This window comes from Streptomyces caatingaensis, assembly GCF_001187435.1.
GTDB lineage: Bacteria > Actinomycetota > Actinomycetes > Streptomycetales > Streptomycetaceae > Streptomyces > Streptomyces caatingaensis.
The window spans coordinates 688,213-798,174 of record NZ_LFXA01000017.1; the positions used below are offsets into that span (position 1 = coordinate 688,213).

The 109,962-nt window shown below is 71.7% G+C and carries 123 protein-coding genes and 4 pseudogenes (2 of these 127 cut by a window edge); 85 read left to right on the plus strand and 42 right to left on the minus strand.

The features are described 5' to 3' along the window. Positions 1–416, plus strand: partial view of a DNA-directed RNA polymerase subunit beta' gene (locus tag AC230_RS25470; protein ID WP_049718637.1) — the end only. Its footprint begins 3,484 nt before the window's first position; the window shows 416 of its 3,900 coding nt (coding positions 3,485–3,900); the start codon falls outside the window, past its left edge; it ends in the stop codon at positions 414–416. A 161-nt stretch (positions 417–577) separates the two neighbouring features. Here AC230_RS25470 and AC230_RS25475 read toward each other — a convergent pair whose 3' ends face one another. The 14 genes and pseudogenes from AC230_RS25475 to AC230_RS32775 form a co-directional block, all read right to left on the minus strand. Continuing rightward, on the minus strand, positions 578–835 hold the full coding sequence (locus tag AC230_RS25475; protein ID WP_049718638.1) for a hypothetical protein: 258 nt from the start codon (positions 833–835) through the stop codon (positions 578–580). After that, the gene (locus AC230_RS25480) at positions 832–1,056 is read right to left on the minus strand and encodes a hypothetical protein (protein ID WP_049718639.1); all 225 of its coding nucleotides are present in this window, start codon (positions 1,054–1,056) and stop codon (positions 832–834) included. Before AC230_RS25480 ends, AC230_RS25475 begins: the two co-directional genes overlap by 4 nt. After that, positions 1,053–1,346, minus strand: coding sequence for a peptidoglycan-binding protein (locus tag AC230_RS34405; RefSeq protein ID WP_277816934.1), 294 nt, complete (start codon positions 1,344–1,346; stop codon positions 1,053–1,055). The genes AC230_RS25480 and AC230_RS34405 overlap by 4 nt, the downstream gene beginning before the upstream one ends. Then, positions 1,332–1,880, minus strand: a pseudogene (locus AC230_RS25485) (glycoside hydrolase family 25 protein); the annotation flags it as partial. The gene AC230_RS34405 and the pseudogene AC230_RS25485, both read right to left, overlap by 15 nt. Further along, entirely contained in the window at positions 1,877–2,914 is a 1,038-nt protein-coding gene (locus AC230_RS25490) for a peptidoglycan-binding protein (protein ID WP_049718641.1), read from the minus strand. The pseudogene AC230_RS25485 and the gene AC230_RS25490, both read right to left, overlap by 4 nt. A gap of 86 nt (positions 2,915–3,000) precedes the next feature. Further along, positions 3,001–3,333, minus strand: coding sequence for a hypothetical protein (locus tag AC230_RS25495; protein ID WP_049718642.1), 333 nt, complete (start codon positions 3,331–3,333; stop codon positions 3,001–3,003). A 30-nt stretch (positions 3,334–3,363) separates the two neighbouring features. Beyond that, complete coding sequence (locus tag AC230_RS25500) at positions 3,364–4,851, minus strand: hypothetical protein (protein WP_049718643.1); 1,488 nt, start codon at positions 4,849–4,851, stop codon at positions 3,364–3,366. Between the two features lie 28 nt (positions 4,852–4,879). Then, positions 4,880–5,602, minus strand: coding sequence for a hypothetical protein (locus tag AC230_RS25505; RefSeq protein ID WP_049718644.1), 723 nt, complete (start codon positions 5,600–5,602; stop codon positions 4,880–4,882). Further along, positions 5,583–6,725: a hypothetical protein gene (locus tag AC230_RS25510; RefSeq protein WP_049718645.1), complete on the minus strand. Its 1,143-nt coding sequence runs from the start codon at positions 6,723–6,725 to the stop codon at positions 5,583–5,585. Before AC230_RS25510 ends, AC230_RS25505 begins: the two co-directional genes overlap by 20 nt. Continuing rightward, a complete protein-coding gene (locus tag AC230_RS25515; RefSeq protein ID WP_053161377.1) occupies positions 6,722–7,864 on the minus strand; it encodes a hypothetical protein in 1,143 nt (380 codons plus the stop codon). Before AC230_RS25515 ends, AC230_RS25510 begins: the two co-directional genes overlap by 4 nt. 52 nt (positions 7,865–7,916) lie before the next feature. Next, the gene (locus tag AC230_RS25520; protein WP_049718646.1) at positions 7,917–8,885 is read right to left on the minus strand and encodes a phage distal tail protein; all 969 of its coding nucleotides are present in this window, start codon (positions 8,883–8,885) and stop codon (positions 7,917–7,919) included. A gap of 11 nt (positions 8,886–8,896) precedes the next feature. Next, a complete protein-coding gene (locus AC230_RS25525) occupies positions 8,897–10,078 on the minus strand; it encodes a hypothetical protein (protein WP_157868658.1) in 1,182 nt (393 codons plus the stop codon). Between the two features lie 42 nt (positions 10,079–10,120). Then, positions 10,121–11,200 (minus strand): hypothetical protein, encoded by a 1,080-nt coding sequence (locus AC230_RS25530; protein ID WP_049718648.1) that lies wholly within the window; start codon positions 11,198–11,200, stop codon positions 10,121–10,123. 42 nt (positions 11,201–11,242) lie between these two features. After that, positions 11,243–11,860 (minus strand): hypothetical protein, encoded by a 618-nt coding sequence (locus tag AC230_RS32775; protein WP_157868659.1) that lies wholly within the window; start codon positions 11,858–11,860, stop codon positions 11,243–11,245. 110 nt (positions 11,861–11,970) lie between these two features. Here AC230_RS32775 and AC230_RS31525 point away from each other — a divergent pair, with 110 nt between their 5' ends. Next, positions 11,971–12,342 carry a DUF3592 domain-containing protein gene (locus tag AC230_RS31525; RefSeq protein WP_157868660.1) on the plus strand — a complete coding sequence of 124 codons (372 nt, stop codon included), beginning with the start codon at positions 11,971–11,973 and terminating at the stop codon, positions 12,340–12,342. 74 nt (positions 12,343–12,416) lie between these two features. Here the strand turns inward: AC230_RS31525 and AC230_RS25535 are convergent, their stop codons facing one another. The 5 genes from AC230_RS25535 to AC230_RS25555 form a co-directional block, all read right to left on the minus strand. Beyond that, positions 12,417–12,605, minus strand: coding sequence for a hypothetical protein (locus AC230_RS25535; protein ID WP_049718649.1), 189 nt, complete (start codon positions 12,603–12,605; stop codon positions 12,417–12,419). Between the two features lie 59 nt (positions 12,606–12,664). After that, entirely contained in the window at positions 12,665–13,015 is a 351-nt protein-coding gene (locus AC230_RS25540; protein ID WP_049718650.1) for a hypothetical protein, read from the minus strand. Between the two features lie 65 nt (positions 13,016–13,080). Continuing rightward, entirely contained in the window at positions 13,081–13,371 is a 291-nt protein-coding gene (locus AC230_RS25545; RefSeq protein WP_049718651.1) for a hypothetical protein, read from the minus strand. Positions 13,372–13,461: 90 nt separating this feature from the next. Next, a complete protein-coding gene (locus tag AC230_RS25550) occupies positions 13,462–14,040 on the minus strand; it encodes a phage tail tube protein (protein WP_049718652.1) in 579 nt (192 codons plus the stop codon). 72 nt (positions 14,041–14,112) lie between these two features. Continuing rightward, positions 14,113–14,520, minus strand: coding sequence for a hypothetical protein (locus AC230_RS25555; RefSeq protein WP_049718653.1), 408 nt, complete (start codon positions 14,518–14,520; stop codon positions 14,113–14,115). 529 nt (positions 14,521–15,049) lie between these two features. Between AC230_RS25555 and AC230_RS25560 the strand changes: the two genes are divergently transcribed. After that, the gene (locus tag AC230_RS25560; RefSeq protein WP_157868661.1) at positions 15,050–15,865 is read left to right on the plus strand and encodes a hypothetical protein; all 816 of its coding nucleotides are present in this window, start codon (positions 15,050–15,052) and stop codon (positions 15,863–15,865) included. Here AC230_RS25560 and AC230_RS25565 read toward each other — a convergent pair. Together AC230_RS25565 and AC230_RS25570 are read right to left on the minus strand one after the other, a co-directional pair. Continuing rightward, positions 15,822–16,421, minus strand: coding sequence for a methyltransferase domain-containing protein (locus AC230_RS25565; RefSeq protein WP_049718655.1), 600 nt, complete (start codon positions 16,419–16,421; stop codon positions 15,822–15,824). The two genes, AC230_RS25560 and AC230_RS25565, sit on opposite strands and share 44 nt — an antisense overlap. Before the next feature lie 29 nt (positions 16,422–16,450). Then, the gene (locus AC230_RS25570) at positions 16,451–16,636 is read right to left on the minus strand and encodes a hypothetical protein (RefSeq protein WP_049718656.1); all 186 of its coding nucleotides are present in this window, start codon (positions 16,634–16,636) and stop codon (positions 16,451–16,453) included. A 116-nt stretch (positions 16,637–16,752) separates the two neighbouring features. On the opposite strand from AC230_RS25570, the gene AC230_RS25575 reads away from it, so the two are divergent. Together AC230_RS25575 and AC230_RS25580 are read left to right on the plus strand one after the other, a co-directional pair. Further along, entirely contained in the window at positions 16,753–17,676 is a 924-nt protein-coding gene (locus tag AC230_RS25575; RefSeq protein ID WP_078871560.1) for a helix-turn-helix domain-containing protein, read from the plus strand. Beyond that, positions 17,594–17,806, plus strand: a complete 213-nt coding sequence (locus AC230_RS25580; RefSeq protein ID WP_049718657.1) for a DUF397 domain-containing protein — start codon at positions 17,594–17,596, stop codon at positions 17,804–17,806. The genes AC230_RS25575 and AC230_RS25580 overlap by 83 nt, the downstream gene beginning before the upstream one ends. Here the strand turns inward: AC230_RS25580 and AC230_RS25585 are convergent. Both AC230_RS25585 and AC230_RS25590 read right to left on the minus strand, forming a co-directional pair. Further along, positions 17,790–18,485: a hypothetical protein gene (locus AC230_RS25585; RefSeq protein ID WP_049718658.1), complete on the minus strand. Its 696-nt coding sequence runs from the start codon at positions 18,483–18,485 to the stop codon at positions 17,790–17,792. The two genes, AC230_RS25580 and AC230_RS25585, sit on opposite strands and share 17 nt — an antisense overlap. Continuing rightward, positions 18,485–19,159, minus strand: coding sequence for a hypothetical protein (locus tag AC230_RS25590; protein WP_049718659.1), 675 nt, complete (start codon positions 19,157–19,159; stop codon positions 18,485–18,487). The genes AC230_RS25585 and AC230_RS25590 overlap by 1 nt, the downstream gene beginning before the upstream one ends. A gap of 267 nt (positions 19,160–19,426) precedes the next feature. Here AC230_RS25590 and AC230_RS25595 point away from each other — a divergent pair, with 267 nt between their 5' ends. Beyond that, positions 19,427–19,723, plus strand: a complete 297-nt coding sequence (locus tag AC230_RS25595) for a hypothetical protein (protein ID WP_049718660.1) — start codon at positions 19,427–19,429, stop codon at positions 19,721–19,723. A 116-nt stretch (positions 19,724–19,839) separates the two neighbouring features. Here AC230_RS25595 and AC230_RS25600 read toward each other — a convergent pair whose 3' ends face one another. Genes AC230_RS25600 through AC230_RS34085 form a run of 3 tightly spaced genes read right to left on the minus strand, consistent with a single transcriptional unit; the run spans position 19,840 to position 20,977 of the window. After that, positions 19,840–20,028, minus strand: a complete 189-nt coding sequence (locus tag AC230_RS25600) for a hypothetical protein (RefSeq protein WP_049718661.1) — start codon at positions 20,026–20,028, stop codon at positions 19,840–19,842. After that, a complete protein-coding gene (locus AC230_RS25605) occupies positions 20,025–20,678 on the minus strand; it encodes a hypothetical protein (RefSeq protein WP_049718662.1) in 654 nt (217 codons plus the stop codon). The genes AC230_RS25600 and AC230_RS25605 overlap by 4 nt, the downstream gene beginning before the upstream one ends. Beyond that, positions 20,675–20,977 carry a WhiB family transcriptional regulator gene (locus tag AC230_RS34085; RefSeq protein ID WP_049718663.1) on the minus strand — a complete coding sequence of 101 codons (303 nt, stop codon included), beginning with the start codon at positions 20,975–20,977 and terminating at the stop codon, positions 20,675–20,677. Before AC230_RS34085 ends, AC230_RS25605 begins: the two co-directional genes overlap by 4 nt. A gap of 261 nt (positions 20,978–21,238) precedes the next feature. Here AC230_RS34085 and AC230_RS25615 point away from each other — a divergent pair, with 261 nt between their 5' ends. From AC230_RS25615 to tuf, 5 genes are all read left to right on the plus strand, one after another. Next, complete coding sequence (locus tag AC230_RS25615) at positions 21,239–21,694, plus strand: helix-turn-helix domain-containing protein (protein WP_049718664.1); 456 nt, start codon at positions 21,239–21,241, stop codon at positions 21,692–21,694. A gap of 381 nt (positions 21,695–22,075) precedes the next feature. Further along, the gene (gene rpsL, locus AC230_RS25620) at positions 22,076–22,447 is read left to right on the plus strand and encodes a 30S ribosomal protein S12 (protein ID WP_003948652.1); all 372 of its coding nucleotides are present in this window, start codon (positions 22,076–22,078) and stop codon (positions 22,445–22,447) included. A 2-nt stretch (positions 22,448–22,449) separates the two neighbouring features. Then, positions 22,450–22,920: a 30S ribosomal protein S7 gene (gene rpsG, locus AC230_RS25625; protein ID WP_004950419.1), complete on the plus strand. Its 471-nt coding sequence runs from the start codon at positions 22,450–22,452 to the stop codon at positions 22,918–22,920. A gap of 39 nt (positions 22,921–22,959) precedes the next feature. Further along, on the plus strand, positions 22,960–25,080 hold the full coding sequence (fusA, locus tag AC230_RS25630; RefSeq protein WP_049718665.1) for an elongation factor G: 2,121 nt from the start codon (positions 22,960–22,962) through the stop codon (positions 25,078–25,080). 197 nt (positions 25,081–25,277) lie between these two features. Then, on the plus strand, positions 25,278–26,471 hold the full coding sequence (tuf, locus tag AC230_RS25635) for an elongation factor Tu (protein ID WP_049718666.1): 1,194 nt from the start codon (positions 25,278–25,280) through the stop codon (positions 26,469–26,471). Positions 26,472–26,605: 134 nt separating this feature from the next. Here tuf and AC230_RS25640 read toward each other — a convergent pair whose 3' ends face one another. Beyond that, positions 26,606–28,702, minus strand: coding sequence for a PIG-L family deacetylase (locus AC230_RS25640; protein ID WP_241833360.1), 2,097 nt, complete (start codon positions 28,700–28,702; stop codon positions 26,606–26,608). Between the two features lie 641 nt (positions 28,703–29,343). Here AC230_RS25640 and rpsJ point away from each other — a divergent pair. The 31 genes from rpsJ to truA all read left to right on the plus strand — a co-directional run bounded on the left by rpsJ (position 29,344) and on the right by truA (position 46,518). Next, a complete protein-coding gene (gene rpsJ / locus AC230_RS25645) occupies positions 29,344–29,652 on the plus strand; it encodes a 30S ribosomal protein S10 (protein WP_003948644.1) in 309 nt (102 codons plus the stop codon). 13 nt (positions 29,653–29,665) lie between these two features. After that, positions 29,666–30,310, plus strand: a complete 645-nt coding sequence (gene rplC / locus AC230_RS25650) for a 50S ribosomal protein L3 (RefSeq protein ID WP_049718909.1) — start codon at positions 29,666–29,668, stop codon at positions 30,308–30,310. Positions 30,311–30,318: 8 nt separating this feature from the next. After that, positions 30,319–30,969: a 50S ribosomal protein L4 gene (gene rplD / locus AC230_RS25655; RefSeq protein WP_049718667.1), complete on the plus strand. Its 651-nt coding sequence runs from the start codon at positions 30,319–30,321 to the stop codon at positions 30,967–30,969. Continuing rightward, on the plus strand, positions 30,969–31,286 hold the full coding sequence (gene rplW / locus AC230_RS25660; RefSeq protein WP_049718668.1) for a 50S ribosomal protein L23: 318 nt from the start codon (positions 30,969–30,971) through the stop codon (positions 31,284–31,286). Before rplD ends, rplW begins: the two co-directional genes overlap by 1 nt. A 40-nt stretch (positions 31,287–31,326) precedes the next feature. After that, positions 31,327–32,163, plus strand: a complete 837-nt coding sequence (gene rplB, locus AC230_RS25665; RefSeq protein WP_049718669.1) for a 50S ribosomal protein L2 — start codon at positions 31,327–31,329, stop codon at positions 32,161–32,163. 12 nt (positions 32,164–32,175) lie between these two features. Then, positions 32,176–32,457, plus strand: coding sequence for a 30S ribosomal protein S19 (gene rpsS, locus AC230_RS25670; RefSeq protein WP_049718670.1), 282 nt, complete (start codon positions 32,176–32,178; stop codon positions 32,455–32,457). A 43-nt stretch (positions 32,458–32,500) separates the two neighbouring features. Continuing rightward, positions 32,501–32,848, plus strand: coding sequence for a 50S ribosomal protein L22 (gene rplV / locus AC230_RS25675; protein ID WP_030685471.1), 348 nt, complete (start codon positions 32,501–32,503; stop codon positions 32,846–32,848). Then, positions 32,848–33,660 (plus strand): 30S ribosomal protein S3, encoded by an 813-nt coding sequence (gene rpsC, locus AC230_RS25680; RefSeq protein ID WP_049718671.1) that lies wholly within the window; start codon positions 32,848–32,850, stop codon positions 33,658–33,660. Before rplV ends, rpsC begins: the two co-directional genes overlap by 1 nt. A gap of 5 nt (positions 33,661–33,665) precedes the next feature. Then, on the plus strand, positions 33,666–34,085 hold the full coding sequence (rplP, locus tag AC230_RS25685) for a 50S ribosomal protein L16 (RefSeq protein WP_004950450.1): 420 nt from the start codon (positions 33,666–33,668) through the stop codon (positions 34,083–34,085). Beyond that, complete coding sequence (gene rpmC, locus AC230_RS25690; protein ID WP_004950453.1) at positions 34,085–34,309, plus strand: 50S ribosomal protein L29; 225 nt, start codon at positions 34,085–34,087, stop codon at positions 34,307–34,309. The genes rplP and rpmC overlap by 1 nt, the downstream gene beginning before the upstream one ends. Further along, complete coding sequence (rpsQ, locus tag AC230_RS25695; RefSeq protein WP_004950457.1) at positions 34,309–34,590, plus strand: 30S ribosomal protein S17; 282 nt, start codon at positions 34,309–34,311, stop codon at positions 34,588–34,590. The genes rpmC and rpsQ overlap by 1 nt, the downstream gene beginning before the upstream one ends. 97 nt (positions 34,591–34,687) lie before the next feature. Next, positions 34,688–35,056: a 50S ribosomal protein L14 gene (gene rplN / locus AC230_RS25700; protein WP_004946682.1), complete on the plus strand. Its 369-nt coding sequence runs from the start codon at positions 34,688–34,690 to the stop codon at positions 35,054–35,056. 2 nt (positions 35,057–35,058) lie between these two features. Next, complete coding sequence (rplX, locus tag AC230_RS25705) at positions 35,059–35,382, plus strand: 50S ribosomal protein L24 (RefSeq protein WP_049718672.1); 324 nt, start codon at positions 35,059–35,061, stop codon at positions 35,380–35,382. Next, entirely contained in the window at positions 35,382–35,942 is a 561-nt protein-coding gene (gene rplE, locus AC230_RS25710; RefSeq protein WP_049718673.1) for a 50S ribosomal protein L5, read from the plus strand. The genes rplX and rplE overlap by 1 nt, the downstream gene beginning before the upstream one ends. Before the next feature lie 5 nt (positions 35,943–35,947). Further along, positions 35,948–36,133, plus strand: a complete 186-nt coding sequence (locus AC230_RS25715) for a type Z 30S ribosomal protein S14 (protein WP_049718910.1) — start codon at positions 35,948–35,950, stop codon at positions 36,131–36,133. 209 nt (positions 36,134–36,342) lie between these two features. Further along, positions 36,343–36,741 (plus strand): 30S ribosomal protein S8, encoded by a 399-nt coding sequence (gene rpsH, locus AC230_RS25720; RefSeq protein WP_049718674.1) that lies wholly within the window; start codon positions 36,343–36,345, stop codon positions 36,739–36,741. Between the two features lie 21 nt (positions 36,742–36,762). Next, positions 36,763–37,302: a 50S ribosomal protein L6 gene (gene rplF, locus AC230_RS25725; protein ID WP_049718675.1), complete on the plus strand. Its 540-nt coding sequence runs from the start codon at positions 36,763–36,765 to the stop codon at positions 37,300–37,302. Positions 37,303–37,305: 3 nt separating this feature from the next. Next, positions 37,306–37,689, plus strand: a complete 384-nt coding sequence (rplR, locus tag AC230_RS25730) for a 50S ribosomal protein L18 (protein WP_049718676.1) — start codon at positions 37,306–37,308, stop codon at positions 37,687–37,689. A 46-nt stretch (positions 37,690–37,735) separates the two neighbouring features. Next, a complete protein-coding gene (gene rpsE / locus AC230_RS25735; RefSeq protein WP_049718677.1) occupies positions 37,736–38,338 on the plus strand; it encodes a 30S ribosomal protein S5 in 603 nt (200 codons plus the stop codon). Next, positions 38,338–38,520 carry a 50S ribosomal protein L30 gene (gene rpmD, locus AC230_RS25740; protein ID WP_004946653.1) on the plus strand — a complete coding sequence of 61 codons (183 nt, stop codon included), beginning with the start codon at positions 38,338–38,340 and terminating at the stop codon, positions 38,518–38,520. Before rpsE ends, rpmD begins: the two co-directional genes overlap by 1 nt. A gap of 1 nt (position 38,521) precedes the next feature. Further along, a complete protein-coding gene (rplO, locus tag AC230_RS25745) occupies positions 38,522–38,977 on the plus strand; it encodes a 50S ribosomal protein L15 (RefSeq protein WP_049718678.1) in 456 nt (151 codons plus the stop codon). A gap of 213 nt (positions 38,978–39,190) precedes the next feature. Then, the gene (gene secY, locus AC230_RS25750) at positions 39,191–40,504 is read left to right on the plus strand and encodes a preprotein translocase subunit SecY (RefSeq protein ID WP_049718679.1); all 1,314 of its coding nucleotides are present in this window, start codon (positions 39,191–39,193) and stop codon (positions 40,502–40,504) included. After that, on the plus strand, positions 40,504–41,163 hold the full coding sequence (locus AC230_RS25755) for an adenylate kinase (protein ID WP_049718680.1): 660 nt from the start codon (positions 40,504–40,506) through the stop codon (positions 41,161–41,163). The genes secY and AC230_RS25755 overlap by 1 nt, the downstream gene beginning before the upstream one ends. 105 nt (positions 41,164–41,268) lie before the next feature. After that, a complete protein-coding gene (gene map, locus AC230_RS25760) occupies positions 41,269–42,108 on the plus strand; it encodes a type I methionyl aminopeptidase (RefSeq protein WP_049718681.1) in 840 nt (279 codons plus the stop codon). 175 nt (positions 42,109–42,283) lie between these two features. Continuing rightward, a complete protein-coding gene (gene infA, locus AC230_RS25765) occupies positions 42,284–42,505 on the plus strand; it encodes a translation initiation factor IF-1 (protein WP_003956442.1) in 222 nt (73 codons plus the stop codon). Positions 42,506–42,564: 59 nt separating this feature from the next. After that, positions 42,565–42,678: a 50S ribosomal protein L36 gene (gene rpmJ / locus AC230_RS25770; RefSeq protein WP_003956441.1), complete on the plus strand. Its 114-nt coding sequence runs from the start codon at positions 42,565–42,567 to the stop codon at positions 42,676–42,678. 184 nt (positions 42,679–42,862) lie between these two features. Further along, a complete protein-coding gene (rpsM, locus tag AC230_RS25775; RefSeq protein WP_049718682.1) occupies positions 42,863–43,243 on the plus strand; it encodes a 30S ribosomal protein S13 in 381 nt (126 codons plus the stop codon). 65 nt (positions 43,244–43,308) lie between these two features. Further along, entirely contained in the window at positions 43,309–43,713 is a 405-nt protein-coding gene (gene rpsK, locus AC230_RS25780) for a 30S ribosomal protein S11 (protein WP_003948617.1), read from the plus strand. A gap of 239 nt (positions 43,714–43,952) precedes the next feature. Beyond that, a complete protein-coding gene (locus AC230_RS25785) occupies positions 43,953–44,975 on the plus strand; it encodes a DNA-directed RNA polymerase subunit alpha (RefSeq protein WP_004946635.1) in 1,023 nt (340 codons plus the stop codon). A gap of 148 nt (positions 44,976–45,123) precedes the next feature. Next, entirely contained in the window at positions 45,124–45,588 is a 465-nt protein-coding gene (rplQ, locus tag AC230_RS25790; protein WP_049718683.1) for a 50S ribosomal protein L17, read from the plus strand. Positions 45,589–45,663: 75 nt separating this feature from the next. Then, positions 45,664–46,518, plus strand: a complete 855-nt coding sequence (gene truA, locus AC230_RS25795) for a tRNA pseudouridine(38-40) synthase TruA (RefSeq protein WP_049718684.1) — start codon at positions 45,664–45,666, stop codon at positions 46,516–46,518. Positions 46,519–46,531: 13 nt separating this feature from the next. Here the strand turns inward: truA and AC230_RS25800 are convergent, their stop codons facing one another. Beyond that, a complete protein-coding gene (locus AC230_RS25800) occupies positions 46,532–48,634 on the minus strand; it encodes a glycosyltransferase family 4 protein (protein WP_049718685.1) in 2,103 nt (700 codons plus the stop codon). Positions 48,635–49,008: 374 nt separating this feature from the next. Here AC230_RS25800 and AC230_RS25805 point away from each other — a divergent pair, with 374 nt between their 5' ends. After that, positions 49,009–49,800 carry a hypothetical protein gene (locus AC230_RS25805; protein ID WP_049718686.1) on the plus strand — a complete coding sequence of 264 codons (792 nt, stop codon included), beginning with the start codon at positions 49,009–49,011 and terminating at the stop codon, positions 49,798–49,800. A 20-nt stretch (positions 49,801–49,820) separates the two neighbouring features. Here AC230_RS25805 and AC230_RS25810 read toward each other — a convergent pair whose 3' ends face one another. Then, entirely contained in the window at positions 49,821–50,714 is an 894-nt protein-coding gene (locus AC230_RS25810) for a hypothetical protein (protein ID WP_049718687.1), read from the minus strand. A 101-nt stretch (positions 50,715–50,815) separates the two neighbouring features. Here AC230_RS25810 and AC230_RS32225 point away from each other — a divergent pair, with 101 nt between their 5' ends. From AC230_RS32225 to glmM, 11 genes and pseudogenes are all read left to right on the plus strand, one after another. Continuing rightward, on the plus strand, positions 50,816–51,223 hold the full coding sequence (locus tag AC230_RS32225; RefSeq protein WP_157868662.1) for a WXG100 family type VII secretion target: 408 nt from the start codon (positions 50,816–50,818) through the stop codon (positions 51,221–51,223). 39 nt (positions 51,224–51,262) lie between these two features. After that, positions 51,263–51,493: pseudogene (locus AC230_RS34090) on the plus strand (WXG100 family type VII secretion target); the annotation flags it as partial. A 43-nt stretch (positions 51,494–51,536) separates the two neighbouring features. Continuing rightward, positions 51,537–53,246, plus strand: coding sequence for an RNase A-like domain-containing protein (locus AC230_RS25820; protein ID WP_241833361.1), 1,710 nt, complete (start codon positions 51,537–51,539; stop codon positions 53,244–53,246). A 25-nt stretch (positions 53,247–53,271) separates the two neighbouring features. Beyond that, the gene (locus tag AC230_RS25825) at positions 53,272–53,877 is read left to right on the plus strand and encodes a hypothetical protein (RefSeq protein WP_049718690.1); all 606 of its coding nucleotides are present in this window, start codon (positions 53,272–53,274) and stop codon (positions 53,875–53,877) included. After that, entirely contained in the window at positions 53,864–54,430 is a 567-nt protein-coding gene (locus AC230_RS25830; RefSeq protein WP_049718691.1) for a hypothetical protein, read from the plus strand. Before AC230_RS25825 ends, AC230_RS25830 begins: the two co-directional genes overlap by 14 nt. A gap of 23 nt (positions 54,431–54,453) precedes the next feature. Then, positions 54,454–54,753: an RNase A-like domain-containing protein gene (locus AC230_RS25835; RefSeq protein ID WP_049718692.1), complete on the plus strand. Its 300-nt coding sequence runs from the start codon at positions 54,454–54,456 to the stop codon at positions 54,751–54,753. 13 nt (positions 54,754–54,766) lie between these two features. After that, on the plus strand, positions 54,767–55,426 hold the full coding sequence (locus AC230_RS25840; protein WP_049718693.1) for a contact-dependent growth inhibition system immunity protein: 660 nt from the start codon (positions 54,767–54,769) through the stop codon (positions 55,424–55,426). Between the two features lie 40 nt (positions 55,427–55,466). After that, complete coding sequence (locus AC230_RS25845; RefSeq protein WP_049718694.1) at positions 55,467–57,086, plus strand: ABC-F family ATP-binding cassette domain-containing protein; 1,620 nt, start codon at positions 55,467–55,469, stop codon at positions 57,084–57,086. A 515-nt stretch (positions 57,087–57,601) separates the two neighbouring features. Next, positions 57,602–58,048 (plus strand): 50S ribosomal protein L13, encoded by a 447-nt coding sequence (gene rplM, locus AC230_RS25850; RefSeq protein WP_049718695.1) that lies wholly within the window; start codon positions 57,602–57,604, stop codon positions 58,046–58,048. Positions 58,049–58,088: 40 nt separating this feature from the next. After that, the gene (rpsI, locus tag AC230_RS25855; protein ID WP_049718696.1) at positions 58,089–58,592 is read left to right on the plus strand and encodes a 30S ribosomal protein S9; all 504 of its coding nucleotides are present in this window, start codon (positions 58,089–58,091) and stop codon (positions 58,590–58,592) included. Between the two features lie 316 nt (positions 58,593–58,908). Beyond that, on the plus strand, positions 58,909–60,267 hold the full coding sequence (glmM, locus tag AC230_RS25860) for a phosphoglucosamine mutase (RefSeq protein WP_049718697.1): 1,359 nt from the start codon (positions 58,909–58,911) through the stop codon (positions 60,265–60,267). Positions 60,268–60,911: 644 nt separating this feature from the next. On the opposite strand, the gene coaA is transcribed toward glmM, so the two are convergent. Continuing rightward, positions 60,912–61,898 (minus strand): type I pantothenate kinase, encoded by a 987-nt coding sequence (gene coaA / locus AC230_RS25865; protein ID WP_241833362.1) that lies wholly within the window; start codon positions 61,896–61,898, stop codon positions 60,912–60,914. Positions 61,899–62,096: 198 nt separating this feature from the next. On the opposite strand from coaA, the gene AC230_RS25870 reads away from it, so the two are divergent. The 4 genes from AC230_RS25870 to AC230_RS25885 are packed head-to-tail and all read left to right on the plus strand — an operon-like array spanning position 62,097 to position 65,052. Then, entirely contained in the window at positions 62,097–62,357 is a 261-nt protein-coding gene (locus AC230_RS25870) for a hypothetical protein (protein ID WP_053161379.1), read from the plus strand. Positions 62,358–62,395: 38 nt separating this feature from the next. Next, positions 62,396–64,243 carry a glutamine--fructose-6-phosphate transaminase (isomerizing) gene (gene glmS / locus AC230_RS25875; RefSeq protein ID WP_049718699.1) on the plus strand — a complete coding sequence of 616 codons (1,848 nt, stop codon included), beginning with the start codon at positions 62,396–62,398 and terminating at the stop codon, positions 64,241–64,243. Further along, positions 64,240–64,608 (plus strand): holo-ACP synthase, encoded by a 369-nt coding sequence (locus AC230_RS25880; RefSeq protein ID WP_049718700.1) that lies wholly within the window; start codon positions 64,240–64,242, stop codon positions 64,606–64,608. The genes glmS and AC230_RS25880 overlap by 4 nt, the downstream gene beginning before the upstream one ends. Before the next feature lie 42 nt (positions 64,609–64,650). Then, a complete protein-coding gene (locus AC230_RS25885; RefSeq protein WP_049718701.1) occupies positions 64,651–65,052 on the plus strand; it encodes a RidA family protein in 402 nt (133 codons plus the stop codon). A gap of 90 nt (positions 65,053–65,142) precedes the next feature. Here the strand turns inward: AC230_RS25885 and AC230_RS25890 are convergent, their stop codons facing one another. Next, complete coding sequence (locus AC230_RS25890) at positions 65,143–66,267, minus strand: FAD-dependent monooxygenase (RefSeq protein ID WP_241833363.1); 1,125 nt, start codon at positions 66,265–66,267, stop codon at positions 65,143–65,145. Between the two features lie 141 nt (positions 66,268–66,408). Between AC230_RS25890 and AC230_RS25895 the strand changes: the two genes are divergently transcribed. Next, entirely contained in the window at positions 66,409–67,374 is a 966-nt protein-coding gene (locus AC230_RS25895) for a TetR/AcrR family transcriptional regulator (RefSeq protein ID WP_049718702.1), read from the plus strand. Positions 67,375–67,415: 41 nt separating this feature from the next. After that, on the plus strand, positions 67,416–70,133 hold the full coding sequence (locus tag AC230_RS25900; RefSeq protein ID WP_053161381.1) for a serine protease: 2,718 nt from the start codon (positions 67,416–67,418) through the stop codon (positions 70,131–70,133). Between the two features lie 19 nt (positions 70,134–70,152). Here AC230_RS25900 and AC230_RS25905 read toward each other — a convergent pair whose 3' ends face one another. The 3 genes from AC230_RS25905 to AC230_RS25915 all read right to left on the minus strand — a co-directional run bounded on the left by AC230_RS25905 (position 70,153) and on the right by AC230_RS25915 (position 72,290). Further along, a complete protein-coding gene (locus tag AC230_RS25905) occupies positions 70,153–70,533 on the minus strand; it encodes a PIN domain-containing protein (RefSeq protein ID WP_198535606.1) in 381 nt (126 codons plus the stop codon). Then, positions 70,530–70,784 (minus strand): hypothetical protein, encoded by a 255-nt coding sequence (locus tag AC230_RS25910; protein ID WP_049718703.1) that lies wholly within the window; start codon positions 70,782–70,784, stop codon positions 70,530–70,532. Before AC230_RS25910 ends, AC230_RS25905 begins: the two co-directional genes overlap by 4 nt. A 69-nt stretch (positions 70,785–70,853) precedes the next feature. Then, positions 70,854–72,290 carry a bifunctional ADP-dependent NAD(P)H-hydrate dehydratase/NAD(P)H-hydrate epimerase gene (locus AC230_RS25915; protein ID WP_049718704.1) on the minus strand — a complete coding sequence of 479 codons (1,437 nt, stop codon included), beginning with the start codon at positions 72,288–72,290 and terminating at the stop codon, positions 70,854–70,856. A 67-nt stretch (positions 72,291–72,357) separates the two neighbouring features. Here AC230_RS25915 and alr point away from each other — a divergent pair, with 67 nt between their 5' ends. The 4 genes from alr to AC230_RS25935 all read left to right on the plus strand — a co-directional run bounded on the left by alr (position 72,358) and on the right by AC230_RS25935 (position 75,488). Then, positions 72,358–73,509 (plus strand): alanine racemase, encoded by a 1,152-nt coding sequence (gene alr, locus AC230_RS25920; protein ID WP_049718705.1) that lies wholly within the window; start codon positions 72,358–72,360, stop codon positions 73,507–73,509. Then, on the plus strand, positions 73,506–74,579 hold the full coding sequence (locus tag AC230_RS25925) for an alpha/beta fold hydrolase (RefSeq protein ID WP_049718706.1): 1,074 nt from the start codon (positions 73,506–73,508) through the stop codon (positions 74,577–74,579). The genes alr and AC230_RS25925 overlap by 4 nt, the downstream gene beginning before the upstream one ends. Before the next feature lie 40 nt (positions 74,580–74,619). Continuing rightward, positions 74,620–75,135 (plus strand): tRNA (adenosine(37)-N6)-threonylcarbamoyltransferase complex ATPase subunit type 1 TsaE, encoded by a 516-nt coding sequence (tsaE, locus tag AC230_RS25930; protein WP_049718707.1) that lies wholly within the window; start codon positions 74,620–74,622, stop codon positions 75,133–75,135. Between the two features lie 149 nt (positions 75,136–75,284). Then, a complete protein-coding gene (locus tag AC230_RS25935; RefSeq protein WP_049718708.1) occupies positions 75,285–75,488 on the plus strand; it encodes a hypothetical protein in 204 nt (67 codons plus the stop codon). Positions 75,489–75,563: 75 nt separating this feature from the next. On the opposite strand, the gene AC230_RS25940 is transcribed toward AC230_RS25935, so the two are convergent. Then, positions 75,564–76,139 (minus strand): hypothetical protein, encoded by a 576-nt coding sequence (locus AC230_RS25940; RefSeq protein WP_049718709.1) that lies wholly within the window; start codon positions 76,137–76,139, stop codon positions 75,564–75,566. A 138-nt stretch (positions 76,140–76,277) separates the two neighbouring features. Here AC230_RS25940 and tsaB point away from each other — a divergent pair, with 138 nt between their 5' ends. From tsaB to AC230_RS25960, 4 genes are all read left to right on the plus strand, one after another. Then, positions 76,278–76,946, plus strand: coding sequence for a tRNA (adenosine(37)-N6)-threonylcarbamoyltransferase complex dimerization subunit type 1 TsaB (gene tsaB, locus AC230_RS25945; protein WP_049718710.1), 669 nt, complete (start codon positions 76,278–76,280; stop codon positions 76,944–76,946). A 41-nt stretch (positions 76,947–76,987) separates the two neighbouring features. After that, positions 76,988–77,470: a ribosomal protein S18-alanine N-acetyltransferase gene (gene rimI / locus AC230_RS25950; protein ID WP_049718914.1), complete on the plus strand. Its 483-nt coding sequence runs from the start codon at positions 76,988–76,990 to the stop codon at positions 77,468–77,470. Further along, complete coding sequence (gene tsaD / locus AC230_RS25955; protein ID WP_049718711.1) at positions 77,454–78,578, plus strand: tRNA (adenosine(37)-N6)-threonylcarbamoyltransferase complex transferase subunit TsaD; 1,125 nt, start codon at positions 77,454–77,456, stop codon at positions 78,576–78,578. The genes rimI and tsaD overlap by 17 nt, the downstream gene beginning before the upstream one ends. 75 nt (positions 78,579–78,653) lie before the next feature. Beyond that, complete coding sequence (locus AC230_RS25960) at positions 78,654–79,025, plus strand: hypothetical protein (RefSeq protein ID WP_049718712.1); 372 nt, start codon at positions 78,654–78,656, stop codon at positions 79,023–79,025. Positions 79,026–79,084: 59 nt separating this feature from the next. On the opposite strand, the gene AC230_RS25965 is transcribed toward AC230_RS25960, so the two are convergent. Beyond that, positions 79,085–80,269 carry a class I SAM-dependent methyltransferase gene (locus AC230_RS25965; RefSeq protein WP_198535607.1) on the minus strand — a complete coding sequence of 395 codons (1,185 nt, stop codon included), beginning with the start codon at positions 80,267–80,269 and terminating at the stop codon, positions 79,085–79,087. Positions 80,270–80,334: 65 nt separating this feature from the next. On the opposite strand from AC230_RS25965, the gene AC230_RS25970 reads away from it, so the two are divergent. The 3 genes from AC230_RS25970 to groL all read left to right on the plus strand — a co-directional run bounded on the left by AC230_RS25970 (position 80,335) and on the right by groL (position 83,439). After that, positions 80,335–81,168, plus strand: coding sequence for a polysaccharide deacetylase family protein (locus tag AC230_RS25970; protein WP_241833364.1), 834 nt, complete (start codon positions 80,335–80,337; stop codon positions 81,166–81,168). 205 nt (positions 81,169–81,373) lie between these two features. Beyond that, positions 81,374–81,682: a co-chaperone GroES gene (groES, locus tag AC230_RS25975; protein WP_004955293.1), complete on the plus strand. Its 309-nt coding sequence runs from the start codon at positions 81,374–81,376 to the stop codon at positions 81,680–81,682. A 134-nt stretch (positions 81,683–81,816) separates the two neighbouring features. After that, positions 81,817–83,439 (plus strand): chaperonin GroEL, encoded by a 1,623-nt coding sequence (gene groL / locus AC230_RS25980; RefSeq protein ID WP_049718713.1) that lies wholly within the window; start codon positions 81,817–81,819, stop codon positions 83,437–83,439. Positions 83,440–83,499: 60 nt separating this feature from the next. On the opposite strand, the gene AC230_RS25985 is transcribed toward groL, so the two are convergent. Together AC230_RS25985 and AC230_RS34760 are read right to left on the minus strand one after the other, a co-directional pair. Continuing rightward, a complete protein-coding gene (locus tag AC230_RS25985; RefSeq protein WP_049718714.1) occupies positions 83,500–84,273 on the minus strand; it encodes an SDR family NAD(P)-dependent oxidoreductase in 774 nt (257 codons plus the stop codon). 44 nt (positions 84,274–84,317) lie between these two features. Beyond that, positions 84,318–84,587 (minus strand): annotated as a pseudogene (locus tag AC230_RS34760) (MOSC domain-containing protein); the annotation flags it as partial. A 249-nt stretch (positions 84,588–84,836) separates the two neighbouring features. Between AC230_RS34760 and AC230_RS25995 the strand changes: the two are divergent. Next, on the plus strand, positions 84,837–85,727 hold the full coding sequence (locus AC230_RS25995) for a LysR family transcriptional regulator (RefSeq protein WP_049718715.1): 891 nt from the start codon (positions 84,837–84,839) through the stop codon (positions 85,725–85,727). Between the two features lie 22 nt (positions 85,728–85,749). On the opposite strand, the gene AC230_RS26000 is transcribed toward AC230_RS25995, so the two are convergent. Next, on the minus strand, positions 85,750–86,067 hold the full coding sequence (locus tag AC230_RS26000) for a WhiB family transcriptional regulator (protein WP_049718716.1): 318 nt from the start codon (positions 86,065–86,067) through the stop codon (positions 85,750–85,752). A gap of 395 nt (positions 86,068–86,462) precedes the next feature. Between AC230_RS26000 and AC230_RS26005 the strand changes: the two genes are divergently transcribed. The 5 genes from AC230_RS26005 to AC230_RS26025 all read left to right on the plus strand — a co-directional run bounded on the left by AC230_RS26005 (position 86,463) and on the right by AC230_RS26025 (position 92,341). Continuing rightward, positions 86,463–87,074, plus strand: coding sequence for a response regulator transcription factor (locus AC230_RS26005; RefSeq protein ID WP_003948568.1), 612 nt, complete (start codon positions 86,463–86,465; stop codon positions 87,072–87,074). 407 nt (positions 87,075–87,481) lie between these two features. Continuing rightward, positions 87,482–88,084, plus strand: coding sequence for a sigma-70 family RNA polymerase sigma factor (locus AC230_RS26010; RefSeq protein ID WP_049718717.1), 603 nt, complete (start codon positions 87,482–87,484; stop codon positions 88,082–88,084). 178 nt (positions 88,085–88,262) lie between these two features. Next, complete coding sequence (gene guaB, locus AC230_RS26015; RefSeq protein ID WP_049718718.1) at positions 88,263–89,765, plus strand: IMP dehydrogenase; 1,503 nt, start codon at positions 88,263–88,265, stop codon at positions 89,763–89,765. A gap of 189 nt (positions 89,766–89,954) precedes the next feature. Beyond that, positions 89,955–91,082, plus strand: coding sequence for a GuaB3 family IMP dehydrogenase-related protein (locus AC230_RS26020; RefSeq protein WP_049718719.1), 1,128 nt, complete (start codon positions 89,955–89,957; stop codon positions 91,080–91,082). Between the two features lie 107 nt (positions 91,083–91,189). Continuing rightward, positions 91,190–92,341: a rod shape-determining protein gene (locus AC230_RS26025; RefSeq protein WP_049718720.1), complete on the plus strand. Its 1,152-nt coding sequence runs from the start codon at positions 91,190–91,192 to the stop codon at positions 92,339–92,341. 547 nt (positions 92,342–92,888) lie between these two features. On the opposite strand, the gene AC230_RS26030 is transcribed toward AC230_RS26025, so the two are convergent. After that, on the minus strand, positions 92,889–94,160 hold the full coding sequence (locus AC230_RS26030; RefSeq protein WP_049718721.1) for a nucleotide sugar dehydrogenase: 1,272 nt from the start codon (positions 94,158–94,160) through the stop codon (positions 92,889–92,891). A gap of 268 nt (positions 94,161–94,428) precedes the next feature. On the opposite strand from AC230_RS26030, the gene AC230_RS26035 reads away from it, so the two are divergent. Then, positions 94,429–96,138, plus strand: coding sequence for a glycerol-3-phosphate dehydrogenase/oxidase (locus AC230_RS26035; RefSeq protein ID WP_049718722.1), 1,710 nt, complete (start codon positions 94,429–94,431; stop codon positions 96,136–96,138). A 21-nt stretch (positions 96,139–96,159) separates the two neighbouring features. Here the strand turns inward: AC230_RS26035 and AC230_RS26040 are convergent, their stop codons facing one another. Continuing rightward, positions 96,160–97,251, minus strand: a complete 1,092-nt coding sequence (locus tag AC230_RS26040; RefSeq protein WP_049718723.1) for a serine hydrolase domain-containing protein — start codon at positions 97,249–97,251, stop codon at positions 96,160–96,162. Between the two features lie 114 nt (positions 97,252–97,365). Here AC230_RS26040 and AC230_RS26045 point away from each other — a divergent pair. The 4 genes and pseudogenes from AC230_RS26045 to AC230_RS26060 all read left to right on the plus strand — a co-directional run. Next, a pseudogene (locus AC230_RS26045) lies at positions 97,366–98,634 on the plus strand (serine/threonine-protein kinase); the annotation flags it as partial. Between the two features lie 305 nt (positions 98,635–98,939). Then, positions 98,940–101,750 carry a protein kinase gene (locus tag AC230_RS26050; protein ID WP_049718724.1) on the plus strand — a complete coding sequence of 937 codons (2,811 nt, stop codon included), beginning with the start codon at positions 98,940–98,942 and terminating at the stop codon, positions 101,748–101,750. A gap of 401 nt (positions 101,751–102,151) precedes the next feature. Continuing rightward, entirely contained in the window at positions 102,152–102,619 is a 468-nt protein-coding gene (locus AC230_RS26055) for an ATP-binding protein (RefSeq protein ID WP_049718725.1), read from the plus strand. A gap of 536 nt (positions 102,620–103,155) precedes the next feature. Then, positions 103,156–104,277 carry a hypothetical protein gene (locus AC230_RS26060; protein WP_049718726.1) on the plus strand — a complete coding sequence of 374 codons (1,122 nt, stop codon included), beginning with the start codon at positions 103,156–103,158 and terminating at the stop codon, positions 104,275–104,277. A gap of 118 nt (positions 104,278–104,395) precedes the next feature. On the opposite strand, the gene AC230_RS26065 is transcribed toward AC230_RS26060, so the two are convergent. Then, positions 104,396–105,043 carry a TetR family transcriptional regulator gene (locus AC230_RS26065; RefSeq protein ID WP_049718727.1) on the minus strand — a complete coding sequence of 216 codons (648 nt, stop codon included), beginning with the start codon at positions 105,041–105,043 and terminating at the stop codon, positions 104,396–104,398. A 380-nt stretch (positions 105,044–105,423) separates the two neighbouring features. Between AC230_RS26065 and AC230_RS26070 the strand changes: the two genes are divergently transcribed. The 3 genes from AC230_RS26070 to AC230_RS26080 all read left to right on the plus strand — a co-directional run. Then, positions 105,424–106,260, plus strand: a complete 837-nt coding sequence (locus AC230_RS26070) for a VOC family protein (RefSeq protein WP_049718728.1) — start codon at positions 105,424–105,426, stop codon at positions 106,258–106,260. Between the two features lie 184 nt (positions 106,261–106,444). Continuing rightward, on the plus strand, positions 106,445–108,925 hold the full coding sequence (gene afsK / locus AC230_RS26075) for a protein serine/threonine kinase AfsK (RefSeq protein ID WP_049718729.1): 2,481 nt from the start codon (positions 106,445–106,447) through the stop codon (positions 108,923–108,925). A 527-nt stretch (positions 108,926–109,452) separates the two neighbouring features. Beyond that, on the plus strand, positions 109,453–109,962 hold the 5' end (the start) of the coding sequence (locus AC230_RS26080; RefSeq protein WP_422125641.1) for an AfsR/SARP family transcriptional regulator. 2,478 nt of this gene lie beyond the right edge of the window; only the first 510 of its 2,988 coding nucleotides appear in the window; its start codon is at positions 109,453–109,455; the stop codon falls past the right edge of the window.

Below are 109,962 nucleotides of genomic sequence, written 5' to 3' on the forward strand. Positions count from 1 at the left end.
AGCTCGTGGAGCGCTCGCGCTTCGAGGCCGAGAACCGTCGTGTGGTGCAGGAGGGCGGTCACCCCGCCTCCGGCCGTCCGCAGCTGATGGGTATCACCAAGGCCTCGCTGGCGACGGAGTCCTGGCTGTCGGCCGCCTCCTTCCAGGAGACGACCCGGGTCCTGACGGACGCGGCGATCAACGCCAAGTCCGACTCGCTCATCGGTCTCAAGGAGAACGTCATCATCGGTAAGCTCATCCCGGCCGGTACGGGTCTGTCCCGTTACCGGAACATCCGGGTCGAGCCGACCGAGGAGGCGAAGGCCGCGATGTACTCGGCGGTCGGGTACGACGACATCGACTACTCGCCCTTCGGGACGGGGTCGGGTCAGGCGGTTCCGCTGGAGGACTACGACTACGGGCCGTACAACCAGTAAGGTTGCGCTCCTTTCGCGTTGCGCAGGGCGGTCGCCCCGGGGTTCCGGGGTGGCCGCCCTGCGGCGTGTTGTTTGGGGGAGTTTGAGGACCTCGCGGCGAAGCCGCGATGCCCCGCGCGGGAGCGCAAGAAACGGTGAAAGGGCGGGTCCGGGGCATCCCCCTACCGACCAGCCAGCTGCAGAAGCGAGATCGCCAGGCCCGCCAGGGCCGTCAGGGCCGCGATGCTGGCGAGCGGCCAGCGGGCCCGCTCCAGGGCGTCCAAGCGCTCCTCGTGGTCCGCGAGTTGACGGTCCGTCTGATCACTGCGCTGCACGAGCAGAGCCAACGACCCGTCCACCCGGGCGAACCCGGCCTCCATCGTCCCCCGCAACCGCTCCAGTTCGACCGCCACATCTGTCGGCGGCGTGAAGTTGCTCATGGGCGGCCCCGGTTGTCCGTACGCAGCCAGCCCGGCAGCACGTCCTGCACGGCCGGCAAGGCCATGACGCGGGCCAGGCCGCCCGCGACGGCGAGGGCGCCGGCGACCCACGGCAGGGACGCCGGGATCCCGGACGCCTCGACGATCGCGGGGAGCGCGACCGCGAGGGCGACGGCGGTCTGGAGGATCGTGCGCAGCGTGCGCTTCGTCTCGTCGGTCATGAGCGCGGCACCTTCAGCGCGTCCCAGCTCTTCGCGCCCGGCCAGCCGTCGGCGTCGGCGCCGCTGAAGCCGAGCTTCTGTTGCCAACGCCGGTACGAGGCGCGGTCGGCGTCCGTCCAGCGCGGCCCGGGGCCGTCGGCGTAGGCGGAGCAGCCCTCGGCGACGAGGCGGCGGCCCATGGCCGTGATGACGGGGGACACGGGGGAGGAGCGGAAGAAGTCCGCGCCGGGGAACGGCTCGTAGGCCGCGCGCGGCGGGGTGGAACCGCCGCCGCCCGCCCAGGCGCGCATCTCCGAACGGGACGCGAACCGCGCCACGTTGGTGTCCACCGGGTCGTCCGTGAACTGGTGGACCAGCCAGTCCGCTTCGATCCGCGGCGAGCCGGCGTCCACGTAGTCCGCGATCCACAGCCCGTCCCCGGCGTAGGAGGTGCTGTCCCGGTTCCGCCAGAAGTCGCGGTTGCAGTAGAGGATGACGCGGTGGCCGGGGCGGAGGGCCTTGACCTTGCGGAGGAAGGCGTCCTTCTCGGCGCAGGAGGCCGCGCCCGCGCCCGTGGACTCCCAGTCGCAGGCGAGGATGTCGCCCTCGACGGAGTCGCACTGCTCGACGAAGTGCTCGGCCTGGGCATCGATGTTGCCCGGGTGGAGGAAGTGGTAGAAGCCGACGACGAGTCCGGCACGGCGGGCGTGGTCGGCCTGGGCCTCCATGCGCGGGTTGACGTACGTCCGGCCCTCCGTCGCCTTGACGAAGACGAAGTCGAGGCCGTCGGTGGAGTAGGCGGACGACTGGTAGGACGAGACGTCGATGCCGTGGACGGTGCTCACTTTCCCTCCTTCACGGCCGGGACCTTCAGCGCGTCCCAGCTCTTCGCGCCCGGCCAGCCGTCGGCGTCCGAGCCGCTGAGGCCCAGCTTGCGCTGCCACTTGGCGTACGACCGGCGGTCGGCGTCGGTCCAGCGCGGGCCGGGGCCGTCGGCGTAGGCGGAGCAGCCCTCGGCGACGAGGCGGCGGCCCATGGCCGTGACGACGGGCGAGCTGGGGGAGGAGCGGAAGAAGTCCGCGCCGGGGAACGGCTCGTACTGCGGCCCGGCGGCCGGGACCTTGAGCTCGTCGCCGGGATGCAGCAGGTACGGGTCCTTGAGGCTGTTGAGGGAGGCGAGGCGGGGGACGGTGGTGTCGTGGTCCTCGGCGATGGCGGTGAGGGTGTCGCCGGGGCGGACGGTGTAGCGGGCGGTGGCGCCTCCCGGCGTGGCGGGCTTCTCCGGGGCGGAGGCCAGGCGCTTGGCGATGCGGGCGCGCATGTCGTCCATGCCGAAGCCGCGGGGGTCGATCTTCTCGATCGACCACTCCTTGTGGCCGATGACCGAGCCCGAACCCCAGCCGTGGGCGCGGCAGATGGCGGCCGAGACGCGCTCGATGGCCTCCAGCTGGGCGGCCGGCCAGGGGTCTGCGCCGTCGCCCTCGTTGATGCACTCGAAGCCGTAGAAGCGGACGTTGCCGTCGGTGTTCTGGACGGTCGGACGGGGGAGGGCGGATTCGCGGATGACGGCGTCGAGGACGGCGGCGTCGCCGCTGCCCGCGTGGTTGGTGCGGCCGTTGCCGACGAGGTGGACGGTGCCCTCCTTGTCGATCACGCCGTGGCAGAGCGGGCCGGGCAGCTCGTCGTAGCCGTCGTAGCAGAGGTCGACGGAGTCGCGGGTGCCGCTGGAGGCGGTGTGGTGGACGACCACGCCGTTGACGGGGCCCCAGGCGCCCTTGTGGTTGCGGTTGTGGTTGCGCCAGTCGCCGACCTCGACGACGGTGACGCCTTCGGCGCGGAGGGCGGCGAGGAACTGGTCTGCGGAGAGGGGGGTTGCCATGCGGGTGTCTCCTTGCGGGAGTGACAACGGGCGTGCCCCGCACCGCGGAGTCGCGGTGCGGGGCACGCCCGGGGGGTGGGGGAGGGTCAGGCGGGGACGGCGTAAGTGACGCGGATGGTGAGGGGCACGGTCCAGGCGGCACCGGGTACGTCGGTCAGCACCTTGAAGCCGAGGTCACGTACCGTCCAGCCGAGTCCGTCCTCCGTCGGTTCGCCGGTGACCAGTGTGCTTCCGTCGAGGTACGCCTTGCCGTCTTCGCACGTCGGCTTGCCCAGCCGCTGGCTCGCACCGAGGATCAGAGCGCCTTCCGGGACACGTACGGTGAAGGGGCCGCGTGCATAACTCTCGGTGATGCCGAACGTCTCCGTGCGGGCCTCGAGCGCCTTGACGGCGCCGGTGAAAATGGAGCGCGTCTCCATGGGCGGTTTCCTTCCCTAGGGTTGGGGATGTCAGGCGATCGCAGCCCAGATGGCGTTGGCGTCGTCGATGACCGTGGACGGGTTGAACGAGGTGGGCAGCGACGTCTGGCCGGTGGCGGGGAGGCGGCAGTGGCGGACGAAGCCGCCGGGCATCCGGGCCCCTCCGGCCGGGCGGAGGCCGAAGTTCGCCGCGACGGCGAAGCCCGGGCCGTCCGTCTTGGTGGCGGGCCCGTTGACGACCATCGCCACCCAGTAGCAGCCGGGCTGCGCGACGTACGGCGCCGTGAGCGGCAGGGCGACGGTGGTGCCTTCGAGCACGCGTGGAAAGTTGTCCTTGAGCGAGGGCGTGAGCGCGACCCGCTTGCCGGTGGCGTCGTACAGACCCGCGTACGACGCGGCGCCGAGCGTGTTGCCGGCGTAGCCGTGGATGTAGAACGCGATGTTGTTGATCTCCGTGGGCGTGCGGAGCACGAGGCCCATCAGGTAGACCTGGCCCGGCGAACAGTACTGCGGTGAGCCGGGGTTCTTGTCGCCGGCTACTGTCGTCGACATCGACGCCGTCGCCGGATCGAACGTCCACGCCTTGAACCCCAGGTCCGTCGGACCCCAAGTCCCCGGCGTACCCAGGGCGTCGACGTAGCTCTTGCGGACCAGGTGGTCGCCCGAGGTCGGATCGGCCTTCGCCGTGGGGACGTTGGTGAACGTCTTCGTGCCGGAGACGGTCTGGTCGCCGGTCAGCGTGACGACCGAGCCGGCCGCCGCCGCGCCCAGCGCCGTCGCGTCCAGGACGACCTGGCCCGTCCGGCCGTTGACCGAGAGCACGGCGGCCGACTGCTGGACGTACCGCAGGTCGGCGGCCGCCTGGTCGAGGGCGCCCACGTCGGAGGCGACGAGCTTCACGTCGCCCTTCTTGTCGTTGACGGACGACACGGGGGCGACGGCCCCCGGCGGGAGCTGGGCGGCGGGCACCTTGCCGGACGCGTCGAGGGCGGCGACGCCGCCGGCCCGGCCGACGGAGGCGGCGGGCACGGCCTGGACGTCCGCGGCGGCGAGCGTGATCGCGGCGGCGCTCTTGCCGTTGACGGACTGGACGAGCCCGGGGGCGCCGGCCGGACCCGCCGGGCCGGGGTCGCCGGCCGGGCCGGGCGGCCCGGGGACGGCGACGTAGTGCGGGGCCTCGGGGTCGACGGGGGCGAGGTCGGCGAGGTCGACCGTCTTCTGCGCGGCGGGCAGGACGATGTCGTACGTCCGGTTCACCGGCAGCCCGGACAGCGCCTCGACGACGGTGTACGTCCAGCCGGCCGGGTTCATGCCCGGGGTGTCGGTGGCCGGCAGGACGGCCTTGATGCGGCCGTCGCCGTCGAGCGGGGCGGTGATCGGGCCGCCGAGGATGGTGTCGCTGCCGGTGTGGGTGAGCAGCGTCGGGGCCCGGAAGGTGACGTTGCCGCTCAACGGCAGGCCGTCCGGGGTGAGATAGCGGGCGGTGACGGTCACCGTGGGGATGGTGTTGGGCAACACGTGGATGTCTCCAGTGAGTCGGGAGAGGTCAGGACTTGAGGCCGTAGAGCGCGCCGGGCGAGCAGGCGACGGTGGCGCCCGGCGTGGTGACGCGGGCCTGCACCTCGAAGGTGACGCGGGTGTCGAAGGGCACGCCGACGGGCGCGGTGAACTCCAGCCGGCCGGTGCCGACCGGGCCCACCTGAACGCCGTTCACGAGGAGCCGCACCTCGCCGCCCTCCGTCGCCTCGACGAGGCAGTGGAGGCTGGGGTGCTGCACGATGGCGTCGGTGCGGTAGAGCGTCGTCCAGTCGGCGGACGACGTCGACTCCCAGCGCGCGGGGCTGGCGGCGGCCGGCTGCGGATACGGGATGTAGGGCCGGGCCAGGCCCTCGCCGGAGGTGTCGTCGGCGACGATCGCGTTGCTCTTGCCGTCGAAGATCCGCACCGACTGGCGCGGTTCGATGTCCGGCGCCTCGGAACGCACCGCCATCGCGACCGATCCGTCGTCGCGGCGCAGCATGAAGCCGGTCTGCCCCCGGCCGTCGGGCCGGTTGGGGAAGACGTCGGGGCTCTTGCCGATGTAGAGCAGCTCGGCGCCCTTCTCGCCCTCGCTGTCGCGGACGGCGAGCTGGCCGCCGTCGCTGATGACGACGTTGCCGCCCTGGACGCGGTCCATGGCGGGGCGGGTGTTGGCGCTGCCCATCAGGCCGCGGACCTGGCGTTCGAGGGCGCGGAGGCGGTCCAGGAGGTCAAGAGGAATCGCGGCCATAGGTCTTCTCCTCCAGGATGAGCTTGGCGGTCTCGGCCTTGCCGCGGGACGGCGGGCTGACGGAGAGGCCCACCACGCGGAAGCTGCGGTCGGGGGCTTCCTCGTGCCAGCCGTCGCGGATGCGCAGCCGGACCCGGGAGCCGATGAGGGCGGGGCTGATCCGGTCGTCCATGCGGATGGTGACCTCGGGGATGAACTCCGGGCGGTGCATGCGGTCGAGCGCCGCGCGGGCCAGGTCGTCGAGCAGGGCCTTGTCCTGGACGCCGCTCTGGTCGTCCGTGAACTCCAGCCTGGGCCAGCCCTCTTCGAGGTCCGCCACCTGCACCTGGGGGTCCGACAGTTGCGGCACGGAGGCGGACGCCTGGTCCCGGTTGGCGGACTCGCCGCGGATGACCACGACGTTCGCCTGGACGGTGGCGTCGGAGGGCAGGCTGTAGGTGAGGATCTGTCCGGGACGGTCGAGGACGATGTCCTCCCGGCCGGCCTCGATCTTGGGGCAGCCCAGCTGGAGGCGCTTGACCCGGCGGCCCGTCCCCGGGTCGCGGAAGCAGTGGATCCGCCACTCGAAGCCGTTCCGCCGCTTGCCGAGGTTGTCGATGATCTCCTGCACCCGCATGAGGTCGGTGTAGGCGAACTCGATCTCCGGGTACTCGACGTGGGACATGTCGCCGGTGAAGGTGATCCCGATGTTCCCGCCCCGCTGGGACTGGACGTCGGAGATCAGCTCGCGGACGATGTCGAACTGGTCGCGGTTCTTGAAGACCTTCTTCTCGGGCAGGATCCGGTGGTCCAGGTAGGAGTCGAACGTCCCGGCCTGGATCTGCACCTGGAGCCGGCCGCGCTCGTCCCCGGACGCCGTGGTCGTCCACAGGATGCCGCCCCACCAGATCTCGGAGCCGCGCTCCAGCCAGACCGCGGTGCGGCCGGGCCGGAGCGCGGCGCGGGCCCGCCGGGCCAGCGCCTCGTCGGGGAGGGGGACGGTGCCGCGGAGCGAGCCCGCCTTGCCGATGTAGTCGTCGAACTCGACGTCGGTGAGCGGGAGGGCGTCGATGACCCGGTCGGTGAGCAGGTCGCAGAACAGGGCCCGGTAGGTGACGTCGGCCTGCGGCGTCGTGCGCCTCATGCGTCGACCTCGTAGGAGCCCCACACCTCGTACCAGGAACCGTCCTGCGGGGTGGCCGGGTAGTCGGCGTCCACCCAGATGCCGGTCGCCCTGCCGTCCGTGGCGCTGCAGGACCAGCCGCGGGCCACGCCGGTGCCGGCCGGGACGCGGGTGGTGAACGCGTCCTTGGCGGTGGTCTTGTAGACGTAGCAGCCGCCGAAGTAGTACCCGCCGCCGTCCGGTCCGGTGCGGGCGCGGAAGTTGCCGGGCATGGCGAGGGACGGCGGGACCGGGAGGGTCAGGAACCAGTTGCCGTTCTGGCCGGCACCGCCCCACTTGGTGGTGGAGCCGATCCGCAGCGAGGCGTAGAACTGCACCTGCGGGCCGTCCTGGATGTACCGGCCGCTGATCGAGCCGTTGCCGATCTGGGGCGAGACCTTCCCTTCCTCGGCACCCCACACCGGCTGGTACTCCTGCCACGTCGGACGCATGTCCCGCCACGACTTGCCGTCCCAGCGCTGCAGGCCGCGGCCGTTGTCGCGGTACTGGCCCGGGTAGGCGCCGGGGTAGCTGACGCCCCGGTCCGCGGGGATGATGCCGCCGACGGCGACGGTCGCCTGGCGGCGGTCGATCACCGCGGTGCTCCAGTCGATGCCGCCGTTGCCGGTGGAGGCGCCGGCCTTGACGAAGACCTCGGCCAGCGGCAGGCAGGCCGCGGGCACCGCCGGGGCGACCGGGTAGGCGGCGGGGAGGCCCGGGACGATCTCGATGACGGCGCCGGTCCTGCCGGAGGCGTCCTGCTGGTCGTCGTAGATCCGCAGGACGACCAGGTCCACGCGGGGGTTGCCGGCGTCGCCGTCGGCGAAGGTGATGCTGGTGGTCTCGGGGACGTAGACCGGGTAGGCGCCGGCCGCCGGGGAGCCCTGGACGACCGCGCGGCCCGGGTTGACCTTGGTGCTCATGCCGGTGCCGTTGTTGTCGACCCAGAGGCCGTCGATGTAGCGGCTGCCGTCCGCGGAGCCGGGGATCACTCCGGGCCGGGAGGTGAGGGTGCCGGTCGGGGCCATGGTGCCGAGCGGGGAGAGCCGGGTGTCCAGGCGGGACTGGCCGCCCTCGCCGTTGCCGTCGGTGTTGAGCAGCCACGCACTGCCGATGTTCATGTCGTTCTCCAAGGGGTGGTGTGGGTACGGGACGTCGTCGGCGCGACGGCCGTCACCAGTGGGCGTTGCGCCAGGTGACGGTCACCGAGGCGCCGTCGCCCGGGGCGCCGGGCTCGGCGCGGAAGGCGAACTGGTTCTCGCCCGGGGCGAGTTGGAAGAGCTGCTCCGGCGTCGAGAACGGTGTCGCGGTGTGCAGGCGCGAGGCGGTGCCGTTGAGCGTCACGGTGCCGCTGTTGGTGTCGATGGTCAGGACGTCCGACGGGGCGAGCGTGATGTCGTACTCGATCCGCAGGCCGTCGCTGAGGCGGACGAGGGACGGGCGGGTGACCTGGCCCCGGAACTCGATGACGGGGCTGGTCGGCGCGTCACCGGTGTTGACGGCGGTGACGAGGCCGGCGGAGCCGCTGCGGCCCCAGTCGAGCGGCCACTTCAGGCTGTCGGTGCCGTTCCTGTCGGTGCCGCCGTTCTCGCCGTTCCCGCCGCTCCCGTGCCGCCAGGTCAGGCCGCTCTCCGGCTGCGGCAGCCCGGCCCGCGCGACCTGCTCCTCGATGCCGAAGCGGCGGGGGTCGGCGCAGACCCACTGCACGGTCGCCTTGGCCGCGCCCCGGGTGGCGAACATCCGGTCGTGCGGGACGACGCGCTGGGTCACCCGCGCCCGGCAGGCCAGCGTCTCGCCGTGCAGGCGCACGGCCAGCCACTGCTCGCCGGTGTGGACGGCGGTCGCGGCGTTGAAGGCGCGGGTGACGGCGGCGGCCTCGGACCGGTCCTCCGGCAGGAGCCAGATCGGCGCGGTGACGGTACGGGACTGGGACCACAGCGAGCCGGGCCAGGCGCCGTGCTGGTCGGGGCGGAGGACGTCCCCGCTGTCCAGCCCGGGCAGATCCGCCCAGCCGGTGAGTCCGCTGTCCGCGACCTGGTAGTCGGTACCGGGGCCGATCAGCAGTCCGGCCCACTGGATCTGCCCGTCCTGGGTGATCAGTGAGCCGGGAGGCTGTTGTGTGGTTGTGGTGGTCGGTGGCATGTGAGGGGGCCTCACCTTCTGCTGCTGTGGGTCTGTGCGAGGAAGAGCAGTTCCTCCGCGATGCCGTGGGAGCCGCGGCCCTCGGGCTCGTGGTAGGCGGCCAGGCGCGGCCTGCCGGTGGCCGCCGCGCCGGCCAGTTCCCTGGTGCGGGCGAGGAGTTGGCCGAGCTTCGACATCGGGAGGACGGCCTCGGCCTCGCCGGCCTCCGCGAGGATCACGGGGACGCCGCCGTCGCGCGGGGAGACGATGCCGCCCTGCGCGAGCATCGGGATGCGGTCCAGGTCGAAGCCGAACTTCTTGCCGAGGAGACTGACGTGGACGGTGTTCAGCGCGTCGATCACCTTGTTGGCGAAGCCGATGATCCCGTTGACCGGGGCCTTCAGGATGCCGACGGCCATGAGGAAGCCGGTCTTGATGAACTCGCCGAGCCCGTGGATGAGTTGCTCCCACGCCTTGCCCGTGGCCTTGACTCCGCCGGAGATGTCGCCCGTGAGGAACTTCTTCGCCGGTTCGAGGAAGAGCTTGATGCCGGCGAAGACGCCGGTGACGAGGGCGAGGCCGAACTCGATGTGCGGCTTGATCACCGCCATGGCGCCCGAGATCATGCTCGACGCCGCGGAGAACACCTCCTCCATGATCTGCTTGCCGGTCTCCGAGTTCATGGCGAACTCGATGAGCTGCCCGGCCATGGGGAGGAGGAGGGTGGCGAGGAGGGCGAGGGGGTTGCCCTTCATCACCAGGTTCACGGCCTGCATCACGCCGCTGGCGATCCCGGTCACGGTGGAGAACTTTCCGACGAGGCCGGCGAGTTTGCCGCCGAGCTTGCCGAAGAGGGCCAGGCCCTTGGAGAAGGCCGCGTTGCGGAGGTTGAAGCCCTTTTTCGAGCGGTTGACCTGCTGGACCGCGGTCGCGTTCTTCCGCAGGCTGCCCGTGGCCTTGTTGCTCTCCCTGCCGTTGTTCCCCGCGGCCCGTCCCGCGCCGTCCATGCCTGTCGCGGCCTGCTTGAAGGGCTGGGTGATCTGGGCCGATCCACGGTTGAGGCGATCGAGGACGCGGGAGGTGGAGACCACCTGCCGGGTGCCCGTCTGCACACTACGTACGATCCGCCCGAGGGCCGAGGCGAAGCCGGCGAAGGCTCCGGAGGTATTGGCGAGTGGGTTGCGGGGGAGTGCCGTTGCGACTGCCGCCGCCATGGGGTTTCCTCCTTTCCTTCGTTGGTGCCGAGCGCGTCCGCATCAGCCGCGGGCCTTGGCCAGGAACATCAGGGACGTGGCCGTCTCTTGGGGATCGCTCGCCTGCGTGGCGTAGTAGTTCTCGATGTGGAATCCGGCCCCCGCGGCCGTGCCGCCGACCCCGGCGGAGGCCAGTCGGCTCTCGACAGCCGTCCGGGTCAGCAGCCGGTCGAGCTTCGACAGCGGCATGACGGCCTCGGACTCGCCCGCCTCGGCGACGATCGCGGGAAGACCGCCGCTGCGCGGCGAGACGATGCCGCCCTGGGCGAACGTCGGGATGTTCGGGATCTCCGGGATGTTGATCGTGAAGCCCTTGCCGCCGATGAGCGGCACCCAGCTCGGGACGGAGACGTGGATGCCGTTCACGGCCCGGATCGCAGAGTTGATGAGCGAGATCATCGACCGGAGGGGGAACGTGGCGGCGTTGAGGATGCCCTTGAAGATGTTCTGGGCCCACGTGGGCAGGGCGTCCCAGGCGCTCTTCATCGCGTCCTTGACGTGCCGGAAGCCGCTGGGGATGTCGCTGACGATCCAGCCGAGCACCGGCAGGATCGCGAGCTTGATGCCCTTCCAGACGAGGTCCATCAGCGCGCCGGTGGCCTTCATGATGGGCTTGATGACCGTCATCGACTTCTCGACGGCCGTCTTGATGACGGAGAAGGCCTTCTTCATGATCTTCTGCATCGTCTTCGACTTGGACGCCATGGCGACGACCTTCTCGATGAGCGGTGCGAAGAGGTCGAGCAACATCCCGATGACGTTGCCCTTCATGGTCTTGTTCAGACCCTTGGTTTTGCCGTCGGCGTTCTTGACCTGACGGCCGTACTTGCCCAGCGGCCCGGCCGCCTTGCCGGCCTCCTTGCCGTTCTTGGCGATGGCCTTGGCGGACTGGTCGCCGTTGGTCTTGACGACCTTGAACTCGCGGCCGAGGTGCTGGGCGTTGGTCTTTGCCTTGCCCATGTGGGTGTTGACGCCGCCGAGTTGCTTGCCGAGGTTTCCGGCGGACTTGCCGGCGGCGTCGTGTGCGGTCTTGAAGTTCCGGGCGCCGCCCGCAGCGCGGGTGAGTGAAGATATGAGAGACATGGTTCATCCGATTCGCTGTGTGGGGACTCCGATTCGACTTCGTCAACCCAGTGCGGTTTCGAGACTGCGGACCCGGGTCTCCAGATCGCGGACCATCCGGGCGGTCTTGGTGGAGAACAAGGGCTGCCGCATGCGCGGCTGTGGTCCGGCAGGTCTTGACTGACGGGGACCCCCGCTTTGTTGTGCGGCGGGACGGCCATTGCGTGCTGCGTCCCGCAATGCGTCCAGCCGTTTGTTCGCCGTCTTGGCAAGGGCTAGTGCTTCCTTGCCCACGTCCGGCTTGCTCGGAGCCTTTCCGCCGGCCAGAGAGGGGAACTTCTCCTTGGCGTTTTTGATCCGCTTCGAGAACAGATCGTTGAGAGACGTCGTCTTGTTCTCGAATACCTGCACGCCTGCGATGGTCAAACCCTTTTCGTCGTACTTGACGAGGGAGGGGTCGATTTTGACGAGCTGAGCAGATGTGGTGAGGCCTTGGACGCCACCGGTCTTGTGGAGCTGGGCTTTCCCGAAGAAGCTCTCTACGGACTGCTTAATTCCGCCCCAGAGCTCGTTTACGGTCTTTTCCCAGTCGATCGGTGTTCCCTGGGGGATTGGATTCGGGACGGTAAAAGGTGGATATTCCGGAAATTCCGGAGCTGTTCCAACGGGATCTGATGGCACCTGTCTCCTCCTTTGGGTAACGGAGAGCTGGTCTGCGCGACGGTGGCCTTGCTACGATTTCGATCAACCGTTCGGGCTGGTGGAGATGTGGCGCAAGGGAGTTGTCGAGATTGGTCGTTGCTATGGTGCTCGGGGCTGCAGCGGTTTGGATGCTGGTGCAGTTGTCGCGAATGACGAGTGTCAGGCGGAAAGGCGTCCCTGCCGAAGCGGTGTGCGATCACAACAAATGGAATGAAAGGCGCGTTGCCAGTGTTTGCGTCTTCACTCCCGAGGGAGGGGAGCCGATAGAAGTACAGACTTCCTACTATCGTGAGCCCGCGCTCGCGCCTGGGGATAGGGTGAAGGTGCTCTATAATCCGAGTGATCCTCAGCAGGCGATTTTGCCGGATTATGCAGGTAATGAGCTACTTCTTATCTGGATCGCCGTTGCTGTCGTAGGCGGACTCAGTGTTGTCTTTGCCGTGAAATCTCTTGTCGGCTGACGTTCTGCAACTCGCGTGAAGAGTTTTGTCAACTGGTCGCGGCGCGCGGTGATCACGCGCGCCGGCCCGTCGCGTCACTCCGGGCTCAAATGCTCCGTCTTCAGCGTCTGCTTGGCGACGTATACCTCTCCCCCCGTGTCCGGGTCCTTCCTGAGGGTGGCCACGATGCCGCGCGTGATCTCCGTGATCTCCGTGAGGTCCGTGTGCATCGAGTCGGCGAAGAGCGTGTAGCCGCTGTGGTGCCTGGGGTCGAAGTCGGGCACGGAATTGGCGTAGTTACGCGTCGTTCCTCGTGAGCGGTCAGACAGTGATGGGGCCGGTCTCAGTTGAAGAACCGGGCCAGTTGATCGGGATCAGGGAGCGCGGGGGACGGCTGTTGCTCTTCGTCCGGGAGTCCGGTCGCCCCGGGAGCGGACTCCTCGAGACCTGGCCGCGGTACTGGTTCCGGATAGGGCAGCGGCTCCGCTTCCTCATCGCTGTTCATCGAGATGGTGATCCAGTTGGCGACCGCCAGGTGGTCGGTGATCGCCGCGAGGAGATGGGTGTTGGCGTCCCACTCCACGGCCTCGCCGTGCAGATCGCGATTGACCGCGCTGTCACGTGGCAAATGCTTCACCAGCACCGCGAGCCGTCGCGAAGACAACGACCCGCGGTGCCAGTCCAGCAAATCCACGCCGTAATGCCGCAGCAGATCGGCTTCGAGAGCCTCGGCGTGTTCCTCTACGAACGCGTCGAGGCTCAGTCTTCCCCCAGGCCCAGCCCCGTCTCCTTGCCGTACGCCTCCAGGATCGCCGCGATGTCCTGCATCGTGACGTCGTGCTCCGCGAAGCGGGCGTACTGGTCCTTGCCCATCAGCAGGCCCAGCAGGCCGTCCACGTCGTTGTCGTCGAGCTCGCGCAGGGCACGGGCGGTGCGGTGGTTGATCTCCGTGGGGAGTTCGAAGGTGTCGCCGTCCAGGGTGAAGGACCAGGCGCGGCCCTGGGCCTCAAGGCGCTGGGCGCGGGCGGCGTTGACGTCGAATGCGGGCATTACTGGCTCCTGTTGGGAAGGTGGAGATGGGGAGGGGAACAAGGGCGGGTGCCGCCCTGTGCACGGGGCGGCACCCGCCGGAGAAGGGAATTACTTGGCCGCGCCGACCGCGTACGCCTTGTCCTTCATCAGCCAAGTCGCCAGCGAGGCACCCGGCTTGGAGGACAGGGCGGTGAAGGTGACGCCCAGCTTGACCGCGCCCTTGCGGTTGAGGTCGATGTCGTCGCTGACGGTCACCAGGCCGCGCGGAATGACGAAGCGGTATCGCACGTCCGCGCCGTCGTTGAACTCGATGCCGAGCGCGCGCTCGTCCTCGCCCTGGTCGCTCTGGATCTCGTACTTGTAGAGGCCCGAGTTGGGGGCGGTCTCGACGACGTCGCCGCCGCCGAAGAAGAACGGCAGGGTGTCCTCGTTCAGCTGGAGCATGCCGAACTTCACGGTCAGCTCACGCTCGGTGTAGATCGTGCGCGCCGGGGTCAGCGACTGCCAGGTGTCGACGTTGGCAGTCTTGCCCTTGCGGCCGAACTTCACGCCGTCGGTGCTGGTGTAGCCCAGGTCGTGCCAGGCGGAGCCCCACTCGGTGGTGGTGTCCGCCGGAGCGTCGGTGCCGACCTTGGCCAGGAGGATCCGGCCGGTGCCGGCAACGCGGATCTCGTTGGGGTTCTGCATGGGGTTCTCCTTGTGAGAGGGATGAGAAAGGCCCCGCCGACGGTCGGCGGGGCCCGGTGGAATGCGAGAAGGTCAGGAGACGGGGCGGAGGGCCAGCCACACCGTCGTGCGGTAGCGGTTCGCCCCCGGCCGGTTGAAGTCCGGGAACCAGCGCACCGCCTCCGTCTCGACGACGTCGTGGACGACCGCCGAGCCGTAGACCGTGCCCCTGAGCTGGAGGAGAGCCGTGCGGACGAGCAGCGACAGCGCGTGCGCCGCCGTCTTGTCCGGCCCGTAGACCTCCAACTCGACCAGCGGCTGGTCCAGGTGGAGGTCGTCCACCCAGGCGCCGCCGGTCCGCGAGACCAGCACCGCCTTCCGCTTGCCGTCGAAGTCGGCGGCCGGGCGGTTGTCGATTTCCACCCCGGCGAACTCCGACCGGAACTTCAAGTTGTCGATGATGAGGCGTTCCACATCGGGGAACGTGATCGGGGCTTCCATCGGTAGGGGGCTCCTTGTCTGTGGACAGGCGCGCCGAGCGGCCCGCGCGGGACGCGGGGGCGTGCTGGGAAGGAGTGGGCGCCCGTGTCGTCCGTACGCACGGGCCGCTCAACGCGAAGCGGCGGATGCCGGTGCCTTGTTGGGGGCACAGCTCCGCCGCTGCATCTATTGTGAACGAGATCGTGCGGGCGCGCAACTAGTGGTTGCGGAGGCGCGCGGAACGTGTCTGTCGTCTCGGCTCATTCCATGATCGAATGGCCGTACATCGCGCACGTTTCGTGCGTCCTTATTGCCATAAAGAGGGTCTTATGCGCGCTCACGACGCGCTGACCTGGGCCGTACGCGCGAGCGCGGGCCTGGCGTTCGCCGCCGCGCTGGCGGCCATCGTGTGGGCCTGGGGATAGGCCCTCAGCCGGCGCCGCACACCGGCGTCCTCGTCTGCGCCTGGACCATGGCGGGCGCGGCCGTTGTGCGAGTGGTGCTGCTGTGGGTCCGCCGGGCGAACGGCAGGCGTTGGATGGTCCGTTCCATGACCGCCGCGGCCGTCTCCCTGCAGAAGGCGCTGCCGGAAGACCCGCGCCGGATGTGGGACTCGGTGTACGCGGCACCCCGGGACAACGAGTGGTGGATCAAGATCCGGCAGCTCGCCAGGAACCTCCTCCTGCTCGCGGCTTCCCTCACCGCCGCCGCACTGCTGGGCCTGCCGGGGCAGGAGAGCCGGCAGGTGGTTCTCCAGCGCGCGGGCGCCGAAGTCGCGACCGCGATCGTCGCCGAGCCTCCACGGATCGTGGACAAGACGTACGACGACGATGACCCATCACGTGTGGTCAGTTATCGCACGGCGATGACGGTGTCGATCCCCGGCGGGCCCACACGCCTGGCCCTCGAACCGGTATGGACGACCAAGCCCCGGCGCGTCGGGCAGCGGATATCCGTTCTCTGGGCGCAGGGCAAGCCCGAACTCGGCGGTTACACCGCGAGGTCGGAGGAGCTCACGCGGCTGGCGAAGGGCAAGTGGGACGTGGACCTGCTGAGCGTCAGCGCCGATGAGCCTTTCGGGGTGGTGATTGGAGGCATCTTCGGGTTCGTCATGCTGCCCTGGGCCTTCATGTTCTCCCTGGGCCTTGACGAGGACGACCTGAGCGCGAGCTCCTGGTCGCCGGTGACGCAGGCGGTCCACGCCCTCTTCGCCCTGGGCGTGGCCTACGGCTGTACCCCGGCCCTCGTCGGGCGCCCCGCCCAGGGCGACTTGCAGAGGTTCTGGGAGGCCGGTGGCTGGTTCCTGATCCCGTTCCTGATCTTCACTCCTGTCGCCCGCATGATCCGGGAGCACTTCCGCAACTGATCACACCCCCCGGCCCGTCCAGCCACACCCGGCTCCCCTCCCCGTCCACCGTCAGCCCGAACCGCTCCGGCCCCGGCGACCCCCGGCCCAGCCACCAGACGTACGCCGCCTCCGCCTCGTCCCAGAGGCGGCGCGGGCCGCCCTGCCAGACGAGGGTCGTCAGCGTCTCGTCCTCGCGGAAGAGGACGCACGCCCAGGACGGGTCGTCGTCCAGCGCCCGCAGCCACACCGGGCGCGTGCCGTAACGCGCCTTCTCCGACGTGTACTGGCGGCACGCCCGCAGCCGGAGCCCCAGCACGAACGCCGCCTCCGGCCGCAGGAATTCCGCCTCCGTGAGCGTCGTCGTCGAGACATCGCCCTCCGCGGAGAGGTCCTGCGGCGGCGGGGGAGGGGCGCACGGGCCGTTCGCCGGGCCGGCCGGGCCGACGAAGCGGCCCTCCGCGCGCCGGCCATCCTCGGAGACGGTCAGGCGGACGGTGATCCGCTGATCGCTGTACCTCGTCCGCCACGGGACGAGCAGGACCGCGCCCGGACGGGCGTCCGCGAGGGCGTTCACGCGACCACCGCCCACTGGGCAGCTGGCGCTCACTGCTCCGCCTCCCCCGTGGCGCGCTCCTCGCGCGTCGCCAGGCGCAGCGCCTCCGGCGGGACGTCCCACTCGCGGCCGCCGCCCGGCGGCCTCACGTAGACGCGACGGCCGACGACGGCCATGACCTGTGCGAGCGTCGCGGTACGCGTGTCCACGACGTAGGCCCCTTCGCGGTACGACACGGAACGTCCCCTTCGGGTTGTGCTGGATGGAAGGAGCTTCCAGCGTGGTGGCGTGAAACTACGCTCGGCAAGCCAGGTCTGGATGCAATTGCCGTGCTGCGCAGGGGAGTTAGGCTGTGGCCAAGGGTGTTGGAGGGGGACGGTCCAAGCCGTCGAAGTTCGGGTGGCGCTTCTTCGGACAGGAGTTGAAGCGGAAGCGGGAGGAGGCTGGGCTCACACAGAACGAGCTGGGCGACCGGGTCGCCTGCTCCGGCTCGTACCTCGGACAGTTCGAGTCGGCCGTGCGCAAGCCACAGCTCGACTACGCGAAGCGGATCGATGCCGAGCTGGGGACGGATGGGATCTTCGAGCGGATCTGCTCGGAATTGATCGACGCCGAATCGGAGTATGACGACTACTTCGAGGGTGCCCGGTACCTCGAAGGGCTGGCAGTGGCCCTCCACGAGTACGGCATGAGGTTCGTACCAGGGCTGGTGCAGACGGAGGCCTACGCCAAGGCGGTCATTCGCGGGGCCTGGCCGCTGGAGTCGGAGGAGACCGTCGACGCGTGGGCCGCCCCCAGGATGAAGCGCCAGCTCATCCTCGATGACCCAACACGTCCATTGTTGTGGGTGATTATCGACGAAAGTGTGCTCCGGCGACCGGTCGGCGGTGCGGCTGTGATGCACGAGCAGTTGAACCACTTGGCGGCGATGGTGCGTAGGCGGCGCATCGTGCTGCAAGTGGTGCCGTACAGCGTGGGGGTACCGGCGCTGCACGGGGATGTGAAGGTCATGGAGTTCGAGGACGCTCCGCCAGTGGTCTACACGGAGGGCGCCATGTCAGGCGGCCTGCACGACAACCCCGTCAAGGTCGCTCGGTACAACAGGGCCCTTGAGTTCGTGAGGGCGACCGCGCTTTCACCGAGGGACTCCCTGGCGTTGATCGAAACGGTGGCAGAGGAGTACGGACGTGAGCATGAGAGCAGCGGCATGGCGCAAGAGCAGCTACAGCGGCGGCGGGGGCGGTGGTTCGGACGGCTGCGTCGAAGTCATCGATGACATACCCGGCATGGTCCCCGTCCGGGACTCCAAGTCCCCTCACCGCACCCGCCTCACCTTCCCCGCCCCCTCCTGGGCCGCCTTCGTCGCCCGGGCGGCCCGGGAGGGAGCGCTCAGCGCCACGGTCTGAGGACGCGGATCTCGTCGCGGAGGTGCATGACCTTCGCGTCGATGTCGCGGTACCGGTCCGGAATGTGGCGGACGCGGTTCAACTCGGTCCGGCCGGCCTCCAGTGCGGCGAGGGCGTCGCCGAGGGCGTGCAGGCGGACGGCGAGGGGCCGGTGCCGGGGGTCCATGGGGTTGGACCAGGCCAGTTCCTGCTCGGCGGCCGTGAACGAGGCGAGGACGCGGTCGCGGACGAGGGTGATCCGGGAGCGCAGGTCCTCCATGGTGGACCGGGTCTCCTGGAGGCTGCGGAGGAGGGTCTCCAGGCTCTTCAGGGCGGAGGCGTTGTCCTTGAGGTAGCGCTTGAACTGCTTGACGCCGGCCGTCAGCGTGTCGAGGTCGGACCCCGCGAGGGCGGCGTCGTCCCACGGCGCGCGCATCTGCCCGTACTCGGCGGTCGCCTGATGGTGGTGGTCCTGGACGGCGGTCAGGTCGTTGAGCGGTTCACGGACCGCCTTCCTGGGCATGCCGGGCGCGTCCAGGACGTCCTCGAACAGGCGGCGCGCTTCGAGGAGTTCGTCCATGCGGTAGCCGACGGTCACATGGGCCCGGTCGGCGCGGCGGATCAGCTCGGCCAGCTCGTTGCGGCGGGCGGTGAGCTTGTCGGCGGCGTGGGCGGGGCGGCCGCGGGATCGCCGGAGCATCAGCCGCCCTCGCGGGCCAGCGCGTCGCGGACCTCCGCGATCCGGACTTCGAGGTCGCGGTAGAGGTCGGTGAACGCGCGGCCCTCCGCGTCCACGCGGCCGGCGTCCAGCTCGCGCAGCCGGTCCTCGGCGGCGTGCAACCGGGCCTCCAGGGTGAACCGGCCCGCGGCCGCGGCGCCGGGCCGGGCGAGCTCGGCGCGGGCGGCGGCGAGGGAGGCGTGGATGCGCTCGCGGATCGGCGCGATCTTGGCGGGCAGTGCGACCAGCTTGTCCCGCACTTCGGCGAAGAGGACGTTCGTGTCGGTGAGGGACTCGATCAGCTCCTCGGCGGCCTCGGCGAGGTCACGGAACCGCTCGGCCGCTTCGATGAGCGCCGGGGCGTCCTCGGTCTCGGGGTGCCGCCAGAGGTCGCGGGCCTCCTCGTAGTGGATCCGCGCCTCGCGGCAGGGCTGGAGCACCTGCTGGGCCGGTGCCAGCTGGGCCTGCACGGCGTGGACCGGCACACCGTCGCCGCGGCCGAGCAGGGAGCGGATCTCCTCCAGCGTCCCCTCGAAGCGCGCGAGCTCCTGGTCGAGGCGCGCGTACGTCCGGCCCGCCAGCTCCGTCGCGTCCGTCAGTTCCTCATGGGCCGCCGCCCAGAGCCGACCGTCCGTCTTGCGCCGCCGCCCCCACATGCCCGTCTCCTTTTGATCCGACCGGGAATCAGACCCCCATGGAGAGCGATCTTATGTTCGACTATTGGGGGAGCGTATGGGGTCGGGGGGACGTTACCTGAGGCGACGGGCTGTCAGCCCGTCGCGTTAAATTACAGGGACGATCGCACACGCTCCGGGTATCTCGCGACAGATGCGTCGGAGATGGTACGGACGGGCAACGAGTCGGCGTGGAACACGTGGGGGTGGCATGAGCGAGGTGGTCGTGATGTCCGGGGGAGCGCCGAGATGAGCCCGCACAGGGAGCGCCTGGCGGACGTCGTGGCCGCGACGGTGGAGGTGGCGGGTGAGTCCGGGCAGGCGGGATCCTTCACGGACGAGGTCGCCGCGGCGCTGACGTCGGTGATAGGGAAGCTGGCCGACAAGGCGGTGGACGCCGCCGAGCTGAGCGGGTTCGTCAGCGGCTGGCAGGAGGCGGTGGACGCGCTGCGCGACACCGGCGACTCCACGACCGCGGGGGCGCAGGTCTACCGGATGCCGGGGTGGGCGACGCCCGACGGATCGGCCGGCGCGAAGGACGTCTGACCTTCCGCCCCGCACAGGGGGGAGGTGCGCCCCGCGACCGATCGGCCGGTCGTGGGGCGCACCCCTATATGGCGCCCCCCTCCATGGAGGGCGCTGATCCGGGGTGGCGGGCGTGCTCAGGGGCGCCGTTCGTGCGCCCGGCGGGTGGCGCGCTCGGCCGCGAAGACGTCCTCGAGGCGGAAGAGGTGCGCGCGGCCGCGCCGCCCCGCCGGCACCAGGTGCTTCAGCTGGACCCACTTGCGGATCGTGTCGGGCACGACCGCCACTTCCCGCGCGGCGATGGCCGTCGTCACCAGGGTCGTCATCGCCCGCCCTCCTCGTCCCGCGCGGAGTCCTGGGCCGCCGTCAGTTCGGCGAGGTCGCCCTCGGTCTCCTCCGCGAGCCGGCGCCACTCGGCGCGTACCCAGGAGTGGCGGTGCCCGGCGTCCGCATGGCAGCGGCAGGCCGGATCGGCGCACCGGCAGCCCGGGTTGACGCAGAGGACGGTCTCGCGGTGCGGGAAGACGCGCAGGGAGACGGAGTCGCAGTGGACGCAGCGGCCGCGCACCCGGACGGGCGTCTCCGCGTCGCCCAGGGCGAGCGAGCAGCGGCGGGCCATGCGGCGGGACTCGGCGCGGACGTGGCCGGCGAGCACGGGATCGGTGGCGACCTCGTCCAGCAGGCCCAGGAGGCGGGTCAGGCGCTGCTCGACCGTGCCGCGCCGGGGGCGGGGCAGGCGGAGCTTCTCGCAGACGGCCTCCTCCAGTTCCACCACGCCGTCGCTGATGTCGCGGATGGTGTCGGAGACGAAGAGCCGGATGGGCAGCGAGGGGCCGGCGGTTCCGCCGCGGCGGCCGAGGGGGGAGGGGGCGGAGGTGCGGCCGGGGGCGAGTTCGCGGCCCAGCTCGGGGAACTGGCGCAGCAGGACGCCCAGCCAGACGGCGGCGCTGTCGGGGTGGCGGGGGGAGTCGGTCATGGCTGCTCCAGCGGTTCGAGGGCGACGGCGAAGGCTTCGGGGAGGGCGACCCGTCGGCCGTTGCGCCAGAGGTGGCCGCCGCTGACGCCGTCGAAGAGGTTGTCGCCCGGGGCGACGGTGTCGAGGCAGGGGCGGCGTACGGGGCAGACGGCGCAGGCCCGCAGGGCGGGGAGCGCGGCCTTGGCGCGGCGGGCGAAGACGGTCTGCGCGGGCAGGCCCGTACAGGCGGCGCGGGTGCGCCAGTCGGCGTCGGACGGGTCCGGGGCGGAGGGGGCGAGGAGGGGGGCGGATGCGGGCATGGGGCGGGTGGTCCCTCTCGTGCTGCGGGCGGGAGGCGGGACCGCTTGTTGCGGCTGCGCAATCGACACTAGCCCGATTGCGTGCGAGCGCGCAACAAACTCGGGAGCGGCGAGGGTGCGATCACGCATCGTGCGGGGCATGTCACATGCGGCTTGCCGGGAATTTGCCGAGGCGCACTGGCCGGTTGCGGACACGCACGTCAATCTGGTTATTGCGTGCGCGATCGGACGGTATGGTCTGTGCTGCGGAGGGAGCGTGCTATGGGCGAAAAGGGCTCGGAGATGGAGCGGTTCGCGGCCTGGGTCGAGGACCTGATGCGGCGCCGCGGGTATGACATCGACAGCCCGCGCGGCGGCGGGCGGTCACGGCTGGCCGAGGACGCCGGGGTGCACCGCGCGGCGGTGACCCGGCTGTTGCAGCGGCAGAGCCTGCCGGACCTGGAGACGATGCGTGCCTTGGCGCGCGTCCTCGGGGTCGGGCTGCGGGACATGCTGATCCAGTCCGGCCGGGTCGCGCCGGAGGACCTGCCCCTGCCGGCCGCGGACGAGCGGAACGACGGGAAGCGGGTCACTCCCGCACAGGCGGCCGAGCTGCTCGGCGTCCCGGAGACCCACCGCCGGCAGTTCGTCGAGATGACGGAGATGATCCTGGCGGTCAGCGGGGTGCGGCCGGACGACCCGCGCAGCGCTCAGTGGGGCGCCTCGGCCCGGCGCTGAACCGGGCGCGGGCCGGGCGCGGGGGTCGGGTATCGGCCGGGCGCCCCGAGGTGCCGCATGCCGACGCGGGCGGCAATATTGGACATACAACGCACATCGGTACGTCCTCCGCGTGTGCATTTGTTTTGACCGTGGCCCATGCTGTAGGTACGCTCTGACCTTGTGCCTGGGGTGTCCCTGGGCTCTTGTGCGTGCCTTCGAACCGCACGAGAGGCCGGGCCGGAACGGTCTTGAACGGGCCCGAACGGTTCAAAGACACCGAAAATCTGCGCTCATCCGCTTGCGGCGGGGTCTGCAGGTTTCGACACGCCCGACCGCGTGGGTCGGAGCGTCGTTCCAGGTTAGTTTTATCGTGATCGGCACACAGAAACCGGAGAAACGGTGCCTACGATCCAGCAGCTGGTCCGAAAGGGCCGGCAGGACAAGGTCGAGAAGAACAAGACGCCCGCACTCGAGGGTTCGCCCCAGCGCCGTGGCGTCTGCACGCGTGTTTTCACGACCACCCCGAAGAAGCCGAACTCGGCCCTGCGTAAGGTCGCGCGTGTGCGTCTGACCAGCGGCATCGAGGTCACCGCTTACATTCCGGGTGAGGGCCACAACCTGCAGGAGCACTCGATCGTGCTCGTCCGCGGTGGCCGTGTGAAGGACCTGCCGGGCGTCCGCTACAAGATCATCCGCGGCTCGCTCGACACCCAGGGCGTCAAGAACCGCAAGCAGGCTCGCAGCCGCTACGGCGCCAAGAAGGAGAAGTAAGAATGCCTCGTAAGGGCCCCGCCCCGAAGCGCCCGGTCATCATCGACCCGGTCTACGGCTCTCCTCTGGTCACGTCCCTGATCAACAAGATCCTGCTGCACGGCAAGCGCTCCACCGCCGAGCGCATCGTGTACGGCGCCATGGAGGGTCTGCGCGAGAAGACCGGCAACGACCCGGTCATCACGCTGAAGCGCGCCCTCGAGAACGTCAAGCCGGCTCTCGAGGTCAAGTCCCGCCGCGTCGGTGGCGCCACCTACCAGGTGCCGGTCGAGGTCCGCCCGGGCCGCGCCTCCACCCTGGCGCTGCGCTGGCTGGTCGGCTACTCCCGCGCCCGTCGCGAGAAGACCATGACCGAGCGTCTGATGAACGAGCTGCTCGACGCCTCCAACGGTCTCGGCGCCTCGGTCAAGAAGCGCGAGGACACGCACAAGATGGCCGAGTCCAACAAGGCCTTCGCGCACTACCGCTGGTAGTCGCTCCCCCATCGAGAACCGAGAGAAGACTGAAGCCTTATGGCTACCACTTCGCTTGACCTGGCCAAGGTCCGCAACATCGGGATCATGGCCCACATCGACGCGGGCAAGACGACCACCACCGAGCGGATCCTGTTCTACACCGGTGTCTCCTACAAGATCGGTGAGGTCCACGACGGCGCTGCCACGATGGACTGGATGGAGCAGGAGCAGGAGCGCGGCATCACCATCACGTCCGCCGCGACGACCTGCCACTGGCCGCTCGAGAACGTCGATCACACGATCAACATCATCGACACCCCGGGCCACGTCGACTTCACCGTCGAGGTGGAGCGCTCGCTGCGCGTGCTCGACGGTGCCGTGACCGTGTTCGACGGTGTGGCCGGTGTCGAGCCGCAGTCCGAGACGGTGTGGCGTCAGGCCGACCGTTACGGCGTGCCGCGCATCTGCTTCGTCAACAAGCTGGACCGCACCGGCGCCGAGTTCCACCGCTGCGTCGACATGATCGTCGACCGCCTGGGTGCCCAGCCGCTGGTCATGCAGCTCCCGATCGGCGCCGAGGCCAACTTCCAGGGCGTGGTCGACCTCGTCCGTATGAAGGCTCTGGTCTGGTCCGCCGAGGCCGCCAAGGGCGAGATGTACGACGTCGTCGACATCCCGGACACCCACACCGAGGCGGCCGAGGAGTGGCGCGGCAAGCTCGTCGAGGCCGTGGCCGAGAACGACGAAGAGATCATGGAGCTCTTCCTCGATGGCCAGGAGCCGACCGAGGAGCAGCTGTACGCCGCGATCCGCCGCATCACGATCAACTCGGGCCGCGCCGACCAGACCACCGTCACCCCGGTGTTCTGCGGCACCGCGTTCAAGAACAAGGGCGTCCAGCCCCTGCTCGACGCGGTCGTGCGCTACCTGCCCTCGCCGCTCGACGTCGAGGCCATCGAGGGCCACGCCGTCAGCAACCCGGACGAGGTCGTCAAGCGCAAGCCGTCGGACGACGAGCCGCTGGCCGCGCTGGCGTTCAAGATCATGAGCGACCCGCACCTCGGCAAGCTCACCTTCGTCCGCGTGTACTCCGGCCGCCTGGAGTCGGGTTCTCAGGTGCAGAACTCGGTCAAGGGCAAGAAGGAGCGCATCGGCAAGATCTACCGCATGCACGCCAACAAGCGTGAGGAGATCGAGTCGGTGGGCGCGGGCGACATCGTCGCCGTCATGGGCCTGAAGCAGACCACCACCGGTGAGACGCTGTGCGACGCGGGCAACCCGGTGATCCTGGAGTCCATGGAGTTCCCCGCTCCGGTCATCCAGGTCGCCATCGAGCCCAAGTCGAAGGGCGACCAGGAGAAGCTGGGTGTCGCCATCCAGCGCCTGGCCGAGGAGGACCCGTCCTTCCAGGTCCACACCGACGAGGAGACCGGCCAGACGATCATCGCGGGCATGGGCGAGCTGCACCTCGAGGTGCTGGTCGACCGCATGAAGCGCGAGTTCCGGGTCGAGGCCAACGTCGGTAAGCCGCAGGTCGCGTACCGCGAGACGATCCGCAAGGCCGTCGAGCGCATCGACTACACCCACAAGAAGCAGACCGGTGGTTCCGGTCAGTTCGCCAAGGTGCAGATCGCGATCGAGCCCCTCGAGGGCGACGGCTACGAGTTCGAGAACAAGGTCACCGGTGGCCGCATCCCGCGGGAGTACATCCCGTCCGTGGACGCGGGCTGCCAGGAGGCCATGGAGTTCGGCGTGCTGGCCGGCTACCCGCTGACCGGCGTCAAGGTGACGCTGCTCGACGGTGCCTTCCACGACGTCGACTCCTCCGAGCTCGCCTTCAAGATCGCCGGTTCCATGGCGTTCAAGGAGGGTGCCCGCAAGGCGTCGCCGGCTCTGCTCGAGCCGATGATGGCCGTCGAGGTCACCACCCCCGAGGACTACATGGGCGACGTGATCGGCGACATCAACTCCCGCCGTGGCCAGATCCAGGCCATGGAGGACCGGTCGGGCGCCAAGGTCGTCAAGGGCCTGGTGCCGCTGTCGGAGATGTTCGGCTACGTCGGCGACCTCCGCAGCAAGACCTCGGGTCGCGCAAGCTACTCGATGCAGTTCGACTCCTACGCCGAGGTTCCGCGGAACGTCGCCGAGGAGATCATCGCGAAGGCCAAGGGCGAGTAACCAGCTCCCGTCTCCACAGACGAGACTGACGCTTTAGGCTTGACACCGAACGTCGGGGCATACCGCCGTGAATCGAGAGAAAGCAGTTGATTCGGCTCTCTTTCGGTCCGCGGCGGGTGCCCCGCCGGACGGCACCCCAGCAAAGATCCCTGGCGCCGTGAAGCAGGCGTACAGAACCACTCCCCAGGAGGACCCCAGTGGCGAAGGCGAAGTTCGAGCGGACTAAGCCGCACGTCAACATCGGCACCATCGGTCACGTTGACCACGGTAAGACGACCCTTACCGCGGCCATCACCAAGGTGCTGCACGACGCTCACCCGGAGCTGAACCCCTTCACGCCGTTCGACCAGATCGACAAGGCGCCTGAGGAGCGGCAGCGCGGTATCACCATCTCCATCGCGCACGTTGAGTACCAGACCGAGTCGCGTCACTACGCCCACGTCGACTGCCCGGGTCACGCGGACTACATCAAGAACATGATCACCGGTGCCGCCCAGATGGACGGCGCGATCCTCGTGGTCGCCGCGACCGACGGTCCGATGCCGCAGACCAAGGAGCACGTGCTCCTGGCCCGCCAGTCCGGCGTTCCGTACATCGTCGTCGCCCTGAACAAGGCCGACATGGTGGACGACGAGGAGATCCTGGAGCTCGTCGAGCTCGAGGTCCGTGAGCTCCTCAACGAGTACGAGTTCCCGGGCGACGACGCTCCGGTCGTCAAGGTCTCGGCGCTGAAGGCGCTCGAGGGCGACGCCGAGTGGGGCCAGTCGGTCATGAACCTCATGAACGCCGTCGACGAGAACATCCCGCAGCCCGAGCGTGACGTCGACAAGCCGTTCCTGATGCCGATCGAGGACGTCTTCACGATCACCGGTCGTGGCACGGTCGTCACCGGCCGTATCGAGCGCGGTGTCCTGAAGGTCAACGAGAACGTCGACATCATCGGCATCAAGCCGGAGAAGACCTCCACCACGGTCACCGGCATCGAGATGTTCCGCAAGCTGCTCGACGAGGGCCAGGCCGGTGAGAACGTCGGTCTGCTCCTCCGTGGCATCAAGCGCGAGGACGTCGAGCGCGGCCAGTGCATCATCAAGCCGGGTTCGGTCACCCCGCACACCGAGTTCGAGGCCACGGCCTACATCCTGTCGAAGGACGAGGGTGGCCGCCACACCCCGTTCTTCAACAACTACCGTCCGCAGTTCTACTTCCGTACGACTGACGTGACCGGTGTTGTGACCCTCAAGGAGGGCACGGAGATGGTCATGCCCGGCGACAACGCCGAGATGTCCGTCCAGCTCATCCAGCCGGTCGCCATGGAGGAGGGCCTGCGCTTCACCATCCGTGAGGGTGGCCGCACCGTGGGCGCCGGCCAGGTCACGAAGATCGTCAAGTAAGTCCTGCACTTGCCTGTGATCTGACCTGATGGTCGATCGAAGGGCCCGCACGCCCCTTGGGGTGTGCGGGCCCTTCGGGTTTTTGCCCCGGCCCCTTTAAGGGAGGGCCGGGGCGTCTGCTTTCTCCGGGCTTTCTACTGGCGCCAGATCCACGGTGTGGCGTCGGCACCCATGGCGACCACGGCCAGGCGGTGGGAGCCGTCGGCGTGGAGGGCGGGGGTGCCGACGGGGACGGGGCGGTCGCGGAGGACCGTCGGGCGGGCGTCCTCCGAGGCGGCGTCCACGACCTGGGCGCGGCCGTCGAGGGCGCGGCCCAGGACCATCAGGGCGTCGTCGTGGCCGCGCTGGGGGAGCGGGACGGCGGAGAGCGCGCCGTAGCCGCGCAGGTCGCGGACCGCGGAGCGGTCCAGCCGCTCGACGTCCGAACCCCCGCCCAGCCGGTACGCCACCGGCTCGGCCGACTCCGGCTCGCGGTAGGCGACGGTCATCGCGCCGTCGGGCCCGACGGAGGCCGCGACCGGGTCGCCGGCCGGCTGCGGCAGGTCGTCCAGCGGCAGGAAGCGCATCGGCTTGCCGGGAGCGTCCTGCCCCCAGTGGTGGACGGCGTCGCGGCCCGGGCCGAAGACGTGGATCCGGCGGTCCTTGTCGAGGACGGCCGTCAGGCCCTCCTGGATCTCCTGGCCGCCGAGGTTGCGCCACTTGCCCCAGTGGCCGTTCGGCTCGCGCACCCGCGTGGAGACGCCCTTGCCCGCGTTGCGGACGAAGAGGTGGACGCGCCCGTCGGGCGCGGCGACGGCGGCCGGCATGCCGACGCGGCGGCCGCGGTCGGGGTGGTGCTCGGGGTTGCCGAGGCCCACCCAGGTCGTGAAGGGGCCGCCGGGGGAGCGCTGCTCCAGGACGACGATCTCGCGGGTGTCGGCCCGTCCCTCGCCCTCCAGGGCGGAGAAGCGCATGGCGAACAGCAGCCGGCGCCCGGCGGAGTCGACCACCGTGGCCAGGGCGGGGGCCAGCGGGCCGCCGCCGAGGTTCTGCGGGGCGCCCCAGCGGCCGCTGCCCGGCGAGGACTCCTGCCAGCGCACGGCGTGCAGGCCGAGCACCCCGTAGGCCTCCAGACGGCCGGAGCCGTCGCTGTCGACGACGGGCGTGGCGCCCGGGTGCCGGTAGTGCGTGGAGCGGATCCACGCCTTGCGGTTGCGCAGCGGGCGGTCGCCGCCCTGGCCGTAGTCGCCGCAGCCGCCGTCGTTGCCGCAGTGCCAGGTCGGCTCGCCGCCGTACTCGCGGATCAGCCGGTGCTTCTGCTCGACGATCTCCTTGGGGAGACCGTGCGGCCAGCGCTGGTTGTAGTAGCCGCGGAAGGACGTGGTGACGAAGCGCGGCGGGTGGCCGTCGCGGCGGGTCGCGTCGGCGACCCACTGGGAGAGCGCCTTCCAGGTGAAGAGCGCGGTGGGCGTGTGGTCGCGGTGGTCCGAGCACGCGCCGTAGTCGTTGTCCTTGGGGTGCGTCGCGTCGTGGACCTGGAAGTCCGGGTCCGGGTCCATGGTGTGGACCACGGTCGGGCGGAAGCGGTCCATGACGGCCGCCAGCGCGTCCACCAGCGTGCTGTGCCGGTAGGTGCTCACCGTGGTGCAGGGCGAGCCCTTGGCGACCAGCGACTGCATCCGCGCCCCGACCTCGTTCCAGAGGTGGGGGAGGCGGACGTTGTGCTCGGAGAGCATCGCGATGTTGAGGAAGACGAGCCGCACCCGGCGGCCGTCGGCCACCAGTTCGTTGGTCTCGGCCTTGACGCCCCCCGGCAGGTCCATGACGGACTTGTCCCACCGGGTGAAGCGGTCCTTGCCGATCATCACGGCGTAGGCCTGGCGCAGGCCCTGGTGGCGGGCGGAGGAGTAGGCGGCCTTGTCGTGGTGCTTCTTCTGCTCCGGGGGCATGCCCTCGACCCAGTTCTGCCCTATGGCCTCGCCGGCCGTCACATAGACGGAGACGACGGGGACGCCCGCGCGCACCAGGTGCTGGGCGTCGGGGTTCATGAAGAACAGGTCGTCGTCGGGGTGGGCCATGACCTGGAGCAGCAGCGGGCCCTTGGGGTCGTCGAACGGCTGGGTGGAGCGCGGGTCCACGGCGCGGACGGGGGAGGGGCGGGCGGCGGTGCGGCCGGAGCCGCTGTCGCTGCATCCGGCGGCCGTCGCGGCGGTCACCGCCGCGATCCCGGCGAGCACGGCCCGGCGCGACACCGTACGAGCGTTCTCGGGCGGAACGGCTCTGCGCTGTGAGATGTTCAACTACCTGACTCCGCTTCGTTGTCCAGCGCCCCCCAGCGTGTTGAGGGACGGGGAAGAGGCCCGGCGGGTTGCCCAAGTCGTGACAAAGCCTGGTCCCCCGATCGGGGACGGTCCGGGATTCGGCCACCGTGGCGTGGCGGGGGCGGGTCAGGGGGACGAGTGGTGGGAGGCGCCCGTTCCGCCCGGTTTGTCGGCCCGGCGGTTTGACATCTGCGCCGCTCGGGGTACCGTCTTCGGCTTCGATTGGCGCCGCTTCCGACCCGTATGGCACACTGTTCAGGTTGCTCGGTTGAGTGCCGATGCTGCGCGCCTCCCGCCGGGAGGACTGGAAGCGAGTCCCGCAGTACTCGTCGCCCCTTATGAGGGGCGGAAGTACGGGAATCTTCCGGGAAGCGTGAGCGGGGTGCCAGCCAGGCACTCGGTGGGTGTTCTTCCCCCACAAACCCCTTGAGCAGGGATCTCCCTGGGGAGATCTGCTGGAAGGGGCGCGACACGCCCGACCGCGTGGGTCGGGGTGGAGTGGGGAGGGGCAGTGCGGCCGCACGGCTCACCGAGTCCCAGAGCGTTACGAGAGACAGGACTACGAAGTAGCCATGGCGGGACAGAAGATCCGCATCCGGCTCAAGGCCTACGACCACGAGGTCATCGACTCCTCGGCGAAGAAGATCGTCGAGACGGTGACCCGCACTGGTGCGTCGGTCGCGGGCCCGGTGCCGCTGCCCACTGAGAAGAACGTGTACTGCGTCATCAAGTCGCCGCACAAGTACAAGGACTCGCGCGAGCACTTCGAGATGCGTACGCACAAGCGCCTCATCGACATTCTCGACCCCACGCCGAAGACCGTCGACTCGCTCATGCGTCTCGACCTGCCGGCCGGCGTCGACATCGAGATCAAGCTCTGAGGTGACGCGCGAGATGGCTAAGCAGATCAAGGGCATCCTGGGCGAGAAGCTCGGCATGACGCAGGTCTGGGACGAGAACAACCGTGTCGTCCCGGTCACCGTCGTCAAGGCCGGCCCCTGCGTCGTGACCCAGGTTCGCACCAACGACACCGACAAGTACGAGTCGGTCCAGATCGCCTTCGGCGAGATCGACCCGCGCAAGGTGAACAAGCCCCTCAAGGGCCACTTCGCCAAGGCCGACGTGACCCCGCGCCGCCACCTGGTGGAGATCCGCACCTCCGACGCCGCCGAGTACACCCTCGGCCAGGAGATCACCGCGGACGTGTTCGAGGCCGGCGTCAAGGTCGACGTCACGGGCAAGAGCAAGGGCAAGGGCTTCGCCGGTGTCATGAAGCGCCACAACTTCCGTGGCCTCGGCGCCGGGCACGGCACCCAGCGCAAGCACCGCTCCCCCGGTTCGATCGGTGGCTGCGCCACCCCGGGCCGCGTGTTCAAGGGCCTCCGCATGGCGGGCCGCATGGGCAACGAGCGGGTCACCACCCAGAACCTGACCGTCCACGCCGTTGACGCGGAGAAGGGCCTGCTCCTCATCAAGGGTGCGGTTCCTGGTCCGAACGGCGGCCTCGTCCTGGTCCGTACCGCGGCCAAGGGGGCCTGAGGTAACCGATGAGCACCATTGACATCCTTTCGCCGGCAGGCGACAAGGCCGGGACCGTCGAGCTCCCCGCGGAGATCTTCGACGCCAAGGTCAGCGTTCCGCTGATCCACCAGGTCGTCGTCGCGCAGCTGGCCGCTGCCCGTCAGGGCACGCACAAGACCAAGACCCGTGGCGAGGTCCGCGGCGGTGGCAAGAAGCCTTACCGCCAGAAGGGCACCGGTCGCGCCCGTCAGGGTTCGACCCGCGCGCCGCAGTTCGCCGGTGGTGGCGTCGTGCACGGTCCCGTGCCGCGTGACTACTCGCAGCGGACCCCGAAGAAGATGAAGGCCGCCGCCCTGCGTGGTGCCCTCACCGACCGGGCGCGCCACTCCCGCATCCACGTCGTCACCGGCGTGGTCGAGGGTGCGATCTCCACGAAGGCCGCCAAGGCTCTCCTCGGCAAGATCTCCGAGCGCAAGAACGTGCTCCTGGTCGCCGAGCGCTCCGACGAGGCCGCGTGGCTGTCCGCCCGCAACCTGCCCCAGGTTCACATCCTGGAGCCGGGCCAGCTGAACACGTACGACGTGCTCGTCTCCGACGACGTGGTCTTCACCCAGGCCGCCTTCGAGTCCTTCGTGTCTGGCCCCAAGGCCGTTGAGACCGAAGGGAGCGCCGCCTGATGAGCGACGTCACCAGCAAGACCTTCACGGAGCCCCGTGACCTGCTGATCAAGCCGGTCGTCTCCGAGAAGAGCTACGCGCTGCTGGACGAGAACAAGTACACGTTCATCGTCGACCCGCGCGCCAACAAGACCCAGATCAAGCAGGCCGTCGAGGCGGTCTTCTCGGTCAAGGTCACCGGGGTCAACACGATCAACCGCCAGGGCAAGCGCAAGCGCACCCGCACCGGTTTCGGCAAGCGCGCCAACACCAAGCGCGCCATCGTGACCCTCGCCGAGGGCGACCGTATCGACATCTTCGGCGGCCCGGTCTCCTAACGGAGTTCCGAGTCGTCCGATATCGGACGAGGACTGAAAAATGGGTATCCGCAAGTACAAGCCGACGACTCCGGGCCGTCGTGGCTCCAGCGTCGCCGACTTTGTCGAGATCACGCGGTCCACGCCGGAGAAGTCGCTGGTCCGCCCGCTGCACAGCAAGGGCGGCCGTAACAACGCCGGTCGTGTGACCGTCCGCCACCAGGGCGGTGGCCACAAGCGCGCCTACCGTGTGATCGACTTCCGTCGTCACGACAAGGACGGCGTGCCGGCCAAGGTCGCTCACATCGAGTACGACCCGAACCGCACCGCGCGCATCGCGCTGCTCCACTACCTGGACGGCGAGAAGCGCTACATCATCGCGCCGCGCGGCCTCGGCCAGGGCGACCGCATCGAGAACGGCCCCGGGGCCGACATCAAGCCGGGCAACAACCTGCCGCTGCGCAACATCCCGGTGGGTACGACCATCCACGCCATCGAGCTGCGTCCGGGTGGCGGCGCCAAGATCGCCCGCTCCGCCGGTTCCTCCGTGCAGCTGCTGGCGAAGGAGGGCGCCATGGCCCACCTGCGCATGCCGTCCGGTGAGATCCGCCTGGTCGACGTCCGCTGCCGCGCCACCGTCGGTGAGGTCGGCAACGCCGAGCAGTCGAACATCAACTGGGGCAAGGCCGGCCGCATGCGCTGGAAGGGCGTCCGCCCGACCGTCCGCGGTGTCGCGATGAACCCGGTTGACCACCCGCACGGTGGTGGTGAGGGCAAGACCTCCGGTGGTCGCCACCCGGTCTCCCCGTGGGGTCAGAAGGAGGGTCGTACTCGTTCTCCCAAGAAGGCGAGCAACAAGTACATCGTCCGCCGCCGCAAGACGAACAAGAAGCGCTAGGAGCGGGTTTAGATGCCGCGTAGTCTCAAGAAGGGACCCTTCGTCGACGACCACCTGATCAAGAAGGTGGACGCTCAGAACGAAGCCGGTACCAAGAACGTCATCAAGACCTGGTCCCGTCGCTCCATGATCGTGCCGGCCATGCTCGGCCACACGCTGGCGGTGCACAACGGCAAGACCCACGTCCCGGTGTTCGTCACCGAGTCGATGGTCGGCCACAAGCTCGGCGAGTTCGCGCCGACCCGCACCTTCCGCGGCCACGTCAAGGAAGACCGGAAGTCGAAGCGCCGCTAATCGCGGGGTGTGAACGACTATGACTGACACCGAAGGGACAACCATGGAAGCCAGGGCCCAGGCGCGGTACATCCGCGTCACGCCCATGAAGGCCCGCCGCGTGGTGGACCTCATCCGTGGCATGGACGCCACGGAGGCTCAGGCGGTCCTGCGTTTCGCCCCGCAGGCCGCGAGCGTGCCCGTCGGCAAGGTGCTGGACAGCGCCATTGCCAACGCGGCGCACAACTACGACCACACCGACGCCTCTTCGCTGTACATCAGCGAGGCGTACGTCGACGAGGGCCCGACCCTGAAGCGGTTCCGTCCGCGCGCCCAGGGCCGTGCCTACCGGATCCGCAAGCGGACCAGCCACATCACCGTGGTCGTCAGCAGCAAGGAAGGAACCCGGTAATGGGCCAGAAGGTTAACCCGCACGGGTTCCGGCTCGGTGTGACCACGGACTTCAAGTCCCGCTGGTACGCCGACAAGCTGTACAAGGACTACGTCAAGGAAGACGTCGCCATTCGTCGCATGATGACGAAGGGCATGGAGCGCGCCGGTATCTCCAAGGTCGAGATCGAGCGCACCCGCGACCGCGTCCGCGTCGACATCCACACCGCTCGTCCGGGCATCGTCATCGGCCGCCGCGGCGCCGAGGCCGACCGCATCCGCGGCGAGCTGGAGAAGCTCACCGGCAAGCAGGTCCAGCTGAACATCCTCGAGGTCAAGAACCCCGAGGTCGACGCCCAGCTGGTCGCCCAGGCCGTCGCCGAGCAGCTGTCCTCCCGCGTCTCCTTCCGTCGCGCCATGCGCAAGAGCATGCAGTCGACGATGAAGGCCGGCGCCAAGGGCATCAAGATCCAGTGCGGTGGCCGTCTCGGCGGCGCCGAGATGTCCCGCTCGGAGTTCTACCGCGAGGGCCGTGTGCCCCTGCACACCCTCCGCGCGAACGTCGACTACGGCTTCTTCGAGGCCAAGACCACCTTCGGCCGCATCGGCGTGAAGGTCTGGATCTACAAGGGCGACGTCAAGAACATCGCCGAGGTCCGCGCCGAGAACGCCGCCGCCCGTGCGGGCAACCGCCCGTCCCGTGGCGCCGGTGACCGCCCGGCCCGTGGCCGCGGTGGCGAGCGTGGCGGCCGCGGCCGCAAGCCGCAGCAGGCTGCCGAGGCCCCCAAGGCCGAGGTCGCTGCTCCGGCCGAGAGCACCGGAACGGAGGCCTGACCGACATGCTGATCCCTCGCAGGGTCAAGCACCGCAAGCAGCACCACCCCAAGCGGAACGGCATGGCCAAGGGTGGCACCGAGCTGGCGTTCGGTGAGTACGGCATCCAGGCCCTGACCCCGGCCTACGTGACGAACCGTCAGATCGAGTCCGCTCGTATCGCCATGACGCGTCACATCAAGCGTGGCGGCAAGGTGTGGATCAACATCTACCCGGACCGTCCGCTCACGAAGAAGCCCGCCGAGACCCGCATGGGTTCCGGTAAGGGTTCCCCGGAGTGGTGGGTCGCGAACGTCAAGCCTGGTCGGGTGATGTTCGAGCTGTCCTTCCCGAACGAGAAGGTTGCGCGTGAGGCGCTCACCCGAGCCGCCCACAAGCTTCCGATGAAGTGCCGCATTGTTCGGCGCGAGGCAGGTGAGTCGTGATGGCTGCCGGTACCAAGGCGACCGAGCTGCGTGAGCTGAACAACGAGGACCTCGTTGCGAAGCTGCGCGAGGCCAAGGAAGAGCTGTTCAACCTCCGCTTCCAGGCGGCGACCGGACAGCTTGAGAACCACGGCCGGCTGAAGGCCGTCCGCAAGGACATCGCCCGGATCTACACCCTGATGCGCGAGCGCGAGCTCGGCATCGAGACGGTGGAGAGCGCCTGATGAGCGAGAAGAACATGACTGAGACGAACGAGCGCGGCTTCCGCAAGACCCGTGAGGGCCTCGTCGTCAGCGACAAGATGGACAAGACCGTCGTCGTCGCTGTCGAGGACCGCGTCAAGCACGCGCTGTACGGCAAGGTCATCCGCCGTACCAACAAGCTCAAGGCGCACGACGAGCAGAACGCCGCCGGTGTCGGCGACCGCGTCCTCCTGATGGAGACCCGGCCGCTGTCCGCCACGAAGCGCTGGCGCGTCGTCGAGATCCTCGAGAAGGCCAAGTAATTCCTGAAGGCATAAGCCTTCTGGACAGTTCCGCCAGGCTCGGCAGGGGCTCCCTCGGAGCCCCTGCCGGGAACCGGCAGACGATCAGGAGATAGACGTGATCCAGCAGGAGTCGCGACTTCGGGTCGCCGACAACACTGGTGCGAAGGAGATCCTTTGCATCCGTGTGCTCGGTGGCTCGGGTCGCCGCTACGCGGGCATCGGTGACGTCATCGTCGCCACCGTCAAGGACGCGATCCCCGGTGGCAACGTGAAGAAGGGCGACGTCGTCAAGGCCGTCGTCGTTCGCACCGTCAAGGAGCGCCGCCGTCCGGACGGCTCGTACATCCGCTTCGACGAGAACGCGGCCGTCATCCTCAAGAACGACGGTGACCCCCGCGGCACCCGTATCTTCGGCCCCGTCGGCCGAGAGCTGCGCGAGAAGAAGTTCATGAAGATCGTCTCGCTCGCGCCGGAGGTGCTGTAAGCATGAAGATCAAGAAGGGCGACCTGGTTCAGGTCATCACCGGCAAGGACAAGGGCAAGCAGGGCAAGGTCATCCAGGCCATGCCGCGCGAGGACCGCGTCCTGGTCGAGGGTGTCAACCGGGTCAAGAAGCACACCAAGGCCGGTCAGACGGCTCGTGGTTCGAAGACCGGTGGCATCGTCACGACCGAGGCCCCGATCCACGTGAGCAACGTTCAGCTCGTCGTGGAGAAGGACGGCAAGAAGGTCGTCACCCGCGTCGGCTACCGCTTCGACGAGAACGGCAACAAGATCCGCGTTGCCAAGCGGACCGGTGAGGACATCTGATGACTGCCACCACCAACGCGCCGCGCCTCAAGCAGCGCTACCGCGACGAGATCGTCGCCAAGCTGCGTGAGGAGTTCTCCTACGAGAACGTCATGCAGGTCCCCGGCCTGACCAAGATCGTGGTCAACATGGGTGTGGGCGACGCCGCCCGCGACTCCAAGCTGATCGAGGGCGCCATCCGCGACCTCACCACGATCACCGGTCAGAAGCCGGCCGTCACCAAGGCCCGCAAGTCCATCGCGCAGTTCAAGCTGCGCGAGGGCCAGCCGATCGGTGCCCACGTCACCCTCCGTGGCGACCGCATGTGGGAGTTCCTGGACCGCACCCTGTCGCTCGCGCTGCCGCGCATCCGCGACTTCCGCGGTCTGTCCCCGAAGCAGTTCGACGGTCGGGGCAACTACACCTTCGGTCTCACGGAGCAGGTCATGTTCCACGAGATCGACCAGGACAAGATTGACCGCGTCCGGGGTATGGACATCACCGTGGTGACCACGGCGACCAACGACGACGAGGGCCGCGCCCTCCTTCGTCACCTCGGCTTCCCCTTCAAGGAGGCGTGACCGAGATGGCGAAGAAGTCTCTGATCGCTAAGGCCTCGCGCAAGCCGAAGTTCTCGGTCCGCGCGTACACCCGCTGCAACCGCTGCGGCCGGCCGCACTCCGTTTACCGCAAGTTCGGCCTGTGCCGCGTGTGCCTCCGTGAGATGGCTCACCGTGGCGAGCTGCCGGGCGTGACCAAGAGCTCCTGGTAACAGCCCAGTTGGGTTGAACCTGGACTCTCGGTAAGCAAGCTGGACGCGGGAGCCCTTCCCGATGCTCGCGTAGAGTTGAAGGGTTGGGCCCCCGCTGCCCAATTCGTCTTACTACGCCGTAGGTCCCCGCGCCGCACCCGTCCCGACCCAGTTCGGGGAGAGGGATGGCGCAGATAGGAAACCCCGGCGAGAGAGGCCGAAGGCCAAACATGACCATGACCGATCCGATCGCAGACATGCTGACCCGTCTGCGGAACGCGAACTCGGCTTACCACGACACCGTGGCCATGCCCCACAGCAAGATCAAGGCGCACATCGCCGAGATCCTGCAGCAGGAGGGCTACATCGCCGGCTGGAAGGTCGAGGACGCCGAGGTCGGCAAGTCCCTCGTCATCGACCTGAAGTTCGGCCCGAACCGTGAGCGCTCCATCGCGGGCATCAAGCGGATTTCGAAGCCGGGCCTCCGGGTCTACGCAAAGTCCACCAACCTGCCGAAGGTCCTCGGCGGCCTGGGCGTGGCGATCATCTCCACGTCCCACGGTCTCCTGACCGGCCAGCAGGCTCAGAAGAAGGGCGTGGGTGGGGAAGTCCTCGCCTACGTCTGGTAAACGGGAACGGAGGAAGAGCTAATGTCGCGCATTGGCAAGCTGCCCATCCAGGTTCCCGCTGGCGTGGACGTCACCATCGATGGCCGCTCGGTTCAGGTGAAGGGCCCCAAGGGCTCCCTCTCCCTCGAGCTCTCGGCGCCCATCGCGATCGCCAAGGGTGAGGACGGCGTGCTGAACGTCACCCGCCCGAACGACGAGCGTCAGAACAAGGCCCTGCACGGTCTGTCGCGCACGCTGGTGGCGAACATGATCACCGGCGTGACCCAGGGCTACAGCAAGAAGCTCGAGATCAGCGGTGTCGGTTACCGCGTCCAGGCCAAGGGCTCCAACCTGGAGTTCTCCCTGGGCTACAGCCACCCGATCCTGGTCGAGGCCCCCGAGGGCATCACCTTCAAGGTGGAGTCCCCGACCAAGCTGACTGTCGAGGGCATCGACAAGCAGAAGGTCGGCGAGGTCGCCGCGAACATCCGCAAGCTGCGGAAGCCCGACCCGTACAAGGCCAAGGGCGTCAAGTACGAGGGCGAAGTCATCCGCCGCAAGGTCGGAAAGGCTGGTAAGTAAGCCATGGCATACGGTGTCAAGATTGCTAAGGGCGACGCTTACAAGCGTTCCGCCAAGCAGCGCCGTCACATCCGTATCCGGAAGAACATCTCCGGTACGGCTGAGCGCCCGCGTCTCGTGGTGACGCGTACCAACCGTGGCATCACCGCCCAGGTCATCGACGACATCAAGGGTCACACCCTGGCGTCGGCGTCGCACCTGGACGCGTCGATCCGTGGTGGCGAGGGCGACAAGAGCGCCCAGGCCAAGAAGGTGGGCGCCCTGGTCGCCGAGCGTGCCAAGGCCGCCGGTGTCGAGGCCGTCGTGTTCGACCGCGGTGGCAACCAGTACGCCGGGCGCATCGCCGCTCTGGCGGACGCCGCCCGCGAAGCCGGGCTGAAGTTCTAAGCCCCGGTTCCGGAGCTAGCGGACGTAACAGAGAGAGGTAATTCCAATGGCTGGACCCCAGCGCCGCGGTGGCGGCGCCGGTGGCGGCGAGCGGCGGGACCGGAAGGGCCGTGACGGTGGCGCTGCCGCCGAGAAGACCGCGTACGTTGAGCGCGTAGTCGCGATCAACCGCGTCGCCAAGGTTGTCAAGGGTGGTCGTCGCTTCAGCTTCACCGCGCTGGTCGTGGTGGGCGACGGTGACGGCACCGTGGGTGTCGGTTACGGCAAGGCCAAGGAAGTTCCCGCGGCCATCGCCAAGGGCGTGGAGGAGGCGAAGAAGAACTTCTTCCGCATCCCCCGCATCGCGGGCACCATTCCGCACCCCGTTCAGGGCGAGAAGGCGGCCGGTGTCGTCCTGCTCAAGCCCGCCACCCCGGGTACCGGTGTTATCGCCGGTGGTCCGGTGCGTGCGGTGCTCGAGTGCGCCGGCGTCCACGACATCCTGTCGAAGTCGCTCGGTTCGTCGAACCCGATCAACATCGTGCACGCCACGGTGGAGGCCCTCAAGATGCTGCAGCGTCCTGAGGAGATCGCCGCCCGTCGTGGCCTGCCGCTCGAGGACGTCGCGCCCGCCGCCCTGCTGCGTGCGCGTGCGGGGGCGGGTGCGTAATGGCTCGTCTCAAGGTCACGCAGACCAAGTCCTACATCGGCAGCAAGCAGAACCACCGTGACACCCTGCGTTCGCTCGGTCTGAAGAAGATCAACGACGTGGTTGTCAAGGAGGACCGTCCCGAGATCCGCGGCATGGTGCACACCGTCCGCCACCTCGTCACGGTCGAGGAGGTCGACTGACATGGCGGAGTCCAACCCGCTGAAGGTCCACAACCTCCGTCCGGCCCCGGGCGCCAAGACCGCCAAGACCCGTGTCGGTCGTGGTGAGGCGTCGAAGGGTAAGACGGCCGGTCGTGGTACCAAGGGCACCAAGGCCCGTTACCAGGTTCCGGAGCGCTTCGAGGGTGGGCAGATGCCCCTCCACATGCGCCTCCCGAAGCTGAAGGGCTTCAAGAACCCCGCCCACAAGCAGTTCCAGGTCGTGAACCTGGACAAGCTGGCCGCGCTCTACCCGCAGGGTGGCGAGGTCACGGTGGCCGACCTGGTCGCCAAGGGCGCCGTTCGCAAGAACGAGCTCGTCAAGGTCCTGGGCCAGGGCGAGATCTCCGTCGCGGTGCAGGTGACGGTGGACGCCGTCTCCGCCTCCGCCAAGGAGAAGATTGCCGCCGCCGGCGGCACCGTCACCGAGCTCGTCTGAGTTCGTTGATCCGACAACCGGGGATGTCCCATCAGGGGCATCCCCGGTTGGTCGTTCCAAGCCGGGCACGGTCGCCGGTAAGGTGGCGTGGACTGTTGCTGTACCTATGGGGGGTTCCGGCTTCCCCGGCCGTGCGGCTTTGACTGCTAAGTATTCGTCGAACCTCAAGACCGTTACCTTCCACGCGGGTGCGTGGGAGGCGCAGGAGGCACCGTGCTCACCGCGTTCGCCCGGGCGTTCAGGACGCCCGACCTGCGCAAGAAGCTGCTGTTCACGCTGGGCATTCTGGTGATCTACCGGCTCGGGGCGCACATCCCGGTGCCGGGCATCAACTACAAGAACGTCCAGACGTGCATCGACCAGACCAAGAGTGGTCAGGGTCTGTTCAGCCTCGTGAACATGTTCAGTGGTGGCGCGCTGCTGCAAATCACGATCTTCGCGCTGGGGGTCATGCCGTACATCACGGCGAGCATCATCCTCCAGCTGCTGACCGTCGTGATTCCCCGACTCGAGGCGCTGAAGAAGGAGGGGCAGTCGGGCCAGGCCAAGATCACGCAGTACACGCGGTATCTGACCATCGCGCTCGCCGTGCTCCAGGGCACCGGCCTGGTCGCCGTCGCGCGCAACGGAGCGCTCTTCGGCAACTGCCCGGTCGGCAACCAGATCGTCCCCAACCAGTCGATCTTCACGACCGTCACCATGGTCATCACCATGACCGCGGGCACCGCGCTGATCATGTGGCTCGGTGAGCTCGTCACCGACCGCGGCATCGGCAACGGCATGTCGATCCTGATGTTCACCTCGATCGCCGCCCAGTTCCCGAGCGCGCTGTGGGCCATCAAGCTCCAGGGCAAGCTGGTGGACGGCTGGCTGGAGTTCGGGCTGGTGATCCTCTGCGGCCTCGCGATGGTCGCGCTCGTGGTCTTCGTCGAGCAGGCGCAGCGCCGCGTGCCGGTGCAGTACGCGAAGCGCATGATCGGCCGCCGTTCGTACGGCGGGACGTCGACCTACATCCCGCTGAAGGTGAACCAGGCCGGTGTGATCCCGGTGATTTTCGCCTCGTCGCTGCTCTACATCCCGGCCCTGCTGGTGCAGTTCACCAACTCCAAGGCGGGTTGGGCCCAGTGGGTCCAGGCCAATCTGGTCAAGGGCGACCACCCGATCTACATGGTCACTTACTTCCTGCTGATCGTGTTCTTCGCCTTCTTCTACGTCGCCATCTCCTTCAACCCCGAAGAAGTTGCAGACAACATGAAGAAGTATGGTGGGTTCATCCCGGGCATCCGGGCGGGACGTCCCACCGCGGAGTACCTGAGCTACGTGCTGAACCGCATCACGTGGCCCGGCTCTCTCTACCTGGGCCTGATCGCCCTGGTGCCCACCGTGGCGCTGGTCACACTCAACGCAAACCAGAACTTCCCGTTCGGGGGAACCAGCATCCTGATCATCGTGGGTGTCGGTCTGGAGACTGTGAAGCAGATCGAGAGCCAGCTTCAGCAGCGCAACTACGAAGGGTTCCTCCGCTGATGCGAATCGTCCTCGTCGGGCCGCCCGGCGCCGGCAAGGGTACGCAGGCCGCGTACCTCGCCAAGAACCTCGCGATCCCGCACATTTCGACGGGCGACCTCTTCCGGGCGAACATCAGCCAGGGCACGCCGCTCGGCCTCAAGGCCAAGGAGTACATGAGCGCCGGCCAGCTGGTGCCGGACTCGGTGACCATCGGCATGGCCGAGGACCGCATGGACCAGGAGGACGCCGCGGGCGGCTTCCTGCTGGACGGCTTCCCGCGCAACATCGGCCAGGCCGAGGCGCTGGACGCCTACCTCTCCGGCAAGGGGCTCCGCCTCGACGCCGTCCTGGACCTGGAGGTCCCGGAGGACGAGGTCGTCAAGCGGATCGCCGGCCGCCGGATCTGCCGTGCGGACAGCAGCCACGTCTTCCACGTGATCTACAACCAGCCGCGGACCGAGGGCGTCTGCGACGTCTGCGGCGGCGAGCTGTACCAGCGGGACGACGACCGCGAGGACACCGTCCGCAAGCGGCTGGAGGTCTACCACAGCGAGACCGAGCCGATCATCGACTACTACAAGGCCCAGGGCCTCGTGGTGACGATCTCGGCGCTCGGCAAGGTCGCCGAGGTGACCCAGCGGGCCATGGAGGCGCTCCCCTCGCGGGACGCCTCCTGACCCCACCCCTCGTGGTGCACGGCCGCGATGCCCGGACGGGCGTCGCGGCCGTAGTGTTGTTTGAACAGTTTTCGTACGGACGTCGTCGAACCGAGGAAGGCCCCCATGGCGGTAGAGATCAAGACCCCGGATCAGATCGCGAAGATGCGCGAGGCGGGGCTGGTCGTCGCCGCCATCCACGCGGCGACCCGGGAGGCGGCCGTGCCCGGGGCCACCACCAAGGACCTGGACGACGTCGCCCGCAAGGTACTCGCCGAGCACGGCGCGAAGTCCAACTTCCTGGGGTACGGCGGCTTCCCCGCGACGATCTGCACCTCGGTGAACGAGGTCGTGGTGCACGGCATCCCGTCCGCCGACACCGTCCTCAAGGACGGCGACATCATCTCCATCGACGCCGGCGCGATCGTCGACGGCTGGCACGGGGACGCCGCCTTCACGGCCTTCGTGGGCACCGGCCACGCCCCGGAGCTCGTCGAGCTCTCCCGGGTGACCGAGGAGTCCATGTGGGCCGGCATCGCCGCCGTGAAGAACGGCAACCGGCTGGTCGACATCTCCCGGGCCATCGAGACGTACATCCGCCGCCAGCCGCGGCCGGCCACCGGCAAGTACGGGATCATCGAGGACTACGGCGGGCACGGCATCGGCTCCGCCATGCACATGGACCCCCACCTGCTGAACTACGTCTCCCGCAAGCGGGGCCGCGGGCCGCGGCTCGTCCCCGGCTTCTGCATCGCGATCGAGCCGATGGTCTCCCTGGGCACGCCCCGCACCCACGTCCTGGAGGACGACTGGACCGTCCTCACCGACGACCTGACCTGGTCCTCGCACTGGGAGCACTCGGTGGCCCTGACGGAGGACGGCCCCCTGGTCCTCACCGCGGTCGACGGCGGCAAGGCCAAGCTGGCCGAGCTGGGCGTCACGGCCGCGCCGGATCCGCTGGGATGAGGGGGCGGGCGGCCGGTTAACGATCTCGGGGGATGGGCAGACCACCCCCTGGATTAGTCTTTCCGGTTGCCCTGACGTAGACTGATGCGTCGGCTCTCGTGTATCCGCATGCCCGCGTTCGCGCGGGGGTACGAATCACTGAGTCGATCAAGGTAGCCGATTCGAAAGGCGAAGCGTGGCCAAGAAGCAAGGTGCCATCGAGATTGAGGGCACCGTGATCGAGTCTCTGCCGAACGCCATGTTCAAGGTGGAGCTCCAGAACGGTCACAAGGTCCTCGCGCACATCAGCGGCAAGATGCGGATGCACTACATCCGTATCCTTCCCGACGACCGGGTCGTGGTGGAGCTCTCTCCGTACGACCTGACGCGCGGACGGATCGTCTACCGCTACAAGTAGATCTTGCCGGCGCCCCGTTGCCGCGGGGTGGTGGCACTGACCCGGAGAACCTCACACCCATGAAGGTCAAGCCGAGCGTCAAGAAGATCTGCGACAAGTGCAAGGTGATCCGCCGCCACGGCCGGGTCATGGTCATCTGCGACAACCTGCGCCACAAGCAGCGCCAGGGCTGACGCAGGACCTGCACTCCGCAGTTCCTTCGCGCGACGCGAGCAATACGTACATACGCAGGGCCCGTCCCTCTCTGTGATGGAGGGCGACACCCCCGGCTCGGAGGCCGGGGACCCGACAGGTACCTCATACGGCCGTCGGGAGTGGTCCTGTGGAAGACCTCCGACGAACATCTGGAGCCATTCAATGGCACGCGTTTCCGGTGTCGACATCCCGCGCGAAAAGCGCGTGGAGGTCGCACTCACCTACGTCTTCGGCATCGGCCGCACCCTGGCGAAGGAGACCCTCGCCGCCACCGGTGTGAACCCGAACACCCGCGTTCGTGACCTGTCCGAGGAGGACCTGGTCAAGATCCGCGAGTACGTGGACGCCAACATCAAGACCGAGGGTGACCTCCGTCGCGAGATCCAGGCCGACATCCGCCGCAAGGTCGAGATCGGCTGCTACCAGGGTCTGCGCCACCGTCGTGGCCTGCCCGTCCACGGCCAGCGCACCAGCACGAACGCCCGTACCCGCAAGGGCCCGCGTCGCGCCATCGCCGGCAAGAAGAAGCCGGGCAAGAAGTAGTCCTCAGCGGACGCTCGTCAGCGGTCTTCGCTGTAGGACCGACCACCTCCCGTAGGAGATAAGAGATGCCCCCCAAGGGTCGTCAGGGCGCTGCCAAGAAGGTGCGCCGCAAGGAAAAGAAGAACGTCGCTCACGGCCACGCGCACATCAAGAGCACGTTCAACAACACCATCGTCTCGATCACCGACCCCACGGGCAACGTGATCTCCTGGGCCTCCGCCGGCCACGTCGGCTTCAAGGGCTCGCGCAAGTCGACCCCGTTCGCCGCGCAGATGGCCGCCGAGTCGGCCGCGCGCCGCGCGCAGGAGCACGGCATGCGCAAGGTCGACGTCTTCGTCAAGGGTCCGGGCTCCGGCCGCGAGACCGCGATCCGCTCCCTCCAGGCCACGGGCCTCGAGGTCGGTTCGATCCAGGACGTCACCCCGACCCCGCACAACGGCTGCCGTCCGCCGAAGCGCCGTCGCGTCTGACGCCGCTCCCCTCCGGGCCTCGCGTCCGGCTGGGGGTGTGGGGGTTATCCCCCACGGTGGCGCGGTACGGCTGCCGTCCGCCGAAGCGCCGTCGCGTCTGACGCGTTCCGCGCGTCTTAAGGGCCGGCACACACGTGCTCGCGGGCGGTACGGCTCCTCGGAGCCGTGCCGCCCGTACCCTTGCAGTGCACACGGGCGTCAAATAGCGGGCGCCCACGACTGAAGGATCTGATCCACACATGCTGATCGCTCAGCGCCCCTCCCTCACCGAGGAGGTCGTGGACGAGTTCCGCTCCCGGTTCGTCATCGAGCCGCTGGAGCCGGGCTTCGGCTACACCCTCGGCAACTCCCTGCGTCGTACGCTCCTCTCCTCGATCCCGGGTGCGGCGGTCACGTCCATCCGCATCGACGGCGTTCTGCACGAGTTCACCACCGTGCCGGGCGTCAAGGAGGACGTCACCGACCTGATCCTCAACATCAAGCAGCTGGTCGTCTCCTCGGAGCACGACGAGCCGGTCGTGATGTACCTGCGCAAGCAGGGCCCGGGTCTGGTCACCGCCGCGGACATCGCCCCGCCGGCCGGTGTCGAGGTGCACAACCCCGACCTGGTCCTGGCGACCCTGAACGCCAAGGGCAAGCTGGAGATGGAGCTGACCGTCGAGCGCGGTCGCGGCTACGTCTCCGCCGTCCAGAACAAGCAGGTGGGCCAGGAGATCGGCCGCATCCCGGTCGACTCCATCTACTCGCCGGTACTCAAGGTCACCTACAAGGTGGAGGCGACCCGTGTCGAGCAGCGCACCGACTTCGACAAGCTGATCGTCGACGTCGAGACCAAGCAGGCCATGCGCCCGCGCGACGCCATGGCGTCCGCCGGCAAGACCCTGGTCGAGCTGTTCGGTCTGGCCCGCGAGCTCAACATCGACGCCGAGGGCATCGACATGGGCCCGTCCCCGACGGACGCCGCCCTGGCCGCCGACCTGGCGCTGCCGATCGAGGAGCTGGAGCTCACGGTCCGCTCCTACAACTGCCTCAAGCGCGAGGGCATCCACTCCGTGGGTGAGCTCGTCGCCCGCTCCGAGGCCGACCTGCTCGACATCCGCAACTTCGGTGCGAAGTCGATCGACGAGGTCAAGGCGAAGCTGGCCGGCATGGGCCTGGCCCTCAAGGACAGCCCGCCCGGATTCGACCCGACCGCCGCGGCGGACGCCTTCGGCGCCGACGACGACGCGGACGCCGGGTTCGTCGAGACCGAGCAGTACTAAGAGCTCGGGTCCGACCCACGGTTCTTGGGCGCGGGTGCGCTGTGGCTTGTCGCGCAGTTCCCCGCGCCCCTTTCCGGCGGGCAACCGTCCGCTCGGATACTGACTCCGGTACCTGATACGGCCGGGGCAGACATCAAGGAGAAACACCATGCCGCGTCCCACCAAGGGTGCCCGTCTGGGCGGCAGCGCCGCGCACGAGAAGCTGATGCTGGCGAACCTCGCCCGCTCGCTCTTCGAGAACGGCCGCATCACCACCACCGAGGCCAAGGCGCGCCGGCTGCGCCCGGTCGCGGAGCGCCTGATCACCAAGGCGAAGAAGGGCGACATCCACAACCGTCGCCAGGTGCTGCAGACGATCACCGACAAGGGCGTCGTCCACACCCTCTTCACCGAGATCGCTCCGCGCTACGCCGAGCGTCCGGGTGGCTACACCCGCATCACCAAGATCGGTAACCGCCGTGGCGACAACGCTCCCATGGCCGTGATCGAGCTGGTCGAGGGCGAGATCGCCAAGAAGGCGACCGTCGCCGAGGCCGAGGCCGCCACCAAGCGTGCGGTCAAGGAGTCCGAGGCCGCCGCCGAGGCTCCGGCCGAGGAGTCGAAGGACGCCTGACGCGTCTGACGTGTCAGTGACGGGCCCGCCCCTTCCGGGGGCGGGCCCGTCCCGCATTCTGAGAGGAAGCACTCGGTGAGTGACGAGGTGGAGCCCGGTTTCGTCCGGGTGCGGCTGGACCTGTCGTACGACGGCAAGGACTTCTCGGGCTGGGCCAAGCAGCGCGAGGGACAGCGCACGGTGCAGGGCGAGCTGGAGGACGCGATCCGGACCGTGACCCGGTCCCGCGAGACGTACGAGCTGACGGTCGCGGGCCGGACGGACGCCGGGGTGCACGCCCGCGGCCAGGTCGCGCACGTCGACCTGCCGGCCGAGGTGTGGGCCGAGCACGAGGACAAGCTGCTGCGCCGGCTCGCCGGCCGGCTGCCGCACGACGTCCGGGTGTGGCGGGCGACGGAGGCCCCGGCCGGGTTCAACGCCCGCTTCTCCGCGATCTGGCGGCGGTACGCGTACCGGGTCGTGGACCACCCGGGCGGGGTCGATCCGCTGCTGCGCGGTCATGTCCTGTGGCACGACTGGCCGTTGGACGTGGCCGCGATGAACGAGGCGGCGGGGCACCTGGTCGGCGAGCACGACTTCGCGGCCTACTGCAAGAAGCGCGAGGGCGCGACGACCATCCGCACGCTCCAGCAGCTCAGTTGGGAGCGGGGCCCGGACGGGATCGTCACCGCGACCGTGCGCGCGGACGCGTTCTGCCACAACATGGTGCGGTCGCTGGTGGGCGCGCTGCTGTTCGTCGGCGACGGGCACCGGCCGGTGGAGTGGCCGGGGCAGGTGCTGGCCGCGGGCGTGCGGGACTCGGCCGTCCACGTCGTACGGCCGCACGGGCTGACGCTGGAGGAGGTCGGCTACCCGGCCGACTCCGAGCTGGCCGCCCGCAACAGGGAGGCCCGCAACAAGCGGACGCTGCCCGGCGCGGGCTGCTGCTGAAGCCGACGCGTCGTCAGCTGCCCTCGGGTGCGGGGCAGCTGACGGCCAGGTCGCTGTTGACGGTGAGGTACGGCTTGACGCCGCCCACGACCGGGTAGATGTCGGTCTTGTTCCGGTCGACGATGTCGCCGATGATCCGGCCGATCCGCACGGGCTCCGCGTCACCGGCCAGCCGCAGCGCGAGGTCCCAGATGGCGCCCTCGTCGCCGCGCGCCGCCTTCAGCTGGGAGGTGCGCAGGGTGAAGCGGAAGGTCGTCGCGTCCACGACGGTGACCTCGGCCGAGATGTCGGCGGCGGTCTCGGCGCGCGGGGTGCCGATGACGAACGGCTTGGTGTCCTCGCTGAACTCCGTGCCGTACAGCCTGCCTTCGACGGTGAGGGCCGTCTCGGTCTGACGGATCGTCAGGGCCTCGGCGTGCGCCGGGCGGTGCCAGGCGCGCAGGGCCAGGTAGCCGTCCACGGTGGGGTAGGCGATGGCCCAGGTGAACGGGGAGCCGGGCAGCGGCTCCAGGTTCAACAGGCCCTTGCCCTCGGCGAGGTGGGAGACGACGCGGCGGCGGGCCTTGTCCTCGTCGCGGACGACGTGCAGATCCCAGCGGCCCTCGCCCAGGCGCAGCTTCGCGCGGTCGAGGACGGCGGTGTAGGGGGCGCCGGCGGCGGCCGGGGTGGCCAGCGGGACGGTGATCGGCTTGCCCTCCTTGCGGCGGGTCACCGTGAGGGAGAGGTCGTCGCCGGAGAGGCCCTTGGGGTCGACCGAGACGACGATGTTGCCGTCGGCGTCCACGCGGGTGGAGGCGGTGGCCTTCAGCGGGCGGCGCACGATCTCCTTGAGCGCCTCCGCGACCGGCTTGCGCGCGGGCTGGGCGACCGGCTTGGCGCGCAGCGGGCGGATCATCTTGCCGATGGTGCTGCGCAGGGTGCGGGAGGCGGGGGCCTTCGCCGGGGCGGCGGCCGCGACGGTCTTGGGCGTGGTGTCGACGCCGAGGTCGCGGATGAGGGCCTCGTAGGCGTCGGCGATGGCCTCGGGGGCGTAGCGCTGGGCGGAGACGCGGGCGGCGGCGCCCATGGTGCGGCGCAGCTCGTCGTCCTCGATCAGCTTGAGGAGGCCCTTGGCGATGCCGTCGCTGTCGCCGACGGGGACGAGGAGGCCGTCCTTGCCGTCGGAGATGATCTCGCCGGGGCCGTGCGGGCAGTCGGTGGCGACGACGGGGACGCCGCAGTTCATGGCCTCCACGATCGTCATGCCGAAGGACTCCTCGCGGGAGGTGACGGCGGCGATGGAGCCCTTGGCCCACTCGGTCTCGATGGGCGAGTGGGCACCCATGAGGGTGATCGTCTCGGTGAGGCCGAGGCCGTCGACCTGGGCGCGGAGCTTGGCGAGCTCGGGGCCGCGGCCGTAGATGCGCAGCTTCCAGTCGGGGCGGGCGGCGTGGACGGTGGCCCAGGCGGCGACGAGCAGGTCGTAGCGCTTGACCGGGATGAGGCGGCCGGCCGCGACGACGAGCTTGGTGGCCGGGTCGGCGGGCTCGACCTCGGAGGGCGGGCAGCCGTTGGGGATGCAGACGATCTTCGTCTTGACGTCGGGGAACTGCGCGCGGTGGGTGCGGGCGTCCGCCTCGGAGACGGTGGTGTGGGCGTCCAGGAAGGGGATGGCGCGGTCCTGCGCGGCGCGGATGCCCGGCTCGTGGGTGCCGTAGATCCGGTGCTCCTGGCCGATCTTGACGTAGCCGCCCTCCTGGCCGAAGCCGGCGAGGTACATCACGAGGCCGGGGCGGGTGGCGACGACGACGTCCGCGTCGGTCTGGGCGAGGTGCTCGGCGACGCGCTGGTCGGTCAGGGCGCTGAAGTGGGCGCCCTTGGCCTCCTTGGGCGGGATGTAGGCGCTGTCCTGCGCGAGCAGCGGGTTGTTCCGGTCGGCGCCCTCCTCGGGGCGGTTGTCGATCAGGTTGACCAGCTTCACCTTGGGGTGCAGCGGGAGGCGGGGCGTCTTGCCGGTCCTGAGGATGGACACGATCTCGACGTCGTGCCGGGCGGCGAGCGCGCTCGCGACGTTGAAGGTGGAGCGGATGGTGCCGCCGATGCCGTAGGCGTTCTGCAACAGGAAAGAGATCTTCATGGCGGTGTGTGCGCGGCCCGCTGATGCCGGCGTCGCGTCCGTCCTTCCCCCTGGCCTGGGTGTGGGGTCCGTCCCCTGCCGGTCCGCTCCGTGCTGCGGCCGTTCGTATCGGTTAGAGCCGCCGACGGGGGTTTGGGTTGCCCGCGCAGCCTACATTGTGGTCTGCATCACGCGTGGGTGGTCGTGGGACGCCCGCGGTCGAATCCGAGTGCGGAACGTGACCGTTCTGTCGATACTTCGTAGTGATCCGTCGGCACCCTGGTGGTGAGGACGATCTTGTCCGGGGGTGGGCGGTGCGGGTGGCGGCGGCGCGCCGGTGTGGCGCGGGCGGACCGGCCCGGTGGGACTGGGAGGCTGGGGGAGTGAAGGCGAGAGTGACGGCTGCGGTCTCGGTGGCCGTGCTGCTGGGGCTGACGCTCGGCTGTTCGGGCGGCCGGACGGGCCACGAGGTCGACGGCAAGAGCGCGACCGGGAGTGCGGGCGGGCGGGCGCCCGAGGAGGCCGACGCGCCGAGGGCGGCGGACGAGGACGGGCCGAGCGCCCGGCTCAGACGGGCCGAGCTGGAGAAGACCGAGGTCGCGGGCCTGGTGATCGAGGAGGCGCCGCCGGGTACGGCCGGGCGCGGGACGCCCACCAGCGATCTGGCGAGGTGCCGGCCGCTGGCCAACGCGCTGGGCTCCGAGCCGGATCCGAAGCCGCTGGGGTCGATGGTCAACACCTTCGCGGGGGCCGGGGAGGACGACGACCTGGAGGGCCTGCTGGGCACCATCCGGGTCTCCGAGTACCGGCCGGGCGAGGCCGCCGCCACCTTCCGGCGGCTGCGTGACGCGGCGGCGGCCTGCACGGGTGGCTTCCGGATGCGCACGGGCGAGGGCGAGGCGCAGGTCTTCGACGCGGTGGAGACGGTGGCGGCGCCGAAGCTGGGCGACGAGGCGGCGGCGTTCCGGCTGTCCAACGCGGTGGAGGAGGCGCCCAGCCTGATCACCGTCGTCCGTACGGGTGATGTCCTGTCCATGTTCTTCGCCACCGGCCTGGGCGATCCGGAGCGCGTGCGGATTCCCGAGCGGCTGGTCTCGGCCCAGGTCCGCAAGGTCGTGGCGGCGGGGCGCGGCGAGGCGGGCGACGACGGTGACGACGGCGAGGACGTCGGTACCGAGGAGGGCTAGGGCAGGGCTACGGCTGGGGGCTAGCGGGCGGGTGTCTCCGCCGCCGCGGCCGCTGCCGCCGCCCGGCCGCGGGCCAGGACGCGTCCGAAGGCGTACGTCGAGATGTCCCGGCCGGCGGTGAGCGCCTTGGTGTCCTCGGCGGTGACCGGCTTGTTGCCGGTGTACCCCGCCACCGTGAAGTAGGCGTAGCGGCCCTCGGCGTTGGCGGTCAGCCGGCAGGCCGTCGCCCGGCAGAACTCCGGGCTCCCGCCGCCGTTCAGGGCCTCGATGTTGCCCGTCGAGCGGTCCTTGGCCCGGTCGGCCGCGGCCTTGGTGTCGAAGACGGCGACGCCCACGGTGACGGCCACGCCGTCGCGCACATAGGTGGCCCGCAGGACCCGGCGGCAGCCGTTGCCGGCCAGGACGGAGCCGAGGCCGCCCTGGGTCACCGCCGCGCAGTCCGCCGTGGCCGAGGTGGCGGTCCGCTCGTACACCCGTCCCCCGACGGCGGGCTTCGCCTCGGGGAACAGGGTGGCCGGCGTCAGCGGCGCCTTGTCCTTGCCGGCCTCGGATATGAAGTCGCGCGGATCCAGGGGGGCGGGCGGGGCGACGGGGGCGAAGGTGGGCTCGGGGGAGGCGGGCGTTCCGCTCGCCGGTGCCGGGCCCGTGGCGGTCTTCTTCGTCCCGCCGGTGTCCTTGTCGCTCGCCACGATCGCCGTCGCCACGATCGCCGCCACGCCGGCGGCGGCCAGGACGCCCCCGCCGATCAGCAGCAGCCTGCGCCGCCGTCCCCGCGCCGCGGCGTCGTCCGCCAGCGCCGCCCAGTCCGGCGTGCCCGCCGGCCCCTGCGGCGGGCCCCACGGCTGCGGCGCCTGCGGCCCCTGCGGCCCTTGCCCCCCATGCGGTCCCTGCGGGTCCCCCTGCCCAAAGCTCATGGGGCGCATCGTAATCGGGGTGGGGGTGGCCGTCGCCCACGGTGACGGCTCCGATATCACTGTGCAGTGGCAACGGCCCGGCACGGGAGGCGGATATGGGCATGAGCGGGGACAAACTGAGGGTCTCGGACAAGGAACTGTCCGACCTCGCGTCCGACCTCGGGGCGATGGGGCGCTATCTCAAGGAGAGGCTGGCCCGGCTCAACGACCTCGTGGATTCCGTGGACGCGGGGTGGCGGAGCGGCGCGGCCGGCGCGTACAAGCGGCTCCAGACCGGAGTCAACGAGGACATCGACCGGATCCGGGAAATGCTGTACCTCATCGAGCAGGCCGTGCGGATGAGCCGGGACGGCTTCAGCGCGGAGGAGCTGGCGGCCCTGCGGGAATTCCGGCGGCTCCACCGGACCGCCGCGGGGGAACGGGAGCTCCTGGCGCGGGCGGACGCCGCGGCCGAGGGCGAGCCCTCGCCCTCGCGATCGGGCGCCGGGATACTGGACCGATTCAGCTAGGGGGGAGCGGGCGACGTGACGGGCGATGACGCCATCACCGTGGAGTTCGGAAAACTGACCGAGATATCCGCCGAGTTGGAGGCGCTGCTCAAGGATCTCAACGAGAAGCTGGAGCATCTCTACGGCCGGACCGAGAAGGTGGTGCTCGGCTGGGAGGGCGAGACGCGCGACGCGTTCGTCGAAGCGCTCGACAAGTGGGACCGGTCGATGCGGGACATGCAGGCTCTGCAGCGCGGGCTGCACGAGATGGTCGTCAACGGCCACCGGAATTACGCCGCAGCGCATCAGGCCGTCCTGCGTGGCTGGGGGCGGGGTGAGCACGCCTCCGCCGTCGTCGAACGGGACCGTCGACGTCAAGCCGGGGGATCTGTACCGGATATCCGGGCAGATGGCGGACCAGCAGGGGAGGCTCGATCGCGAGGCGGGGCTTTTCCTCAAGGAGTTGGACAGTCACTCCAACGTCGGCGGGGCCGGAAAGGCCGTCGACGCGTTCAACTCCGCCTACCGCGAGGTGGGCGAGAAAGTCCTCCAAGTGTGGGCCAAGAGCGTGGTGAGTGTGGGCGGTGCGGCCGTGGGCTTCACCGCGACAGCCAATCACTACGTCACCGCGGACGCGGCGTCGAACCCTTCGCACAAGGGGGCTCCCGCGACCCGGCCCGCGCCTCAGGTCATCCAGCAGACGTCGTCCTACGGGAGCGTTCCGGTCCTCAAGTGGGACGGGCTGGTGGATGACGGGACAGAGGGAATCCTCGCCGATGTCTTCGACGGCATCGACCATGCCGTCGAGGCGATTCTGCGCCCGATAGCGCACCACGCGCTGCGCTGGGGCAAGGCGGCCGATCTGCTGCCGCTGCCGGAGGCCGACAAGCTGGACAAGGTGTCGGTGGCGTGGCAGCAGCCCGGGCTGGCGTTGGCAGATGTGGACGCCGCGCTCACAGGGCTGGTGGGCAGCGTCACCGTCCAGGGTAATCCGGAGTGGTACGGCGCCATGCGCTCGTTCTGCAGCGCGATTTGGGGAACGACCGCCTGGGGGAAGTCACGCCTCGGCTACGAGTGGAAGCATGAGGGGGCCTCGGGAGGCAGCCGTCACCCGGCGTTCGCCGTGGTCTTCGACACGTGCGACACGGTGAGCGATGCGCTGCGGCAATTCGCCGAGGCCGCTCACGAGATGCGGACCGAGGTCAGCCGCCTCTACCGCAAGGCCGTCTATGACGCCCTGCCGAAGCTCGAGTTCGGCGACGGGGTCGTGGACGGGGTGAAGAGTCTCGGCAAGAGCCTGCTCAAGGCCGGGAAGGACCTCGCCTGGGGTATCACCCTGGAAATCGACGAGGGCGCCATCAATGCGGCGGTCACGCGCTACGAGTCGGTCCTCCACGGCCTGGTGCCCAAACTCAGGGCCCGTGTCGAGCCGTTGGACGAGGCGCTCATGAGTCTGCCGACGTACGAGGCGGAGGAGGCGCGGGCCGAGGGGTTCGGGGCACGGGCCCTCGACCAGTTCAAGCACCGGCACAAGTGGACTGGGCAGGACTCGGACGGGGCCTTCCGTATCGACCTGGCGGGCAACGAGTACCTTGGCGACGGGCACACCCTGGACAAGCATGTGGGCAAGACGGACGAGCAGCTCGCCCAGCGGCTGAGGGACCAGCAGACGGCCGGCCCGACCCCCACGTGGCCGTATGGGAAGCCGTACCCGGGCGCTGCCTCCTCCTTCAAGGACGCGGAATCGGCACAGCGGCTCACCCAGTACAACATCAACCAGAATTCGGACGCGATAAAGGCATGGCTGACCGGTCCGCCGCCACCGTCCAACGGTGCGGCCAAGGGTTTCGAGAGCTCGGCGCCGTCCGGAGAGTACAGTGGCCGAAGTGTGACGAAGCAGCCGAACTCGGAGAACAACTCCGGCTATCGGACCGACGGAATGAACGCCCGGGCGATCTCCGTCAAGGGAATCAAGACGATCCTGAGGTACGACGACAGGCTGGATCCGCCTTTCGTCGTGCTGACATCGATGCCACAGCAGTGAGCCAACGACAGGAGTGGGGTGCCCGATGCCCGATCGCAATCAGTGGAACGCGGCCGCGGTCCGGCTGTTCGACGACATCTCTTCCTTCGTTCTGACGGGGTCGAGGAAGTGCGATGACTGGCGTGAGGACGTGCTCGCCGTCTTCGCGGGAGAAGTCGAAGACCCGCGTGGCTGGATCGAATTCGACAGCAAACGGGAATGGTCCGAGCACTACGGTATCGCCGGTGACAGGTACTTCCCTTTCCGGTCGCTCACCGTCGACTACCTGAAGGAGAACCTGTACCCCGTCGAGCCCGAGTCGGCGGCGGGGCTTCTCGTGGTCATGCTCGACGAGTGGTTCTCGCCGGAGGGGGTGCGGAACCTCGCCGAGCGAAAGGACTCGTTGGTTGCGGATGCCCGTACCCTCATTTCCCGCTACGGGCCGGACGGCGCTTTCTACACCTCTGCCTGCATCGCCCGTACGGCAAGGTGTCATGACTTCCTTGCGCCCCCGCCCGCGGGGCAAACGTATGGCGGGGCCTCCTTCAGTGAGTTCATGTACGGGGATCTCGGGCTCGTCGCGGTCTCCGACACCGAAGCGGGTGTCTTCTGGGCCTTCAACGCGGGAGGGGATGTGAATGTGCGGCGGTAAGGAGTGGAATGCCGCCGTTGAGCGGCTCTTCGGTGAGCGCTGCGCGCTGGTTCTGACAGGACCGAGAGGCCACGCGGACTGGCTTCAGGACGTGCTGGCCGTCCTCGCGCGCGAAGTCGGGGACCCGCGTGGCTGGACGCAGATCGACAGGGACGTGAAACGCTCGCCGGAGCGGGTGGCGGACAACCGGATCTTTCCCTTCAGTGAAAACCTCTTCACCCATATGTCGAAATTCCTCTTCGAGATCGGCCGGGAATCCGCTGCCCAGCTGCTGGTCACACTCACTGATGACTGGTACTCGGTGCGCGGGATTCCGGACTTCGAAGAGAGGAGGGACGAGCTGTTGGCGGACGCCCGGACCCTGCTGGCCCGTTACGGTCCTGACAGCGTTTTCCGGACGCCGGCCCCGGTCGCCCGCACCGACAAGAACCCAGACTTCTTCGGCGTCAAGGCGTCTGCCGGAGGCCGGTTCACCGACTATGTGGCGGATCTCGGCCTCATCGCCGTCTCGGACGCCGAGGTCGGCGTCTTCTGGACGTTCAACCCCAGCTGACCCCACCGGGAGAAGATCGACCCGTGCTCACCCGATCCGCCACCTACCCCGACCGCGAAACCGCCCAGTGGTGCACCCAGCAGGTCGTCAACCGCAACGAGCAGGTCATTCACCGCTGGCTCGCCCAGGGGAGCCGGGAGCGGCTCTCCATCGAGGCCGCCTGGCCGTCCCGGGAGGAGCCCGTGGGGCGGGTGCTGCTCCAGGCGATGATGTTCGCCGGACGTGAGCCCGTGGAGGTGCGCGCCGCGCGGGTGATTCTCAAGCGGGACCCGGCACGCGCCCACGGCTTCGTCGTACACGCCACATTCCCGGTCTACCTCTGAAAGCGGCCGCGCCATGTCCCTGAAACCGATCGAGCACGATCGCCAGTACGGTGAGCTGGACCAGCTCCTCCGCTTCTACCTCGGGCAGCCCGCCGACGACACGCCCGAGGTCCGCAGCGCCGCTCTCGACGCCTACTTGCGCGAGGTCTGGCGTACCCGCCCGTGGGCGGTCTCCGTCGCCGAGCAGCAGGTGCGCGAGTACGCGGAGAATCCGCCGGGGCGCTTGCGGCAGCGGCTCGGTGAGTTCTATGCCCTGCCCGATGTCGGCCTGGAGGACTCCGAGGTCCGGGACTGGCTGATGGCGATCGCCGGTCACCTGCGGCGGAGTGTGGAGGAGGGCGAGGTGCCCCCGTCCGCGCCTCCGCGGACTCACGGTGAGTGGCACGCCCGCTTCCCGGAGCTCGGGCAGTTGCTCGGCGGCTGGTTCTCGCAGGACATGCCGGACGAGTTCGGGGATCACGACGCGGCGCTCGCCGATTACGCCGGGTCCACCGAGGCCGCGCTCGTGGCACGGCTCGTCGGCGAGGTGCACGAGCTGTTGGCGCTGCGCCTGGCGGAGAGCGACACCGTCCTCGCCGTCGCCGAGCTGGGGATGGAGGTGGAGCCTCCGGCTCCGTACTCGGTGAGCGAGTGGCTCGCGGCCGTCGCGGAGCGGCTCGGCGGCGCGTCGTAATCCGGTTGGCCGGGGCGCCGGAAGACGCCAGAATCCGGGCATGGGACATGTGGAGGCAGGCCATCTCGAGTACTACCTGCCCGACGGGCGGCCGTTGCTCGGGGATGTGTCCTTCCGGGTGGGGGACGGGGCGTCGGTTGCGCTCGTGGGGGCCAACGGGGCCGGGAAGACGACGCTGCTGCGGCTGATCGCGGGGGAGCTCCAGCCGCACGGGGGGTCGGTCACGGTCGGTGGCGGGCTCGGGGTGATGCCGCAGTTCGTGGGCTCCGTACGGGACGAGCGGACGGTGCGGGACCTGCTGGTGTCGGTGGCGCCGCCGCGGATTCAGGAGGCGGCGGCCGCGGTGGACCGGGCCGAGCTCGCGATCATGGAGCGGGACGACGAGGCCGCGCAGATGGAGTACGCGCAGGCGCTGTCCGACTGGGCCGAGGCGCGGGGGTACGAGGCCGAGACCGTGTGGGACATGTGCACGGTGGCCGCGCTCGGCGTCCCGTATGAGAAGGCGCAGTGGCGGCAGGTGCGGACCCTGTCCGGGGGCGAGCAGAAGCGGCTGGTGCTGGAGTCGCTGCTGCGGGGCACGGACGAGGTGCTGCTGCTCGACGAGCCCGACAACTACCTCGACGTGCCCGGCAAGCGGTGGCTGGAGGAGCGGTTGCGGGAGACGAAGAAGACCGTGCTCTTCGTCAGCCACGACCGGGAGCTGCTGGCCCGGGCCGCCGAGAAGATCATCAGCGTCGAGCCGGGGCCCGCGGGCAGCGACGTGTGGGTGCACGGCGGGGGCTTCGCCACGTACCACCAGGCGCGCAAGGAGCGGTTCGCGCGCTTCGAGGAGCTGCGGCGGCGCTGGGACGAGGAGCACGCCAAGCTGCGGCAGCTCATGCTCATGTTCAAGCAGAAGGCTGCCTACAACTCCGACATGGCCTCCCGCTACCAGGCCGCGCAGACCCGGCTGCGGAAGTTCGAGGAGGCCGGGCCGCCGCAGGAGCCGCCGCGCGAGCAGGACATCCGGATGCGGCTGCGCGGCGGGCGGACCGGCGTACGGGCCGTGACCTGCGCCGGCCTGGAGCTGACCGGGCTGATGCGGCCGTTCGACCTGGAGGTCTTCTACGGCGAGCGGGTCGCCGTGCTGGGGTCGAACGGGTCGGGGAAGTCGCACTTCCTGCGGCTGCTGGCCGGGGAGGACGTGGCGCACAGGGGGTCCTGGAAGCTGGGGGCGCGGGTCGTGCCCGGGCACTTCGCGCAGACGCACGCCCATCCCGAGCTGCTCGGGCGCACCCTGGTCGACATTCTGTGGACGGAGCACGCCAAGGACCGGGGCGGGGCGATGTCCGCGCTGCGGCGCTACGAGCTGGAGCGGCAGGGGGACCAGCGGTTCGAACGGCTCTCCGGCGGGCAGCAGGCGCGCTTCCAGATCCTGCTGCTGGAGCTGGCCGGCGCGACGGCCCTGCTGCTCGACGAGCCCACGGACAACCTGGACCTGGAGAGCGCCGAGGCGCTGCAGGAGGGTCTGGAGGCGTACGAGGGGACGGTGCTGGCGGTGACGCACGACCGCTGGTTCGCCCGGTCGTTCGACCGGTTCCTGGTGTTCGGGGCGGATGGGGTGGTGAGGGAGGCGTCCGAGCCGGTGTGGGACGAGGGGCGGGTGGCGCGGAAGCGGTGACGGCGTCCGGGGGGGTGCTGGCACGGGGCCGGTCGGCTGGGGGTCCGGGGGTGATCTCCCGGGAAGGCGCAGTGGGGCGGATGGGGTGGTGAGGGAGGTGTCCGAGCCGGTGTGGGACGAGGGGCGGGTGGCGCGGAAGCGGTGACGGCGTCTGGGGGGGGTGCTGGCACGGGGCCGGTCGGCTGGGGGTCCGGGGGTGATCTCCCGGGAAGGCGCAGTGGGGCGGATGGGGTGGTGAGGGAGGTGTCCGAGCCGGTGTGGGACGAGGCGGGAGTGATCCGGAAGCGGTAGGGTGCCGGGCCCGGTTTTGACCCCGCCGGTGCCGGGCCGGTACTCTACGAGTTCGTTATGCGTATTGGCTTGGTCGTTCTCACGCGAGGGGCCCTTACGCTTGTCCGCCAGGTCGATCGCCTGCGGTCGGCACACGGGTTGCGTCCCCGGCGTGCGGCCAGGCCAGCGTGATCGTCCATAGCGGACCGTGTCAGGACCCACTCAAAGAAGCGAAGGCTACGACCGTGCGTACGTTCAGCCCCAAGCCCGGCGATGTCCAGCGCCAGTGGCACATCATCGACGCGCAGGACGTCGTCCTGGGCCGTCTGGCCTCTACGGCCGCGTCGCTGCTCCGCGGCAAGCACAAGCCCGTCTACGCGCCGCACGTTGACATGGGCGACTTCGTCGTCATCGTCAACGCCGACAAGGTGCACCTGTCCGGCAACAAGCGCACCCAGAAGATGGCGTACCGCCACTCCGGCTTCCCGGGTGGTCTGCGCTCCGTCCGCTACGACGAGCTGCTCGACAAGAACCCCGAGAAGGCCATCGAGAAGGCCGTCAAGGGCATGCTGCCGAAGAACTCCCTCGGCCGTCAGATGCTCTCGAAGCTGAAGGTCTACTCGGGCGACCAGCACCCGCACGCCGCCCAGCAGCCCGTTCCGTTCGAGATCACCCAGGTCAAGCAGGGCTGAGTCCCGGCCACCGCCGAACCAGAAAGTCTGAGGAGAATCAGTGGCTGAGACCACCGCCGAGATGCCGGTCGAGGGCATCGAGGAGTACACCACGGAGTCCGAGGTCGTCGAGTCGGAGTACACCTCCGAGTCCCTCGCCTCCCGCTTCGGCGACCCGCAGCCGGCCGCCGGCCTGGGCCGTCGCAAGAACGCCATCGCCCGTGTCCGGATCGTTCCGGGCTCCGGCAAGTGGAAGATCAACGGTCGCACCCTCGAGGACTACTTCCCGAACAAGGTGCACCAGCAGGAAGTCAACGAGCCCTTCAAGGTGCTCGAGCTCGAGGGCCGCTACGACGTCATCGCCCGCATCGCGGGTGGCGGTGTCTCCGGCCAGGCCGGTGCCCTGCGCCTGGGTGTCGCCCGCGCGCTGAACGAGGCGGACGTGGACAACAACCGCGGCCCGCTGAAGAAGGCCGGCTTCCTGAAGCGTGACGACCGTGCGGTCGAGCGCAAGAAGGCCGGTCTGAAGAAGGCCCGCAAGGCTCCGCAGTACAGCAAGCGCTAATCCGGCGGTTCGCCGGGTACTGCCCGAACGCCCCGGCGGCACGATCCGTGCCGCCGGGGCGTTCGGCTATGGGCGGCCGGGCGGCCGGGCGGCCGGTTGTGGCGTCGTGGCCTTGTCGTGGCCTGTCGCGGCCGGTCTCCGCCCCGGCTGCCCGTCCGGCGCCCGGGCCGCCACCCGGGGCGTATTGGGGCGTATACCTGGAGGCAGAGCCCCGGACCGGGAACCGAAACCTCCAGCAGCTCGACACCTCTCTGCACAAGGGGGCTTCCCGGTCTCGCCGGCGGCCCCGTACTCCCGCGTTTTTCGGAGGACACCAGTGGGACGACTCTTCGGTACGGACGGTGTGCGCGGCGTCGCCAACGCCGACCTCACGGCCGAGCTGGCGCTCGGCCTGTCGGTCGCGGCGGCGCACGTGCTCGCCGAGGCGGGTACGTTCGAGGGCCATCGGCCGGTGGCGGTGGTGGGCCGCGATCCGCGGGCGTCCGGGGAGTTCCTGGAGGCCGCGGTGGTGGCGGGGCTGGCCAGCGCCGGTGTGGACGTGCTGCGGGTCGGTGTGCTGCCGACGCCGGCCGTCGCGTACCTCACGGGGGCGCTCGGCGCGGACCTGGGCGTGATGCTCTCCGCGAGCCACAACCCGATGCCCGACAACGGCATCAAGTTCTTCGCCCGGGGCGGGCACAAGCTCGCCGACGAGCTGGAGGACCGCATCGAGCGGACGTACCGGGCGCACGCCACGGGCGAGCCGTGGGACCGGCCGACGGGCGCCGGCGTCGGCCGCGTCCGCGACTACGACCAGGGCTTCGACAACTACGTCGCGCACCTGATCGGCGTGCTGCCCAACCGGCTCGACGGGCTCAAGGTCGTCATCGACGGGGCGCACGGTGCGGCGTCCCGGGTGTCGCCCGAGGCGTTCTCCCGGGCCGGGGCCGAGGTCGTCACGATCGGCACCGAGCCGGACGGGCTCAACATCAACCACGAGTGCGGCTCCACGCACCTGGACAAGCTGCGTGCCGCGGTCGTCGAGCACGGTGCCGACCTGGGCGTCGCCCACGACGGGGACGCGGACCGCTGCCTCGCGGTCGACGCGACCGGTGCGGAGGTCGACGGCGACCAGATCCTCGCCGTGCTGGCGCTCGCGATGCGTGAGGCGGGCTCGCTGCGCAAGAACACGGTCGTGGCGACCGTGATGTCCAACCTCGGCTTCAAGCTCGCCATGGAGCGGGAGGGGGTCGAGCTCGTCCAGACGGCGGTCGGTGACCGCTACGTCCTGGAGGAGATGAAGGCGAACGGCTTCGCGCTCGGCGGCGAGCAGTCGGGGCACGTGATCGTGCTCGACCACGCGACGACGGGGGACGGCACGCTGACCGGGCTGATGCTGGCGGCGCGGGTCGCCGCGACCGGGCGTCCGCTGCGGGAGCTGGCGGGGGTCATGGAGCGGCTGCCGCAGGTGCTCATCAATGTGCGCGATGTGGACAAGACGCGGGTGGGGTCCTCGCAGGAGCTGGCGGAGGCCGTGACGGATGCGGAGCGGGAGCTCGGGGGGACGGGGCGGGTGCTGCTGCGGTCCTCGGGGACCGAGCCGCTCGTTCGGGTCATGGTCGAGGCGGCCGACATCGAGCAGGCTCGGGCTGTCGCTCAGCGGCTGGCGGATGTGGTGAAGTCGGCGCTGGGGTAAGGGGGGTAAGGGGGTTGAGGGGGGCGGGGGGGTGTCTGGGGTCTGTGCGGGGCTCGCTGGGGGTGCCCGTTCGGGGCGCCTGTCCGGGGCGTCCGTCGGGGTGCCTGCCCGGAGGGGGCCGGCCCTGGGGAGGCGGCCGGGGGGCTCCGGTCCGTGGGCTCCCGTCCGGGGCCGGTCCGGAGGGTCTCTCCCCGCCCCGCCCTTTCACCGTTTCCAGGGGCAAGCCCCGGACCCGGGCCGCGCTCCGCGCGGCGAGCGGGGCTCCGCCCCCGCACCCCGGCGGGGGCTCCGCCCCCTGCACCCCCGCTGATGCTGCCGGGCGGGTCCTGCTTCCTGCGCTCCGGCTCCCGCTGGCGGGTTGGGCTCTGCTCCCCTGCTGTCCCGCTCCCGCTGCCAGGCGGGGCCTCTGCCCCTCCCCCCCCGCTGCCGCTGCTGGGCGGGGCCTTCCTGCGCCCCCGCTCCCGCTGCCGGGGTGGGGGCCTCCGCCCTCCTGCTGTCCCGCTCCCGCTGCCAGGCGGGGCCTCCACCCCTGCCCCGCCCCCGCCCCCGCGCAGGGCCCCCACCCCTCCCCCCTCCAACGCCCCCAGCCGGAACGGACTACCCCCCGCCGCTGCCTCCCTCCCCCCTCCCCTTCCCCCCGGGGGCTACAGCTTCCGCAGCGAAAGGCGCTGCACCTTGTGGTCCGGGCCCTTTCGGAGGATGAGGTTTGAGCGGCCTCGGGTGGGGGCCACGTTTTCGAGGAGGTTGGGCTTGTTGATGGTGCGCCAGTTGCGGCGGGCGAAGGCGAGGGCTTCTTCCTCGGAGACCTCCGTGTAGCGGCGGAAGTAGGAGTGGGGGTCCTGGAAGGCCGTCTCGCGCAGTTTCCTGAAGCGGGAGTAGTACCAGCGCTCGATGTCCTCGGCGCGGGCGTCGACGTAGATGCTGAAGTCGAAGAAGTCGGCGAGGCCGACGCGGGTGCGGCCGTCGCCGCCGGGCAGGGCGGGCTGGAGGACGTTGAGGCCCTCGATGATGAGGATGTCCGGGCGGTGCACGGTGAGCCGTTCGTCCGGCACGATGTCGTAGATCAGGTGCGAGTAGACGGGCGCGGAGACCTCGTCCTTGCCGGCCTTCACGTCCGCGACGAAGCGGGTGAGGGCCCGTCGGTCGTACGACTCGGGGAAGCCCTTCCGGGACATCAGACCGCGCCGGTGGAGCTCGGCGTTGGGCAGCAGGAAGCCGTCCGTGGTGACCAGCTCGACGCGCGGGTGCTCGGGCCAGCGGGCCAGCAGGGCGCGCAGCAGCCGGGCCGTGGTCGACTTGCCGACGGCGACGCTGCCCGCGACGCCGATGACGAACGGCGTGCCGCGCTGGGCGCCCTTCTCGCCCAGGAAGGTGTTCAGCGCGCCGCGCAGCTGCCCGGTGGCGCCCACGTAGAGGTTGAGCAGCCGGGAGAGCGGCAGGTAGACGTCGCGGACCTCGTCCAGGTCGACGACGTCGCCGAGGCCGCGCAGGCGCTCGACCTCCTCCGCCGTCAGCGGCAGGGGCGTGTTCTCGCGGAGCGCGCTCCATTCGGCCCGGGTGAGGTCGACGAACGGAGAGGAGTCGGCGCGGCGTCGTTGCTGCGGCTGCGGCTGCTCTGAGGTGGTGGACACGGGGCCCATTGTGCGCGGGTGGCGTCAGGCGGTCACTGTGGGGTGTGGGGTTGAGGGGTTTCGCCGGGGCACAGGGGGCAGGCGCGAAGAGGCCGGCCTCGCGTGCGGGTGAAGTTCGGGCCGTTGCCCTGTACCTACTCGCAAGTCGGGAATACGGTCCCACCCTTCGGCAGCCCGGCACCCTGCGAGGAACCCCCCGTGTTCGTTCTCCGGCTCGTCCTCAGAATCGTCAGGAAGACCCTCCGGCATCTGGCGCGGCCGCCGGGAACCGCCTCCGACGTGGCGACCGGCGACGACGTGCTCGCCGAGCTGTGCGACGAGCTGCCCGACGAGGACCTGGGCCAGGACCTCGACGACTGCCTCGACCAGTACCACCTGGGCAGCAAGCCGCGCTGCGAGGAGGTCGAGTACCTGGAGCTCGTCCAGGACGCCATCGACCGCATCGAGCGCGGCCGTTGACCCGCGGGCGGTGACCCGGGGGCCGTACGCTGCACTGCATGTGCGGAATCGTTGGCTATGTGGGAGGGCAGTCCGCCCTCGATGTCGTGTTGGCGGGGCTGCGGCGGCTGGAGTACCGCGGCTACGACTCGGCGGGGGTCGCGGTGCTGGCCGACGGCGGGCTCGCCGCGGCGAAGAAGGCGGGCAAGCTCGCCAACCTGGAGAAGGAGCTGGCCGACCGGCCGCTGCCGGCCGGCTCGACCGGCATCGGGCACACCCGCTGGGCCACCCACGGCGCGCCCAACGACGCCAACGCCCACCCCCACCTCGACAACCCGGGCCGCGTCGCCGTCGTCCACAACGGCATCATCGAGAACTTCGCCGCCCTGCGCGCCGAGCTGGCCGACCGCGGGCACGCCCTCGCCTCCGACACGGACACCGAGGTCGTCTCCCACCTGCTCTCCGAGTCCTTCTCCTCCTGCGGGGACCTCGCCGAGGCGATGCGGCAGGTGTGCCGCCGGCTGGAGGGCGCCTTCACGCTCGTCGCGGTGCACGCCGACGATCCCGACGTGGTCGTCGGGGCCCGCCGCAACTCCCCGCTGGTCGTCGGCCTCGGCGACGGCGAGTCCTTCCTCGCCTCCGACGTCGCCGCCTTCATCGCCCACACCCGCGAGGCGGTCGAGCTCGGCCAGGACCAGGTGGTCGAGCTGCGGCGGGACGGCGTGACCGTCACGGACTTCGACGGGGCGCCGGCGGACGTCCGGGCGTACCACGTCGACTGGGACGCCTCCGCCGCCGAGAAGGGCGGCTACGCCTCGTTCATGCTCAAGGAGATCGCCGAGCAGCCGAAGGCGGTGGCCGACACGCTCCTCGGGCGCATCGACGAGGCCGGGCAGCTGACGCTGGACGAGGTCCGCATCCCGGCGTCCGTGCTGCGCGAGGTGGACAAGGTCGTCATCGTGGCCTGCGGGACGGCGTACCACGCGGGGATGATCGCCAAGTACGCGATCGAGCACTGGACGCGGGTGCCCTGCGAGACGGAGCTGGCCAGCGAGTTCCGCTACCGGGACCCGATCCTGGACCAGGGGACGCTGGTGATCGCCATCTCGCAGTCCGGCGAGACGATGGACACGCTGATGGCGCTGCGGCACGCGCGGGAGCAGGGGGCGCGGGTGCTCGCCATCTGCAACACCAACGGCTCGACGATCCCGCGGGAGTCGGACGCCGTCCTCTACACGCACGCCGGGCCGGAGGTCGCCGTCGCCTCGACCAAGGCGTTCCTGACCCAGCTCGTGGCCTGCTACCTGGTCGCCCTGTACCTCGGGCAGGTGCGCGGGACGAAGTGGGGGGACGAGGTCGGGTCGGTGATCCGGGAGCTGTCGGCGATCGGCGCGCAGGTGGAGGAGGTGCTGGAGACCATGGAGCCCGTGCGGGAGCTGGCGCGCTCGCTCGCGGGCTGCGGGACCGTGCTCTTCCTCGGGCGGCACGTCGGCTATCCCGTCGCCCTGGAGGGCGCCCTCAAGCTCAAGGAGCTGGCGTACATGCACGCCGAGGGCTTCGCGGCGGGGGAGCTCAAGCACGGGCCGATCGCGCTCGTCGAGGACGGGCTGCCGGTGGTCGTCGTCGTGCCGTCGCCGCGGGGGCGGTCCGTCCTGCACGACAAGATCGTCTCCAACATCCAGGAGATCCGGGCGCGGGGGGCCCGGACGATCGTGATCGCCGAGCGGGGGGACGAGGCGGTGCGTCCGTACGCGGACCACCTCGTCGAGATCCCGCCGACGCCCGTGCTGCTCCAGCCCCTCGTCGCCACCGTGCCGTTGCAGGTCTTCGCGTGCGAGCTGGCGACGGTGCGCGGGAACGAGGTCGACCAGCCGCGCAACCTCGCGAAGTCGGTGACCGTCGAATGATCGTCGGGGTCGGCATCGACGTCGCCGAGATCGAGCGCTTCGACGCGGCGCTGCGGCGGACGCCGCAGATGGCCGAACGGCTCTTCGTGGAGCGGGAGTTGTACCTGCCGAGCGGGGAGCGGCGCGGTGCCGCCTCGCTCGCGGCCCGCTTCGCCGCCAAGGAGGCGCTGGCGAAGGCGCTCGGCGCGCCGCCGGGGCTGCTGTGGACGGACGCGGAGGTGGTCACCGGCGAGAACGGCCGCCCCGGCCTGGAGGTGACCGGCACGGTCGCCGCGTGCGCGGAGCGGCTGGGGGTGCGGTCGTGGCACGTGTCGCTCAGCCATGACGCGGGGGTGGCCTCGGCGGTGGTGGTCGCGGAGGGGTGAGCCGGGTCGTGGCGGGGCGGACGGGCGTGTTCTCATGCGCCCATGACTCTTGAACATGTGATCGCACCGGACGGGGTCGCCTCGGGGAACGGCTACGCCCATGTGGTGGCCGGGGCGGGGCGCTTCGTCGCCGTGTCCGGGCAGGTCGCGCTGGACGAGCGCGGCCGCGTGGTGGGGGAGGGCGATGTCGCGGCGCAGACGCGGCAGGTCTTCGAGAACCTGCGGCGCTGCCTCGCGGCGGCGGGGGCGTCCTTCGCCGACGTGGTGAAGCTGACGTACTTCGTCACGGATATCGCGGACCTGCCGGCGATCCGGGCGGTCCGGGACGGGTTCGTGGACGCCGCCCGTCCGCCGGCGAGCTCCGCCGTGCAGGTGGCGGCCCTGTTCCGGCCGGAGCTGGTGCTGGAGGTGGAGGCGCTGGCGGTGGTCGCGGCGGCGGAGTAGGGGTACGGCTTCTGCCCCGGCCCGCCCTTTCACCGTCTCCCCCGGGGCTCCGCCCCCGCGCCACCCCGGGGCCCCGGGTGCGGCCCCGGGCTACGCCGCGTTCAGGTCCATCGCCCACTTCGCGCGTTCCATGGACTGCTCCGATGCCGGGGCGCCGGGGTTTTCCGTGGCGAGGGCCTGGTTGGCGGTGACGAACGGGCGCATGCGGCGTTCGTAGGCGGCGAAGGCCGTCGCGTGGTCGGCGTCCGCGCGGGACAACTCCTCGGCCAGGACGTAGGCGCCGACGAGGGCGAGGCTCGTGCCCTGGCCGGTCAGGGGGGAGCCGCAGTAGCCGGCGTCGCCGACGAGGGCGACGCGGCCGCGGGACCAGTGGTCCATGCGGACCTGGGCCATGGCGGAGAAGTGGAAGTCCTCGGCCGCCGCGAGGTGTTCGAGCATGGGCTCGCGCTGCCAGCCGAAGCGTTCCATCCGCTCGGCGACGAGGCGGCGTTGGGCGTCCGCGTCGCGGTGGTCGAGGTCGAGCGGGCCGGATTCGAAGCCGAAGGTGACGCGCAACTCCCGGTTGTCGCGCGCCGGGTAGACGACGTACGCGTTGCCGGCGTCCTTCGTGTAGAGCTCCCAGTCCGCCAGGCCGAGGAAGTTGTCGGCGGTGAAGACCGCGAGGTGGGCGTCCAGGTGGGAGAGGAAGTCCGCGTGGGGGCCGAAGGCGAGGCGGCGGACGTTCGAGTAGAGGCCGTCCGCGCCGATGACGAGGTCGAAGGTGCGGGCGGGGGCGCGCTCGAAGGTGACGTGGACGCCGGACGCGGTCTCCTCCAGCGCCGTGACGCTGTCGTCGTGGAGGAACTCCGCCTCGTCCGCGGTCAGTTCGTACAGGAAGCGGACGAGGTCCTCGCGCAGGATCTCGACGTCGTCGCTGTCGAGGCGGCCGCTGCTCAGGACCGCCTCCGTGCTGCGGTGGAGTTCGTTGCCCTCGCCGTCGAGGACGGTCATGCCCCGCAGCCGGGTGCGGGCGGCGCGCACCCGCTCCAGCAGGCCCATCCGCCCGACGACGTCGAGGGCGACGCCGCGGACGTCGACCGCCTGGCCGCCGGTGCGGAGGCCGGGAGCGCGCTCGACGACCGTGGGTGCGAAGCCGTGCCGGCGCAGCCAGTGGGCGAGGGCGGTCCCGGCGAGGCCGCCGCCGGAGACGAGGATGGAGTGGATGGGCGTGGACATGGGTTCCCCCTGCTTCTTCGTACGCTGTACGTGCTGTGCTGGCTGTAAATGTACAGCGTACGTACAGGCTTGCCAAGCCCCTTGCCCACGCACCGGCGGTACGCTTCTGTGCTAGTACAGCAGGGTGACCTAGGAGGAACCGTGACCCCGCCGCCCTATCTGCGCATCGTCGAGGACATCCGGCACCGCATCGCCACCGGTGAACTCGCCCCCGGCGACCGCGTGCCCTCGACCCGCCGCATCGCCCAGGACTGGGGTGTCGCCCTGGCCACCGCCGCGCGGGCGCTCGCCACGCTCCAGCAGGAGGGGCTGATCCGGGCCAGGCCCCGGGTCGGCAGCGTCGTCGCCCCGAGGGAGCAGGCCGCGCGGCGGGCGGCCGCCGGCGGCACCGGCGGTGCCGCCGGCGCGGCCGGCGCCGACCGCGACCTCACCCGCGAGCGCATCGTCCGCGCCGCCATCGGGATCGCGGACGCGGAGGGCCTGGGCGCGCTGTCCATGCGCGGCGTCGCCGCGAAGCTCGGGGTGTCGACCATGTCGACGTACCGGTACGTCGACGGCAAGGACGCCCTCGTCCTGCTCATGGCCGACGCGGCGTTCGGCGAGGCGGAGTTCCCCGGGGAGCCCCCGGAGGGCTGGCGGGCACGCGTCGAACTGGCCGCCCGCACGCTGTGGTCCCTCTACCGGAGACACCCCTGGCTGGCCCATCTCGGCCCGGTCACCCGCCCGTTGGCGCTGCCCAACCTCATCGCGTACGGCGACTGGCTGCTGGCGGCGCTCGGCGAGCTGGCGCTCGACGTACGGACCCGGTTCGACCTGCACGTCCTCGTCTACAGCCACGTCGTCGGCCTGGCGGCCCACCTGGAGGACGAACGCCGCGCGGAGGCCGCGACCGGCCTCACGGACGAGGAGTGGATGGACCGCCAGGAGGCCGGCTTCGCCGAACTCGCGGCGTCCGGGCGCTACCCGGCCTTCTCGGAGGTGGTCGAGGAGCTGCGGGCGACGGGCGGGTACGACCTGCGGCTGGACGAGCTCTTCGAGTTCGGCCTCCAGCGGCTGCTGGACGGGATCGCGGTCGGGCTGGCGGATCCGGGGACGGCGCGCCGCTGACGCCCGTACGCTGGCGGCCCGAGTGAGGGGAGGGGGCGGCGGTGCACCCGGTGAAGGAACGGATCGCGGCGGTCTTCGGGCAGGCCCAGGGGAGCGGGTACCTGCTGGCGCCGGACGTCGTGCTCACCGCGGCCCACGTCGTGGGGGACTGCGCCACGCCGCGGGTGATCGCCCCCGGCGGGGCGGGCCCCGTTCCGTGCCGGGTGGTGTGGGCCCGGGACGACGACCGGCGCTGCGACGTGGCCCTGCTCGTCGGCGAGCGCGGGATCGTGCGGGACGGGGCCGGCGACGGATTCGCGCCGCTCGTCTGGGGCCGGGCCTACGACCTGCGGCCCTGGCCCGGCGCGCAGGCCATCGGCTATCCGCAGGTGCAGCGCGACGGCTGCGGCGAGCTGGACACCGAGCAGGTCGTCGGCACCCTCAGACCCGGCAGCGGGCTGCTCGGCGGCCGGTACGTCCTGGCCTGCGAGGGCGGTGCGCCCGAGGCGCCGGCCGGCGGCGGCTCGCCGTGGGCGGGGATGTCCGGCGCGGCGGTCTTCGTGGACGGGCTGCTGGCCGGCGTCGTGGACGCCGACCCCGGCGGCTGGCGGCACGGGCGGCTGACGGTGACGCCGGCGGCGGCCCTCTGGTCCGACTTCGGGTTCCTGAGGGAGTGCCTGCTGGCCGGGCACAAGCCGGAGTCGCGGTCGCTGGCCTCGGCCCGGCAGCTCGAGACGGAGGAGTTCGAGCGGCGGCTGCGCGACTACACCGTGCGGCGGGCGGGCGAGCTGACCATCATCGGCCTGACGCTGTCGGACGGCAGCGGCGAGACGTGGCCGCTGGACACGGCGTACCTGAGCCTGGAGCTGGTGGGCGGACGGCAGGAGGGGTTCGGGCCCGCGCCGCGGCGCGTCGAGGAGGCCCTCGCCGGGCAGCGGCGCGTCCTGCTGCGGGGCGCGGCCGGGTCGGGCAAGACCACGCTGCTCCAGTGGCTCGCCACGGTCACGGTCAAGGGCGAACTCCCGCCCGGCCTCGGCCAGTTGAGCGGCTGCTTCCCGCTGACCCTGCCGCTGCGGCGGCTGGTGCGCGACGGGGGGCTCCCGGCCCCGGAGGAGTTCCTGGCGGCGGTCGCCGGGCCGCTGGCCGGACTGCCGGGGGCGCGCGGATGGGTGACCCGGCGGCTGTCCGAGGGGACGCTGTTGCTGCTGATCGACGGGGTGGACGAGGTCCCGGAGGCGGACCGGCGGCGCACGCTGGAGTGGGTGCGGGACCTGCTCGACGCCTACCCCGACGCGCGGTACGTGATCACGACCCGGCCGTCGGCGGTGCGCGAGGGGCGGCTCGCCGAACTGGGCTTCACCGAGCTGGAACTGCTGCCGATGAGCCGCGCGGACGTGCTGGCCTTCATCGGGCGCTGGCACGCGGCGGCCGGCGGCCCGGGCCCCCTGGACGAGCGGCTGCGCGGCTTCCGGGACGCGCTGACCGCCGCCGTCGTCCGGAAGCGGGACCTGGGGCGGCTGGCCACCAACCCGCTGATGTGCGCGCTGATCTGCGCGCTCAACCGGGCGCGGCGGGGCTGTCTGCCGCACGGCCGCATGGAGTTGTACCGCGCGGCGCTCGACCTGCTCCTCGTCCGGCGGGACCGGGAGCGGGAGATCGCCGTCGGCCCGGAGGGGCCCGAACTGGAGCAGGCCCAGCTCGCGCTCCTCCAGAAGATCGCCTACTGGCTGATCCGCAACGGCCGTTCGGAGATCGAGTGGCACAAGGCCGTGGAGATCCTGGAGCGGGCGCTCCCGGCGATGCCGGCGGTGGCGGCGCGGGGCGGCGCGGAGGAGATCCTGGGGCATCTGGTGCTGCGCAGCGGGCTGTTGCGGCGCCCGACGGACGAGACGCTGGACTTCGTCCACCGCACCTTCCAGGACTACCTGGGCGCGCGGGCGGCGGTGGAGGACTGGGACTTCGACCTGCTGGTGAAGAACGCCCACGACCCGCAGTGGGAGGACGTCCTGGGCATGGCCGTGGGGCACGCGCCGCCGCGGGCGCGGGCGGAGCTCCTGGAGAAGCTCCTGGCCCGGGGCGCGGCGGAGCCGGCGCACCGGCGCCGCCTCCATCTGCTGGCCGCGGTCTGCCTGGAACAGGCGACCGAGGTCGCCCCCGACGTCCGGGCCCGCGTCGAGCGGGCCGCGGCCGGGCTCGTCCCGCCGCGCGACGTGGAGTCCGCGAAGGCGCTCGCCGAGGCGGGCGAGGTCGTCCTCGACCTGCTCCCCGGCCCGGAGGGGCTCCCGGACGAGGTGGCGCACGCGGTCGTCGTGACGGCGACGGCGGTGGGGGACGAGCGGGCGGTGCCGTTGCTGGCCCGGTACGCGGCCCATCCGTGGCGGGAGGTCCGGGCCCAACTGGTCTGGGCCTGGGACCGGTTCGACACGGACTACTACGCGGAGGCGGTCATCGGGCGGCTGCGGCACGACGACGGGCTGGCCTTCGTCGCCAAGAGCGCCGCGCAGCTGCGGGCGCTGAAGCGGCTGGGGGGACGGCCGGAGGTGTGGTGCCGGGGGACGTTCACGGCCGAGGAGCTGTCGGAGGCGGTGACGCCGGTGTTGCGGGATCTGTGGATCCAGGGGGACCTGGGGGTGGTCGACCTCCGCGCGCTGGAGGGCGCGCCGTCGCTGCGGTCGCTCCGGATCTCCGGCACGGGGGAGGTGGTGGGCCTGGGGGCGGTGAACCCGGAGGGGCTGGAGCGGCTCGACCTGGAACTCGGCGTCAAACGGTTCCCGGCGTAGGGGCGGTGCCGCGTCCCCGTCAGGGGTTGACGTCCAGCACACGCACCGGCTGCCCGGTCCAGCGCTCGGGCGCGGCCGTGGCGAGGAACGCGCCGTCGGGGCGTTCCGCGGTCGGCTGCGCCGAGTGCCGGGTGTGGGCGGCGGCCCAGGTCTCCTCCCGCGCGACGGCCAGCGCGCCCGGCAGATCCAGGTCGAGGACCATGATGCCGGGCAGGGCGGCCAGGTGCTCCGCCGTACCGGGGCGGGCGCGGTCGGCCTCCACCAGGGCGCACACCGGCGCGTACAGGTACCAGTCGGCTTCGGTGTTGGCCCGGTGGATCAGCCGGGACGTGATGGCGTTGCCGTGGCCCGCCGCGATCATCGCGGTGTCGTCGAGCACGATGTGGACGTGATCGCTCACCGGCCCGCCTCGGCGAGGCGGCGGTCCAGCTCGGCGTCGAGCCGTGCTTCCTCCTCCGGGCTCGGGTCGTAGCCGTTCCACGCCTGCAGCATGCGGCGGGTCCGATCGGCGCGTTCGGCGCGCTCGGCGGGCGTGAGCAGGCTTTCCGCGAGTCTGGCCAGATAGGCGCGCAGCGACAGGCCCTCCGCCGCGGCGACTTCGGCGAGCCGGTCGCGCGCTGCGGCGGGGATGCGGATGTTGGCATCGGTCATGGGGCGTTCTCCCTCCGTCGTCTCAGGGTACGGGTACGGGTGCGTACCCGTACCCGGTCCGCCGCGGCATCACCCGATCGAGACGTCCCTCCACACCCCCCGCAACTCCTCCGCCACCCCCATGGCCGTCAACGGCGCCGCCCCCAGGCGGCGGGCCGCGAGGCCGTGGAGGTAGGCCGCGACCGAGGCGGCGTCGAGGGCGGGGAGGCCGGCGGCGAGGAGGGAGCCCGCCAGGCCGCTGAGGACGTCGCCGCTGCCCGCCGTGGCGAGCCAGCCGGTGCCGGTGGGGTTGACGCGGACGGGGGAGGCGGGGGAGGCGGGGGCGACGAGGGTGGTGGAGCCCTTCAGGAGGGCCGTGACGCCGTAGCGGGAGGCCAGGGCGCGGGCCGCGGAGAGGCGGGCGGACTCGACGTCCTCGCGGGAGAGGCCGAGGAGGACGGCCGCCTCGCCGGCGTGCGGGGTGAGGAGCGTCTCGGCGCGGCGCTCGCAGAGCGCCTCGGGGGAGAGGAGGCGCAGCGCGTCGGCGTCGGCGAGGACGGGGACGTCGGAGGCGAGGACGTCCTCCAGGGCGCGGTGGGCCGCGGGGTCGTCCCCCAGGCCGGGGCCGACGACCCACGCCTGGACGCGGCCCGCGCCGGCCGGGCGGCCGGCCGTCACCAGCGTCTCGGGGAAGCGGGCGATCACCGCGTCCGCCGCGGGCCCCGCGTAGCGGACCGCGCCCGCCCCGCCGGCCAGCGCGCCGGCGACGGCCATGACGGCCGCCCCGGGATAACGGGCGGAACCGGCGACGACGCCGACCACCCCGCGGCGGTACTTGTCGCTCTCCGCGGCCGGACGGGGGAGGAGGCGGGCGACGTCGGCGTGCTGCAGCGCCTCGACGTCCGGGACGGGCGGCAGGCGCAGGCCGATGTCCACCAGGTGCGGCGCGCCCGCGTACGAGCGCGCCGGGTCGATCAGCAGACCGGGCTTGTACGCGCCGAAGGTGACCGTCGCGTCGGCCCGCACCGCGTCCCCCCGGACCTCGCCCGTGTCCGCGTCCACCCCGCTCGGCAGGTCCACGGCGACCACGAGGGCGCCCTCCGCCGCGCGCACCAGCGGCAGCGCCTCCGGGCGCAGTCCGCCCTTGCCGCCGATGCCGACGATGCCGTCCACGACGAGGTCGGCGCGCCCGACGGCCCGCACGCCCTCCGCCGCGGGCACCGCGCGGCCGCCCGCCGCGCGCAGGGCGGCGAGCCCGCCGGGATGGGTGCGCTCCGGCGCCAGCAGCACCGCGGTCACGCCGGCGCCCCGCCGGGCCAGGCGCGCCCCGGCGTACAGGGCGTCGCCGCCGTTGTCGCCGCTGCCGGTCAGGAGCGCGACGCGGGCCCCGTACACCCGGCCCAGCAGGCCGGCGCAGGCGGCGGCGAGGCCGGCCGCGGCGCGCTGCATCAGCGCGCCCTCGGGGAGCTCGGCCATGAGCGCGCGCTCGGCGGCCCTTACGGTCTCGACGCTGAAACCAGTCCTCATGGTTCCCAGTCTCCCCGTGGCCCCCGGGCCCGCACTCCCGGACCCCGCGCCTGAGACACTGGCGGGGATGAACGAGACACCGATGCGCGCCCGTGCCGTGGTCGATCTGGCCGCCCTGCGGGCCAACGTGCGTGCTCTGCGGGCCCGTGCCCCCCGGGCGCAGCTGATGGCAGTGGTCAAGGCGGACGCGTACGGGCACGGGGCGGTGCCCTGCGCACGGGCGGCGCGCCGGGCCGGTGCGGCGTGGGTCGGCACGGCCACGCCGGAGGAGGCCCTCGCGCTGCGGGCCGCCGGGGACCGGGGCCGGCTGATGTGCTGGCTGTGGACGCCGGGCGGGCCGTTCCGGGAGGCCGTCGAGGCGGACGTCGACATCTCGGTGAGCGGGCTGTGGGCCCTGGAGGAGGTCCTGGACGCGGTCCGGGCCGCCGGCCGCCCCGCCCGCGTCCAGCTCAAGATCGACACCGGTCTGGGGCGCAACGGCTGCGCGCCCGCCGACTGGGAGAAGCTGGTCGCCGCCGCCCGCGAGGCGGAGCGCGCCGGCAGCCTGCGCGTCACCGGCGTCTGGTCGCACTTCGCCTGCGCCGACGAGCCGGGCCACCCCTCGATCCGCGCCCAGCTGGCCGTCTTCCGGGACGCCGTGGCGTACGCCGAGGCGCAGGGCCTCGACCCCGAGGTGCGCCACCACGCCAACTCGCCGGCCACCCTGACCCTGCCCGAGTCCCACTTCGACCTGGTGCGCACCGGCGTCGCGATGTACGGGATCTCGCCGAGCCCGGAGCTGGGCACCTCCGCCGAGCTGGGGCTGCGGCCGGTGATGACGCTGAGCGCGTCCCTCGCGTCGGTGAAGCGGGTGCCGGCCGGCCACGGCGTCTCGTACGGGCATCTGTACGCGACGCCGGCCGAGTCGACGCTCGCGCTGGTCCCGCTCGGCTACGCGGACGGCATCCCGCGCTCCGCCTCCGGCACGGGCCCGGTGCTGGTCGCGGGGAAGCGGCGGACGGTCGCGGGCCGGGTCGCGATGGACCAGTTCGTGGTGGACCTGGGCCAGGACACGGCCTCCGTCGGCGACGAGGCGGTGCTCTTCGGCCCGGGCGACCGGGGCGAGCCGACCGCCGAGGACTGGGCGGAGGCGACCGGCACCATCGCGTACGAGGTGATCACGCGCATCACGGGCCGCGTGCCCCGGGTGTACGTCGGCGAGGAGGACCCCGGCGCATGACGGAGTCGGGCCGGCTGCGCGGCGCGGGGCTCGCGGGCGCGGCGGTGGGCGTCCTGGCCGCCGGGGCGGCGGCGGGCGTCGCCGTCGAGCGGCTCACGGTCGGGCGCGGCATGCGCAGGAAGGCCCGGCTCGCGCTGGACGCGACGGGTCCGTACGGGACGCTGCGCGGCACGCCGGGGTCGGTGGCCGCCGAGGACGGGACCGAGCTGTCCTACGAGGTGGACGACGGCCCGTCGGACCTGACCGTCGTCCTCAGCCACGGCTACTGCCTGAACCAGGACTCCTGGCACTTCCAGCGCGCGGCCCTGCGGGAGGCCGGCGTGCGCGCGGTCTACTGGGACCAGCGCAGCCACGGCCGTTCGGAGCGCAGCCGGACGCCGTCCCCCTCGATCGAGCTGCTGGGCCGCGACCTCGCGGCGGTGATCCGGGCCGCCGCCCCCGCCGGGCCGCTGGTGCTGGCGGGGCACTCGATGGGCGGCATGACGCAGATGGCGCTGGCCGGCCGGGAACCGGAGCTGGTCGCGGAGCGCGTCGCGGGCGCCGCCTTCGTCGGCACCTCGTCGGGGCGGCTGGCCGAGCTGACCTTCGGCCTGCCGGCCGTGGGGATGAGCGTGGTGCGGCGCGTCCTGCCGGGCGCGTTCCGGCTGATGACCGAACGGACGGAGCTGGTCGAGAGAGGCCGCCGGCTCACCGCCGACCTGCTCTCCGGCGTCTACCGGCGCTACTCGTTCGGCCCCGGCGACGTGGACCCGGCGGTGGCGCGCTTCGCGGAGCGGCTGCTGGAGGCGACACCGGTGGACGTGGTCGCCGACTTCTACCCGGCCTTCGCGGCGCACGAGGGGGGCGCGGCGCTGCGGGCCTTCCGGGGGCGCCCGGTGCTGGTGCTCGCGGGCGAGAAGGACCTGGTCACCCCCTGCGAGCACAGCGAGGCGGTGGCCGCGGAGCTGCCGGAGGCCGAGCTGGTGGTCGTCCCCGGCGCGGGGCACCTGGTGATGCTGGAACGGCCGGACGCGGTCGGCGAGCGGCTCGCCGCGCTGCTCGACGCGGCCCGCGCGACGGCCCGCGCCTGACGGCGCGGCGGCGGGGGCGCGGCCCGTACCATCGGGCGGTATGAACGCGTCCACCGACACCACCGCCCGCATCGCCGTCAAGACCGCCGAGGACATGCGCGAGCTGGGGCGCAGACTCGCCACGCTGCTGCGCGCCGGTGACCTGGTGCTGCTCTCCGGCGAGCTGGGTGCGGGCAAGACGACGCTGACGCGCGGGCTCGGCGAGGGCCTCGGGGTGCGCGGCGCCGTCACCTCGCCGACGTTCGTAATCGCGCGGGTGCACCCGTCGCTGACCGGCGGCCCGGCCCTCGTCCACGTCGACGCCTACCGGCTGTCCGGCGGGCTGGAGGAGATGGAGGACCTGGACCTGGACGTCTCGCTGCCCGAGTCGGTGACCGTCGTGGAGTGGGGCGACGGCAAGGTCGAGGACCTGTCCGAGGACCGGCTGCGGGTGGTCATCGAGCGTGCCACGGGCGCGGATGCGGACGGCGCGGCGGGTGACGAGGACGTGCGCACGGTGACCGTGAGCGGCGTGGGTCCGCGCTGGTCCGGGGTGGACCTCGCACCGCTCGGCTGAGCCGGCCGCCGGCGTCAACCGGAGCCGCGACGAGTAACCGACAGGGCGTCGGGAAGATGTTGCGTCGCCGTGGCCGGGCATGGTGACATGGAGGTGGAGAGACCTGGTTAGGTCTGCCTAACCGTGACCGGCTGCCCGAGGAGGCATTCATGTCGGCCCACCCGCACCCCGCCGCCGTGGATCCCCGCACCGGGTCCTCCGGTTCCGAGGAACGTCCCTCGATGCGCGACCTGCTCGCGTCCTGTGCGGCGGCCGACGCGGTCTCGACTCCGCCTCCGCCGCCGGCGGCGGCGCGGCAGCCGGCGGAGCCGGACGATTCGGACGGGCCGGGCGAGGAGCGGGACGCGGCCTGAAGTCCACCTGTCCGTGGGAGGGGGGGGCGGGTACGTGCGTTTACGTGCCCCGGTCCCGCAGTGGGAGAAAACCCCCTACGGGATCACGACCACCTTCGTACCCCTCGGGGCGAAGTCCCACATCGCCCGGCCGTCGGCCGACTTCTCACGGATGCCCCCGGTCTTCTGCGTCGGCTTGGGGCTCGGCGACGAGCCATCCACCGCCGCGCTGAAGCCGAAGACCACCCCCGCCGCGTCGCGGTGGAAGCGCACGATGTGCTCGATCGGGACGCCGTCCGAGCCGGTGCCGTTCGCGTCGCGCGAAGACACCGCGTACGTCCCCGGCTTCGGGTCCACCGTGCTCGGCGCGACCTCGAAGGTCTTGGCGGCCTTCGGGTCGGCGCCCACCAGCCACACCCGCTTTCGGCCCACCGAGTAGACGACGCGCTTCCCGGTGCCGGAGTCCGCGGGCACCACGGGCGGCGCCTCCTTCGCGGGACCGCCCTTCGCCTCGCCCCCGCCCTTCGCGGACCCGGACGGCCCGGCGGACGCGTGGGTGCCGCGGGCCAGGCGGTCGGGCGCGGCCGACGCCTCGTAGGCGAGGTACCCGACCGCGGCCAGGGCCGCCGCCGTGAGCCCGGCCACGAAGATCCCCGAGCTGCTGCGTGCCACGCTGCGTACCCTCTCTCCTCCGTACGGCTGTGCGGCCGACCGTAGCACCCGGAAGCGCTCCCGCCGCGCCCCCGGCGCCCCCGCCCGGGACCCCGCGCGCGCACCGGCCGCCCCACGGCGCGCCGTAGGCTTGTCATTGTGCTGCTGCTCGCTCTTGATACCGCCACTCCCGCCGTCACCGTAGCCCTCCACGACGGGGACACCGTCGTCGCCGAGTCGAACCAGGTGGACGCCCGCCGGCACGGGGAGCTGCTGCTGCCCGCCGTGGACCGGGTGCTCGGCACGGCGGGCCGGGCGCTCGACGAGGTCACCGGCGTCGTCGTCGGCGTCGGCCCCGGCCCGTACACCGGCCTGCGCGTCGGCATCGTGACCGCCGCGACCTTCGCGGCCACGCTGTCCGTCCCCGTCCACGGCCTGTGCACGCTCGACGGCATCGCCTACGCCGCCGGGCAGGCGGGGCTGACCGGCGAGTTCGTGGTGGCCACGGACGCGCGCCGCAAGGAGGTCTACTGGGCCCGCTACGCGGACTCCCGGACCCGCGTCACCGAGCCCGCCGTGGACCGCCCCGGTGAGCTGACCGAGCCGCTGGCCGGGCTGACCGCCGTCGGCGCCGGCGCCGTCCTGTACGCCGACGCGTTCAGCGACGTCCGCGCCGACCTGCCGCAGCACCAGTCCGCCGCCGCCCTGGCCGCGCTCGCCGCCGAACGGCTGCGCGTCGGCGGCGACTTCCTGCCGCCGCAGCCGCTCTACCTGCGCCGCCCCGACGCCCAGGTCCCGGCCAACTACAAGGTGGTCACACCGAAGTGAGCACCCCGCAGGCAGGAGACGCCGCCGTGCGCGTCCGGGAGATGCGCTGGTGGGACATCCCGGCCGTGCTGGAGCTGGAGCGCGCCCTCTTCCCGCACGACGCCTGGTCCAAGGGCCTGTTCTGGTCCGAGCTGGCGCACGCCCGGGGCGCGGGCGCCACCCGCCGCTACGTCGTCGCCGAGGACGGCACCGGCCGCGTCGTCGGCTACGCGGGCCTCGCCGCGGTGGACGGCACCGGCGACGTGCAGACCATCGCCGTCGCCTTCGACCACTGGAGCACCGGCCTCGGCTCCCGGCTCCTCGGCGAACTCCTCGCCGCCGCCACCGCCTTCGAGTGCCGCGAGGTGCTGCTGGAGGTCCGCGTGGACAACACCCGCGCCCAACGCCTCTACGAGCGCTTCGGCTTCGAGCCCGTCGGCATCCGGCGCGGCTACTACCAGCCGGGCAATGTGGACGCGCTGGTGATGCGCCTGACCGATCCCGTAACCGCTGTGCAAGGAATGACTCATGGCTCGCAAGGCTGACGAACCCCTCGTCCTCGGCATCGAGACCTCGTGCGACGAGACAGGCGTCGGCATCGTCCGCGGCCACACGCTCCTCGCCGACGCCGTCGCCTCCAGCGTCGACGAGCACGCGCGCTTCGGCGGGGTCGTCCCCGAGGTCGCCTCCCGGGCGCACCTGGAGGCGATGGTCCCCACCATCCAGCGCGCGCTGAAGGAGGCCGGCGTCACCGCCAGGGACCTCGACGGCATCGCCGTCACCGCGGGCCCGGGCCTCGCGGGCGCGCTGCTGGTGGGCGTCTCGGCGGCCAAGGCGTTCGCGTACGCCCTGGGCAAGCCGCTCTACGGCGTCAACCACCTCGCCTCGCACATCTGCGTCGACCAGCTCGAACACGGCGCGCTGCCCGAGCCGACGATGGCGCTGCTGGTCTCCGGCGGCCACTCCTCGCTGCTGCTCGCGCCCGACATCACCGCCGACGTCCGGCCGCTGGGCTCGACCATCGACGACGCGGCGGGCGAGGCGTTCGACAAGGTCGCGCGCGTGCTCGACCTGGGCTTCCCCGGCGGCCCGGTCATCGACCGCTGGGCGCGCGAGGGCGACCCCGACGCCATAAAGTTCCCGCGCGGCCTCACCGGTCCCCGCGACCCGGTCTACGACTTCTCCTTCTCCGGCCTGAAGACCGCCGTCGCCCGCTGGATCGAGGCCAGGCGCGCGGCCGGCGAGGAGGTGCCCGTCGCCGACGTCGCCGCGTCCTTCCAGGAGGCCGTGGTGGACGTGCTCACCCGCAAGGCGGTGCGCGCCTGCAAGGACCACGGCGTGGACCACCTGATGATCGGCGGCGGCGTCGCGGCCAACACCCGGCTGCGGGCGATGGCCGAGCGCCGCTGCGAGGACGCGGGCATCACGCTGCGGGTGCCGCGCCCCAAGCTGTGCACGGACAACGGCGCGATGGTCGCGGCGCTGGGCGCCGAGATGGTCGCGCGCGGGCGCAACGCCTCGGCGTGGGACCTGTCGGCGGACTCCTCGCTGCCGGTGACGGACCCGCACGTGCCGGGTCATGACCACGCGCACGGCCATGACCACGACCACGTCCACGAGTTGAGCCGCAAGAACCTGTACGACGCGGGCTGAGCGGCCGGTTGCGGGACGGCGACGCCTTATCCTGATGCCTCGCAGCACACGGGGAGCAACGGGAGGGCGTCCGCCATGGACTGGTGGATATGGGCCATGATCTTCGGAGGACCGCTGGCCGGAGCCGCTACGGCGTTCCGTGACACGGTCAGCACGGCCCTCGGCCGGCGGCACGAGCGCAAGCTCCGGCTCATCGAGGCCAAGCGCGAGGAGCGCACCGCCCTGGAGGCGGCGGGCAAGCCCCCGGAGCCGGTCTGCGGCTGCGGCCACCACCTCGCCAAGCACGACAAACAGGGCAAGTGCCACGAGACGGTGCAGGTCCCCGTCGCCTGGGACGCGGACGAGAAGCCCGTCGGCTACGAGCGCGAGCGCTGCAACTGCCAGCAGTACGTGGGCCCTCAGCCGCTCGCGACGCTCTACGCGGAGGAGCTCACCGACCTGGGGTGAGGGCGTCCGTCAGGACGGCGGAACCGAGGCGCCGCCCTCCCCTTGCCGCGCATGCCGGGCTACGCCCGGACCGGGTGCCCCAGCAGCATCGTCGGAGCACCCGCGACGCGCGTAAGGACGATCACGCAGGAGTTCGTCCCTGCCAGTCTGAGCTTCTTGCGCAGCTCCTCCGGCTCCACGGCCGACCCCCGCTTCTTGATGACGGCCACGCCGATCTCCCGCTCGCGCACCAGCGCCCGCAGGCGCTTCACGTTGAACGGCAGCACGTCCGTGATCTCGTACGCCGACGCGTACGGCGTCGGGCGCAGCTCGTCGGACGTCACGTACGCGATCGTCCCGTCGATCAGCCCGCCGGAGACCTGCTCGGCGACGTCCGCGACGAGGTGGGCGCGGATGACCGCGCCGTCCGGCTCGTAGAGGTAGCGGCCGACGGGGCGGACGGCCGGGTCGGGGAGGCCGGTGCCGGTGAGGGAGCGCGGGCCGGGCAGGAGGGTGGCGCGGCGGGTGCCGGGGGAGGTGCCGAACCACAGGACGGCCTCCTTCACGTCGCCCCCGTCCGAGATCCACTCGGCCTCGGCGTCCTCGGGGACCGCCTCGTGCGGGACGCCGGGGGCGATCTTCAGCGCGGCGTGCGGGGCCGTACGGGCCGCCTCGACCGCCCAGGACAGCGGCGGGGAGTACGCCTCGGGGTCGAGGATGCGGCCCCGGCCGCCCCTGCGCGCCGGGTCGACGAACACCGCGTCGTACCCGGCCGTCCCCACCTCCGTCACGTCCGCGCAGCGCACCTCGATCAGCTCGGACAGCCCCAGCGCCGCCGCGTTGGCGCGTGCGACCTCGCAGGTGAGCGGGTCGCGGTCGACGGCAAGGACGGAGATGCCGGCCCGGGCGAGGGCGATCGCGTCGCCGCCGTTGCCGCAGCACAGGTCGGCGAGGCGGCGCACGCCCAGCGCGGCGAAGCGCTCCGCGCGGTAGGCGGCGACGGAGGCGCGGGTGGCCTGCTCCACGCCGTCCGGCGTGAAGAACATCCGGTACGCGTCCTCCGCGCCGAACTTCGCGACCGCGCGCTGCCGCAGCCGCGCCTGGCCCAGCGCGGCCGAGACCAGCCCGGCCGGGTGCTCGCGGCGCAGCCGGGTCGCGACGGCCAGCTCCTGCGCCGGGTCGTGGTCGCGCAGCCCGTCGAGGAGGCGGCGGCCCTCGTCGGTGAGGAGGGCGGTGAAGGCGGAGACATCGGATGGTGCGGGCACTGTCCCATTCTCGGCGATGGGATCCGTGCGCACGGCGCTCGAACGCAGGAACGACAATCGATGGCGTGAACCGATCCGCACGTGCCCTCCTCGCCGTCTGCGCCGCCGCCCTGCCGCTCTCCGGGTGTTCGGACGCGTCCTCGCCGGCGCCGGAGGAGGGGAAGCCGGCCGCGTCCACGGCGCCCGCCCCCGCGAGGACGCCGTCCGCCGGCCCCGCCGCGTACCGCCGCTGGGGTCTGGACAAGCCGCTCGCCCCGCCCCCGCCGCCGCCCGCGCACCGGCTCACCGAGGGGCGGAAGAGCGGCGTGCCGCAGATCGTCCGGCGGGTGCCCACCAAGGACAAGGTCGTCTTCGTGACCTTCGACGACGGGGCCGAGAAGGATCCGGCGTTCCTGGAGATGGCGAAGGACCTCAAGCTGCCCTTCAGCATGTTCCTGACCGACAGTGCCGCCCGCGCCGGGCGCGGCTACGGCTACTTCGAGACCCTGCGCGCCCAGGGCGCCGGCGTGCACGACCACACGCTCACCCACCCCAATCTGCGCACCCTGTCCGCCGCCGCGCAGCGGAAGGAGATCTGCGGGCAGCAGGAGGTCCTGAAGAAGCGGTTCGGCAAGCGGCCGGAGCTGTTCCGCCCGCCGTACGGCAACTACAACGACGCGACGCTCGCCGCCGCCGGCTCCTGCGGCGTCCGGGCGGTGGTGCTCTGGCAGGCGACGATGCAGATCAACGACATGAGGTACGCCGAGGCGGGGAAGCTTCGTCCGGGCGACATCGTCCTCGCCCACTTCCGAGGCCCGGCGGAGCTCAAGGGCACGACGATGACCCGCATGGTCGCCAACATGCTGCGGAGCATCCAGCGGCAGGGCTTCACGGTGGCGCGGCTGGAGGACTACGTGTGACGCCCCGGCCGCCGCGCGCGGGTGAGGAATTGGCACTCCGCTTGACCGAGTGCTAAGCGCGTCATAGTCTCGGCTCCGTTGGCACTCTCCACCGGTGAGTGCCAAACACAGCGACGGGCAGGTCCGGCACCCGCGACGACGGATCCACCTGGTCGCCACCTCAGACAGTTAACCCCGCGAGATCTCCGAAGGGGGAGGTCGGATCGTGACGACCGCCAGCTCCAAGGTTGCCATCAAGCCGCTCGAGGACCGCATCGTGGTCCAGCCGCTGGACGCCGAGCAGACCACGGCCTCTGGCCTGGTCATCCCGGACACCGCGAAGGAGAAGCCCCAGGAGGGCGCCGTCCTCGCCGTGGGCCCGGGCCGCTTCGAGAACGGCGAGCGCCTGCCGCTCGACGTCAAGGTCGGCGACGTCGTGCTCTACAGCAAGTACGGCGGCACCGAGGTGAAGTACAACGGCGACGAGTACCTCGTCCTCTCGGCCCGCGACGTCCTCGCGATCATCGAGAAGTAATTCACCCCGAAGTCCCCGGACTTCGAAGCTTTTGAACTGCGCCCCGGGTGCCCGCGTCCACCAGCCGGGCGGCCGGGGCGCAGTTCGTCCGAGAGACCCGGCGAAGCCGAGAGACACGGCGAAGGATTCCACCCATGGCGAAGACCCTGAAGTTCGACGAGGACGCCCGGCGCGCCCTCGAGCGCGGCGTCAACAAGCTTGCCGACACCGTGAAGGTGACGATCGGCCCCAAGGGCCGCAACGTCGTCATCGACAAGAAGTTCGGCGCCCCCACCATCACCAACGACGGCGTCACCATCGCCCGCGAGGTCGAGCTCGAGGACGCGTACGAGAACCTGGGCGCCCAGCTCGTCAAGGAGGTGGCGACCAAGACCAACGACATCGCGGGCGACGGCACCACCACCGCCACCGTGCTGGCCCAGGCGCTGGTCCGCGAGGGTCTGCGCAACGTCGCCGCCGGCGCCTCCCCGGCCGCCCTGAAGAAGGGCATCGACGCCGCCGTCAAGGCCGTCTCCGAGGAGCTCCTGGCCACCTCCCGGCCGATCGACGACAAGACCGACATCGCCGCCGTCGCCGCCCTGTCCGCCCAGGACAAGCAGGTCGGCGAGCTCATCGCCGAGGCGATGGACAAGGTCGGCAAGGACGGTGTCATCACCGTCGAGGAGTCCAACACCTTCGGCCTGGAGCTGGACTTCACCGAGGGCATGGCCTTCGACAAGGGCTACCTCTCGCCGTACATGGTCACGGACCAGGAGCGCATGGAGGCCGTCCTCGACGACCCGTACATCCTGATCCACCAGGGCAAGATCTCGGCCATCCAGGACCTGCTCCCGCTGCTGGAGAAGATCATCCAGGCCGGTGGCTCCAAGCCGCTGCTGATCATCGCCGAGGACGTCGAGGGCGAGGCCCTCTCCACCCTCGTGGTCAACAAGATCCGCGGCACCTTCAACGCCGTCGCCGTCAAGGCCCCCGGCTTCGGCGACCGCCGCAAGGCGATGCTCGGCGACATGGCCACCCTCACCGGTGCCACCGTCATCGCCGAGGAGGTCGGCCTCAAGCTCGACCAGGTCGGCCTGGACGTCCTGGGCTCGGCCCGCCGCGTGACCGTCACCAAGGACGACACCACCATCGTCGACGGCAAGGGCAACGCCGACGAGGTCGCCGGCCGCGTCGCCCAGATCAAGGCGGAGATCGAGACCACCGACTCCGACTGGGACCGCGAGAAGCTCCAGGAGCGCCTCGCCAAGCTCGCCGGCGGCGTGTGCGTCATCCGCGTGGGCGCGGCCACCGAGGTCGAGCTCAAGGAGAAGAAGCACCGCCTGGAGGACGCCATCTCCGCGACCCGCGCCGCGGTCGAGGAGGGCATCGTCTCCGGTGGCGGCTCCGCGCTGGTCCACGCCGTCAAGGTGCTGGACGGCAACCTGGGCAAGGAGGGCGACGAGGCCACCGGTGTCGCCGTCGTCCGCCGCGCCGCCGTCGAGCCGCTGCGCTGGGTCGCCGAGAACGCCGGCCTGGAGGGCTACGTCATCACCTCCAAGGTCGCCGAGCTCGACAAGGGCCAGGGCTTCAACGCCGCCACCGGCGAGTACGGCGACCTGGTGAAGGCCGGCGTCATCGACCCGGTCAAGGTCACCCGCTCCGCCCTGGAGAACGCCGCCTCCATCGCCTCCCTGCTGCTCACGACCGAGACCCTGGTCGTCGAGAAGAAGGAGGAGGAGCCCGCCGAGGCCGGTCACGGCCACGGCCACGCCCACTGAGGCACGCGCTCGTCCAGGAGGCCCGGCACCCCGCCACGGGGTGCCGGGCCTCCGGCGTTCTCAGTTCGGGCCGTACTTGCGGCCCGTCGTGGACGACACCCGCGACAGCGCCCCGCGCGGCACGAACTTCGACAGCCCCGTCAGCGCCTTGTACCGGGGGTCCGGGACCGACAGCGACTTGCCGCGCGCCAGGTCCTTGAGCGCCGCGTCCACCAGCCGGTCCGCGTCCAGCCACATCCAGCCCGGGATGTTGTCCGTGCCCATCCCGGCCCGCTCGTGGAACTCGGTGCGGACGAAGCCGGGGCACAGCGCCATCAGCCGCACCCCGCTGCCCGCCAGGTCCCGCGCCGCCCCCTGGGTGAACTGCACGACCCACGCCTTGCTCGCGCCGTAGGTGCCGCGCGGCACGAAGGCGGCCACCGACGCCACGTTCACCACCCCGCCGCGCCGGCGCTCGCGCATCCCGCGGGTGGCGGCCATCGTCAGCCGCAGCACCGCCTCGCAGTGCACCTTCAGCATGGCCAGCTCGTCCTGGACGGTGACCTCCAGGAAGCGGCCCTTGTTGCCGAAGCCGGCGTTGTTGACCAGCAGATCGACCGGGTGCTTGCGGTCGGCGAGCCGGGACTCGACGGCGGCGATGCCCTCCTCCGTCGCGAGGTCCGCCCGCAGCACCTCGGCCTCCACCCGGTGCCGGTCGTGCAGTTCGGTCGCCTGCTCGCAGAGCCGCTTCTCGTCGCGGGCCACGAGCACCAGGTCGTGACCCTCGGAGGCGAGCCGTCGCGCGAAGGCAGCGCCGATGCCGGCCGTCGCTCCCGTGATCAGTGCAGTCGTCATGGGGGAACGTTAGTGCCCGGCGGGCCCGCCCCGCGGCCCGGGCGTCAGCCGGACGCCCCGCCCGGCAGCGCGGCGGCGGCCGCAAACTCCTCGGCCTCGCGCCGGAGTTCGGGGTGCAGGCCGTCGCCCGCCGCCAGAACGCGGGGCAGCAGCGCCCGCTCCGTCGTCGACGCGCGGAAGGCGAAGGAGACCGACACCTCGTGGGCGGGACGGTGGACGACGGTGACGGGATCACCCGCACGGACCTCCCCCGGCGCGAGCACCCGCAGATACGCCCCCGGCGCCGCCTCCCGTGTGAACCGCCGCACCCAGCCTCCCCCAGCTCCGCCGGGGGGACCCCCGGCCCGGGGCGGCCACGGCGACCGGGCCCGGCGCGGGGCGCTTGTCGATGCCCGAGCCCAGCCCGGCGGCGAAGGCGGAGCCGGGGACGGAGCGGTCGGCGGCCGTCGTTTCCCGGCCGAGGTTCACGGAGGGGACGCGCATCGCACGGGCGTAGGCGGAGGTGGCTCAAAGCGTCGAGGTGTTTGTTCCGGGCGCCCCCAAGCGGGGCTTATGCTCGAAGGATGATCGAGGCTCGTCATCTGAGGGTGCTGCGCGCGGTCGCCGGCACCGGCTCGTTCTCGGCCGCGGCCCGCGAGCTGGGCTGCACCCAGCCCGCCGTCAGCCAGCAGATGAAGGCCCTGGAGCAGTCCACCGGGACCCCCCTGCTGATCCGCGCCGGCCGCGAGATGCGGCTCACCGAGGCCGGCCAGGCCCTCGTCCGGCACGCCGCCGGGATCCTCGCCGGGCTCACCGCCGCCGAGGAGGAGATCGCCGCCATCGCCGGGCTGCGCGCGGGCCGGGTGCGGCTGGTCTCGTTCTCCAGCGGCAGCTCCATGCTGGTGCCCACCGCCCTCGCCGAGATGCGGGCCGCCCACCCCGGCACCCTGGTCTCCCTCGTCGAGGCCGAACCCCCGCGCTCGGTCGAGATGCTGCGGGCCGGCGACGTCGACATCGCGCTCGCCTTCCGCTACACCGAGGCGGGCGCCGAGTGGGACGACCTGGTCGTCCGCCCGCTGCTGACCGACCGGCTGGTGGGGGTCGTGCCCGAGGGGCACCCGCTGGCGGACGCGGAGCGGGTGGCCATAGCGGAGTTCGCCGACGAGCCGTGGATCGCGGGCTGCCCGCGCTGCCGCCGGCACCTGGTGGAGGTCTGCGAGAACGCCGGGTTCACACCCCGGATCGACTTCGCGACCGACGACTACCCGGCCGTCTTCGGCCTGGTGGGGGCCGGGCTCGGGGTCGCGGTGATGCCGGAGCTGGCGGTGGAGTCCGTCCGGCACAAGGGCTCGCGGACCGTCCCCGTCGAGCCCGTGGTGGAGCGGAAGATCGTGGCCCTCACCCTGCCCGACCTGGCGCGCGTGCCCGCCGTGGCGCGCATGCTCGACCACCTGACGGCCGCCGCGCGCCGCTGAGGAGGAGGCCCCCCGCCGCCGCTCAGGCGCTCATCGGGCTGCCCGACGCGGTGATGGAGCGGTGCCGGGCGCGTCCCATCAGCTCCTCGCGCTCGTCCTCGGTCAGTCCGCCCCACACGCCGTACGGCTCCCGTACCGCCAGCGCGTGCGCCGCGCACTCCGCGCGGACCGGGCAGCGCATGCACACTTCCTTGGCCGAGGTCTCGCGTGCGCTGCGGGCCGCGCCCCGCTCGCCCTCGGGGTGGAAGAAGAGCGAGCTGTCGACCCCGCGGCAGGCGGCGAGCAGCTGCCAGTCCCACAGGTCGGCGTTGGGGCCGGGGAGCCGGGAGAAATCTGCCATAGCTAGTCGTCCCCTCGATGTGCATCGATGCGAACTGAGCAGATGAAAATATGACTCATTGCGAATCTAGCCACACTTGCCACTGAATGGGAAGAAAAACGACTCCAAGCGGGCAAATGGGGCACGACTCGAACGATCTGGCGAGCGCCCCCTGTGCGCCCTGCTCCGTGTCCGCGCCCTCACGTAGAGTGCCGAACAGGGCCGACCGAGCCCGTAACTCTTTCGGGTGACCGTCGTTGAGAGTGCCGGAGGCGGTTGGCGAGCGCGGCGGCCGGGCAGGTGTCCGGATCGGTCCGCGGCGGTCTGCCCGAGCAGGTGTCTCGCCCATCGCACAGGTGACGACCAGTACCAGCCTGGAGGCTCAAGGTGACGCGCATCAGCTGCGGAGGGCGGCCATGACATCCGTCCTCGTCTGCGACGACTCCCCGCTTGCCCGAGAGGCGCTCCGTCGTGCGGTGGCGACCGTGCCCGGCGTCGAGCGCGTGACGACGGCTGCCAACGGCGAGGAAGTCCTCCGCCGCTGGGGCGCCGATCGTTCGGATCTCATTCTCATGGACGTCCGCATGCCCGGCCTGGGCGGGGTCGAGACCGTCCGCCGGCTGCTGTCCGCCGACCCCGGCGCCCGCATCATCATGCTCACGGTCGCGGAGGACCTGGACGGCGTCGCGCTCGCCGTGGCCGCCGGGGCGCGCGGCTATCTGCACAAGGACGCCTCGCGCGCCGAGCTGCGGGCGACCGTGACCCAGGCGCTGGCCGACCCGACCTGGCGGCTCGCCCCGCGCCGGCTGCGCTCGGCCGAGATGGGCGCGGCCCCCACGCTCACCGCGCGGGAGATCCAGGTCCTGGAGGGCATGAGCCACGGGCGGTCCAACGCCGAGATCGGCCGCGAGCTCTTCCTCTCCGAGGACACGGTCAAGACCCACGCCCGGCGGCTCTTCAAGAAGCTGGGCGCCTCCGACCGCGCGCACGCCGTGGCGCTCGGCTTCCGCTGGGGCCTCGTCCGCTAGGGCGGGTGCGCGGCGCGCCGCGGCGGCGGTGTGCGGCCGCCCGGGCAGTCCCCCCGCGCCGCTCCGGCGTGGGGGCGGGGGTGCCACCGCGGCCCCGCGGTGCCGACGCCCGGCGCCGAAACCCCGACGGATGCCGCATCCTTGAGGTGTGACTCCTCCCCGGCAGAGGCCGACCCTTCTCGCTCGGCCAGAAGAGACCTCATGACGGACAGGCACCGCCCGTCGCCGTACGGCCTCGCGTCGCACGGCACGGGCTCAAGCTATCGGCGGAGTCGTGGGCGCGGGGCGGGTATACCCGGAAGGGGGCGACGCGAGACGTGAGTGCGAGGACACCGACGCGTAACGGTTCGACGCACAACTATGAAGGCGGTGCCGTGGATCGTCGGACACCGAGGCACCATGGACCGATGCGTGACGACGAGACACCGGCGCCCCCCGTGGCCGCCGGCCCCGGGGAGATCGGCGCTCTCGTCGCCCGCGCCGTGGAGGGCGACCGGCGCGCCACCCACGATCTGCTCGCCCTGGTCCACCCGCTGGCCCTGCGCTACTGCCGCACCCGGCTCTCGCGACTGCCGGGCGACGCACGGCACTTCGTGGACGACCTCGCCCAGGAGGTCTGCCTCGCGGTGCTCTGCGCGCTGCCCCGCTACCGCGACACCGGGCGGCCCTTCGAGGCGTTCGTCGTGGCCATCGCCGCGCACAAGGTCGCCGATCTCCAGCGGGCCGCCATGCGGCACCCGGGCAGCACCGCCGTGCCCTCCGACGAGATGCCGGAGCAGCCCGACGACTCGCTCGGGCCCGAGGAGCGGGCGCTGCTCAGCAGTGACGCGGAGTGGGCCAAGAAGCTCCTCGCCAACCTCCCGGAGAACCAGCGCGAACTGGTGCTGCTCCGGGTCGCCGTGGGGCTGACCGCCGAGGAGACCGGGCAGATGCTGGGGATGTCGCCGGGGGCGGTGCGGGTCGCCCAGCACCGGGCGCTGAGCCGGCTCAGGGCACTCGCCGAACAGTGATCCACGGCCTCTTGGTGGGAACCTCCAAGTGACGCGGGACTCACCGGTCGTGGAATGGGACACCCGCGGCGGCCGTTAGCATGGGAGTCCTCTCTGAGGCAAGGGGGTTCCGGGGCCCGCGGCGGACGCCGCCGGTGGTGAACGGGCCCGGCAGATCTTGAGTATTTGGGAAGGTGTCATGACTGACCACGCCGACGGAATGCCCGCGAAGTTCGCGATGCTCGGTCTGACCTACGACGACGTCCTGCTGCTGCCGGGCGCTTCGGAGGTACTGCCGAACGCGGTCGACACCTCCTCCCGTGTCTCGCGCAACGTCCGGGTGAACATCCCGCTGCTGTCCGCCGCCATGGACAAGGTCACCGAGGCGCGGATGGCCATCGCCATGGCCCGCCAGGGCGGCGCGGGCGTCCTGCACCGCAACCTGTCGATCGAGGACCAGGCCAACCAGGTCGACCTCGTCAAGCGCTCCGAGTCGGGCATGGTCTCCGACCCGATCACCGTCCGTCCCGACGCCACCCTCGCCGAGGCGGACGCGCTGTGCGCCCGCTTCCGCATCAGCGGCGTGCCGGTGACCGACCCCGCGGGCAAGCTGCTGGGCATCGTCACCAACCGCGACATGGCCTTCGAGAGCGACCGTTCGCGTTCGGTGCGCGAGGTCATGACGCCGATGCCGCTGGTCACCGGCAAGGTGGGCATCTCCGGCGAGGACGCCATGGAGCTGCTGCGCCGCCACAAGATCGAGAAGCTGCCGCTGGTGGACGACGCCGGCGTCCTCAAGGGCCTCATCACCGTCAAGGACTTCGTCAAGGCCGAGCAGTACCCGAACGCGGCCAAGGACGCGGACGGCCGGCTCATCGTCGGCGCGGCGGTCGGCGTCGGCGCCGAGGCGTACGAGCGGGCGCAGGCGCTGGTCGAGGCCGGGGCGGACTTCCTCGTCGTGGACAGCGCCCACGGGCACAGCCGCGGCATCCTCGACATGATCGCCAAGATCAAGTCCAACATCGACGTGGACGTGGTGGGCGGCAACGTCGCCACGCGGGACGGGGCCCAGGCCCTGATCGACGCCGGCGTGGACGGCGTCAAGGTCGGCGTGGGCCCGGGCTCGATCTGCACCACGCGAGTGGTCGCCGGCATCGGCGTCCCGCAGGTCACCGCCATCTACGAGGCGGCGCAGGCGTGCCACGCGGCGGGCGTGCCGCTGATCGGCGACGGCGGGCTGCAGTTCTCGGGCGACATCGCCAAGGCGATCGCGGCGGGTGCCGACACGGTGATGCTGGGCTCGCTGCTGGCGGGCTGCGAGGAGTCGCCGGGCGAGATGGTCTTCATCAACGGCAAGCAGTTCAAGTCGTACCGGGGGATGGGGTCGCTGGGCGCGATGCAGTCCCGCGGGCAGGCGCGGTCCTTCTCCAAGGACCGCTACTTCCAGGACAACGTCCTCTCCGAGGACAAGCTCGTGCCGGAGGGCATCGAGGGCCAGGTGCCCTACCGCGGGCCGCTGGCCTCGGTGGCCCACCAGCTCGTCGGCGGCCTGCGGGCGTCCATGGGCTATGTCGGATCGGCCAACGTCCAGGAGCTCAAGGACAAGGGGACGTTCGTGCGGATCACGGCGGCGGGGCTGAAGGAGAGCCACCCGCACGACATCCAGATGACGGTCGAGGCGCCGAACTACAGCGGGCGCTGAGCCGCGCCGGGCCGGCCGGGGCGGGGGCTCCTCCCCCGCCCGCCTTTTCGCCGTTTCCTCCGGGGCCGGGCCCCGGGCCCGCGCGGTCCGCGCCCCGGCCGCCGGTCCGCGTACGGCGGACGGCGGGGACGTCCCGCGTCGCGTCGGTGATACTGGAGTGCGGCAGACGTAGAAGGAAAGGCCACAAACGTGACTGAGATCGAGATCGGGCGCGGCAAGCGCGGCCGCCGGGCGTACGCGTTCGACGACATCGCCGTCGTCCCGAGTCGCCGTACCCGCGACCCGAAGGAGGTCTCGATCGCCTGGCAGATCGACGCCTACCGCTTCGAGCTGCCGTTCCTGGCCGCCCCGATGGACTCGGTGGTCTCGCCCGAGACCGCCATCCGCATCGGCGAGCTGGGCGGTCTCGGCGTGCTCAACCTCGAGGGCCTGTGGACCCGCTACGAGGACCCGGAGCCGCTGCTGGCCGAGATCGCGGAGCTGGACGAGCACGCCGCGACCAAGCGCATGCAGGAGATCTACGCCGCTCCGATCAAGGAGGAGCTGATCGGGCAGCGCATCAAGGAGGTGCGCGACTCCGGCGTCGTCACCGCCGCCGCGCTGTCGCCGCAGCGCACCGCGCAGTTCTCCAAGGCCGTCGTCGACGCGGGCGTGGACATCTTCGTCATCCGCGGTACGACCGTGTCGGCCGAGCACGTCTCCGGTGCCGCCGAGCCGCTGAACCTCAAGCAGTTCATCTACGAGCTCGACGTCCCGGTGATCGTCGGCGGCTGCGCCACGTACACCGCCGCGCTGCACCTGATGCGCACCGGCGCGGCCGGCGTCCTCGTCGGCTTCGGCGGCGGCGCCGCGCACACCACCCGCAACGTGCTGGGCATCCAGGTGCCGATGGCCACGGCCGTCGCGGACGTCGCGGCGGCGCGGCGGGACTACATGGACGAGTCCGGCGGCCGCTACGTGCACGTCATCGCGGACGGCGGGGTCGGCTGGTCCGGCGACCTGCCGAAGGCGATCGCGTGCGGCGCGGACGCCGTGATGATGGGGTCGCCGCTGGCGCGCGCCACGGACGCGCCGGGCCGCGGTCACCACTGGGGCATGGAGGCCGTCCACGAGGACGTGCCGCGCGGCAAGCGCATGAACCTGGGTGCCGTCGGCACCACCGAGGAGATCCTCCTCGGCCCCTCGCACACCCCCGACGGGTCGATGAACTTCTTCGGCGCGCTGCGCCGGGCGATGGCGACCACGGGCTACAGCGAGCTCAAGGAGTTCCAGCGGGTCGAGGTGACGGTCGCGCCGTCGCAGCACGACAAGCGCTGACGCTCCGTCGGACGGGCCCGGTCACGGTGGTGACCGGGCCCTCGCCGTGTCCGGTCCCCGCCGTCAACTCCGCATAAAAGTTCGGTCATGGTGAATACTGGCGACTTATGGCGCAAAGTAAGTCGTTCAGCGGCAGGGACATGGGCATCGACCTCGGCACCGCGAACACGCTGGTGTATGTGCGGGGCAGAGGGGTCGTGCTCAACGAGCCCTCGGTCGTCGCCGTCAACGCCGATGACGGCAGCGTGCTGTCGGTGGGTTCCGAGGCGAAGGAGACCATCGGCCGGACCCCCTCGAACATCGTGGCCATCCGCCCGATGCGCGACGGCGTCATAGCCGACTTCGAGATAGCCGAGCGGATGCTGCGGCACTTCATCAAGAAGGTCGCCGGGAAGCGGATGCTGTCCCGTCCGCGCGTGGTGGTCTGCGTGCCGTCGGGCATCACCGGCGTCGAGCGCCGCGCCGTGATCGAGGCCGCCTCCCAGGCCGGGGCGCGGGCCGTGCACCTCGTCGAGGAGCCGATGGCGGCGGCGATCGGCGCGGGGCTGCCGGTCAGCGAGCCGACCGGCTGCATGGTCGTGGACATCGGCGGCGGCACGACCGAGGTCGCCGTCATCTCGCTGGGCGGCATCGTCACCGCGCGCTCGGTGCGGACGGCGGGTGACGCGATGGACGCGGCGATCATCTCGTACGTGAAGAAGGAGTACGCGCTGGCGATCGGCGAGCGCACGGCCGAGGAGATCAAGCTCAGCATCGGCTCGGCGGCGCCGACGGGGAAGTGGTCGATGGCCGGACTCGCCTCCGTGGCGCGGGAGTTGGCGAAGAACGAGAGCCTCGCGGGCGGGGTGTCCGACTCCGAGGAGACGCAGGGGCTGCTGCCGCCGGACCGCTATACGATCCGTGGCCGTGACCAGGTCAGCGGGCTGCCCAAGACGCTGGAGCTGACGGCGGACGAGATCCGGCACGCGCTGACCGAGCCGGTCGACGCGATCGTGATGGCGGTGCGTCAGACGCTCGACGAGACGCCGCCGGAGCTGTCGGGGGACATCATGGACCGGGGGATCGTGCTCACGGGCGGGGGTGCGCTGCTGCGCGGGCTCGACGTCCGGCTCAGCCGTGAGCTGGACATTCCCGTGCTGGTCGCGGATGATCCGCTGGACTGTGTGGCGGTGGGGACCGGGCGCTGCGTGGAGGACTTCGCGAAGCTCCGGACGCTCCTGGACGCCCAGCCCCGCCTCCCGGCCAGCGGCCGGCTCTAGGCGGGTTTCCCTCCCCGCCCCGCCCTTTCCCCGTTTCCGCTGGGGCTCCGCCCCTGCGCCACCCCGGGGGACTGGCGCGCGGCGCGGCGGGCGGGGCTCCGCCCCTGCACCCCGCTGGGGGCTGCGCCCCCAGACCCCGGAACCGGGAACGGGATTGTGTCGCCGGCCCCCCGCACCGGGGCTGCGTCCCTCGATCCCGGGCGGGCTGTGCCCCCCGGGGCCCCCGCCGGGGCTGCGCTCCCGGACCCTCCGGACCGGGGCTGCGCCCCTGCGCCCCCTGCGGCCCTGCCCGGCTCGCGCCGGGCTCGCGCTCGGCGCGGCGGGCGGGGCTCCGCCCCTGCACCCCGGGGGGGGCTCGCCCCCCCAGACCCGGAACCGCAACGGGATTGCGTCACCGGGCCCCCGGACCGGGGCTGCGCCCCCTGCACTCCCTGCGGAGCTTGAGACCAAACGAACCCCTGCGGAGCTTGAGACCGAACGCAACGCAGCCGCGTTGCTCCCCCCCCCGCGGGCGCGCAAGAAACAGTGAAAGGGCGGGGCGGGGAGCTCACAGGCGGTGGGCTGCGCCGGCGGGGCTTGCGCCGCGGGTGTCGAGGAGGAGTTGGGCCTTGACGGCCAGGCCCTGGAGGTCGTAGGTGCGGTGCTGCTGGAGGAGGATGGTCAGGTCGGCCTCGGCGGCGGCCTCGTAGAGGCAGTCGACGCGGGGGACGGGGCGGTCGGCGACGCGCCAGCGGGGGACGTACGGGTCGTGGTAGCTGAGCTGCGCGCCCAGCTCCGACAGCCGCGTGGCGATCTCGGGCGCGGGGGAGCCCTCCAGATCCCCCGTGTCGGCCTTGTAGCCGACGCCGAGGAGCAGCACGCGCGCCCCCCGCGCCGACTTGCCGTGCTCGTTGAGGAGGGCGGCGGCGCGCTGGGTGACGTACAGCGGCATGCGTCCGTTGACGTCCCGCGCGAGCCCCACCATCCGTAGCGGATGCCCGAGCCCGGCGCCCTTGTAGGTCAGCCGGCCGGGGTCGACGGGGGTGCCGTGGCCCCCGACCCCCGGCCCCGGGCGGAAGGCCTGGAAGCCGAACGGCTTGGTCTCGGCGCACCGCACGACGTCCCACAGGTCGACGCCGATGTCGTGGCAGAAGACGGCCATCTCGTTCGCCAACGCGATGTTGACGTGGCGGTAGTTGGTCTCCCACATGCGGACGGTCTCGGCCTCCCGCGGTCCCCGCGCCCGCACGATCTTGTCGCAGAGGCGGCCGTAGAACGCGGCGGCGGCCTCCGTGCAGGCGGGGGTGAGCCCGCCGACGACGCGGGGGACGCGGGTGAGGTCGCGGTCGCGGTGGCCGGGGTCGGCCCGGCTGGGGGAGTAGGCGAGGTGGAAGTCGCGCCCGGCGCACAGCCCGGAGCCGTCCTCCAGCAGCGGGCGCACGAACTCCTCGGTGGCGCCGGGGTGGACGGCCGACTCCAGGATCACGGTGGTGCGCGGCCGCAGCCGCGGCGCCAGCGCGCGGGCGGCGGCCCCGACGGCGCGCAGGTCGAGGGCGCCGTCCGGGCCGAGCCGGGTCGGGGCGCAGATGACGGCCGTGCGGACCCGTTCGAGCTCGGCGTCGTCGGTGGTCGGGTGGAAGCCGGCGGAGAGCATCCGGCGCAGCTCGGCGGCGGTGAGGGTGCCCGGGCCGTCCTCGGCGGGCAGCCGCCCGGCGCGCAGCTCGGCGACGGTGCGCGGGTCGGGGTCGTGGCCGACGGTGGCCACGGAGGCGGCGGTGGCGGCCCGGGCGAGGGGCAGGCCGAGGTGGCCGAGGCCGATGACGGCGAGGTCTGCGGGCATGAGGTGACGCGGTCCTTCCCCTTGACCGACGGTCCGATCCGGTCCGTGAACGGTCCGGTGCGTAAACGGTCCGGTCCTTGTGTGGTCCGGTCCCTGAACGGTGTAGATCAGGTTAAGGGGATATACGATATATTCCGGGCATTGTCGCGGGCCGAGGATCCGGACGGGGTATCCGGACCGGATATCCGGACGGGGTACCAGGTACGGCCGGGGCGCCCGATCTGGGGCAGCATCGGAAGGGGAACCGGCGGACCAGCGGGAGGCAGTGGTGAGGACAGCGACACTCGGGCCGGCCGAACGCGCCACGGCGCTCGCCCGGATGGCGGAGCGGGAACTGGACGTCCTGGTGGTCGGCGCCGGCGTCGTCGGCGCGGGCACCGCGCTGGACGCCGCCACCCGCGGCCTGGTCACCGGCCTGGTGGAGGCGCGTGACTGGGCGGCCGGCACCTCCAGCCGCTCCAGCAAGCTCATCCACGGCGGCCTGCGCTACCTGGAGATGCTCGACTTCGCCCTCGTCCGCGAGGCGCTCAAGGAGCGCGGCCTGCTGCTCCAGCGGCTGGCCCCGCACCTGGTCAAGCCGGTGCCGTTCCTCTACCCGCTCCAGCACCGCGGCTGGGAGCGGCTCTACGCGGGCTCCGGCGTCGCCCTCTACGACGCCATGTCCGTCAGCTCCGGGCACGGCCGCGGCCTGCCCGTCCACCGCCACCTCACCCGCCGGCACGCCCTGCGCGTCGCCCCCTGCCTGCGCAAGGACGCGCTGGTCGGCGCCCTGCAGTACTACGACGCCCAGATGGACGACGCCCGCTACGTCACCACCCTGGTGCGCACCGCCGTCGCCTACGGCGCCGAGGCCGCCAACCGGGCACGCGTCGTGGGCTTCCTGCGCGAGGGCGAGCGGGTCGTCGGCGCCCGGGTGCGCGACCTGGAGGCGGGCCGCGACCTGGAGATCCGCGCCCGGCAGATCGTCAACGCCACCGGCGTGTGGACGGACGACACCCAGCAGCTGATCGCCGAGCGCGGCCAGTTCCACGTCCGCGCGTCCAAGGGCATCCACCTCGTCGTCCCCAAGGACCGCATCCACTCCACGACCGGGCTCATCCTGCGCACCGAGAAGAGCGTGCTCTTCGTCATCCCCTGGGGCCGGCACTGGATCATCGGCACCACGGACACCGACTGGGACCTCGACAAGGCCCACCCCGCCGCCTCCAGCGCCGACATCGACTACCTGCTGGAACACGTCAACTCCGTGCTGGCCGTGCCGCTGACCCGGGACGACGTCGAGGGCGTCTACGCGGGGCTGCGCCCGCTGCTGGCCGGCGAGTCGGACGCGACGAGCAAGCTCTCGCGCGAGCACACCGTCGCGCACCCCGTGCCCGGGCTGGTGGTCGTGGCGGGCGGCAAGTACACCACGTACCGGGTGATGGCGAAGGACGCGGTGGACGAGGCCGTGCACGGGCTGGACCGGAAGGTGGCCGACTGCGTCACCGAGGACGTCCCGCTCGTCGGCGCCGAGGGCTACCGCGCGCTGTGGAACGGCCGGGCGCGGCTCGCACAGCGCACCGGGCTGCACGTGGCGCGGGTGGAGCACCTGCTCAACCGGTACGGCTCGCTGGTCGACGAGGTCCTCGACCTGGTCACCGCCGACCCGTCGCTGGGCCGCCCGCTCGGCGGCGCCGAGGACTACCTGCGCGCCGAGGTGGTGTACGCCGCCTCGCACGAGGGCGCCCGGCACCTGGACGACGTCCTCACCCGCCGCACCCGGATCTCCATCGAGACCTTCGACCGCGGCACGCGCGGCGCCCGCGAGGCGGCGGAGCTGATGGCGCCGGTGCTGGGCTGGGACGGCGCCCAGACCGACAAGGAGGTCGAGCACTACGAGAAGCGGGTCGAGGCCGAGCGCGAGTCGCAGCTCCAGCCGGACGACCGCACGGCCGACGCCGCCCGGCTCGGCGCGCCGGAGATCCAGCCCCTGGCCTGACCGGCAGGCCGGCCGGTCCGGCTAGCAGAACTCGGCCGCCAGCAGCCGCGCTTCGTCCTCCGGCGGGACGCCCGTGTCCGCGTTCACCCGGTACGCCAGGACGTGCCGCCCGTCCGCCGTCCCCACCGCCGCCGCGTACGACCCCTCGATCGCGCCGTCGTGCCCCCACAGCACGCGCCCGCAGGACAGCCGCACCGGGAACAGCCCCATCCCGTACCGCCCGTGCGCGGCGCCCGTGTCGCGCATCGCGCGGAGCTGACCGCCCGGCAGCAGGGCGCCGCCCAGCAGCGCGCCGAGGAAGCGGCCGAGGTCGGGCAGGGTCGTGACCATCTCGCCCGCCGCGCCCGCGACGGACGGGTTGAGGTCGGTGACGTCGAGCAGCCCGCCGTCCGGCCCCGTCGTGTACGCGCGGCCGTGCGGCCGGGGCAGGGAGGCGCGCGTCCCGGGGAAGCTGGTGCCGGTGAGGTGCAGGGGGGCCAGGACGCGCCGCCGGGCCTCCGTCGCGTAGGAGTGCCCCGTGACCTGACGGATCACCATGCCGAGGAGGACGTAGTCGGTGTTGGAGTAGTGGTAGCGCGCGCCGGGCGGGGCGTAGGGCGCGTGCGCGAGCGCGCTCCGTGCCAGCGTGGCGGGGGAGTACGAGGTGAAGCGCCGCGCGAGGAGGCCGCCCCCGAGGAGCGTCCGGTCCGTGTAGGAGAACAGCCCGCTGGTGTGGGTGAGGAGTTGGCGCACCGTGACACCGCGGAGCGCCGCGCCCGCCCACGCCGGCAGCCGCCCGGCCACCGGCTCGTCCAGCCGCAGCCGCCCCTCGGCCACGAGCTGGAGGACGACCGTGGCGACGACGGTCTTCGTGAGGCTCCCGGCGCGGAAGCGGTCCGCGCGCCGGACGGGGCGTCCGGTACGGACGTCCGCGACCCCCGCCGCCGTGAACCGGGGGGCGCCGTGAGCGTCTTGTGACAGCTCGGCGGCGCCGGGAACCGCGCCACGTGCAACGATGTCCTCTACAGGAGAGCGGGCAGGGTCGCCGTCGCACGCCGTCGTCAGCGCCATGACGGTGCAGCACAGGGCGGCCAGGGCCGCCGTGATGCGCGAGAGGGCACTGCGCGTCGGCATGCGCTCATCATCCATGGTCGGTCGGACCCTGGCCTTCCACTGGTCCGCGGATGAGAGACAATGGTCGCTCTGCCGGGGTCGGTTGGTCGCAGAGCTGAATGCCAGAGGGGACGCATGTCGGACGCGGAGCAGACGCAGGGCACGACCGGGCGCCTCCTCGCCGGGCGCTACCGCCTCGGTGACGTGCTCGGCCGGGGCGGCATGGGCACGGTCTGGCGTGCCACCGACGAGACCCTCGGGCGTGTCGTCGCGGTCAAGGAGCTGCGCTTCCCGGCCAACATCGACGAGGACGAGAAGCGCCGCCTGATCACCCGTACCCTGCGCGAGGCCAAGGCCATCGCCCGGATCCGCAGCGCCGGCGCCGTCACCGTCTACGACGTGGTCCACGAGGACGACCGGCCGTGGATCGTCATGGAGCTCATCGAGGGCCGCTCGCTCGCCGACGTCATCCGCGAGGACGGGCCGCTGAAGTGGCGGCGCGCCGCGGAGGTCGGCCTGGCCGTGCTCGACGTGCTGCGCGCCGCGCACCTCCAGGGGATCCTGCACCGCGACGTCAAGCCGTCCAACGTCCTCATCGCGGACGACGGCCGCGTCGTCCTCACCGACTTCGGCATCGCCCAGGTCGAGGGCGACCCCTCCGTCACCTCCACCGGCATGCTCGTCGGCGCGCCCTCGTACATATCCCCCGAGCGCGCCCGCGGCCAGAAGCCCGGACCGCCCGCCGACCTCTGGTCGCTGGGCGGCCTGCTGTACGCGGCCGTCGAGGGCGCCCCGCCGTACGACAAGGGGTCGGCCATCGCCACCCTCACCGCCGTCATGACCGAGCCGCTCGGCCCGCCGAAGAACGCGGGCCCTCTCGAGGGCGTCATGTACGGGCTGCTCGCCAAGGACCCGCAGAAGCGGCTCGACGAGGCGGGCGCCCGCGCGCTGCTCACCGAGGCCGTCAACGCGCCGGACGAACCGCCGGCCGCCCCCGCGCGGAAGAGCGCGGACCCCGAGGCCACGCAGGCCATCGCCGTGCCCAAGGTGCCCGAGCGGCCGGCCGGGCGGAAGAGCCCGGAGAAGCCGGCCGGGCCGCCGGCGAGGGCGGACCGCCCTCCGGCGTCCGCCGCGCCCCGCCGGCCGGCGCCGGCCGCGAAGAAGCCGGAGGGCCAGTCGGCCTTCCGGCCGCTGCGGGATGCCGCGCCCTCGGGTTCGGCGCGTGCCGAGGCGGACCCGCAGCCGCAGCCGCCGCTGGGCGGCGCGTACACCGAGACCCTGGTCCGCATGCGGGTCCCGGCGCAGCGACGGGTGCTGCTCGCCGTGGTGGCCGTCGTCGTGCTCGCCGTCATCGGCACGGTGATCGCCCTCGTCGTCAGGAACAGCGGCTCGCACGACGACGGGCTGCGGCCGCCGCGTCCGGCGTACGGGGCGCCGGCCGCCGCCGAGCGGGTGTCCTGACCGTCCTGCGGTCATCGAGTCCGACGATCTGAGCGGTATCTGAGCGGTAAGGGCCCTCCGGGCTGCGTCCGGCACGTATCGTGAGATGTCGGGGACGGTACGCAGCCACAACCGGCGCCCTGCCGACCGCCGTTGACGGCCGGTCGGCTCAGGATCCGGCCCAGGGGTCCGGTTCATGGGGCCGGCTCGTGGGGCCGGCCAGGGGTTCTGCCCGGGATGCGGGCTGTTGCGCGCTTTGGGGAGGCGTCGTGGACGACTACGCGGGCCGGGTGCTCGCCGACCGGTACCGCCTGCCGCTGCCTCCCTCCGACGCGTTCGAGCTCGTGGAGACGCGGGCGTTCGACACCTACAGCGGCCAGGAGGTCCTGATCCGGCAGATCCCGCTGCCGGAGGTGGTGGACGCCGAGCTCGTGGACGCCGAGCTCGGCGACGAGGACGGTGGCGGACGGGCGCGTTCCGGGCGTCCGGCGCGGTCGGTCGCCGGCGCGGCGGGGGATCCGGCCGTGCGCCGCGCCCTCGACGCGGCGACGGCCGCGGCCCGGATCCCCGACCATCCGCGCCTGGACCAGGTGTTCCACGTCTTCGCCGAGGCCGGCAGCCTCTGGATCGTCAGCGAGCTGGTCTCCGCCCGCCCCCTCGCCGCCGTCCTCGCCGAACGCACCCTCTCCCCCCACCGCGCCGCCGAGGTCGCCGCCGACGTCCTCACCGCCCTCCGCGCCCTCCACGCCCAGGGCTGGACTCACCGCAACATCACCACCCGCACCGTCCTCATCTGCGACGACGGCCGTGCCGTCCTCACCGGCCTCGCCGCGGGCGCGGCGGAGGAAGCGCTGTGCGGGTATGACGTGGTGCCGGGTGGGGACGGTGGGGGCGCCGCCCGCGGTGGGGCTCCGTCGCCCGCGGGCTCCGGCCTCGACGGCCCGGGGCGTGGCCCCGTGCCCGGGGGGCAGGGCCGGTCCGGGGGAGCGGAGGGCGGTTCGGGCAGCGGGGCCCTCCCGTCCGGGGTCCAGGGCCAACTCCGGAGTGGGCCGGGCACGTTCGGGCGTGGGGCGCCGCATGGGTGGGGGTGGCCCGGGGCCGGCGGCGCCGTGGCCCCCGCTGACGGCGGGCCGGAGGGCGCCCGGGGTCCGGGGCCCCGCCCCGGGGAGACGGGGAGAGGGCGGGCCGGGGGCGCACCCTTCGCGCAGCACCCCCCGCGCACCGGCCCCCGCGCCAACGCCATCGCCGCCTACCGCGCCGGCACCAAGGCCGCGGCCGCCGCCTCCCGCGCCGCCGCGGCCGGGACCGACGGCGGCGTCCGTCCCCCGACCGGCTCCTCCCCCTGGGGCGGCGGCACCGCCGCGAGCGGCACGGCCCCGGCCCCGGGCGCCTGGAACGCGGACGCCCTGGTCCGTGGGGGGACGGCCCCGGCGGGGCCCCGCCCGGCTGCCGCACCCGCACCGGGCGCGGCCGACGCGGCCCCCCGTCGTGACGGCGCCGGAGCGGCGCCCCCATCGGCCGGGGCCGGCGGGGCGGTTTCGGCACCCGGTGCCCGAACTCCCGGAAAAGCTCCGGGATTTGGCGCGGGTGGCGCAGCCGGCGTCGCCGGTGCGGCCTGGGCCGGCGGTACGGATGGTGCCGCCGGTGCGGCCGGCATCGAGAGCGTCGGCGGCCCGGCCGGTGCCGGCGGTGCGGCCGGGGCTGAGGGTGCCGGCGGTGCTGCAACGGCCGGCAGCCCCCGCCACCGCCCCGGCGCCGGCGCCTGGTCGGCCCCCGACTCCCCCGGCGCCCTCGCCGCCGAGCGGGCCCGGCAGGCGCGGATGCTCGTCGTCGGGCCCGTCACCGAGCGGTGGGCGCCCGAGCAGGCCTGGCCCGTTCAGGAGAACTGGCAGCTGGCTCCGCCCGTCGGACCCGCCGCCGACCTCTGGGCGCTGGGCGCCCTGCTGTTCCGGGTCGTGCAGGGCCACCCGCCGTACCCGGAGGACAGCACGGCGGACCTCGTGCAGCTCGTCTGCTCGGAGCCCCCCGCGTACGCGGAGGAGTGCGGCGCGCTGCGCCCGGTCGTCGAGTCGCTGATGCGCAAGGACCCGCACGAGCGGCCGGACTTCGAGGAGCTGCGCGGGTGGCTGCGGTCCCTGATCCGCTCCGCCCCGGAGCCGGACGTGGGCAGCCGTACGGTCACCGTGCCGTCGTTCGCGCCGGACGCGTCCGGCACCGCCGCGGAGACGACCGCCGCCCGCGGCACCGGCCGGCTGCCGATCCCCCGCCGCCGCGGCGAGCTGGTGCGGCGGCGGCGCGGCCGCGCCGCCGGGCCCGCCCGGCACCGCAGGGCGGAGCCGCCCGCGGGCTTCGCCGCGGCGGCCCCCCTCCAGGGGCAGCACGTCGCGGCCGCGCGGCCGCAGTCCGCCCCGCGGCTCGGCAGACTGCTGCTCGGGCTGATCCTGCTGCTGCTCGTCGGGGCGGTGCTGTACGCCGTGCTGTTCATGCCGCGTGCCTCCGAGAGCGCGGGCGCGGGCCGGGGCGCCGACCGCCCGGGCCGCTCGGCGGGCGCGCTGAGCGCCGCCCCGCAGGACGATGCACGGGAGGAGACGAGGGAGGAGGCGACGGCCGAAAGCGACGGCGTGGCCAAGGGATTCACGCTGCGCCGCGACCCGAAGGGCTTCACCGTCGCCGTCGCCCGCGAGTGGCAGCGGCGCGGGGACAACGAGCGCGGCCAGGTCGTCTACGCGGGCGGCGACTTCGAGTTGATCGTCGTGCCGGGCCGGGACAAGGTCGCGGAGTTCGGCGCCGATCCGATGGCCTACCAGCAGGAGAAGGAGCCCGAGCTGGAGGCGTACCGCTCGTCGTCCTGGTCGGGCGCCTCCGGCCTGCGCCGGGTGGACGTCGGGCGGACGGCGGGCGCGGAGGGCGCGTTCAACTGGAACGACAGCAGCGGCCGTCAGGTGTACGTGCGCAATTCCGCGATGATCGTGGGCGGGCGCTACCACGTGCTCCAGGTGCTCGGGCCGATGAACGGACAGCGTTCCGTGGACGCGTTCTTCGACCGGGCCGCCGCCACGTATCGTGCCGACGACAATTGACGGGCCGTCAGTCAGGGCGCCCGGCCGGCCGGGCCGACACGGCCGGTAATCGTCCGGAAATTCGCTCGGGCGAAATTCTGAGCGACAGAATCGCTGAATGTAATCGCCTCGCCTGAATTACCCCGGTCGGTCCGGGGAAATAACCACGCTGTGTTGTCGTGGAGAAGGTGTTCCGCGCGTAAGTCGTCACACAACGGAGTAAGGTGCGGGCTCGGACTTCCTCCCCGGAAGGCGCGGACGCCCGCAGGGCGTGTGGCATACGTGGTCTTTTGCTCCGGAATGTGTCTCAAGCGCTTGTTGGGGTAGTTGTGCGTCAACGGGGTTGTGGGAAAAGGGAGTCACGCGACGTGAGCCCTTGGAGACGCGAGGCGTTGTGTCCGCCGGTTCGGATGGTGTGAGCGGTGCAGGTGCTTCAGGTGCAGATGGAAGTCGGGGCCGATCCCGCTGAGGTGGGGCGGGCCCGCAGGTGGGCGAGGTCGCGCCTGGCGGGGTGCGGGATAGGGGCGGACGAGCCGCTCGCGGAGACGCTGATCCTGCTGATCTCCGAGCTGGTGACCAACGCGGTGGTGCACACGGGCTGTCCGGCCGTGCTGCGGCTGTTCTTCCCCGGGGGCACGGTCCGGGTCGAGGTCGTCGACTTCAGCGCCCGGCCGCCGCGGCGGCGGTGCGCGGGCGGTGACGAGACGGGCGGCCGCGGGCTGGAGTTGGTGGACGGGCTCGCCGACCGGTGGGGCTGGCGGCGCGAGGGACCGGGCAAGAGCATCTGGTGCGAGGTCGACCGCCGGCCCGCCGCCCCGGACTCCGCCCCCGCACTCCCCTTGTGGTGCGGCGCTTTTGAGCCACACCGCGTACTCACAAATGGGGCGTAGGCGGCAAAGTCCAGACCAGGTGTTGACGTGAAGTGTTCACGTGATCACTCTTGGATGCAGCGATTCGTTGCGAGGGGACGTCGAGACGCCCGGGTGCCCCGGGGCGACTTGGCGAGTACGGGTCGCGAACCGGCGCGACGACAGGGCTTCCGGCGCCGGAGTCGGTGGGCGGCGTACGGTGCCGTGCTCGGGGTGCGCATCTGTGCGCCGCCGCTGACTGGTTCTGGCGAATGGCTCGTAACTGCCCCTGGAGCGCGGTCAACTGTGACATGCGCCACATTCCCCTGCCGCTGTCGTCCAAGGATCCGTCCTCTTCCGTCTCTCCCGTCGGCGGCCCCCTCGCCCGTGCGGTCGCCCGTACCTCCGGCCGATGGTTCGCATCGAGTGTCCGTATTCGGGGCGAGAAGAACTGTTCGGTAAGAATGTCCCTTTCTGGCATCCTCGTCGCCGTCCGTGACGTGAGGGCCGTCTCGGAACCCCTCAACGGCGGAACCTCTCGGCCGCCGGGGCAATCATTCTTGGAGAGAGGGGCGGATATGACACAGCAAGCTGAGCCGGACTCGATACCGGACGGGCAGTCCGCCGCATCCGGCCGCGCCCCGGCCGGCCCGTCCGCGCAGGCCGGCGCGGCGTCCTCCCCGGGCCCGGCGGAGCCGGCCTCCGGCAACCCCGCGGAGCCCGGCCCCGCGGAGCCCGGCGCGACAGGTCCGGCCGCGTCCCCCGGGGCCGCCGGTCCGGGCCGGGCCGACGGCTTCGGGGCGGCGTTCTGCGCGTCCATGGCCACGCTCTGCGCCGAGTTCGTGGTGGCGGCGACGGCCGGGGTGCTCGTGCTGTTGGGGCGGGAGCACGACGGGCTGCCGACGGCGCCGCTCATGGCGGCGGCCGTGGGGCTCGGGGCACTGCTGCTGACCGTGCTGATCAGCGGGTTCGTCACGGCCGCGGGCGTGATGCCCGCGCTGGCGCTGGCCCGCCGGGCCGCGCGCCGGGCGGGGCGGGAGGGGTCCGGGGGCCGCGGCTGGACCGCCGGTGCCGTGCCGGTCGTCGCGGCCGCCGCCGTCGCCGTCTTCGGCGCGGTCGCGGCCCTGGGCAGCCTCTCCCTCGCCCGCCCGCTGTCGTACCTGCTCTGGTGGGCCTCGCTCACCGTCGCCCTGCTGCCGCCCGCCCTCGTCGCCCGCGCCGCCGCGCGCCGGGTCCGCGAGGGGCGCATGGGCAGCGTCGCCCGCCGGGTCACGCGCGACGGCGCCGTCGTCTGGCTGGCCGTCGGGGCGATCGGCGCCCTCGTCTACGGGACCGGCCTGGCCGACGTCTACCATCCGCCCAGACTGCACAAGTCGGACATCGCCGGTGTCTGGTCCGACGGCCGGAACGGCAGCGTCACCCTGGAGAAGGGCGGCCGCGCCGTCGCCGAGGGCCTGGACAACTTCGACTGGGACGGCATGGGCAAGCCCCGCGCCAGGGACTGCGACGGCGCGGGCACCTGGTCGCCGCTGAAGGACGGCGGGAAGATCGTCGGGGTGTCCGTGCAGATAGAGGCCTGCGAGTTCCGCAAGAACTGGAGTGTGAGCGGGACGACGAAGGAGCCGCGGCTCTTCCACGAGATAGGGAAGCAGGGCTCCGGCAAGCGCTATGTGCTGACCAAGGTGGCCGGGAAGAAGTGAGGCGGACGTGCGAGGGGCCGCCGGGCACGGACCCGGCGGCCCCTCGCCGCGCTGACTGACAGGACGCGCGTACGGCCGCGCCTCACACGGCCGGCTGCCGGGCCGGCCGTTCGGCCGGTTATCGGGCCGGCTTCTTGCCGGTGATGCCGAGATGCACCAGCAGCGCCAGGTTCGGCTTGAGATCGGCCTGCCGTACGCCCCAGGTGGTGAAGCCCTTCTGGTGCGAGGCGACCGCCGCCAGCATCGTCACCAGCGAGCCCGCCACGGCCGCGGGATTGACGTCCTGGTCCACCTTCCGTTTGGCCTGGAGTTCCCTGACCGATTCCGTCAGGGAGTTGGTGACGGCATTGAGGATCTTCATGCGGATCCGGTAGAAGCGTTTGTCGCCCTCGGCCGCGCCCAGATCGATGACGCGCAGGATCGCGTCGTTCCGCCGCCAGAAGGCGAGGAAGCCGTCCACCAGTTCCTCGGCGGCCTGTTTGCCGGCCTTTCCGGCCCAGGAGCGCCCGGCGACCAGTTCCGTCAGGCCCGCGCCCTCGGCCGCCACCTCCTCCGCGAGCTCCAGGACGGCGCCTTCCACATCCGGGAAGTACTGGTAGAAGGTCGCGGGCGAGGTGCCCGCCCGCCGGGCGACATCGATGACCTTGACATCGCGGTAGGGAGAGGAGCCGAGCATTTCACCGAGGCAGTCGAGCAGCTTCTGCCGCGTCGCCTGACCACGCCTGCCGGCCACCCGGCCGTCGACGGTGCGTACTTGTCCTGTCATGCCGTCAGCTTACCGAGGGGTGATCGGAGCGCGATTCGGTCGCGTGCAAATGGGGACGGGGGTGCCGAAAGGGGTTGTTGTGCAGGTCAGCGGGGTTTTCCGGGGCGGAAATGAGAACGCTCGGGGATTGGCCCGTACCGGTGAATTGTCTTATTGGCGGGGCGTCCCGGAGCGGGTTTTCCGGGTCTCCTTCCCCGCCGGCTCCGGGGCCCGCCCGGAGGCGTTGCGCAGCGCCCCCGGGGCCCGTCCCGCCCGGCCCGTCCCGCTTCCGCCCCCGGGCGGGATCCGTGCCGCGCCGATACCGTGGCCGGAGCGGCACCCGAGCGCCGGACGGCCCGCGAGCGAAGGGCCGCGCGAGGCCGCGGAAGGAGGCGGCGCCCATGGGCGAGGCCACGCACGAGGGCGCGGCGGCGCCGGGGACGCCCTGCTGGGCGGATGTGATGGTGCCCGACGTCGAGGCGGGGAAGCGGTTCTACGGGGGGCTCTTCGGGTGGGCGTTCCGGGAGGCCGGGCCGGAGTACGGGGGGTACACCGAGGCGTTCCTCGACGGGCGGCCCGTCGCCGCGCTCGCGCCCAAGCCGGACGGGCGGATGCCGACCGCCTGGTGCGTGTACTTCGCGTCCGACGACGCCGCCGCGACCGCCGCGCGGATCGGGGAGGCGGGCGGGCAGGTCGTCACCGGCCTGTTCGCCGTCGGCCCGTTCGGGACGATGCTGCTGGCCGCCGACCCGGGCGGCGCCGTGTTCGGCGTCTGGCAGGCCGGCGGCCACCGGGGGTTCGGGACGCGGCGCGGCGAGCCCGGCGCGTTCGCGTGGACGGAGGTCCGCACGAGGGACGCGGCCGCCGTGGACGCCTTCTACGAAGAGGTGTTCGGCCTCGTCGCTCATGCGCCCGGCAGCGGCGAGGCGACGGCGGGCCACGCCCTGTGGACGCCCGCCGGGCGGCCGCCCGGTCCGGAGCACGCGGTCGGCGGACGGTCCGTGATGGGCGGGGAGTTCCCCGAGGTGATGCCGGCCCACTTCCTCGTCCACTTCGCCGTCGAGGACTGCGCCGCCGCCGCGGAGGCCGCCGGCCGGCTCGGCGGCCGCGTCCGGAGCGGCCCGGCGAAGACCCCGTACGGGCGGCGTTCCGCGGTGCTGACCGACAGTCAGGGCGCGGATTTCGCCGTGGTCGAGCCGGCGCGTGCGCCGGGGCGCGAAGCGCCCGCGGGCCGCTGACCGGCGGCGGGACGGCGGAAGCGGACCCCCACTTTCGACATGGACACGCCGAAGCGTGACCCGAGTTCGCCACCGGCGCCTTGGCCAGGGAGAATCAGGGCGCGTACCCCGGGATAATTCGCGGTGAGACGCTGCACGGGGCTGGAACGACCCTTCAAGCCCCCACGGGGAGGTGGCAGGCCAGTTGGAGCAGCTTACGCAGCACGACCCGAGACGGATCGGCCCGTTCGAGGTGCTCGGCAGGCTCGGAGCCGGCGGCATGGGACTGGTCTATCTCGCCCGCTCGGCATCGGGCCGGCGGGTGGCGATCAAGACGGTGCGCACGGAGCTCGCCGAGGACCAGCTCTTCCGCGTCCGCTTCACCCGTGAGGTGGAGGCGGCGCGGGCGGTCAGCGGCTTCTACACGGCCGCCGTCGTCGACGCCGACCCGCGCGCGGCCGTGCCCTGGCTGGCCACCGCGTACGTCCCGGCGCCCTCGCTGGAGGAGATCGTCAACGAGTGCGGGCCGCTACCGGCCCAGGCCGTGCGCTGGCTGGCCGCCGGCATCGCCGAGGCGCTCCAGTCGATCCACAGCGCGGGCCTGGTCCACCGCGACCTCAAGCCGTCCAACGTCCTCGTCGTCGAGGACGGGCCGCGCGTCATCGACTTCGGCATCGCCTCCGGGGTGTCCAACACCCGCCTGACGATGACGAACGTCGCCGTGGGCACGCCCGCCTACATGTCCCCCGAGCAGGCCCGCGACTCCCGCAGCGTCACCGGCGCCAGCGACGTCTTCTCGCTCGGCTCCACCCTCGTCTTCGCGGCCACCGGCCACGCCCCCTTCCACGGCGCCAACCCGGTCGAGACCGTCTTCATGCTGCTGCGCGAGGGCCCCGACCTCGGCGGGCTGCCGGACGAGCTGCGGCCGCTCATCGACTCCTGCATGCAGATGGCCGCCGAGCACCGGCCCACCCCCGCCGACCTCCAGGCGCAGCTCGGCCCGCACCTGTTCGCCTCCGGCGGCGGCGACGACAGCGGCACGGCCTCGGCCTGGCTCCCGCCGGACGCCGTCTCGCTCATCGAGCGCCGCCGCGCCGGGCACCGGCCCGCCCCCGCCCCGGCCCGGGGCGCCTCCTCCCGGCCCGCGACCCCGCCGCGTCCCCCGCGGCCCCCCGCCGCCCCGGCGTACGAGCCGTCGCGGGCGCCCGCCGCCCCCGGCTGGGCCGACTCCCGCGCGACCGGCCCTGGCCCGCGCACCGGCGCGCCCGACCCGCGCGGCGGCCTCACCCCCGCGCCCGCCGCCCCGGCCCCCGCGCCCGTCCGGTCGCCCGTGCAGGCCCCCGTGCCCGCCCCCGCAGGCCAGGGCCGGCACGCCGCCGCGCCCGTCTTCACGGACGACGGCGGCGCCGTGCGGCTGCCCGGCGCCCCGCTGCCGATCGGCCCCGGCCCGCGCGTCGCGGACGCCCGCGAGCCGTACGCGGCGCCCAGCGCGTCCTGGGTGCGCCCGCCGGGCGCCACCGCCGCCCCGGCCGTCCCCGCGGCGCCCGAGGCGGCCCCCAACTCCACGGTGGACCCGTCCCGTTGGCGTCCCTGGCGGTTCCGCATGTCCAACGACGTGTGGGGCACCCCCGTCGTCGCCGGCGACCTCGTGTACGTCACCTCCTTCGAGGTGCACGCCCTCGATGTCGCCAGCGGGCGGCGGCAGTTCAAGACCCGGGACGTCGCCTGGGCCATGGCCGTCGCCGACGGCCGCATACACGCCTCCGACGGGCCCACGCTCTACGCCCTCGACGCCGCCGACGGCACCGAGCGCTGGCGCCTGTCCACCGACGGCTGGGTGTACTCGCTGGGCACCGGCCGGGGCACGGTCGTCACCGGCACCCGGGGCGGCGGCGCCCAGGCGTGGGAGGCCGCCACCGGTGAACTCCTGTGGGAGACCGCCGGGTTGCAGACCGACTTCGAGACCCCCGACTGCGGCCCGGCCGTCCACGACGGCACCGTCTTCGTCTGGTCCGACGGCCGGCTGCGCGCCCTCGACGCCCGCAGCGGCACCGAGCGCTGGAACTACCCGGTGGGCGACGCCTCGTCCTGCGGCGGCGTCCCGGTGCGCCTGCACTCCGCCCCCGACGGCGTCGTCTACGTCGCCGCCGGCACCCGGCTGATCGCCGTCGACGCCGCCCGCGGCGACGTGCGCTGGCGCTTCGAGGCCCCCGCCGTCTTCCTCAGCCCGCCCGCCTGGTCGGCCGGCGGCGTCTACGCGGCCGACTACCTCGGCACCGTCTACGCCCTCGACGCCACGAGCGGCCAGGAGCGCTGGCGCATCGCCACCGAGGCCCGCCAGTCCACCGCGCCCGTCCTCGTCGCCAACGGCCTGGTGCACCTCGGCAGCGGGGGCGCGCTCTACACCCTGGACGCCGTCACCGGCACGCCGCGCTGGCGCTTCGCCGCCGGCGGCGAGATCGTCGGCTCCCCGGCCGTCGCCGACGGCCGTGTCCACTTCGGCTCCGCCGACCACTGCCTGTACGCGCTGGACGCGGCGGGCGGCCAGCTCCGCTGGAAGCTCGCCACCGGCGGCGAGATCACCGGCACCCCGCTGGCCGTCGGCGGCGTCGTGTACGCCTGCAGCAAGGACCGCTGCGTCTACGCCCTGGACGCGGCGAAGGGAACGGGCCAGACCCGCAGGTGAGACGGTGGCGGCCCCCGTCCCCGTACGCGGGAACGGGGGCCGTCGCCGTAACCAGCGCGGCCCCCTCCGCAGCGACCTGAGCTTGCGCCGGACGCTTTTCCGGCGCGCCCGCCGTGACACGGACATAAACGCCTCCTTTCGCGATTCCGGTTCACCCTCCGCCGCCCGCCCGTTGTCCATCAACGCCGTTTCGGAAAAAGCGCATGTGGCGCGTTTATCGGTGACGGACAATGCGGATTGTCCGTGGACGACGACGCCGGGAGGCGAGGGTGGGGAGGGCCGGTCGCCCGCAGGGCGGACCCAGGGGACGCAGTGCGGAGGCCAATGAACTGGCGGCCCTGGCAAGGGAAGTCACCCGTGACTTCACACTGAGGGAATTGGCCGCACGATACAAGATCAGCAAAACCAGCTGGGGGGAGTACCGGTCCGGGGCGAAGGTGATTCCGCTCCATCTCTGGAACCGGGTCGTCGAGGATCTGGTGCGCGATCCCCGGGCCCGCCGGATTCTCCTCGACAAGGGCCGGGAACTGTGCTCCCGCGCCGAACGCGCGCACCGGGAGGCCGCATTGCCGAAAAAGCCCCGGGAGCCCGCCGGGCCCGTCCGCTGCTCGGTGCTGGGACCGGTGCGCTGCCGGCGCGGGGGCGTGCAGCTCGCCGTCGGTTCACCGCAGCAACGGGCCCTGCTGGCCGCCCTGTTGCTGCGCCGCGGCCGGACGGCGACGGCGTCGCAGCTCATCGACGACCTGTGGGGCGGCGAGCCGCCGCACGCCGCCCTGGCCGCCGTCCGCACACGGGCGTCCCGGCTGCGCCGGATCCTCTCCGCGGCGGACGCCGAGGGGCCGGGCGGCGGCGTCGAGGTGGTCGGCGAGTCCGGCGGCTACGCGCTGCGCGGCGCCCCCGGCGCCCTCGATCTCGACCTCGACCGCGCCGAACGGCGGGCCGCCGAGGCGGAGGAGGCCCGCCGGGCCGGCGACCTGCCGCGCGCCCGCCGCCTCCTCGACGAGGCGCTGTCGTTATGGTCCGGCGAGTCCCTGGCC

Coding starts and splice junctions, on each gene's coding strand:
- rplC (WP_049718909.1), top strand. CDS start 29,666: ATGGCTAAGCAGATCAAGGGCATCCTGGGCGAGAAGCTCGGCATGACG.
- AC230_RS25935 (WP_049718708.1), top strand. CDS start 75,285: ATGTCGGCCCACCCGCACCCCGCCGCCGTGGATCCCCGCACCGGGTCC.
- AC230_RS26030 (WP_049718721.1), bottom strand. CDS start 94,160: ATGCCCGCAGACCTCGCCGTCATCGGCCTCGGCCACCTCGGCCTGCCC.
- AC230_RS25480 (WP_049718639.1), bottom strand. CDS start 1,056: ATGACCGACGAGACGAAGCGCACGCTGCGCACGATCCTCCAGACCGCC.
- AC230_RS25520 (WP_049718646.1), bottom strand. CDS start 8,885: ATGCCACCGACCACCACAACCACACAACAGCCTCCCGGCTCACTGATC.
- AC230_RS26070 (WP_049718728.1), top strand. CDS start 105,424: ATGGGCGAGGCCACGCACGAGGGCGCGGCGGCGCCGGGGACGCCCTGC.
- rplF (WP_049718675.1), top strand. CDS start 36,763: ATGTCGCGCATTGGCAAGCTGCCCATCCAGGTTCCCGCTGGCGTGGAC.
- AC230_RS25785 (WP_004946635.1), top strand. CDS start 43,953: ATGCTGATCGCTCAGCGCCCCTCCCTCACCGAGGAGGTCGTGGACGAG.
- AC230_RS25585 (WP_049718658.1), bottom strand. CDS start 18,485: ATGCTCCGGCGATCCCGCGGCCGCCCCGCCCACGCCGCCGACAAGCTC.
- AC230_RS25555 (WP_049718653.1), bottom strand. CDS start 14,520: ATGGAAGCCCCGATCACGTTCCCCGATGTGGAACGCCTCATCATCGAC.
- AC230_RS25755 (WP_049718680.1), top strand. CDS start 40,504: ATGCGAATCGTCCTCGTCGGGCCGCCCGGCGCCGGCAAGGGTACGCAG.
- AC230_RS25515 (WP_053161377.1), bottom strand. CDS start 7,864: ATGAACATCGGCAGTGCGTGGCTGCTCAACACCGACGGCAACGGCGAG.
- rpsQ (WP_004950457.1), top strand. CDS start 34,309: ATGAGCGAGAAGAACATGACTGAGACGAACGAGCGCGGCTTCCGCAAG.
- AC230_RS25925 (WP_049718706.1), top strand. CDS start 73,506: ATGACGGAGTCGGGCCGGCTGCGCGGCGCGGGGCTCGCGGGCGCGGCG.
- AC230_RS26010 (WP_049718717.1), top strand. CDS start 87,482: ATGCGTGACGACGAGACACCGGCGCCCCCCGTGGCCGCCGGCCCCGGG.
- AC230_RS25495 (WP_049718642.1), bottom strand. CDS start 3,333: ATGGAGACGCGCTCCATTTTCACCGGCGCCGTCAAGGCGCTCGAGGCC.
- AC230_RS25845 (WP_049718694.1), top strand. CDS start 55,467: ATGGGACATGTGGAGGCAGGCCATCTCGAGTACTACCTGCCCGACGGG.
- map (WP_049718681.1), top strand. CDS start 41,269: ATGGCGGTAGAGATCAAGACCCCGGATCAGATCGCGAAGATGCGCGAG.
- AC230_RS26000 (WP_049718716.1), bottom strand. CDS start 86,067: ATGGCAGATTTCTCCCGGCTCCCCGGCCCCAACGCCGACCTGTGGGAC.
- AC230_RS25800 (WP_049718685.1), bottom strand. CDS start 48,634: ATGAAGATCTCTTTCCTGTTGCAGAACGCCTACGGCATCGGCGGCACC.
- AC230_RS25915 (WP_049718704.1), bottom strand. CDS start 72,290: ATGAGGACTGGTTTCAGCGTCGAGACCGTAAGGGCCGCCGAGCGCGCG.
- AC230_RS25490 (WP_049718641.1), bottom strand. CDS start 2,914: ATGGCAACCCCCCTCTCCGCAGACCAGTTCCTCGCCGCCCTCCGCGCC.
- rpsM (WP_049718682.1), top strand. CDS start 42,863: ATGGCACGCGTTTCCGGTGTCGACATCCCGCGCGAAAAGCGCGTGGAG.
- AC230_RS25595 (WP_049718660.1), top strand. CDS start 19,427: ATGAGCCCGCACAGGGAGCGCCTGGCGGACGTCGTGGCCGCGACGGTG.
- rplV (WP_030685471.1), top strand. CDS start 32,501: ATGGAAGCCAGGGCCCAGGCGCGGTACATCCGCGTCACGCCCATGAAG.
- AC230_RS25600 (WP_049718661.1), bottom strand. CDS start 20,028: ATGACGACCCTGGTGACGACGGCCATCGCCGCGCGGGAAGTGGCGGTC.
- rpsC (WP_049718671.1), top strand. CDS start 32,848: ATGGGCCAGAAGGTTAACCCGCACGGGTTCCGGCTCGGTGTGACCACG.
- rplO (WP_049718678.1), top strand. CDS start 38,522: ATGGCGGAGTCCAACCCGCTGAAGGTCCACAACCTCCGTCCGGCCCCG.
- AC230_RS34405 (WP_277816934.1), bottom strand. CDS start 1,346: ATGCGCGCCTGGGCGGGCGGCGGCGGTTCCACCCCGCCGCGCGCGGCC.
- AC230_RS34085 (WP_049718663.1), bottom strand. CDS start 20,977: ATGCCCGCATCCGCCCCCCTCCTCGCCCCCTCCGCCCCGGACCCGTCC.
- AC230_RS25960 (WP_049718712.1), top strand. CDS start 78,654: ATGGACTGGTGGATATGGGCCATGATCTTCGGAGGACCGCTGGCCGGA.
- tsaD (WP_049718711.1), top strand. CDS start 77,454: ATGGCTCGCAAGGCTGACGAACCCCTCGTCCTCGGCATCGAGACCTCG.
- AC230_RS25715 (WP_049718910.1), top strand. CDS start 35,948: ATGGCGAAGAAGTCTCTGATCGCTAAGGCCTCGCGCAAGCCGAAGTTC.
- rplW (WP_049718668.1), top strand. CDS start 30,969: ATGAGCGACGTCACCAGCAAGACCTTCACGGAGCCCCGTGACCTGCTG.
- AC230_RS25505 (WP_049718644.1), bottom strand. CDS start 5,602: ATGGCCGCGATTCCTCTTGACCTCCTGGACCGCCTCCGCGCCCTCGAA.
- glmS (WP_049718699.1), top strand. CDS start 62,396: ATGTGCGGAATCGTTGGCTATGTGGGAGGGCAGTCCGCCCTCGATGTC.
- AC230_RS25995 (WP_049718715.1), top strand. CDS start 84,837: ATGATCGAGGCTCGTCATCTGAGGGTGCTGCGCGCGGTCGCCGGCACC.
- rpsH (WP_049718674.1), top strand. CDS start 36,343: ATGACCATGACCGATCCGATCGCAGACATGCTGACCCGTCTGCGGAAC.
- rplD (WP_049718667.1), top strand. CDS start 30,319: ATGAGCACCATTGACATCCTTTCGCCGGCAGGCGACAAGGCCGGGACC.
- AC230_RS26005 (WP_003948568.1), top strand. CDS start 86,463: ATGACATCCGTCCTCGTCTGCGACGACTCCCCGCTTGCCCGAGAGGCG.
- AC230_RS25885 (WP_049718701.1), top strand. CDS start 64,651: ATGACTCTTGAACATGTGATCGCACCGGACGGGGTCGCCTCGGGGAAC.
- AC230_RS25550 (WP_049718652.1), bottom strand. CDS start 14,040: ATGCAGAACCCCAACGAGATCCGCGTTGCCGGCACCGGCCGGATCCTC.
- AC230_RS25560 (WP_157868661.1), top strand. CDS start 15,050: ATGACCGCCGCGGCCGTCTCCCTGCAGAAGGCGCTGCCGGAAGACCCG.
- AC230_RS25545 (WP_049718651.1), bottom strand. CDS start 13,371: ATGCCCGCATTCGACGTCAACGCCGCCCGCGCCCAGCGCCTTGAGGCC.
- rplX (WP_049718672.1), top strand. CDS start 35,059: ATGAAGATCAAGAAGGGCGACCTGGTTCAGGTCATCACCGGCAAGGAC.
- rplQ (WP_049718683.1), top strand. CDS start 45,124: ATGCCGCGTCCCACCAAGGGTGCCCGTCTGGGCGGCAGCGCCGCGCAC.
- AC230_RS26025 (WP_049718720.1), top strand. CDS start 91,190: ATGGCGCAAAGTAAGTCGTTCAGCGGCAGGGACATGGGCATCGACCTC.
- rpsK (WP_003948617.1), top strand. CDS start 43,309: ATGCCCCCCAAGGGTCGTCAGGGCGCTGCCAAGAAGGTGCGCCGCAAG.
- rpsG (WP_004950419.1), top strand. CDS start 22,450: ATGCCTCGTAAGGGCCCCGCCCCGAAGCGCCCGGTCATCATCGACCCG.
- rplP (WP_004950450.1), top strand. CDS start 33,666: ATGCTGATCCCTCGCAGGGTCAAGCACCGCAAGCAGCACCACCCCAAG.
- alr (WP_049718705.1), top strand. CDS start 72,358: ATGAACGAGACACCGATGCGCGCCCGTGCCGTGGTCGATCTGGCCGCC.
- rplB (WP_049718669.1), top strand. CDS start 31,327: ATGGGTATCCGCAAGTACAAGCCGACGACTCCGGGCCGTCGTGGCTCC.
- AC230_RS25830 (WP_049718691.1), top strand. CDS start 53,864: ATGTGCGGCGGTAAGGAGTGGAATGCCGCCGTTGAGCGGCTCTTCGGT.
- guaB (WP_049718718.1), top strand. CDS start 88,263: ATGACTGACCACGCCGACGGAATGCCCGCGAAGTTCGCGATGCTCGGT.
- rimI (WP_049718914.1), top strand. CDS start 76,988: ATGCGCTGGTGGGACATCCCGGCCGTGCTGGAGCTGGAGCGCGCCCTC.
- groL (WP_049718713.1), top strand. CDS start 81,817: ATGGCGAAGACCCTGAAGTTCGACGAGGACGCCCGGCGCGCCCTCGAG.
- rplE (WP_049718673.1), top strand. CDS start 35,382: ATGACTGCCACCACCAACGCGCCGCGCCTCAAGCAGCGCTACCGCGAC.
- AC230_RS25880 (WP_049718700.1), top strand. CDS start 64,240: ATGATCGTCGGGGTCGGCATCGACGTCGCCGAGATCGAGCGCTTCGAC.
- AC230_RS25615 (WP_049718664.1), top strand. CDS start 21,239: ATGGGCGAAAAGGGCTCGGAGATGGAGCGGTTCGCGGCCTGGGTCGAG.
- rpsS (WP_049718670.1), top strand. CDS start 32,176: ATGCCGCGTAGTCTCAAGAAGGGACCCTTCGTCGACGACCACCTGATC.
- rpsE (WP_049718677.1), top strand. CDS start 37,736: ATGGCTGGACCCCAGCGCCGCGGTGGCGGCGCCGGTGGCGGCGAGCGG.
- rpmJ (WP_003956441.1), top strand. CDS start 42,565: ATGAAGGTCAAGCCGAGCGTCAAGAAGATCTGCGACAAGTGCAAGGTG.
- AC230_RS25590 (WP_049718659.1), bottom strand. CDS start 19,159: ATGTGGGGGCGGCGGCGCAAGACGGACGGTCGGCTCTGGGCGGCGGCC.
- AC230_RS25530 (WP_049718648.1), bottom strand. CDS start 11,200: ATGTCTCTCATATCTTCACTCACCCGCGCTGCGGGCGGCGCCCGGAAC.
- rplR (WP_049718676.1), top strand. CDS start 37,306: ATGGCATACGGTGTCAAGATTGCTAAGGGCGACGCTTACAAGCGTTCC.
- AC230_RS25810 (WP_049718687.1), bottom strand. CDS start 50,714: ATGAGCTTTGGGCAGGGGGACCCGCAGGGACCGCATGGGGGGCAAGGG.
- AC230_RS25825 (WP_049718690.1), top strand. CDS start 53,272: ATGCCCGATCGCAATCAGTGGAACGCGGCCGCGGTCCGGCTGTTCGAC.
- AC230_RS26040 (WP_049718723.1), bottom strand. CDS start 97,251: ATGCCGACGCGCAGTGCCCTCTCGCGCATCACGGCGGCCCTGGCCGCC.
- AC230_RS26065 (WP_049718727.1), bottom strand. CDS start 105,043: ATGACAGGACAAGTACGCACCGTCGACGGCCGGGTGGCCGGCAGGCGT.
- AC230_RS25525 (WP_157868658.1), bottom strand. CDS start 10,078: ATGGCGGCGGCAGTCGCAACGGCACTCCCCCGCAACCCACTCGCCAAT.
- AC230_RS26060 (WP_049718726.1), top strand. CDS start 103,156: ATGACACAGCAAGCTGAGCCGGACTCGATACCGGACGGGCAGTCCGCC.
- AC230_RS25840 (WP_049718693.1), top strand. CDS start 54,767: ATGTCCCTGAAACCGATCGAGCACGATCGCCAGTACGGTGAGCTGGAC.
- tsaE (WP_049718707.1), top strand. CDS start 74,620: ATGAACGCGTCCACCGACACCACCGCCCGCATCGCCGTCAAGACCGCC.
- rpmD (WP_004946653.1), top strand. CDS start 38,338: ATGGCTCGTCTCAAGGTCACGCAGACCAAGTCCTACATCGGCAGCAAG.
- AC230_RS25510 (WP_049718645.1), bottom strand. CDS start 6,725: ATGAGGCGCACGACGCCGCAGGCCGACGTCACCTACCGGGCCCTGTTC.
- AC230_RS25475 (WP_049718638.1), bottom strand. CDS start 835: ATGAGCAACTTCACGCCGCCGACAGATGTGGCGGTCGAACTGGAGCGG.
- AC230_RS25890 (WP_241833363.1), bottom strand. CDS start 66,267: ATGTCCACGCCCATCCACTCCATCCTCGTCTCCGGCGGCGGCCTCGCC.
- fusA (WP_049718665.1), top strand. CDS start 22,960: ATGGCTACCACTTCGCTTGACCTGGCCAAGGTCCGCAACATCGGGATC.
- AC230_RS25580 (WP_049718657.1), top strand. CDS start 17,594: ATGAGAGCAGCGGCATGGCGCAAGAGCAGCTACAGCGGCGGCGGGGGC.
- rpsJ (WP_003948644.1), top strand. CDS start 29,344: ATGGCGGGACAGAAGATCCGCATCCGGCTCAAGGCCTACGACCACGAG.
- AC230_RS25605 (WP_049718662.1), bottom strand. CDS start 20,678: ATGACCGACTCCCCCCGCCACCCCGACAGCGCCGCCGTCTGGCTGGGC.
- AC230_RS25910 (WP_049718703.1), bottom strand. CDS start 70,784: ATGACCGATGCCAACATCCGCATCCCCGCCGCAGCGCGCGACCGGCTC.
- rpmC (WP_004950453.1), top strand. CDS start 34,085: ATGGCTGCCGGTACCAAGGCGACCGAGCTGCGTGAGCTGAACAACGAG.
- AC230_RS32225 (WP_157868662.1), top strand. CDS start 50,816: ATGAGCGGGGACAAACTGAGGGTCTCGGACAAGGAACTGTCCGACCTC.
- AC230_RS25985 (WP_049718714.1), bottom strand. CDS start 84,273: ATGACGACTGCACTGATCACGGGAGCGACGGCCGGCATCGGCGCTGCC.